The 112,151-nt window shown below is 59.8% G+C and carries 115 protein-coding genes and 1 pseudogene (2 of these 116 cut by a window edge); 81 read left to right on the top strand and 35 right to left on the bottom strand.

Translation table 11 applies throughout. The annotated features are described in order from the left end of the window. From rpoC to bfr, 35 genes are all read left to right on the top strand, one after another. Positions 1 to 1,911: the 3' portion of a DNA-directed RNA polymerase subunit beta' gene (gene rpoC / locus AC3ITY_RS29610; RefSeq protein ID WP_150726866.1), read on the top strand. It extends 2,289 nt beyond the left edge of the window; 1,911 of the gene's 4,200 nt are visible here — the last part of the coding sequence; the start codon falls outside the window, past its left edge; it ends in the stop codon at positions 1,909 to 1,911. Positions 1,912 to 2,127: 216 nt separating this feature from the next. After that, positions 2,128 to 2,499, top strand: coding sequence for a 30S ribosomal protein S12 (gene rpsL, locus AC3ITY_RS29605; protein ID WP_003186084.1), 372 nt, complete (start codon positions 2,128 to 2,130; stop codon positions 2,497 to 2,499). 108 nt (positions 2,500 to 2,607) lie between these two features. Further along, complete coding sequence (gene rpsG, locus AC3ITY_RS29600) at positions 2,608 to 3,081, top strand: 30S ribosomal protein S7 (protein WP_007994653.1); 474 nt, start codon at positions 2,608 to 2,610, stop codon at positions 3,079 to 3,081. 30 nt (positions 3,082 to 3,111) lie between these two features. After that, positions 3,112 to 5,217, top strand: a complete 2,106-nt coding sequence (gene fusA, locus AC3ITY_RS29595) for an elongation factor G (RefSeq protein WP_007994652.1) — start codon at positions 3,112 to 3,114, stop codon at positions 5,215 to 5,217. A 30-nt stretch (positions 5,218 to 5,247) separates the two neighbouring features. Beyond that, positions 5,248 to 6,441: an elongation factor Tu gene (gene tuf / locus AC3ITY_RS29590; protein WP_223453680.1), complete on the top strand. Its 1,194-nt coding sequence runs from the start codon at positions 5,248 to 5,250 to the stop codon at positions 6,439 to 6,441. Between the two features lie 157 nt (positions 6,442 to 6,598). Beyond that, positions 6,599 to 6,910, top strand: coding sequence for a 30S ribosomal protein S10 (gene rpsJ / locus AC3ITY_RS29585; RefSeq protein WP_003186070.1), 312 nt, complete (start codon positions 6,599 to 6,601; stop codon positions 6,908 to 6,910). 80 nt (positions 6,911 to 6,990) lie between these two features. Then, positions 6,991 to 7,626, top strand: coding sequence for a 50S ribosomal protein L3 (gene rplC, locus AC3ITY_RS29580; RefSeq protein ID WP_003186059.1), 636 nt, complete (start codon positions 6,991 to 6,993; stop codon positions 7,624 to 7,626). Between the two features lie 12 nt (positions 7,627 to 7,638). Next, a complete protein-coding gene (gene rplD / locus AC3ITY_RS29575) occupies positions 7,639 to 8,241 on the top strand; it encodes a 50S ribosomal protein L4 (RefSeq protein ID WP_003228735.1) in 603 nt (200 codons plus the stop codon). Next, positions 8,238 to 8,537, top strand: a complete 300-nt coding sequence (rplW, locus tag AC3ITY_RS29570) for a 50S ribosomal protein L23 (RefSeq protein WP_002555488.1) — start codon at positions 8,238 to 8,240, stop codon at positions 8,535 to 8,537. Before rplD ends, rplW begins: the two co-directional genes overlap by 4 nt. 14 nt (positions 8,538 to 8,551) lie before the next feature. Then, a complete protein-coding gene (gene rplB, locus AC3ITY_RS29565; RefSeq protein ID WP_003176423.1) occupies positions 8,552 to 9,376 on the top strand; it encodes a 50S ribosomal protein L2 in 825 nt (274 codons plus the stop codon). A 16-nt stretch (positions 9,377 to 9,392) separates the two neighbouring features. Further along, on the top strand, positions 9,393 to 9,668 hold the full coding sequence (gene rpsS, locus AC3ITY_RS29560) for a 30S ribosomal protein S19 (protein WP_002555486.1): 276 nt from the start codon (positions 9,393 to 9,395) through the stop codon (positions 9,666 to 9,668). An 11-nt stretch (positions 9,669 to 9,679) separates the two neighbouring features. Beyond that, a complete protein-coding gene (gene rplV / locus AC3ITY_RS29555) occupies positions 9,680 to 10,012 on the top strand; it encodes a 50S ribosomal protein L22 (RefSeq protein WP_003103908.1) in 333 nt (110 codons plus the stop codon). A 13-nt stretch (positions 10,013 to 10,025) separates the two neighbouring features. Further along, positions 10,026 to 10,712 carry a 30S ribosomal protein S3 gene (gene rpsC, locus AC3ITY_RS29550; RefSeq protein ID WP_008065719.1) on the top strand — a complete coding sequence of 229 codons (687 nt, stop codon included), beginning with the start codon at positions 10,026 to 10,028 and terminating at the stop codon, positions 10,710 to 10,712. Positions 10,713 to 10,724: 12 nt separating this feature from the next. After that, on the top strand, positions 10,725 to 11,138 hold the full coding sequence (rplP, locus tag AC3ITY_RS29545; RefSeq protein WP_003228729.1) for a 50S ribosomal protein L16: 414 nt from the start codon (positions 10,725 to 10,727) through the stop codon (positions 11,136 to 11,138). Beyond that, complete coding sequence (gene rpmC, locus AC3ITY_RS29540; protein WP_002555481.1) at positions 11,138 to 11,329, top strand: 50S ribosomal protein L29; 192 nt, start codon at positions 11,138 to 11,140, stop codon at positions 11,327 to 11,329. Before rplP ends, rpmC begins: the two co-directional genes overlap by 1 nt. Before the next feature lie 2 nt (positions 11,330 to 11,331). Continuing rightward, on the top strand, positions 11,332 to 11,598 hold the full coding sequence (gene rpsQ, locus AC3ITY_RS29535) for a 30S ribosomal protein S17 (RefSeq protein ID WP_003176419.1): 267 nt from the start codon (positions 11,332 to 11,334) through the stop codon (positions 11,596 to 11,598). Between the two features lie 23 nt (positions 11,599 to 11,621). Then, entirely contained in the window at positions 11,622 to 11,990 is a 369-nt protein-coding gene (rplN, locus tag AC3ITY_RS29530; protein ID WP_002555479.1) for a 50S ribosomal protein L14, read from the top strand. Positions 11,991 to 12,001: 11 nt separating this feature from the next. Beyond that, positions 12,002 to 12,316 (top strand): 50S ribosomal protein L24, encoded by a 315-nt coding sequence (gene rplX, locus AC3ITY_RS29525; protein ID WP_003176416.1) that lies wholly within the window; start codon positions 12,002 to 12,004, stop codon positions 12,314 to 12,316. Between the two features lie 22 nt (positions 12,317 to 12,338). Beyond that, entirely contained in the window at positions 12,339 to 12,878 is a 540-nt protein-coding gene (rplE, locus tag AC3ITY_RS29520) for a 50S ribosomal protein L5 (protein WP_003210069.1), read from the top strand. 13 nt (positions 12,879 to 12,891) lie between these two features. Next, positions 12,892 to 13,197: a 30S ribosomal protein S14 gene (gene rpsN, locus AC3ITY_RS29515; protein ID WP_003176414.1), complete on the top strand. Its 306-nt coding sequence runs from the start codon at positions 12,892 to 12,894 to the stop codon at positions 13,195 to 13,197. A gap of 209 nt (positions 13,198 to 13,406) precedes the next feature. Further along, positions 13,407 to 13,799: a 30S ribosomal protein S8 gene (gene rpsH, locus AC3ITY_RS29510; RefSeq protein WP_003186040.1), complete on the top strand. Its 393-nt coding sequence runs from the start codon at positions 13,407 to 13,409 to the stop codon at positions 13,797 to 13,799. 12 nt (positions 13,800 to 13,811) lie between these two features. Further along, complete coding sequence (rplF, locus tag AC3ITY_RS29505; RefSeq protein WP_003176412.1) at positions 13,812 to 14,345, top strand: 50S ribosomal protein L6; 534 nt, start codon at positions 13,812 to 13,814, stop codon at positions 14,343 to 14,345. Positions 14,346 to 14,355: 10 nt separating this feature from the next. Then, a complete protein-coding gene (gene rplR, locus AC3ITY_RS29500) occupies positions 14,356 to 14,706 on the top strand; it encodes a 50S ribosomal protein L18 (RefSeq protein ID WP_003186037.1) in 351 nt (116 codons plus the stop codon). A 3-nt stretch (positions 14,707 to 14,709) separates the two neighbouring features. Next, positions 14,710 to 15,210 carry a 30S ribosomal protein S5 gene (gene rpsE / locus AC3ITY_RS29495; protein ID WP_003186035.1) on the top strand — a complete coding sequence of 167 codons (501 nt, stop codon included), beginning with the start codon at positions 14,710 to 14,712 and terminating at the stop codon, positions 15,208 to 15,210. A gap of 2 nt (positions 15,211 to 15,212) precedes the next feature. Then, on the top strand, positions 15,213 to 15,389 hold the full coding sequence (gene rpmD, locus AC3ITY_RS29490) for a 50S ribosomal protein L30 (RefSeq protein WP_003176408.1): 177 nt from the start codon (positions 15,213 to 15,215) through the stop codon (positions 15,387 to 15,389). Positions 15,390 to 15,392: 3 nt separating this feature from the next. Then, on the top strand, positions 15,393 to 15,830 hold the full coding sequence (rplO, locus tag AC3ITY_RS29485; protein ID WP_003228720.1) for a 50S ribosomal protein L15: 438 nt from the start codon (positions 15,393 to 15,395) through the stop codon (positions 15,828 to 15,830). Continuing rightward, entirely contained in the window at positions 15,831 to 17,159 is a 1,329-nt protein-coding gene (gene secY, locus AC3ITY_RS29480; protein WP_003228718.1) for a preprotein translocase subunit SecY, read from the top strand. Between the two features lie 24 nt (positions 17,160 to 17,183). Then, a complete protein-coding gene (gene rpmJ, locus AC3ITY_RS29475) occupies positions 17,184 to 17,300 on the top strand; it encodes a 50S ribosomal protein L36 (protein WP_002555468.1) in 117 nt (38 codons plus the stop codon). A 130-nt stretch (positions 17,301 to 17,430) separates the two neighbouring features. Then, complete coding sequence (gene rpsM / locus AC3ITY_RS29470; RefSeq protein ID WP_009045849.1) at positions 17,431 to 17,787, top strand: 30S ribosomal protein S13; 357 nt, start codon at positions 17,431 to 17,433, stop codon at positions 17,785 to 17,787. Between the two features lie 30 nt (positions 17,788 to 17,817). Continuing rightward, complete coding sequence (rpsK, locus tag AC3ITY_RS29465) at positions 17,818 to 18,207, top strand: 30S ribosomal protein S11 (RefSeq protein ID WP_002555466.1); 390 nt, start codon at positions 17,818 to 17,820, stop codon at positions 18,205 to 18,207. A gap of 18 nt (positions 18,208 to 18,225) precedes the next feature. Next, complete coding sequence (gene rpsD / locus AC3ITY_RS29460; RefSeq protein ID WP_003176404.1) at positions 18,226 to 18,846, top strand: 30S ribosomal protein S4; 621 nt, start codon at positions 18,226 to 18,228, stop codon at positions 18,844 to 18,846. 22 nt (positions 18,847 to 18,868) lie between these two features. Beyond that, positions 18,869 to 19,870, top strand: a complete 1,002-nt coding sequence (locus tag AC3ITY_RS29455; RefSeq protein WP_007970428.1) for a DNA-directed RNA polymerase subunit alpha — start codon at positions 18,869 to 18,871, stop codon at positions 19,868 to 19,870. A gap of 42 nt (positions 19,871 to 19,912) precedes the next feature. Continuing rightward, the gene (rplQ, locus tag AC3ITY_RS29450; RefSeq protein ID WP_046041617.1) at positions 19,913 to 20,299 is read left to right on the top strand and encodes a 50S ribosomal protein L17; all 387 of its coding nucleotides are present in this window, start codon (positions 19,913 to 19,915) and stop codon (positions 20,297 to 20,299) included. A gap of 237 nt (positions 20,300 to 20,536) precedes the next feature. Beyond that, positions 20,537 to 21,991: a catalase gene (locus AC3ITY_RS29445; RefSeq protein WP_489306434.1), complete on the top strand. Its 1,455-nt coding sequence runs from the start codon at positions 20,537 to 20,539 to the stop codon at positions 21,989 to 21,991. Between the two features lie 149 nt (positions 21,992 to 22,140). After that, positions 22,141 to 22,605, top strand: coding sequence for a bacterioferritin (bfr, locus tag AC3ITY_RS29440; RefSeq protein ID WP_489306433.1), 465 nt, complete (start codon positions 22,141 to 22,143; stop codon positions 22,603 to 22,605). A gap of 65 nt (positions 22,606 to 22,670) precedes the next feature. Here bfr and uvrA read toward each other — a convergent pair whose 3' ends face one another. After that, positions 22,671 to 25,505: an excinuclease ABC subunit UvrA gene (uvrA, locus tag AC3ITY_RS29435; RefSeq protein WP_347909394.1), complete on the bottom strand. Its 2,835-nt coding sequence runs from the start codon at positions 25,503 to 25,505 to the stop codon at positions 22,671 to 22,673. A 191-nt stretch (positions 25,506 to 25,696) separates the two neighbouring features. Here uvrA and AC3ITY_RS29430 point away from each other — a divergent pair, with 191 nt between their 5' ends. Further along, positions 25,697 to 27,094: an MFS transporter gene (locus AC3ITY_RS29430; RefSeq protein ID WP_489306432.1), complete on the top strand. Its 1,398-nt coding sequence runs from the start codon at positions 25,697 to 25,699 to the stop codon at positions 27,092 to 27,094. A gap of 9 nt (positions 27,095 to 27,103) precedes the next feature. Continuing rightward, positions 27,104 to 27,622 (top strand): single-stranded DNA-binding protein, encoded by a 519-nt coding sequence (locus AC3ITY_RS29425; RefSeq protein ID WP_007984430.1) that lies wholly within the window; start codon positions 27,104 to 27,106, stop codon positions 27,620 to 27,622. Between the two features lie 104 nt (positions 27,623 to 27,726). On the opposite strand, the gene AC3ITY_RS29420 is transcribed toward AC3ITY_RS29425, so the two are convergent. Beyond that, the gene (locus AC3ITY_RS29420; protein ID WP_489306431.1) at positions 27,727 to 28,275 is read right to left on the bottom strand and encodes a cysteine hydrolase family protein; all 549 of its coding nucleotides are present in this window, start codon (positions 28,273 to 28,275) and stop codon (positions 27,727 to 27,729) included. Between the two features lie 101 nt (positions 28,276 to 28,376). Between AC3ITY_RS29420 and AC3ITY_RS29415 the strand changes: the two genes are divergently transcribed. The 3 genes from AC3ITY_RS29415 (at position 28,377) to AC3ITY_RS29405 (ending at position 31,511) form a co-directional block, all read left to right on the top strand. Continuing rightward, positions 28,377 to 29,369 carry a GlxA family transcriptional regulator gene (locus AC3ITY_RS29415; RefSeq protein ID WP_489306429.1) on the top strand — a complete coding sequence of 331 codons (993 nt, stop codon included), beginning with the start codon at positions 28,377 to 28,379 and terminating at the stop codon, positions 29,367 to 29,369. Positions 29,370 to 29,653: 284 nt separating this feature from the next. Continuing rightward, positions 29,654 to 30,763 (top strand): DUF3182 family protein, encoded by a 1,110-nt coding sequence (locus AC3ITY_RS29410; RefSeq protein WP_489306428.1) that lies wholly within the window; start codon positions 29,654 to 29,656, stop codon positions 30,761 to 30,763. After that, the gene (locus AC3ITY_RS29405) at positions 30,753 to 31,511 is read left to right on the top strand and encodes an alpha/beta hydrolase family protein (protein WP_489306426.1); all 759 of its coding nucleotides are present in this window, start codon (positions 30,753 to 30,755) and stop codon (positions 31,509 to 31,511) included. The genes AC3ITY_RS29410 and AC3ITY_RS29405 overlap by 11 nt, the downstream gene beginning before the upstream one ends. Positions 31,512 to 31,558: 47 nt before the next feature. Here AC3ITY_RS29405 and AC3ITY_RS29400 read toward each other — a convergent pair whose 3' ends face one another. The 4 genes from AC3ITY_RS29400 to AC3ITY_RS29385 form a co-directional block, all read right to left on the bottom strand. Further along, positions 31,559 to 32,545 (bottom strand): lysylphosphatidylglycerol synthase domain-containing protein, encoded by a 987-nt coding sequence (locus tag AC3ITY_RS29400; protein ID WP_489306425.1) that lies wholly within the window; start codon positions 32,543 to 32,545, stop codon positions 31,559 to 31,561. Continuing rightward, positions 32,532 to 33,824, bottom strand: a complete 1,293-nt coding sequence (gene clsB, locus AC3ITY_RS29395; protein WP_489306423.1) for a cardiolipin synthase ClsB — start codon at positions 33,822 to 33,824, stop codon at positions 32,532 to 32,534. Before clsB ends, AC3ITY_RS29400 begins: the two co-directional genes overlap by 14 nt. Continuing rightward, positions 33,821 to 34,585, bottom strand: coding sequence for an endonuclease/exonuclease/phosphatase family protein (locus AC3ITY_RS29390; RefSeq protein WP_489311036.1), 765 nt, complete (start codon positions 34,583 to 34,585; stop codon positions 33,821 to 33,823). The genes clsB and AC3ITY_RS29390 overlap by 4 nt, the downstream gene beginning before the upstream one ends. Positions 34,586 to 34,836: 251 nt before the next feature. Beyond that, positions 34,837 to 36,048 (bottom strand): MFS transporter, encoded by a 1,212-nt coding sequence (locus tag AC3ITY_RS29385; RefSeq protein ID WP_489306422.1) that lies wholly within the window; start codon positions 36,046 to 36,048, stop codon positions 34,837 to 34,839. Between the two features lie 204 nt (positions 36,049 to 36,252). Here AC3ITY_RS29385 and AC3ITY_RS29380 point away from each other — a divergent pair, with 204 nt between their 5' ends. Beyond that, the gene (locus AC3ITY_RS29380) at positions 36,253 to 38,382 is read left to right on the top strand and encodes a mechanosensitive ion channel family protein (RefSeq protein WP_489306420.1); all 2,130 of its coding nucleotides are present in this window, start codon (positions 36,253 to 36,255) and stop codon (positions 38,380 to 38,382) included. Positions 38,383 to 38,498: 116 nt separating this feature from the next. On the opposite strand, the gene AC3ITY_RS29375 is transcribed toward AC3ITY_RS29380, so the two are convergent. After that, on the bottom strand, positions 38,499 to 42,806 hold the full coding sequence (locus AC3ITY_RS29375) for a DNA glycosylase AlkZ-like family protein (RefSeq protein WP_489306418.1): 4,308 nt from the start codon (positions 42,804 to 42,806) through the stop codon (positions 38,499 to 38,501). A 216-nt stretch (positions 42,807 to 43,022) separates the two neighbouring features. Between AC3ITY_RS29375 and AC3ITY_RS29370 the strand changes: the two genes are divergently transcribed. Further along, complete coding sequence (locus AC3ITY_RS29370) at positions 43,023 to 43,907, top strand: sugar nucleotide-binding protein (RefSeq protein ID WP_046041630.1); 885 nt, start codon at positions 43,023 to 43,025, stop codon at positions 43,905 to 43,907. Further along, complete coding sequence (locus AC3ITY_RS29365; protein WP_223453657.1) at positions 43,900 to 44,829, top strand: NAD-dependent epimerase/dehydratase family protein; 930 nt, start codon at positions 43,900 to 43,902, stop codon at positions 44,827 to 44,829. Before AC3ITY_RS29370 ends, AC3ITY_RS29365 begins: the two co-directional genes overlap by 8 nt. 201 nt (positions 44,830 to 45,030) lie before the next feature. On the opposite strand, the gene AC3ITY_RS29360 is transcribed toward AC3ITY_RS29365, so the two are convergent. The 5 genes from AC3ITY_RS29360 to AC3ITY_RS29340 all read right to left on the bottom strand — a co-directional run bounded on the left by AC3ITY_RS29360 (position 45,031) and on the right by AC3ITY_RS29340 (position 49,143). After that, positions 45,031 to 45,729 carry an OmpW/AlkL family protein gene (locus AC3ITY_RS29360; RefSeq protein ID WP_489306416.1) on the bottom strand — a complete coding sequence of 233 codons (699 nt, stop codon included), beginning with the start codon at positions 45,727 to 45,729 and terminating at the stop codon, positions 45,031 to 45,033. A 181-nt stretch (positions 45,730 to 45,910) separates the two neighbouring features. Next, complete coding sequence (locus AC3ITY_RS29355) at positions 45,911 to 46,429, bottom strand: DUF3299 domain-containing protein (protein ID WP_090451674.1); 519 nt, start codon at positions 46,427 to 46,429, stop codon at positions 45,911 to 45,913. Between the two features lie 11 nt (positions 46,430 to 46,440). Continuing rightward, complete coding sequence (locus AC3ITY_RS29350; RefSeq protein ID WP_056728943.1) at positions 46,441 to 47,706, bottom strand: ABC transporter permease; 1,266 nt, start codon at positions 47,704 to 47,706, stop codon at positions 46,441 to 46,443. Position 47,707: 1 nt separating this feature from the next. After that, complete coding sequence (locus AC3ITY_RS29345; protein WP_489306415.1) at positions 47,708 to 48,418, bottom strand: ABC transporter ATP-binding protein; 711 nt, start codon at positions 48,416 to 48,418, stop codon at positions 47,708 to 47,710. A gap of 134 nt (positions 48,419 to 48,552) precedes the next feature. Continuing rightward, complete coding sequence (locus AC3ITY_RS29340; RefSeq protein ID WP_489306414.1) at positions 48,553 to 49,143, bottom strand: DUF2796 domain-containing protein; 591 nt, start codon at positions 49,141 to 49,143, stop codon at positions 48,553 to 48,555. Between the two features lie 135 nt (positions 49,144 to 49,278). Between AC3ITY_RS29340 and AC3ITY_RS29335 the strand changes: the two genes are divergently transcribed. Then, positions 49,279 to 49,620, top strand: coding sequence for a hypothetical protein (locus tag AC3ITY_RS29335; protein WP_489306413.1), 342 nt, complete (start codon positions 49,279 to 49,281; stop codon positions 49,618 to 49,620). A gap of 104 nt (positions 49,621 to 49,724) precedes the next feature. Here AC3ITY_RS29335 and trxA read toward each other — a convergent pair whose 3' ends face one another. The 3 genes from trxA to AC3ITY_RS29320 form a co-directional block, all read right to left on the bottom strand. Continuing rightward, entirely contained in the window at positions 49,725 to 50,597 is an 873-nt protein-coding gene (gene trxA, locus AC3ITY_RS29330) for a thioredoxin (protein WP_489306412.1), read from the bottom strand. A 194-nt stretch (positions 50,598 to 50,791) separates the two neighbouring features. After that, entirely contained in the window at positions 50,792 to 51,445 is a 654-nt protein-coding gene (locus tag AC3ITY_RS29325; RefSeq protein ID WP_489306411.1) for a class I SAM-dependent methyltransferase, read from the bottom strand. Continuing rightward, positions 51,442 to 51,906 carry a YbaY family lipoprotein gene (locus AC3ITY_RS29320; RefSeq protein ID WP_223533898.1) on the bottom strand — a complete coding sequence of 155 codons (465 nt, stop codon included), beginning with the start codon at positions 51,904 to 51,906 and terminating at the stop codon, positions 51,442 to 51,444. Before AC3ITY_RS29320 ends, AC3ITY_RS29325 begins: the two co-directional genes overlap by 4 nt. A gap of 127 nt (positions 51,907 to 52,033) precedes the next feature. Between AC3ITY_RS29320 and nrdR the strand changes: the two genes are divergently transcribed. From nrdR to AC3ITY_RS29260, 12 genes are all read left to right on the top strand, one after another. Beyond that, positions 52,034 to 52,498, top strand: coding sequence for a transcriptional regulator NrdR (gene nrdR, locus AC3ITY_RS29315; protein ID WP_003228656.1), 465 nt, complete (start codon positions 52,034 to 52,036; stop codon positions 52,496 to 52,498). Further along, positions 52,495 to 53,628 carry a bifunctional diaminohydroxyphosphoribosylaminopyrimidine deaminase/5-amino-6-(5-phosphoribosylamino)uracil reductase RibD gene (gene ribD, locus AC3ITY_RS29310; protein ID WP_489306409.1) on the top strand — a complete coding sequence of 378 codons (1,134 nt, stop codon included), beginning with the start codon at positions 52,495 to 52,497 and terminating at the stop codon, positions 53,626 to 53,628. Before nrdR ends, ribD begins: the two co-directional genes overlap by 4 nt. A gap of 47 nt (positions 53,629 to 53,675) precedes the next feature. Beyond that, positions 53,676 to 54,353: a riboflavin synthase gene (locus AC3ITY_RS29305; RefSeq protein ID WP_046041642.1), complete on the top strand. Its 678-nt coding sequence runs from the start codon at positions 53,676 to 53,678 to the stop codon at positions 54,351 to 54,353. A gap of 16 nt (positions 54,354 to 54,369) precedes the next feature. Next, positions 54,370 to 55,461 carry a bifunctional 3,4-dihydroxy-2-butanone-4-phosphate synthase/GTP cyclohydrolase II gene (gene ribBA, locus AC3ITY_RS29300; RefSeq protein ID WP_090325554.1) on the top strand — a complete coding sequence of 364 codons (1,092 nt, stop codon included), beginning with the start codon at positions 54,370 to 54,372 and terminating at the stop codon, positions 55,459 to 55,461. Between the two features lie 91 nt (positions 55,462 to 55,552). Continuing rightward, on the top strand, positions 55,553 to 56,029 hold the full coding sequence (gene ribH, locus AC3ITY_RS29295) for a 6,7-dimethyl-8-ribityllumazine synthase (RefSeq protein WP_003228649.1): 477 nt from the start codon (positions 55,553 to 55,555) through the stop codon (positions 56,027 to 56,029). Then, entirely contained in the window at positions 56,026 to 56,526 is a 501-nt protein-coding gene (gene nusB / locus AC3ITY_RS29290) for a transcription antitermination factor NusB (RefSeq protein WP_489306408.1), read from the top strand. The genes ribH and nusB overlap by 4 nt, the downstream gene beginning before the upstream one ends. A gap of 28 nt (positions 56,527 to 56,554) precedes the next feature. Further along, the gene (gene thiL / locus AC3ITY_RS29285) at positions 56,555 to 57,520 is read left to right on the top strand and encodes a thiamine-phosphate kinase (RefSeq protein ID WP_489306407.1); all 966 of its coding nucleotides are present in this window, start codon (positions 56,555 to 56,557) and stop codon (positions 57,518 to 57,520) included. After that, positions 57,517 to 58,020, top strand: a complete 504-nt coding sequence (locus AC3ITY_RS29280; protein WP_489306405.1) for a phosphatidylglycerophosphatase A family protein — start codon at positions 57,517 to 57,519, stop codon at positions 58,018 to 58,020. Before thiL ends, AC3ITY_RS29280 begins: the two co-directional genes overlap by 4 nt. Before the next feature lie 53 nt (positions 58,021 to 58,073). Next, the gene (locus AC3ITY_RS29275; protein WP_489306404.1) at positions 58,074 to 58,814 is read left to right on the top strand and encodes a substrate-binding periplasmic protein; all 741 of its coding nucleotides are present in this window, start codon (positions 58,074 to 58,076) and stop codon (positions 58,812 to 58,814) included. Positions 58,815 to 59,064: 250 nt separating this feature from the next. After that, positions 59,065 to 59,682: a GTP cyclohydrolase II gene (gene ribA / locus AC3ITY_RS29270; RefSeq protein ID WP_150726901.1), complete on the top strand. Its 618-nt coding sequence runs from the start codon at positions 59,065 to 59,067 to the stop codon at positions 59,680 to 59,682. Further along, on the top strand, positions 59,679 to 60,098 hold the full coding sequence (locus AC3ITY_RS29265) for an MFS transporter (RefSeq protein ID WP_489306402.1): 420 nt from the start codon (positions 59,679 to 59,681) through the stop codon (positions 60,096 to 60,098). Before ribA ends, AC3ITY_RS29265 begins: the two co-directional genes overlap by 4 nt. Continuing rightward, entirely contained in the window at positions 60,098 to 60,943 is an 846-nt protein-coding gene (locus tag AC3ITY_RS29260) for a cobalamin-binding protein (protein ID WP_489306401.1), read from the top strand. The genes AC3ITY_RS29265 and AC3ITY_RS29260 overlap by 1 nt, the downstream gene beginning before the upstream one ends. A 95-nt stretch (positions 60,944 to 61,038) precedes the next feature. On the opposite strand, the gene AC3ITY_RS29255 is transcribed toward AC3ITY_RS29260, so the two are convergent. The 4 genes from AC3ITY_RS29255 to AC3ITY_RS29240 all read right to left on the bottom strand — a co-directional run bounded on the left by AC3ITY_RS29255 (position 61,039) and on the right by AC3ITY_RS29240 (position 66,191). Next, on the bottom strand, positions 61,039 to 62,922 hold the full coding sequence (locus tag AC3ITY_RS29255; RefSeq protein ID WP_489306399.1) for a TonB-dependent receptor domain-containing protein: 1,884 nt from the start codon (positions 62,920 to 62,922) through the stop codon (positions 61,039 to 61,041). A 152-nt stretch (positions 62,923 to 63,074) separates the two neighbouring features. After that, positions 63,075 to 64,973, bottom strand: coding sequence for a 1-deoxy-D-xylulose-5-phosphate synthase (dxs, locus tag AC3ITY_RS29250; protein ID WP_489306398.1), 1,899 nt, complete (start codon positions 64,971 to 64,973; stop codon positions 63,075 to 63,077). Positions 64,974 to 65,064: 91 nt separating this feature from the next. Then, complete coding sequence (gene ispA / locus AC3ITY_RS29245; RefSeq protein ID WP_489306396.1) at positions 65,065 to 65,952, bottom strand: (2E,6E)-farnesyl diphosphate synthase; 888 nt, start codon at positions 65,950 to 65,952, stop codon at positions 65,065 to 65,067. Beyond that, positions 65,949 to 66,191, bottom strand: a complete 243-nt coding sequence (locus tag AC3ITY_RS29240) for an exodeoxyribonuclease VII small subunit (protein ID WP_007970180.1) — start codon at positions 66,189 to 66,191, stop codon at positions 65,949 to 65,951. The genes ispA and AC3ITY_RS29240 overlap by 4 nt, the downstream gene beginning before the upstream one ends. Positions 66,192 to 66,700: 509 nt before the next feature. Between AC3ITY_RS29240 and AC3ITY_RS29235 the strand changes: the two genes are divergently transcribed. The 6 genes from AC3ITY_RS29235 to AC3ITY_RS29210 are packed head-to-tail and all read left to right on the top strand — an operon-like array spanning position 66,701 to position 76,872. Beyond that, positions 66,701 to 67,492, top strand: a complete 792-nt coding sequence (locus tag AC3ITY_RS29235; RefSeq protein WP_489306395.1) for a YfaP family protein — start codon at positions 66,701 to 66,703, stop codon at positions 67,490 to 67,492. Positions 67,493 to 67,531: 39 nt separating this feature from the next. Beyond that, positions 67,532 to 69,244, top strand: a complete 1,713-nt coding sequence (locus tag AC3ITY_RS29230) for a DUF2138 domain-containing protein (RefSeq protein ID WP_489306394.1) — start codon at positions 67,532 to 67,534, stop codon at positions 69,242 to 69,244. Next, positions 69,241 to 69,879 carry a DUF1175 domain-containing protein gene (locus AC3ITY_RS29225; RefSeq protein WP_489306393.1) on the top strand — a complete coding sequence of 213 codons (639 nt, stop codon included), beginning with the start codon at positions 69,241 to 69,243 and terminating at the stop codon, positions 69,877 to 69,879. Before AC3ITY_RS29230 ends, AC3ITY_RS29225 begins: the two co-directional genes overlap by 4 nt. Further along, positions 69,876 to 74,435: an alpha-2-macroglobulin family protein gene (locus AC3ITY_RS29220; protein ID WP_489306392.1), complete on the top strand. Its 4,560-nt coding sequence runs from the start codon at positions 69,876 to 69,878 to the stop codon at positions 74,433 to 74,435. The genes AC3ITY_RS29225 and AC3ITY_RS29220 overlap by 4 nt, the downstream gene beginning before the upstream one ends. After that, entirely contained in the window at positions 74,413 to 76,056 is a 1,644-nt protein-coding gene (locus AC3ITY_RS29215; RefSeq protein WP_489306390.1) for a DUF2300 domain-containing protein, read from the top strand. Before AC3ITY_RS29220 ends, AC3ITY_RS29215 begins: the two co-directional genes overlap by 23 nt. 3 nt (positions 76,057 to 76,059) lie before the next feature. Then, positions 76,060 to 76,872, top strand: coding sequence for a YfaP family protein (locus tag AC3ITY_RS29210; RefSeq protein WP_489306388.1), 813 nt, complete (start codon positions 76,060 to 76,062; stop codon positions 76,870 to 76,872). 68 nt (positions 76,873 to 76,940) lie between these two features. Here AC3ITY_RS29210 and AC3ITY_RS29205 read toward each other — a convergent pair whose 3' ends face one another. Then, positions 76,941 to 77,183 (bottom strand): hypothetical protein, encoded by a 243-nt coding sequence (locus tag AC3ITY_RS29205; RefSeq protein ID WP_489306387.1) that lies wholly within the window; start codon positions 77,181 to 77,183, stop codon positions 76,941 to 76,943. A 239-nt stretch (positions 77,184 to 77,422) separates the two neighbouring features. Between AC3ITY_RS29205 and AC3ITY_RS29200 the strand changes: the two genes are divergently transcribed. Further along, positions 77,423 to 78,436 carry a PDDEXK nuclease domain-containing protein gene (locus AC3ITY_RS29200; protein ID WP_489306385.1) on the top strand — a complete coding sequence of 338 codons (1,014 nt, stop codon included), beginning with the start codon at positions 77,423 to 77,425 and terminating at the stop codon, positions 78,434 to 78,436. Between the two features lie 305 nt (positions 78,437 to 78,741). Here AC3ITY_RS29200 and AC3ITY_RS29195 read toward each other — a convergent pair whose 3' ends face one another. After that, the gene (locus tag AC3ITY_RS29195) at positions 78,742 to 79,488 is read right to left on the bottom strand and encodes a LexA family transcriptional regulator (protein ID WP_489306383.1); all 747 of its coding nucleotides are present in this window, start codon (positions 79,486 to 79,488) and stop codon (positions 78,742 to 78,744) included. Between the two features lie 383 nt (positions 79,489 to 79,871). Here AC3ITY_RS29195 and AC3ITY_RS29190 point away from each other — a divergent pair, with 383 nt between their 5' ends. Beyond that, entirely contained in the window at positions 79,872 to 81,083 is a 1,212-nt protein-coding gene (locus AC3ITY_RS29190; protein ID WP_489306382.1) for an acyltransferase family protein, read from the top strand. A 318-nt stretch (positions 81,084 to 81,401) separates the two neighbouring features. Here AC3ITY_RS29190 and AC3ITY_RS29185 read toward each other — a convergent pair. The 9 genes and pseudogenes from AC3ITY_RS29185 to exaC all read right to left on the bottom strand — a co-directional run. Continuing rightward, positions 81,402 to 81,707 (bottom strand): annotated as a pseudogene (locus tag AC3ITY_RS29185) (transposase domain-containing protein); the annotation flags it as partial. A gap of 134 nt (positions 81,708 to 81,841) precedes the next feature. Next, complete coding sequence (gene ppa, locus AC3ITY_RS29180) at positions 81,842 to 82,369, bottom strand: inorganic diphosphatase (protein WP_007894323.1); 528 nt, start codon at positions 82,367 to 82,369, stop codon at positions 81,842 to 81,844. Positions 82,370 to 82,482: 113 nt separating this feature from the next. Beyond that, positions 82,483 to 83,295, bottom strand: a complete 813-nt coding sequence (locus AC3ITY_RS29175; RefSeq protein WP_489306381.1) for a M90 family metallopeptidase — start codon at positions 83,293 to 83,295, stop codon at positions 82,483 to 82,485. A gap of 4 nt (positions 83,296 to 83,299) precedes the next feature. Next, on the bottom strand, positions 83,300 to 83,956 hold the full coding sequence (locus AC3ITY_RS29170; protein WP_223453618.1) for a DedA family protein: 657 nt from the start codon (positions 83,954 to 83,956) through the stop codon (positions 83,300 to 83,302). A gap of 270 nt (positions 83,957 to 84,226) precedes the next feature. After that, entirely contained in the window at positions 84,227 to 84,688 is a 462-nt protein-coding gene (locus tag AC3ITY_RS29165) for a GNAT family N-acetyltransferase (protein WP_223453617.1), read from the bottom strand. A gap of 113 nt (positions 84,689 to 84,801) precedes the next feature. Continuing rightward, positions 84,802 to 85,626: an ethanolamine ammonia-lyase subunit EutC gene (gene eutC, locus AC3ITY_RS29160; protein ID WP_489306380.1), complete on the bottom strand. Its 825-nt coding sequence runs from the start codon at positions 85,624 to 85,626 to the stop codon at positions 84,802 to 84,804. Positions 85,627 to 85,634: 8 nt separating this feature from the next. Beyond that, entirely contained in the window at positions 85,635 to 87,029 is a 1,395-nt protein-coding gene (locus tag AC3ITY_RS29155) for an ethanolamine ammonia-lyase subunit EutB (RefSeq protein ID WP_489306379.1), read from the bottom strand. A 197-nt stretch (positions 87,030 to 87,226) separates the two neighbouring features. Beyond that, positions 87,227 to 88,600: an ethanolamine permease gene (gene eat / locus AC3ITY_RS29150; protein WP_489306378.1), complete on the bottom strand. Its 1,374-nt coding sequence runs from the start codon at positions 88,598 to 88,600 to the stop codon at positions 87,227 to 87,229. A gap of 272 nt (positions 88,601 to 88,872) precedes the next feature. Further along, complete coding sequence (gene exaC / locus AC3ITY_RS29145) at positions 88,873 to 90,393, bottom strand: acetaldehyde dehydrogenase ExaC (RefSeq protein WP_489306376.1); 1,521 nt, start codon at positions 90,391 to 90,393, stop codon at positions 88,873 to 88,875. Positions 90,394 to 90,692: 299 nt separating this feature from the next. On the opposite strand from exaC, the gene AC3ITY_RS29140 reads away from it, so the two are divergent. From AC3ITY_RS29140 to AC3ITY_RS29125, 4 genes are all read left to right on the top strand, one after another. Continuing rightward, positions 90,693 to 92,606, top strand: coding sequence for a sigma-54-dependent Fis family transcriptional regulator (locus AC3ITY_RS29140; RefSeq protein WP_489306374.1), 1,914 nt, complete (start codon positions 90,693 to 90,695; stop codon positions 92,604 to 92,606). A gap of 159 nt (positions 92,607 to 92,765) precedes the next feature. Then, on the top strand, positions 92,766 to 94,115 hold the full coding sequence (mpl, locus tag AC3ITY_RS29135; protein ID WP_489306372.1) for a UDP-N-acetylmuramate:L-alanyl-gamma-D-glutamyl-meso-diaminopimelate ligase: 1,350 nt from the start codon (positions 92,766 to 92,768) through the stop codon (positions 94,113 to 94,115). Beyond that, positions 94,112 to 94,744: a flavin prenyltransferase UbiX gene (gene ubiX / locus AC3ITY_RS29130; protein ID WP_223453610.1), complete on the top strand. Its 633-nt coding sequence runs from the start codon at positions 94,112 to 94,114 to the stop codon at positions 94,742 to 94,744. Before mpl ends, ubiX begins: the two co-directional genes overlap by 4 nt. Further along, positions 94,737 to 95,021 (top strand): YceK/YidQ family lipoprotein, encoded by a 285-nt coding sequence (locus tag AC3ITY_RS29125; RefSeq protein ID WP_008022904.1) that lies wholly within the window; start codon positions 94,737 to 94,739, stop codon positions 95,019 to 95,021. Before ubiX ends, AC3ITY_RS29125 begins: the two co-directional genes overlap by 8 nt. Positions 95,022 to 95,152: 131 nt before the next feature. Here AC3ITY_RS29125 and AC3ITY_RS29120 read toward each other — a convergent pair whose 3' ends face one another. From AC3ITY_RS29120 to AC3ITY_RS29110, 3 genes are all read right to left on the bottom strand, one after another. Continuing rightward, positions 95,153 to 95,794 (bottom strand): oxidoreductase, encoded by a 642-nt coding sequence (locus AC3ITY_RS29120; protein WP_489306370.1) that lies wholly within the window; start codon positions 95,792 to 95,794, stop codon positions 95,153 to 95,155. Positions 95,795 to 95,821: 27 nt separating this feature from the next. Next, positions 95,822 to 97,540: a C13 family peptidase gene (locus tag AC3ITY_RS29115; protein ID WP_489306368.1), complete on the bottom strand. Its 1,719-nt coding sequence runs from the start codon at positions 97,538 to 97,540 to the stop codon at positions 95,822 to 95,824. 114 nt (positions 97,541 to 97,654) lie between these two features. Beyond that, positions 97,655 to 98,110: a MaoC family dehydratase gene (locus AC3ITY_RS29110; protein ID WP_046041672.1), complete on the bottom strand. Its 456-nt coding sequence runs from the start codon at positions 98,108 to 98,110 to the stop codon at positions 97,655 to 97,657. 193 nt (positions 98,111 to 98,303) lie between these two features. On the opposite strand from AC3ITY_RS29110, the gene AC3ITY_RS29105 reads away from it, so the two are divergent. From AC3ITY_RS29105 to AC3ITY_RS29095, 3 genes are read left to right on the top strand one after another with little or no spacing between them, the layout of a single operon-like run. Next, positions 98,304 to 98,666 carry a CidA/LrgA family protein gene (locus tag AC3ITY_RS29105; protein ID WP_489306367.1) on the top strand — a complete coding sequence of 121 codons (363 nt, stop codon included), beginning with the start codon at positions 98,304 to 98,306 and terminating at the stop codon, positions 98,664 to 98,666. Then, positions 98,663 to 99,379: an LrgB family protein gene (locus tag AC3ITY_RS29100; protein WP_223453602.1), complete on the top strand. Its 717-nt coding sequence runs from the start codon at positions 98,663 to 98,665 to the stop codon at positions 99,377 to 99,379. The genes AC3ITY_RS29105 and AC3ITY_RS29100 overlap by 4 nt, the downstream gene beginning before the upstream one ends. Positions 99,380 to 99,390: 11 nt before the next feature. Next, positions 99,391 to 99,981: an LON peptidase substrate-binding domain-containing protein gene (locus AC3ITY_RS29095; RefSeq protein WP_007998442.1), complete on the top strand. Its 591-nt coding sequence runs from the start codon at positions 99,391 to 99,393 to the stop codon at positions 99,979 to 99,981. Positions 99,982 to 99,993: 12 nt separating this feature from the next. On the opposite strand, the gene AC3ITY_RS29090 is transcribed toward AC3ITY_RS29095, so the two are convergent. Next, positions 99,994 to 101,310 (bottom strand): bifunctional DedA family/phosphatase PAP2 family protein, encoded by a 1,317-nt coding sequence (locus tag AC3ITY_RS29090; RefSeq protein WP_489306365.1) that lies wholly within the window; start codon positions 101,308 to 101,310, stop codon positions 99,994 to 99,996. Between the two features lie 158 nt (positions 101,311 to 101,468). Further along, entirely contained in the window at positions 101,469 to 102,167 is a 699-nt protein-coding gene (locus AC3ITY_RS29085; RefSeq protein WP_489306364.1) for a DNA-3-methyladenine glycosylase, read from the bottom strand. A 189-nt stretch (positions 102,168 to 102,356) separates the two neighbouring features. Between AC3ITY_RS29085 and AC3ITY_RS29080 the strand changes: the two genes are divergently transcribed. The 10 genes from AC3ITY_RS29080 to AC3ITY_RS29035 form a co-directional block, all read left to right on the top strand. Beyond that, complete coding sequence (locus AC3ITY_RS29080; RefSeq protein ID WP_150726954.1) at positions 102,357 to 103,628, top strand: glutamate-5-semialdehyde dehydrogenase; 1,272 nt, start codon at positions 102,357 to 102,359, stop codon at positions 103,626 to 103,628. Position 103,629: 1 nt separating this feature from the next. After that, a complete protein-coding gene (gene nadD, locus AC3ITY_RS29075; RefSeq protein WP_223453595.1) occupies positions 103,630 to 104,319 on the top strand; it encodes a nicotinate-nucleotide adenylyltransferase in 690 nt (229 codons plus the stop codon). 73 nt (positions 104,320 to 104,392) lie between these two features. After that, positions 104,393 to 104,887, top strand: coding sequence for a ribosome silencing factor (rsfS, locus tag AC3ITY_RS29070; RefSeq protein ID WP_489306363.1), 495 nt, complete (start codon positions 104,393 to 104,395; stop codon positions 104,885 to 104,887). 9 nt (positions 104,888 to 104,896) lie between these two features. Continuing rightward, positions 104,897 to 105,364 (top strand): 23S rRNA (pseudouridine(1915)-N(3))-methyltransferase RlmH, encoded by a 468-nt coding sequence (gene rlmH, locus AC3ITY_RS29065; RefSeq protein WP_008052376.1) that lies wholly within the window; start codon positions 104,897 to 104,899, stop codon positions 105,362 to 105,364. Positions 105,365 to 105,374: 10 nt separating this feature from the next. Then, positions 105,375 to 107,270: a penicillin-binding protein 2 gene (mrdA, locus tag AC3ITY_RS29060; protein ID WP_223453593.1), complete on the top strand. Its 1,896-nt coding sequence runs from the start codon at positions 105,375 to 105,377 to the stop codon at positions 107,268 to 107,270. 31 nt (positions 107,271 to 107,301) lie between these two features. Beyond that, positions 107,302 to 108,405 (top strand): rod shape-determining protein RodA, encoded by a 1,104-nt coding sequence (gene rodA, locus AC3ITY_RS29055; RefSeq protein WP_489311034.1) that lies wholly within the window; start codon positions 107,302 to 107,304, stop codon positions 108,403 to 108,405. A 17-nt stretch (positions 108,406 to 108,422) separates the two neighbouring features. Beyond that, on the top strand, positions 108,423 to 109,433 hold the full coding sequence (gene mltB, locus AC3ITY_RS29050) for a lytic murein transglycosylase B (RefSeq protein WP_489306361.1): 1,011 nt from the start codon (positions 108,423 to 108,425) through the stop codon (positions 109,431 to 109,433). Then, entirely contained in the window at positions 109,433 to 110,440 is a 1,008-nt protein-coding gene (locus tag AC3ITY_RS29045) for a septal ring lytic transglycosylase RlpA family protein (RefSeq protein ID WP_489306360.1), read from the top strand. The genes mltB and AC3ITY_RS29045 overlap by 1 nt, the downstream gene beginning before the upstream one ends. Positions 110,441 to 110,764: 324 nt before the next feature. Beyond that, complete coding sequence (locus AC3ITY_RS29040) at positions 110,765 to 111,922, top strand: D-alanyl-D-alanine carboxypeptidase family protein (RefSeq protein WP_046041684.1); 1,158 nt, start codon at positions 110,765 to 110,767, stop codon at positions 111,920 to 111,922. Between the two features lie 87 nt (positions 111,923 to 112,009). Beyond that, positions 112,010 to 112,151, top strand: the 5' portion of a protein-coding gene (locus AC3ITY_RS29035) for a DUF493 domain-containing protein (protein WP_095941984.1). Its footprint extends 134 nt past the window's final position; only the first 142 of its 276 coding nucleotides appear in the window; its start codon is at positions 112,010 to 112,012; its stop codon lies beyond the right edge, outside the window.

The raw sequence follows: 112,151 nt of genomic DNA, 5'->3' as shown, positions 1-112,151 counted from the left end.
CGTGAAGGTTTGAGCGTACTTCAGTACTTCATCTCCACTCACGGTGCTCGTAAAGGTCTTGCGGATACTGCGTTGAAAACCGCTAACTCCGGTTACTTGACGCGTCGTCTGGTAGACGTTGCGCAGGATCTGGTTGTGACCGAAGTTGACTGCGGGACCGAACACGGTCTGCTGATGACTCCGCACATTGAAGGCGGTGACGTTGTAGAGCCGCTGGGTGAGCGCGTATTGGGTCGTGTTATCGCCCGTGACGTATTCAAGCCGGGTACCGAGGACGTCATCGTTCCTGCCGGCACCCTGGTAGACGAGAAGTGGGTCGAGTTCATCGAGCTCAACAGCATCGACGAAGTGATCGTGCGTTCGCCGATCAGCTGCGAAACCCGCTTCGGTATTTGCGCCAAGTGCTACGGCCGCGATCTGGCTCGTGGTCACCAGGTGAACATCGGTGAAGCTGTCGGCGTTATCGCTGCCCAGTCCATCGGTGAGCCGGGTACCCAGCTGACCATGCGTACGTTCCACATCGGTGGTGCGGCAAGCCGGACCTCCGCAGCCGACAGCGTTCAGGTGAAGAATGGCGGTACCGTCCGTCTGCATAACCTGAAGCACGTTGAGCGAGTGGATGGTTGCCTGGTTGCTGTGTCCCGTTCCGGTGAGCTGGCCATCGCTGACGACTTCGGTCGTGAGCGCGAGCGTTACAAGCTGCCGTACGGTGCCGTGATTTCGGTTAAAGAAGGTGACAAGGTCGAAGCTGGCGCTATCGTGGCCAAGTGGGACCCGCACACTCACCCGATCGTTACCGAAATGAAAGGTACCGTGACCTACGTGGGCATGGAAGAAGGCATCACGATCAAGCGTCAGACTGACGAATTGACCGGTATGACCAACATTGAAGTACTCGACGCCAAAGATCGTCCAGCTGCCGGTAAGGACATCCGTCCTGCCGTGAAGATGGTCGACGACAACGGCAAGGATCTGTTGCTGCCAGGCACTGACGTTATCGCTCAGTACTTCCTGCCAGCCAACGCCCTGGTCGGTGTAGCGGATGGTGCGAAGATCGCGATCGGTGATGTTATCGCTCGTATCCCGCAAGAGACTTCGAAAACTCGCGACATCACCGGTGGTCTGCCGCGTGTTGCCGACTTGTTCGAAGCCCGTCGTCCGAAAGAAGCGTCGATTCTGGCTGAAGTCAGCGGCACCATCGCGTTCGGTAAAGAGACCAAAGGCAAGCGCCGTCTGGTTATCACCCCGAACGACGGTACCGATCCGTATGAAGAGCTGATTCCGAAGTGGCGTCACCTGAACGTGTTCGAAGGCGAACAGGTAAACCGCGGCGAAGTTATCTCCGACGGCCCGAGCGATCCACACGACATCCTGCGTCTGCTGGGTGTGAGTGCGCTGGCCAAGTACATCGTTAACGAGATCCAGGACGTTTACCGTCTGCAAGGCGTGAAGATCAACGACAAGCACATCGAGACCATCCTGCGTCAGATGCTGCGTAAAGTTGAGATCGCTGAATCCGGCGATTCCAGTTTCATCAAGGGCGACCAGATGGAATTGACTCACGTACTGGTAGAGAACGAGCGTCTGAGCGGCGAAGACAAGTTTGTCTCCAAGTTCACTCGCGTTCTGCTGGGTATCACCAAGGCGTCGTTGTCCACCGAATCGTTCATCTCGGCGGCTTCCTTCCAGGAAACCACTCGCGTACTGACCGAAGCGGCGGTAACCGGCAAGCGCGATTACCTGCGCGGCCTGAAAGAAAACGTGGTCGTGGGTCGTCTGATCCCGGCTGGTACCGGTTTGGCTTATCACAGCGAGCGTAAGCGTCGCCGTGATGCAGACAAGCCGTTGCGCGTAAGCGCCAGTGAAGTGGAAGCTGCACTGACCGAAGCGCTGAACTCGAGCGGTAACTGAGTTCTGCGGTAAATGAGTGTGAGGCCCTGGTCACTCCGTTCATCGAATCGAGACAATTTGTCGAGATTGGATGAGCGGGGAGGGCGGGGCCTTGCCTTGACTGGGGACAAGATCCTCTTTAGACTCTTGTACCCCTAAATTTGGCGGGAACTCGTTCCTGCCATTTTGCTTTTCTTGCAAGACAATAGCGTCGCAAGACAACAGTGGAGCTAGTAGATGGCAACTATCAACCAGCTGGTACGTCAGCCGCGTAAGCGTATCGTCGAGAAATCCGACGTGCCTGCGCTGCAGAACTGCCCGCAACGCCGTGGCGTGTGCACCCGTGTGTACACCACCACGCCGAAAAAACCTAACTCGGCACTGCGTAAAGTATGCCGTGTGCGTCTGACCAACGGTTTCGAGGTTTCCTCGTACATCGGCGGTGAAGGCCACAACCTGCAAGAGCACAGCGTGGTACTGATCCGCGGCGGTCGTGTAAAAGACTTGCCAGGTGTTCGTTACCACACCGTTCGCGGTTCGTTGGATACTTCCGGTGTTAAAGGTCGTAACCAGGGTCGTTCGAAGTACGGTACCAAGCGTCCGAAGTAATCGGCCGTTTTGCAGTTTTTCATTTTATTGAGTCGATAAGAGTAAGGTCGGGCACGCATCCACAGGAGCTGTCCCGGGCTAACCTGAAGACCGTTTGAGGGCTTATCAATGCCAAGACGTCGCGTAGCAGCCAAGCGTGAGATTCTGGACGATCCGAAATACGGAAGCCAAATCCTCGCCAAATTCATGAACCACGTAATGGAAAGCGGCAAGAAAGCCGTTGCCGAGCGTATCGTTTATGGTGCCCTGGATACCGTGAAGGCTCGTAAGGCCGGCACCGATCCCCTGGAACTCTTCGAAAAAGCACTCGACGCCATCGCTCCGCTGGTCGAAGTGAAGTCGCGCCGCGTTGGTGGTGCTACTTACCAGGTTCCGGTCGAGGTTCGTCCTTCCCGTCGTAACGCTCTGGCAATGCGCTGGTTGGTAGACTACGCCCGCAAGCGCGGCGAGAAGTCTATGGCTCTGCGTTTGGCTGGCGAACTGTTGGACGCTGCCGAAGGTAAAGGTGCTGCAGTTAAGAAGCGTGAAGATGTTCACCGTATGGCTGAAGCCAACAAGGCTTTCTCGCACTACCGCTTCTAATTTTAGCGTCACTAATTTTGCGAGGGCTTTATGGCTCGTACAACACCGATTAATCGCTACCGTAACATTGGTATCGTTGCACACGTGGATGCTGGTAAAACCACCACCACTGAGCGCGTCCTTTTTTACACTGGCAAAAGTCACAAAATGGGCGAGGTGCATGACGGCGCCGCGACCACAGACTGGATGGTGCAGGAGCAGGAGCGTGGTATTACCATTACTTCTGCTGCCATTACCGCCTTCTGGCAGGGTTCCGCAAAACAGCACAAAGACCAGTACCGTTTCAACGTCATTGATACCCCGGGCCACGTAGACTTCACTATTGAAGTTGAACGTTCCCTGCGCGTACTCGACGGCGCGGTCGTTGTGTTCTGCGGTACCTCCGGCGTTGAGCCTCAGTCCGAAACCGTATGGCGTCAAGCCAACAAGTACGGTGTTCCACGTATCGTTTACGTGAACAAGATGGACCGTGCCGGTGCGAACTTCCTGCGCGTGATCGCTCAGATCAAACAGCGTCTGGGTCACACTCCGGTGCCTATCCAGTTGGCTATCGGTTCCGAAGACAACTTCCAGGGTCAGATCGATCTGATGACCATGGAAGCGGTTTACTGGAACGATGCCGACAAGGGTATGACTCCTCGTCGTGAAGCTATCCCTGCTGAACTGCAGGAACTGGCTGAGGAGTGGCGCAACAACATGGTTGAGGCTGCGGCCGAAGCCAGTGAAGAGCTGATGAACAAGTACCTTGAAGGTGAAGAACTCACCATCGAGGAGATCAAGGGTGCTCTGCGTCAGCGTACTATCGCTGGTGAGATCGTTCTGGCTGTTTGCGGTTCTTCCTTCAAGAACAAGGGTGTTCCCCTGGTTCTCGACGCCGTTATCGACTACCTGCCGGCTCCAACCGACATTCCTGCCATCAAGGGTACTGACCCGGATGACGAGGAAAAGCAGATGGAGCGTCATGCAGACGACAACGAGCCGTTCTCGGCTCTGGCGTTCAAGATCGCTACTGACCCATTCGTGGGTACCTTGACTTTCGTCCGTGTTTACTCGGGCGTGTTGGCCTCCGGCGACGGCGTGATCAACTCGGTCAAAGGCAAGAAAGAGCGCGTGGGCCGTATGGTGCAGATGCACGCAAACGCCCGTGAAGAGATCAAGGAAGTGCGCGCTGGTGACATCGCGGCCCTGATCGGCATGAAGGACGTCACCACTGGTGAAACCTTGTGCAACGCTGACAAGCCAATCATCCTGGTTCGCATGGACTTCCCGGAGCCGGTTATTTCGGTTGCGGTTGAGCCTAAGACTAAGGATGACCAGGAAAAAATGGGTATCGCTCTGGGCAAACTTGCTCAGGAAGACCCGTCTTTCCGCGTCAAGACTGATGAAGAGACTGGTCAAACGATCATCTCTGGTATGGGCGAGTTGCACCTGGACATCCTGGTTGACCGGATGCGCCGTGAGTTCAACGTCGAAGCCAACATCGGCAAGCCTCAGGTTTCGTATCGTGAGCGCATCACGAAAAATTGCGAAATCGAAGGCAAGTTCGTTCGTCAGTCCGGCGGTCGTGGCCAGTTCGGCCATTGCTGGATCCGTTTTGCTCCTGCTGACGAAGGTCAGGAAGGTCTGCAATTCGTGAACGAAGTAGTGGGTGGTGTGGTTCCTAAGGAATACATCCCGGCTATCCAGAAGGGTATCGAAGAGCAGATGAAGAACGGCGTAGTTGCCGGCTATCCGCTGATCGGCCTGAAGGCTACCGTGTTTGATGGTTCTTACCACGACGTCGACTCGAACGAGATGGCGTTTAAGGTGGCTGCTTCCATGGCGACCAAGCAACTGGCCCAGAAGGGCGGTGGTGAGTTGCTCGAGCCGATCATGGCGGTAGAGGTTGTTACGCCTGAAGACTATATGGGTGACGTGATGGGCGACCTTAACCGTCGTCGCGGCATGATTCTGGGTATGGAAGACACGGTCTCCGGTAAGGTGATCCGTGCTGAAGTTCCGTTGGGCGAGATGTTCGGTTATGCGACCGACGTTCGTTCGATGTCCCAGGGTCGCGCAAGCTACTCTATGGAATTCAAAAAATACAATACAGCTCCGTCGCACATCGTCGAAACTGTAACCAAAAAACAAGGCTGATTCAGTCCTTTAGGCAAGGAGTTAATTGTCGTGGCTAAAGAAAAATTTGATCGTTCCCTACCGCACGTCAACGTTGGCACCATCGGTCACGTTGACCACGGTAAAACCACTCTGACCGCAGCTCTGACTCGCGTTTGCTCCGAAGTTTTCGGTTCCGCAATCGTTGATTTCGATAAAATCGACAGCGCTCCAGAAGAAAAAGCTCGTGGTATCACCATCAACACCGCTCACGTCGAGTACAACTCGGCCATTCGTCACTACGCTCACGTTGACTGCCCAGGTCACGCTGACTACGTGAAGAACATGATCACCGGTGCTGCCCAGATGGACGGCGCGATCCTGGTTTGCTCGGCCGCTGATGGTCCGATGCCACAAACCCGTGAACACATCCTGCTGTCCCGTCAGGTAGGCGTTCCGTACATCGTGGTTTTCCTGAACAAGGCTGACCTGGTAGACGACGCTGAGCTGCTGGAACTGGTCGAGATGGAAGTTCGCGACCTGCTGTCCACCTACGACTTCCCGGGCGATGACACTCCAATCATCATCGGTTCGGCTCGTATGGCGCTGGAAGGCAAAGACGACAACGAAATGGGTACTACCGCTGTTAAGAAGCTGGTAGAGACTCTGGACAGCTACATCCCAGAACCAGTTCGTATGATCGACAAGCCATTCCTGATGCCAATCGAAGACGTATTCTCGATCTCGGGTCGTGGTACTGTTGTGACTGGTCGTATCGAGCGCGGTATCGTTCGCGTTCAAGATGCACTGGAAATCGTTGGTCTGCGTGACACCACCACCACCACCTGCACCGGTGTTGAAATGTTCCGCAAGCTGCTCGACGAAGGTCGTGCTGGCGAGAACTGCGGCGTTCTGCTGCGTGGTACCAAGCGTGACGACGTTGAGCGTGGCCAGGTTCTGGTTAAGCCGGGTTCGGTTAAGCCGCACACCAAGTTCACCGCAGAAGTTTACGTTCTGAGCAAGGAAGAAGGCGGTCGTCACACTCCGTTCTTCAAAGGCTACCGTCCACAGTTCTACTTCCGTACTACTGACGTGACTGGTAACTGCCAGCTGCCAGAAGGCGTTGAAATGGTAATGCCAGGTGATAACATCCAGATGGAAGTTACCCTGATCAAGACCATCGCAATGGAAGATGGCCTGCGTTTCGCTATCCGTGAAGGCGGTCGTACCGTCGGCGCTGGCGTCGTAGCCAAAATCATCGAGTAAGCATCTCTTTTGAGATAGCTTCGATGCTTTGAAAAGCCCCCGCTCAGCGGGGGCTTTTTTATTGGGTTGACACCCATCTGGGGCGTCTATAGAATTGCGCCTCCTTTTAACGGGCGTATTGCGCTCGGTGGGAATAGCAGCCGGAGTCTGAAATCCAATGCAAAATCAGCAAATCCGTATCAGGTTGAAGGCTTTCGACCATCGCCTGATCGACCAATCAACCCAGGAAATCGTGGAAACCGCGAAACGTACTGGTGCTCAAGTGCGTGGTCCAATTCCACTGCCTACCCGTAAAGAGCGGTTCACCGTTCTGGTCTCCCCGCACGTCAACAAAGACGCGCGTGACCAGTACGAGATCCGTACTCATAAGCGCGTTCTGGACATCGTCCAGCCAACGGATAAAACCGTTGATGCTCTTATGAAGCTTGATCTTGCGGCCGGTGTGGAAGTGCAGATCAGCCTCGGCTAAGACTCGGTCTTAGTCGTGTAACGCTCTGAAATGGGCGGCCATAGCGGGTGAAAGCCCCGTACACTCATGAGGTTTACAACATGACTATTGGTGTAGTCGGTCGTAAATGCGGTATGACCCGTATTTTCACCGAAGAAGGTGTCTCCATTCCGGTCACGGTCATTGAGATCGAACCGAATCGCGTCACCCAGTTCAAAACTGAAGAGACCGATGGCTATCGTGCAGTGCAAGTCACTGTCGGCGAGCGTCGTGCTTCGCGTGTAACAGCAGCTCAGGCTGGCCACTTCGCTAAGGCGAACGTTGCCGCTGGTCGTACCGTAATGGAATTCCGCCTTGAAGAAGGCGAGTACCAGGCCGGCGATCTGATCAACGCTGAAATCTTCGCCGCTGGTCAACTGGTTGATGTAACCGGTCAGTCCAAGGGTAAAGGCTTCCAGGGTACGATCAAGCGTTGGAATTTCCGCGGGCAAGATAACACCCACGGTAACTCCGTATCCCACCGCGTTCCAGGCTCTATCGGCCAGTGCCAGACTCCTGGTCGTGTATTCAAGGGCAAAAAAATGTCCGGTCATATGGGCGCTGAGCGCGTGACCGTGCAGTCCCTCGAAGTAGTGCGCGTGGACGCTGAACGCAATCTGTTGTTGGTCAAGGGCGCTGTTCCTGGCGCTACTGGCGGCAACTTGGTTGTACGTCCAGCAGCCAAGGCTCGCGGTTAAGGGGAAGCTGACATGCAATTAAATGTAAATGACGCTCAAGCGATCGAAGTTTCCGAACTGACATTTGGCGGCGAATTCAACGAGACGCTGGTTCACCAAGCAGTCGTAGCCTACATGGCTGGCGGTCGTCAGGGTTCCAAGCAGCAAAAGACCCGTTCCGACGTTCGTGGTGGCGGTAAGCGCCCATGGCGTCAGAAAGGTACTGGCCGTGCTCGTGCCGGTACTATCCGTAGCCCAATCTGGCGTGGCGGCGGTACCACTTTCGCAGCTCGTCCTCAGGATCACTCCCAGAAGCTGAACAAGAAGATGTATCGCGCAGCAATGCGTTCCATCCTTGCTGAGCTGGTGCGTACTGATCGTCTGGTCGTGGTTCAGGATTTCGCCGTTGAAACGCCGAAAACCAAAGACCTGCTGGGCAAACTGAACAACATGAGCCTGACCGACGTTCTGATCGTGTCCGACGCTGTTGATCAGAACCTGTACCTGGCTGCTCGTAACCTGCCACACGTAGATGTACGTGACGTGCAAGGTTCCGATCCAGTTAGTCTGATCGCATACGACAAGGTGTTGATCACCGTGTCGGCCGTGAAGAAATTCGAGGAGCTGCTGGGATGAACCAGGAACGCGTATTTAAAGTTCTGCTTGGCCCGCACGTTTCCGAGAAGGCTACGGTTCTGGCAGACAAGAAAGGCCAGTTCGTTTTCAAGGTTGCTACCGACGCAACCAAGCTGGAAATCAAGAAGGCCGTCGAAAGCCTGTTCAGCGTGAAAGTAGAGCGTGTTACTACCCTGAATGTTCTGGGTAAGAGCAAGCGCACTGCTCGCGGTCTGGGCAAGCGTAATGACTGGAAGAAGGCAGTTATCTCCCTTCAGCCAGGCCAAGATCTCGATTTCAGCAGCAGTGCTGAGTAAGGAAGGGGTGCATCATGGCAATCGTTAAATGCAAACCGACTTCCCCTGGCCGCCGTTTTGTGGTCAAGGTGGTCAACCAGGAGCTGCATAAAGGCGCTCCTCACGCACCGCTGCTCGAGAAGAAATCGAAGACTGGTGGTCGTAACAACAATGGCCGTATTACCACTCGTCACATCGGTGGTGGTCATAAGCAGCATTATCGTCTGGTCGACTTCCGTCGCAACGACAAAGATGGCATCTCTGCCACTGTCGAGCGTATCGAATACGATCCAAACCGTACTGCTCACATCGCTCTGCTGCTGTACGCAGATGGCGAGCGTCGCTACATCATCGCCCCTAAAGGCGTGAGCGCTGGCGACCAGCTGATCGCAGGTGCCCTGGCACCGATCAAGCCGGGCAACGCTCTGCAACTGCGCAACATTCCAGTTGGTAGCACCGTACACGGCATCGAATTGAAGCCAGGTAAAGGCGCTCAGATCGCTCGTTCCGCTGGTGCTTCGGCTCAGCTGATCGCTCGTGAAGGCGTGTACGTTACCCTGCGTCTGCGTTCCGGTGAAATGCGTAAAGTCCTGGCTGAATGCCGTGCGACCCTGGGCGAAGTCTCGAACTCCGAGCACAGCCTGCGTTCGCTGGGTAAAGCTGGTGCCAAACGCTGGCGTGGCGTTCGCCCAACCGTTCGTGGTGTTGCCATGAACCCGGTTGACCACCCACATGGTGGTGGTGAAGGTCGTACCTCTGGTGGTCGTCATCCGGTATCGCCATGGGGCTTCCCGACTAAGGGCGCGAAGACTCGTGGTAATAAGCGTACCGACAAAATGATCGTCCGTCGTCGCAAGTAAATAGAGGGATACGACAGTGCCACGTTCTCTGAAAAAAGGTCCTTTTATCGATCTTCACCTACTGAAGAAGATCGAAGTGGCGGCGGAAAAGAACGATCGCAAACCGGTGAAAACCTGGTCGCGTCGTTCGATGATCCTGCCACAAATGGTCGGTTTGACCATCGCAGTACACAACGGTCGTCAGCACGTCCCAGTTCTCGTGAACGAAGACATGGTCGGCCACAAACTGGGCGAGTTCGCCGGTACCCGCACTTATCGCGGGCACGTGGCAGACAAGAAAGCCAAGCGTTAAGGGGTTAGGAAATGGAAGTAGCCGCTAAGTTGTCGGGCGCTCGAATCTCCGCCCAGAAAGCCCGCTTGGTCGCCGACCAGATCCGCGGGAAGAAGGTGGGCGAAGCGCTCAACCTGTTGGCTTTCAGCAGTAAGAAAGCCGCCGAGATCATGAAGAAAGTGCTGGAGTCGGCCGTAGCCAACGCCGAGCATAACGAAGGCGCAGACGTTGATGACCTGAAGGTCAGCACCGTTTTCGTCAACGAAGGGCGTTCGCTGAAGCGCATCATGCCACGTGCCAAAGGCCGTGCTGATCGCATCGTCAAGCGGTCTTGCCATATCACTGTCAAGGTTGCTGACAAGTAACGGAGTCGAAGAGATGGGTCAGAAAGTACATCCCATTGGCATTCGCCTGGGAATCGTCAAGGAGCACACCTCCGTCTGGTACGCAGACGGTCGGACTTATGCGGACTATTTGCTCGCAGATCTGAAGGTGCGTGAGTATCTCCAAGACAAACTAAAAAGCGCGTCCGTAAGCCGTATCGATATCCATCGTCCGGCCCAAACTGCACGTATCACCATCCACACCGCTCGTCCAGGTATCGTTATCGGGAAGAAAGGTGAAGATGTTGAGAAACTGCGTCAGGACCTGACCAAGCAAATGGGTGTGCCTGTGCACATCAATATCGAAGAGATCCGCAAGCCGGAGCTCGACGGTATGCTGGTTGCGCAGAGCGTAGCTCAGCAGCTGGAGCGTCGTGTAATGTTCCGTCGCGCTATGAAGCGCGCCGTACAGAACGCCATGCGCATTGGTGCCAAAGGCATCAAAATCCAAGTGAGCGGTCGTCTCGGCGGTGCTGAAATCGCACGTACTGAATGGTATCGCGAAGGTCGTGTGCCATTGCACACCCTGCGTGCCGACATCGACTATGCCAACTACGAAGCTCACACCACTTACGGTGTGATCGGTGTAAAGGTTTGGATCTTCAAAGGCGAAGTAATTGGTGGTCGCCAAGAAGAACTGAAACCACAAGCACCAGCGCCTCGTAAAAAAGCTGCTAAGTAAGGGGTACGCCAAATGTTGCAACCAAAGCGTACGAAGTTCCGCAAGCAAATGACTGGTCACAACCGTGGCCTGGCATTGCGCGGTAGCAAAGTCAGCTTCGGCGAGTTCGCGCTGAAGTCTGTTGCTCGTGGTCGTCTCACCGCTCGTCAGATCGAGTCAGCGCGTCGTGCTCTGACCCGTCACGTAAAACGTGGCGGCAAGATCTGGATCCGTGTATTCCCGGACAAGCCTATTTCCAAGAAGCCACTCGAAGTTCGGATGGGTAAAGGTAAGGGTAACGTCGAATACTGGGTTGCCCAGATTCAGCCAGGCAAAGTCCTGTATGAAATCGAGGGTGTTTCTGAAGAGCTGGCGCGTGAGGCTTTCGCCCTGGCTGCTGCAAAGCTGCCGCTCGCCACCTCCTTTGTTAAACGGACGGTGATGTGATGAAAGCGAATGAACTTCGTGAAAAATCCGCACAGCAGCTGAACGAGCAACTGCTCGGCTTGCTGCGCGACCAGTTCAATCTGCGTATGCAGAAAGCAACTGGCCAGTTGGGGCAGTCTCATCTGCTCTCGCAAGTTAAGCGTGACATCGCTCGCGTGAAGACTGTGCTCAACCAGCAGGCAGGTAAGTAATCATGGCTGAAGCCGAAAAAACTGTCCGTACGCTGACTGGCCGTGTTGTCAGCGACAAGATGGACAAAACCATCACCGTTCTGATCGAGCGTCGCGTTAAGCACCCGATCTACGGTAAATACGTTAAGCGTTCGACTAAGCTGCACGCGCACGACGAAACCAATCAGTGCCACATCGGCGACAAAGTCACTATTCGTGAAACTCGTCCTTTGGCCAAGACCAAGTCTTGGGCGCTGGTTGATGTTCTCGAACGCGCTGTGGAAGTCTAAGGACTAGGGGTCGGAGAAATTATATGATTCAGACTCAATCCATGCTCGATGTGGCCGATAACAGCGGCGCTCGCCGCGTTATGTGCATCAAGGTGCTGGGTGGCTCCCATCGTCGTTACGCTGGTATCGGTGACATCATCAAAGTTACCGTGAAGGAAGCAATTCCTCGCGGTAAAGTGAAAAAAGGCCAAGTGATGACTGCTGTTGTAGTCCGCACTCGTCACGGCGTACGTCGTGCTGATGGCTCCATTATCCGCTTTGATGGCAACGCTGCTGTTCTGTTGAACAACAAGCAAGAGCCGATCGGCACCCGTATCTTTGGGCCAGTGACCCGTGAACTTCGTACTGAGAAGTTCATGAAGATCGTCTCGCTCGCCCCAGAAGTGCTGTAAGGAGATCCGACATGCAAAAGATTCGTCGTGACGACGAGATCATCGTGATCGCCGGCAAAGACAAAGGTAAGCGCGGTAAGGTGCTTAAGGTTCTCGCTAACAACCGTCTGGTTATTGGTGGTCTGAACCTGGTCAAGCGTCATACCAAGCCTAACCCGATGTCGGGCGTGCAGGGCGGTATCGTCGAAAAAGAAGCTCCACTGGATGCTTCTAACGTCGCCATTTTCAACGGCGAAACCAACAAGGCTGACCGCGTTGGTTTCAAAGTAGAAGACGGCAAGAAAATTCGTGTCTTCAAGTCGACCCAAAAAGCGGTTGATGCTTGAACACTGCTAGGTAGATGAGACCATGGCACGACTAAAAGAGATTTACCGGAAGGAAATTGCTCCGAAACTTAAGGAAGAACTTAAGCTTTCGAACGTGATGGAAGTTCCGCGCGTTACCAAAATCACCCTGAACATGGGTCTGGGCGAAGCGATCGGCGACAAAAAAGTCATCGAGCACGCTGTTGCTGACCTGGAAAAGATCACCGGCCAGAAAGTCGTTGTGACCTACGCTCGCAAATCCATCGCTGGCTTTAAAGTCCGTGAAGGTTGGCCGATCGGCGTCAAAGTGACCCTGCGCCGTGAGCGTATGTACGAGTTCCTGGATCGTCTGCTGTCGATCTCCCTGCCTCGGGTTCGCGACTTCCGCGGCCTGAATGCCAAGTCCTTCGATGGTCGTGGCAACTACAGCATGGGCGTGAAAGAGCAGATCATCTTCCCGGAAATCGACTACGACAAGATCGATGCTCTCCGCGGTCTGGACATCACCCTGACCACCACTGCCAAGAACGATGATGAAGGCCGCGCTTTGCTGCGTGCGTTCAAATTCCCGTTCCGCAACTGATTGGAGTAGGACCATGGCCAAGATGAGCATGAAAAACCGCGAGCTGAAGCGTCAGCTCACGGTTGCCAAGTACGCCAAGAAGCGTGCAGCACTGAAAGCTATCATCGTTGATCTGAACGCAAGTCCAGAAGCGCGTTGGGAAGCTACAGTAGCCCTGCAGAAGCAGCCACGTGACGCAAGCGCTTCGCGCATGCGTAACCGCTGCCGCCTGACCGGTCGTCCACACGGCGTTTACCGCAAGTTCGGCCTCGGCCGTAACAAGCTGCGTGAAGCTGCCATGCGTGGTGACGTACCGGGTCTGGTTAAAGCCAGCTGGTAAGTACTGTCAAAGTCTCGGTGTCCAGGATCGCAAGATCCTGACCACCGGTGGCCTTGAATCTGGATCAAGCCCCTTTTGGGGCTTGATTCATTTCTGGGGTGTGTCTAGAATACCCGGCTCGCCTGAGCCCGTGTTTTTCATGCTCGGAGATTCTCGGCGACACGTAATAGCCGCAAGGCTAATTTTTTTGTATTAGGAGCGTCTAGCCCATGAGTATGCAGGACCCGTTAGCGGACATGCTAACTCGTATCCGTAATGCCCAGATGGCTGAAAAGTCCGTCGTAAGCATGCCATCTTCCACGTTGAAGGTAGCTGTTGCCAAAGTCCTGAAGGACGAAGGTTACATTGCGGGTTATCAGATCAGCAGCGAAATCAAACCACTGCTGTCCATCGAGCTGAAGTACTTCGAAGGCCGTCCGGTTATCGAAGAAGTGAAGCGCGTTAGCCGTCCAGGCCTGCGTCAGTACAAGTCCGTCGATGATCTGCCAAAAGTTCGTGGCGGTCTCGGTGTGTCTATCGTCTCCACCAACAAAGGTGTGATGACGGATCGTGCTGCGCGCGCTGCCGGTGTCGGCGGCGAAGTTCTTTGCACTGTGTTCTAAGGGGGGATAAGCATGTCTCGCGTCGCTAAGAACCCCGTTAAGCTGCCAGCCGGTGTCGAAGTAAAATTCGCAGGCCAACAGCTTTCGGTGAAGGGTGCCAAGGGTACTCTTGAACTGAATATCCATTCGTCCGTTGAGATCGTTGAAGAAGCTGGTGAGCTGCGTTTCGCTGCTCGCAATGGCGATCAACAAACTCGCGCAATGGCCGGTACCACGCGTGCGTTGGTAAACAACATGGTCCAAGGCGTAAGCCAAGGCTTCGAGCGCAAGCTCCAGCTGGTCGGTGTTGGTTACAAGGCGCAAGCAAAAGGCACGGTTTTGAACCTGGCCCTTGGCTTCTCGCACCCAGTGGATTACGAACTGCCGGAAGGCATCACCGCTGAGACTCCTAGCCAGACCGATATCCTGATCAAGGGCATCGATAAGCAGCTGGTAGGTCAAGTGGCCGCTGAGATCCGCGACTTCCGTCCACCAGAGCCGTACAAAGGCAAAGGTGTGCGCTACGCGGACGAAGTCGTCCGTCGTAAAGAAGCCAAGAAGAAGTAGGGCATAGCAAATGACCGACAAAAAAGTTACTCGACTGCGTCGCGCTCGCAAAGCACGCCTGAAAATGCACGAACTCGAAGTCGTGCGTCTCTGCGTGTTCCGCTCGTCGCAGCACATCTACGCCCAGGTCATCTCGGCCGACGGCAACAAAGTCCTGGCAAGCGCCTCGACTTTGGATAAAGAACTGCGTGATGGCGCCACTGGCAACATCGACGCGGCCACAAAGGTTGGCCAGCTGGTCGCTACGCGTGCTAAGGCCGCTGGCGTCTCGCAAGTGGCTTTCGACCGCTCTGGCTTCAAGTACCACGGCCGCGTTAAAGCGCTGGCTGATGCTGCTCGTGAAGCTGGGCTGGAGTTCTAAGTTATGTCAAATAACGACCAAAAGCGCGACGAAGGCTACATTGAGAAGCTGGTTCAAGTTAACCGCGTAGCCAAAACCGTTAAAGGCGGCCGTATCTTCACTTTCACCGCGTTGACCGTGGTTGGTGATGGTAAAGGGCGTGTTGGCTTCGGCCGTGGCAAGTCGCGTGAAGTGCCTGCTGCGATCCAGAAGGCAATGGAAGCTGCTCGCCGCAACATGATTCAAGTTGACCTGAACGGCACTACTCTGCAGTACGCAATGAAGTCCGCTCACGGCGCTTCGAAGGTGTACATGCAGCCTGCTTCTGAAGGTACCGGTATCATCGCTGGCGGCGCTATGCGTGCTGTCCTCGAAGTTGCTGGCGTTCAGAACGTTCTGGCCAAGTGCTACGGCTCGACTAACCCGGTAAACGTGGTTCACGCCACTTTCAAGGGTTTGAAAGCAATGCAGTCTCCTGAATCCATTGCCGCCAAGCGTGGCAAAAGCGTCAAGGAGATCTTCTGATCATGGCTACCGTAAAAGTAACGCTGATCAAAAGCATGACCGGCCGCATCCCTAACCACAAACTGTGCGTTAAGGGTCTGGGTCTGCGTCGCATCGGTCACACTGTAGAAGTCCAGGATACTCCCGAGAATCGCGGGATGATCAACAAGGCTTACTACATGCTGCGTGTCGAGGGTTAATCGATGAAACTCAATGATCTGAGTCCAGCGCCGGGTTCCCGTCGCGAAAAGCATCGTCCGGGCCGTGGTATCGGTAGCGGTTTGGGTAAGACTGGTGGCCGTGGTCACAAAGGTCAGACCTCCCGCTCCGGTGGCACCATTGCTCCAGGCTTTGAAGGCGGTCAACAGCCGCTGCATCGTCGCCTGCCGAAGTTCGGTTTCGTTTCCCTGAAGGCCATGGACCGCGCAGAAGTGCGTCTGTCCGAACTGGCTAAAGTGGAAGGCGACATCGTCACCGTGCAGTCCCTGAAAGATGCCAACGTGATCAACGTCAACGTACAGCGTGTGAAAATCATGCTGTCCGGTGAAGTGACTCGCGCTGTCACTATCGGCAAGGGAATCGGCGCCACCAAAGGTGCGCGTGCGGCTATCGAAGCAGCTGGCGGCAAGTTCGAGGAATAAATGGCTAAGCAAGGTGCTCTCTCTGCGCTCGGCAAAGGCGGTATGTCTGAACTCTGGGCTCGTCTGCGTTTTCTGTTCCTGGCGATTATCGTCTACCGAATAGGCGCACACATCCCGGTTCCAGGTATCAACCCGGACCGACTCGCGGACCTGTTTCGACAGAATGAGGGGACCATTCTTAGCTTGTTCAACATGTTTTCCGGCGGCGCGCTGGAACGGATGAGCATCTTTGCACTGGGGATCATGCCGTACATCTCGGCATCGATCATCATGCAACTGATGACCGCCGTCAGCCCACAGCTGGAGCAGTTGAAGAAGGAAGGTGAAGCTGGCCGTCGCAAGATCAGCCAGTACACCCGCTACGGCACTGTCGTCCTCGCTCTCGTCCAGGCTATTGGCATGTCCATTGGTCTGGCGGGGCAGGGCGTTGCGTTCACTGGTGACTTTGGCTTCCATTTCGTCGCGGTATCCACGTTTGTGGCTGGTGCGATGTTCATGATGTGGCTGGGTGAGCAGATTACTGAGCGTGGTGTTGGCAACGGTATCTCGATGTTGATTTTTTCGGGTATCGTCGCCGGTCTTCCGAGAGCGATCGGGCAGTCTTTCGAGTCTGCACGTCAGGGTGATATCAACATCTTCGCCCTGGTTGCCATCGGTTTGCTGGCAGTAGCGATTATCGGTTTCGTGGTGTTCATTGAGCGTGGTCAGCGTCGTATTGCTGTTCACTACGCCAAGCGTCAGCAGGGCCGCAAGGTCTTCGCTGCGCAGACCAGCCACTTGCCGCTGAAGGTGAACATGGCCGGTGTTATTCCGGCTATTTTCGCGAGCAGCATTTTGCTGTTCCCGGCTTCGTTGGGTGCCTGGTTCGGTCAGTCTGAAGGTATGGGCTGGTTGCAGGACATCTCGCAGTCGATCGCTCCTGGTCAGCCGTTGAATATTCTGCTGTTTAGTGCAGGGATTATTTTCTTCTGCTTCTTCTATACGGCGTTGATGTTCAATCCGAAAGACGTAGCGGAAAACCTGAAGAAGTCCGGTGCCTTTATTCCGGGCATCCGTCCAGGTGAGCAGTCTGCGCGCTACATTGATGGCGTTCTGACTCGCTTGACCATGTTCGGTGCTCTTTACATGACGGCCGTCTGCCTGTTGCCCCAGTTCCTGGTGGTTGCAGCCAACGTACCGTTCTACCTTGGCGGGACCTCGTTGCTGATCGTCGTCGTGGTTGTGATGGACTTCATGTCCCAAGTACAATCGCACCTCGTTTCGCACCAGTACGAATCCCTGATGAAGAAAGCCAACCTGAAGGGTTACGGCAGCGGCATGCTGCGCTGACCCATAAGGTTCGAGGAGTTGGTGATGAAAGTTCGTGCATCGGTGAAAAAGCTGTGCCGTAACTGCAAGATTATTCGCCGCGAAGGTGTTGTTCGAGTAATTTGCAGCGCGGAACCGCGTCACAAACAGCGCCAAGGCTGAGTGTGATTGTGCTTCAAGCCCGGCAGCTAGTGCGCTGCCGGGTTGATTATTTGTTATTACAGCGATATTATCTCGCGCCCTATTTCTTGGCTTCCGGGGCGTAGGTAGCTGTCAATTGGAGTCCCACTGAATGGCCCGTATTGCAGGCGTTAACATTCCAGATAACAAGCATACTGTTATCTCGCTGACCTACATCTATGGTGTTGGTCGCACTACTGCACAGAAAATTTGTGCAGAGACTGGGGTAAACCCAGCAGCAAAGATCAAAGATCTGAGCGACGAGCAAATTGAACAGCTGCGTGGCGAAGTGGCGAAGTTCACCACTGAAGGTGACCTGCGTCGCGAAATCAACATGAAAATCAAGCGCTTGATGGACCTCGGTTGCTATCGCGGTCTGCGTCATCGTCGCGGTCTTCCAGTACGCGGTCAGCGTACCAAGACCAACGCGCGTACCCGTAAAGGTCCGCGTAAGCCGATCCGCAAGTAATCGCCCCAGCGAATCGACAGGAATTTAATCATGGCAAAACCTGCTGCTCGTCCTCGTAAAAAAGTTAAAAAGACAGTGGTTGATGGCATCGCCCACATCCATGCATCTTTTAACAACACCATCGTGACCATCACCGACCGTCAAGGTAACGCTCTTTCCTGGGCTACCTCCGGTGGTTCGGGTTTCCGCGGTTCCCGCAAGTCCACCCCGTTTGCTGCTCAAGTAGCTGCTGAACGTGCTGGTCAAGCTGCGCTGGAATACGGCCTGAAAAACCTAGACGTCAACGTCAAAGGTCCAGGTCCAGGTCGTGAATCCGCAGTCCGCGCTTTGAACGGCTGTGGCTACAAGATCGCCAGCATCACCGACGTGACGCCAATCCCGCACAACGGGTGCCGTCCGCCGAAGAAGCGCCGCGTGTAATCCAGGAGATTGTAAAGAATGGCTCGTTACATTGGTCCAAAATGCAAACTCGCTCGTCGCGAAGGCACCGATCTCTTCCTGAAGAGCGGCGTGCGCGCGATCGAATCGAAGTGCAACATTGAAGCAGCACCTGGTATCCACGGCCAACGCCGCGGTCGCCAGTCCGACTACGGCACCCAACTGCGTGAAAAGCAGAAGGTCCGTCGTATCTACGGCGTTCTCGAGCGTCAATTCAGCGGCTACTACAAAGAAGCTGCTGGCAAGAAAGGTGCAACCGGTGAAAACCTGCTGCAACTGCTCGAATGCCGTCTGGACAACGTTGTATACCGTATGGGCTTTGGTTCGACTCGTGCCGAATCCCGTCAGCTGGTATCGCACAAGTCGATCAGCGTAAACGGTCAGACCGTTAACGTTCCGTCCTACCAGGTTCGTGCTGGTGACGTGGTCGCTGTTCGCGAGAAAGCAAAAAATCAACTTCGCATTGTCCAAGCTCTCGATCTGTGTGCCCAACGTGGCCGCGTAGAATGGGTAGAAGTAGACACTGAGAAGAAGTCGGGCGTTTTCAAGAACGTTCCAGCTCGCAGTGATCTGTCCGCCGACATCAACGAAAGCCTGATTGTCGAGCTCTACTCCAAGTAAGGGCTAGAAAATAGGTGCATCCATGCAGATTTCGGTAAATGAGTTCCTGACACCCCGCCACATTGATGTGCAGGTTGTCAGTCCAACCCGCGCCAAGATCACTCTCGAGCCTCTCGAGCGTGGCTTTGGCCATACCCTGGGCAACGCGCTGCGCCGCATCCTGTTGTCCTCAATGCCCGGCTGTGCAGTAGTCGAGGCCGAGATTGACGGTGTGCTCCACGAGTACAGCGCCATCGAAGGTGTACAGGAAGACGTAATTGAAATCCTGTTGAACCTTAAAGGTCTGGCTATCAAGCTGCACGGTCGTGACGAAGTTACGCTGACCTTGTCGAAGAAGGGTTCGGGGGTGGTTACCGCTGCCGATATTCAGCTGGATCATGATGTCGAGATCGTTAATCCCGATCACGTAATCGCTAACCTGGCGTCTAACGGCGCCCTGAACATGAAGCTCGTAGTAGCTCGTGGTCGTGGTTATGAACCGGCAGATTCGCGTCAGAGCGATGAAGACGAAAGCCGCAGCATCGGTCGCTTGCAGCTTGACTCTTCGTTCAGCCCGGTTCGCCGTATCGCATACGTGGTGGAAAACGCCCGTGTCGAGCAGCGTACTAACCTGGACAAGCTGGTTATTGATCTGGAAACCAACGGTACTCTGGATCCTGAAGAGGCAATTCGCCGCGCTGCAACCATCCTGCAACAGCAGTTGGCTGCGTTCGTCGACCTCAAGGGTGACAGTGAGCCAGTGGTTGTCGAGCAGGAAGACGAGATCGATCCGATCCTGCTTCGCCCGGTTGACGATCTGGAACTGACTGTACGTTCGGCTAACTGCCTTAAGGCGGAAAACATCTACTACATCGGCGACCTGATTCAGCGTACCGAAGTAGAGCTGTTGAAGACTCCGAACCTGGGCAAGAAATCCTTGACTGAAATCAAGGACGTTCTGGCCTCCCGCGGTCTGTCCCTCGGCATGCGCCTCGACAACTGGCCGCCTGCAAGTCTTAAGAAGGACGACAAGGCGACTGCCTGATCGTCGTAATCACCGAACGTAGTGTTTGGTAAGGAATGAACCATGCGTCATCGTAAAAGTGGTCGTCACCTGAGCCGCACCAGCTCGCACCGCAAGGCCATGTTCCAAAACATGGCGGTGTCGCTGTTCGAGCACGAGCTGATCAAAACTACTCTGCCAAAAGCTAAAGAACTGCGCCGCGTTGCCGAGCCGCTGATCACTTTGGCCAAGATAGATAGCGTTGCTAACCGCCGTCTGGCTTTCGACCGTACTCGTTCGAAAGCTATCGTTGGTAAGCTCTTCAACGACCTGGGCAAGCGTTACGCTACCCGTGAGGGTGGCTACCTGCGCATCCTCAAGTGCGGTTTCCGCGCTGGCGACAACGCGCCTATGGCGTACGTCGAGTTGGTTGATCGTGCTACTGCAGGCGAAGCTGTATCTGCCGAGTAAGACGTCAGTCTGAAACAAAGAACCGGGCCTAGTGCCCGGTTTTTTGTGCCTGTAAGAAACGCACCGTTTGTACAAGCGTCTCCTTCGTCCACATCGTCATGATGTGATGGGGATGATCATTAGTTTTTCTCTATCGATGTCTGCAAGTTAATGAATTTGTAGCTGTCATACTGATGATCAATACTCCTTCTCAGCCGATAGCCGGCAGTTCAAGACCGACAGAGGAAGGAAGATCGCATGAGCCAAAACAAAACGCTTACCACCGCCAGTGGCGCTCCTGTTGCCGATAACCAGAATTCCCGTTCCGCCGGCCCTCGTGGCCCGCTGCTGCTCGACGACTTTCACCTGATCGAGAAGCTTGCCCACTTCAATCGTGAAAACATCCCTGAGCGTCGTGTGCACGCCAAAGGCTCGGGTGCCTACGGTACGTTCACCGTGACGCGCGATATCACTCAATACACCAGCGCGAAGCTGTTTGAGGCAGTCGGCAAGCAAACCCCGACTTTCCTGCGGTTTTCCACCGTGGGCGGTGAGCGCGGTTCGGCCGATACCGAGCGTGATCCGCGCGGGTTTGCCTTGAAGTTTTACACCGAGGAAGGCAACTGGGACATCGTCGGCAACAACACCCCCGTGTTCTTCATTCGCGATCCGTTGAAGTTCCCGGACTTTATCCACACCCAGAAGCGTTTGCCGCAAAGCAACCTGAAAAGTGCCCAGATGATGTGGGACTTCTGGTCGCATTCGCCCGAAGCGTTGCACCAGGTCACCATCCTGTTCTCCGACCGGGGTATCCCTGATGGATACCGCCACATGCACGGCTTTGGCAGCCACACTTACAGCCTCATCAACGCTCAAGGTGAGCGTCACTGGGTGAAGTGGCACTACAAGACCAAGCAGGGGATCAAGAACCTTGCTCCTGCGCAGGCGGCGCGACTGGCGGGCACTGATCCGGATTACGCCCAGCGCGACCTGTTCAATGCCATCGAGCAGGGTGATTTCCCGAAATGGCGCGTGTGCATTCAGATAATGAGCGAGGCTCAGGCGGCGGCGCACTACGAGAACCCGTTTGATGTCACCAAAACCTGGTCGCAGAAAGAGTTTCCACTGATTGAAGTAGGAGAGCTGGAGCTCAATCGCAATCCGCAGAACTACTTCGCGGAAGTCGAGCAAGCGGCGTTCGGTCCCAGCAACATGGTCCCGGGCGTTGGTCTGTCGCCGGATCGTATGCTGCAAGGTCGGGTCTTCGCCTATGCGGACGCTCATCGCTACCGTGTCGGTACCAATCACCAGCAGTTGCCAGTCAACGCTCCGCGGAGTCCGGTCAACAGTTACCAGCGCGATGGATCGATGGCTTTTGGCAGCAATGGCGGTGCGACGCCGAACTACGAGCCGAACAGCTACGTCGAGTCGCCGAAGCAGGCGCCTCGTTACGCAGAGCCGGCGTTGGCCCTCAGTGGTGCCGCCGATCGTTACGACCACCGTGAAGACACGGATTACTACAGTCACGCCGGCGCGTTGTTCCGCTTGATGACTGAAGAGCAGAAATCACTGCTGGTCAGCAACATCGCGGGAGCGATGGCGGGTGTGTCGAGTGATGTGGTTGACCGTCAGTTGCAGCACTTCTACAAAGCCGACCCAGCGTATGGAGAAGCAATCGCAAAGCTGCTCAACGTACAGCTTAACGAAGTCTAAATGAGAAGCAGAACCGCCCTTGTTTGGGCGGTTTTTTGCGTTATTTCAGCCGCTTTTCTCAGAATATCTTCGCTTTTATTGCGTCTTGCGAGTGACGATAAGGGCATGTTGGTTCAAACTACAACTTTCAAGCAGGGAGATGTAGGGCGATGCAAGGCCACCCAGATGTGATCGATTACCTCAACACGTTGCTGACCGGCGAACTGGCCGCGCGTGATCAATATTTCGTCCACTCGCGGATGTATGAGGACTGGGGTTTCACCAAGCTCTACGAACGAATCAGTCACGAGATGGAAGAGGAAGCAGGGCACGCTGATGCCTTGATGCGCCGGATTCTGATGCTCGAGGGCACGCCGCGCATGCGTCCGGACGATCTCGACATCGGCACCACGGTGACCGAGATGATCGAAGCGGACTTGCGCCTGGAATACAAGGTCCGTGCTGCGCTGTGCAAGGGCATCAAGCTCTGCGAGCAGCACAAGGACTATGTCAGCCGCGAAATGCTGCGGGTTCAATTGCATGACACCGAAGAAGATCACACCTACTGGCTCGAGAAGCAGTTGGGTCTGATCAAGTTGATCGGGCTTGAGAACTACCTGCAATCCCACACCTGATTGCTGCGAATGCAAAAAAGCCCCTGTCACTGATGAAGTGACAGGGGCTTTTTCATGGGGCCCAGTTAAGCCCGGTCGCGTTCCAGCAGCGGCTTGAGGTAGTAACCGGTATGGGATTGCTTCATCTCGGCCACTTCCTCCGGCGTGCCGACGGCAATGATCTGCCCGCCCTTGGAACCACCCTCCGGACCCAGGTCCACCAGCCAGTCAGCGGTCTTGATTACGTCCAGGTTGTGTTCGATCACTACCACTGTGTTGCCGTGGTCGCGCAGGCGATGCAACACGTCCAGCAGTTGCTGGATATCCGCGAAGTGCAGCCCGGTGGTGGGTTCGTCGAGGATGTACAGGGTCTTACCGGTATCGCGCTTGGACAGCTCGCGGGACAGTTTCACCCGCTGGGCTTCACCGCCGGACAGCGTGGTCGCCGATTGCCCCAGCTTGATGTACGACAGGCCGACGTCCATCAACGTTTGCAGCTTGCGCGCCAGGGCCGGTACGGCATCGAAGAACACCCGCGCTTCCTCGATGGTCATCTCGAGGGTTTCGTGGATGCTCTTGCCCTTGTACTTGATCTCCAGGGTCTCGCGGTTGTAACGCTTGCTCTTGCACACGTCGCAGGGCACGTAGATGTCCGGCAGGAAGTGCATCTCGACCTTGATCAGTCCGTCGCCCTGGCAGGCTTCGCAGCGGCCGCCCTTGACGTTGAAGGAGAAGCGCCCCGGCCCGTAGCCCCGGGAGCGGGACTCCGGTACGCCGGCGAACAACTCGCGGATCGGTGTGAACAATCCGGTGTAGGTAGCCGGGTTGGAACGCGGTGTACGGCCGATCGGGCTCTGGTCGATGTCGACGACCTTGTCCAGGTGCTCCAGGCCCTTGATGCTGTCGTGGACGGCCGCTTCAAGGGTAGTGGCGCCATTCAGCGCTGTGGCGCTCAAAGGGAACAGGGTGTTGTTGATCAGCGTCGACTTGCCGGAGCCGGACACGCCAGTCACGCAAGTCAGCAGACCAATCGGAATCTCCAGGTCGACATTGCGCAGGTTGTTGCCGCGCGCGCCCTTGAGCGAAAGCGTCAGCTTCTTGTTGCGCGGCGTGCGCTTGGCCGGGACTTCGATCTTCACCCGGCCCGACAGGTATTTGCCCGTCAGCGAGTCCGGATGCGCCATGACCTCGGCAGGTGTGCCTTCGGCGACGATATGCCCGCCGTGCACGCCAGCGCCCGGGCCAATGTCCACCACGTAGTCGGCCAGACGGATCGCGTCTTCGTCGTGCTCGACCACGATCACCGTGTTACCGATATCGCGCAGGTGCTTGAGGGTGCCCAGCAGCCGGTCGTTATCGCGCTGATGCAGGCCGATGGAGGGTTCGTCGAGGATATACAGGACGCCCACCAGGCCGGCGCCAATCTGGCTGGCCAGACGAATACGCTGGGCCTCGCCACCGGACAAGGTGTCCGCGCTGCGATCCAGCGACAGATAGTCGAGGCCGACGTTGACCAGGAACTGCAGGCGTTCGCGGATTTCCTTGAGGATCTTGTCGGCAATTTCGCCACGCCGGCCGGTGAGCTTGAGCCCGCCAAAATAATCGGACGCATCGCCGATCGGCAGGTTGGTCACCGCCGGCAGGGTTTTCTCGCCAACCCATACATGCCGCGCCTCACGCCGCAGGCGGGTGCCGCGGCAATCCGGGCACGACTGGGTGCTGAGGAACTTGGCCAGTTCTTCGCGCACCGATGCCGATTCGGTTTCGCGGTAACGGCGTTCCAGGTTCGGCACGATGCCTTCGAACGGGTGCGAGCGTTTGACGATATCGCCACGGTCGTTCAGGTATTTGAAGTCGACGTTTTGCGAACCGCTGCCGTGCAGGATGAATTTCTGCTGATCGGCTGGCAGTTCGTTGAACGGCACTTCCAGGCTGAACTTGTAGTGCGAGGCCAGCGAGCCGAGCATCTGGAAGTAATAGACGTTACGCCGATCCCAGCCACGAATCGCCCCTTCGGCCAAGGTCAGTTCGCCATTGACCAGGCGCTTGATGTCGAAGAATTGCTTCACTCCCAAACCATCGCAGGTCGGGCAAGCGCCAGCCGGGTTGTTGAAGGAGAACAGCTTGGGCTCCAGTTCGCTGATCGCGTGGCCGCAGATCGGGCAGGCGAAGCGTGCGGAGAAGATCATCTCTTCACCCGGCTCGTCGTCCATCGGTGCCACCAGGGCGATGCCGTCCGCCAGTTTCAGCGCGGTCTCGAAGGATTCGGCCAGGCGTTGTTGCAGGTCGGCGCGAACCTTGAAGCGGTCGACCACGACATCGATGGTATGTTTTTTCTGCTTGTCGAGCTTGGGCGCTTCGTCCAGCTCATAGAGCTTGCCGTTGATTCGGGCGCGGACGAAGCCCTGCGCGCGCAGCTCTTCGAAAACCGACAGGTGCTCGCCTTTGCGCTCGCGGATGACGGGCGCCAACAGCATCAGCTTGCTGCCCTCCGGTTCGGCGAGGACCAGGTCGACCATCTGGCTGACGGTCTGCGCTTCCAGCGGGATGTCGTGATCCGGGCAACGGGGAATACCCACGCGCGCATAAAGCAGACGCAGGTAGTCGTAGATTTCGGTGATGGTGCCGACCGTCGAGCGCGGGTTGTGCGAGGTGGACTTCTGTTCGATGGAGATTGCCGGCGACAGGCCTTCGATGGTGTCGACGTCGGGCTTTTCCATCATCGACAGGAACTGCCGGGCGTAGGCCGACAGCGATTCGACGTAGCGGCGCTGACCTTCGGCGTACAGGGTGTCGAAAGCCAGGGACGACTTGCCGGAGCCGGACAGGCCGGTGATGACGATCAGCTTGTCCCGTGGCAGGGTCAGGTCGATGTTCTTCAGGTTGTGGGTTCGAGCCCCACGAATCAGGATCTTGTCCAAGGTGGCCTCGCTTGGCGGGCGTCGAAAACGTAGGAGTATACGGCCAAATACTGGATGGATGCACACTATCAAACGAGTGGGCTACTGTCTTACATGAAGAGTGTGTCAGCAATGCGCGTCAAAGCGTCGCGATATACCCTGCCAATCGATGGGACTGGTAGAATCGCCGCCGGTTCACATGAGGTTTTTCCATGCACGATCCCCACAGCGAGCGCATGAGTGGCAGCGAGACCCGCGCGGCAAGCGGTCTGGCCCTGGTGTTCGCCTTCCGTATGCTTGGCATGTTCATGGTGTTGCCGGTACTGGCGACCTATGGGATGGATCTGGCCGGGGCCACGCCGGCCTTGATCGGTCTGGCGATTGGCGCTTATGGCCTGACCCAGGCAGTTTTCCAGATTCCTTTCGGTTTCATTTCCGACCGCATCGGTCGCCGCCCGGTGATTTACCTGGGCCTGATCGTGTTTGCCCTCGGCAGTCTGCTGGCAGCCAATGCCGACTCGATCTGGGGCGTGATCGCCGGCCGGATCCTGCAGGGCGCCGGAGCGATTTCCGCGGCGGTCATGGCGCTGCTGTCCGACCTGACCCGCGAGCAGCACCGGACCAAGGCCATGGCCATGATCGGCATGACCATCGGCCTGTCGTTTGCGGTGGCCATGGTGGTCGGCCCGCTGCTGACCCGCGCCTTCGGGTTGTCCGGGCTGTTCCTTGCCACCGGCGGTATGGCGCTGTTCGGCATCGTGATCGTGATGTTCATGGTGCCGCGCTCCACCGGCCCGTTGCAGCACCGTGAGTCCGGTGTCGCGCGCCAGGCGCTGATTCCGACACTCAAGCATCCGGACCTGCTGCGCCTGGACCTGGGCATTTTTGTGTTGCACGCGATGTTGATGTCCAGCTTCGTCGCCTTGCCGCTGGCGCTGGTCGAGAAAGCCGGGCTGCCCAAAGAGCAGCACTGGTGGGTGTACCTGACCGCGTTGCTGATTTCTTTCTTCGCCATGATCCCGTTCATTATCTACGGCGAGAAGAAACGCAAAATGAAACGAGTTTTACTCGGCTCCGTCGTGACGCTGATGCTCACTGAGCTATTCTTCTGGCAGTTCGGCGACAGCTTGCGGGCTTTGGTGATCGGTACGGTGGTGTTCTTCACCGCGTTCAATCTGCTGGAAGCTTCGTTGCCGTCGCTGATCAGCAAGGTTTCACCGGCAGGCGGCAAGGGCACGGCGATGGGGGTTTATTCCACCAGCCAGTTCCTCGGCTCGGCACTGGGGGGAATCCTCGGTGGCTGGCTGTTCCAGCATGGCGGTCTGTCGGTTGTGTTCCTCGGATGCGCCGGTCTGGCTGCCCTCTGGCTGGCCTTTGCTGTTACCATGCGCGAACCTCCCTACGTCACGAGCCTGCGCTTGCCGTTGTCGCCCGAGGCGATGCGCGAAGCGGGTCTGGTCGAGCGCCTGAAGGCGGTCGTAGGGGTAACAGATGCAGTCATCGTCGCAGAAGAGGCGGCGATTTACATCAAACTGGACACCGAACTATTGGATCGCACCACCCTTGAGTGCCTGGTGAACAACCCGGCCGGGGCAGCGTGCGTAGCCTAGGAGAACGTTATGGCCCGTGGGGTTAACAAAGTCATATTGGTCGGCACTTGCGGCCAGGATCCCGAAGTTCGCTACTTGCCTAACGGTAACGCCGTGACCAACCTGAGTCTGGCGACCAGCGAACAGTGGACCGACAAGCAAACCGGTCAGAAAGTCGAAAAGACCGAATGGCACCGTGTGTCGATGTTCGGCAAGGTTGCAGAAATCGCTGGTGAATACCTGCGTAAAGGTTCGCAGGTCTACATCGAAGGCAAGCTGCAGACCCGCGAGTGGGAAAAAGACGGTATCAAGCGTTACACCACCGAAATCGTGGTCGACATGCAAGGCACCATGCAACTGCTGGGCGGCCGTCCACAGGGCGACCAGCAGGGCCAGGGCGGCGGTAACAACTACCAGCAATCCGCTCCGCGCCAGCAGGCTCCGCGTCCACAGCAGTCGGCGCCGCAACAGTCGCGCCCGGCTCCACAGCAGGCTGCTCCTCAGCCGGCTCCGGATTTCGACAGCTTTGATGACGATATTCCGTTCTAAAGCGGCTGCAAGCCTCAAGTTACAAGCGGCAAGCTGACAAAACAAAACCCGCACTTCGGTCTGAAGTGCGGGTTTTTTATGGGCGGTGAAATTTATTTGAGGACTCAGGCCGCGAGGAACTCGTTGGTCGACACCACGCTGGCATACGCAAACGCCAGGGCCGCCATGAACGCCGCATGAACTTGCGCCGCCGGAACCGCTACGCCATTGAACTCCAGGTCACGGGTCGCGCAGGCGTCGTGGATCACGGTGACCGTATAGCCAAAATCCGCCGCCGCACGGGTGATGCCGTCGACGCACATGTGGCTCATGCTGCCCACGACCACCAGTTCCTTGATGTCTTGCTCGTCGAGGATCGATTTCAGCTCGGTTTCGCGGAACGAGTTGACGAAGTGCTTGAGTACCACCGGTTCGTCGGCGCGGTTGAGCACTTTCGGGTGCAGCTTCGCGCCTTCGGAGTTCGGGGTGAAAAACGGCGCCTCTTCGGAGGTGAACTCGTGCCGGATGTGCACCACCGAATCCCCCGCGTCGCGGAAGGCCTTGATCAGGAGGGCTGCGTTGTCGGCGGCGGCGTCGGCACCGACCAGCGGCCACTTGCCTTGGGGGAAGTAGTCGTTCTGGATATCGACTACGATGAGCGCTTGCTTGGCCATGACTGTTTCCTCGAAGTGTGTGTTGGTGTGGAATGAAGTATTGGCTCTGGCAGGCGATCCGAGGATTGGCCGCACCGACAATAGAAGGGGGAAAACTGACAATGGACGCAGAAAGGGCAATCGCCGAACTCGGTGTGCTGATCTATCCCGGCGCGCAGATGGCGGCGGTGCATGGCTTGACGGATTTGTTCGGGGTGGCCAACCGGATTGCCGCCGAGCATCAGTCTGCGCAGTTGCCGCTGTTGCGGGTCAGCCATTGGCAGGTCGAGGGCGATCAGTCACCGGTTCGGGTCTTCGACAGCCATCCCGGACCGGAGCGCGCCTTGGTGGCCGTGTTGATTCCGCCGTCCATTGCCGGTTTTTCCGAGGGCCAGGCGCCACAGGGATTGATCCGCTGGTTGCGTGAGCAACATGCCAACGGTGCGACACTGGGTGGGGTTTGCGTGGGTTCTATCCTGTTGGCCGAAAGCGGTCTGCTCGACGGTCGCAGCGCCACCACTCACTGGACCTCGGCCAAAGCATTCGCCGAACGTTATCCGGCGATCCGGCTCAAGGCCGATACGCCGATTGTCGATGATGGCGATCTGATCACCACTGCCGGGCTGATGGCCTGGTCGGAACTGGGTCTGCGCCTGGTCAACCGGCTGCTGGGGCCAAGCATCGCCACCAACACCGCGCGTTTTCTGGTGGTGGAGCACAGCGACAGCGCCAGTGAGTGCGGCAGCAATTTTGCGCCGATCCTCAGTCATGGCGATGCGGCGATCCTCAAGGTGCAACACTGGCTGCAAAGCACCGGGGCGACCGATGTGTCGCTGGCGGCGATGGCTGAAAAAGCAGGGTTGGAAGAACGTACCTTCCTGCGCCGTTTCCGCGCGGCCACCGGGCTCAAACCCACGGAATACTGCCAGCATCTGCGAGTCGGCAAGGCCCGGGAAATGCTTGAGTTCACCAACGGCACCATTGACCACATCGCCTGGACCGTGGGTTATCAGGACCCCGGGGCGTTTCGCGCGACGTTCAAGAAAATCACCGGGCTGGCGCCGAGTGATTATCGGACGCGGTTTGGGGTGACGCCGGGTGCCCTGGCACGGTAAGTGGCACACCGAAAATCCAGTGTGGGAGCGAGCCTGCTCGCGATAGCGGTGTGTCAGGCGACATCAATGTTGATGGTGCTGGCCTCATCGCGAGCAGGCTCGCTCCCACAGGAATCGTGCAAAATGCCGGAGTATCAAAGGGCGTCGTGCAGAATAAAACAGGCCCCATGCCATCACTTTATACGCAACGGGCTGATTTAAAACCCCTTTTCCCTCAACGGGTCTTGGCCTGATCTCTGCACCCCTTCAGCTACATTCATCAAGCGTCGATTGAAGGGGGATGCATGACCCCAACAAACCGCAGGAAACTGGTGGTCGCCCATTCGGTGCTCGCCGACGCGCCCCTGCACGAAGTTGAAACCAACCGTGTGCTGGCCCGCTGGCTGGCGCAGATTTTGGGGCTCAAGTACGGCGGTAGCTACGACCCGCAGTTGCATGGCGGGCGGGACCTCTACCTGTTGCCGACCCAGACGCTGGTGGGCGCTGCGGCTGCCCGGCAACTCGGGGTCAAGGGGCCGGAGGATTTGTGGGGCGGTTATGTCGACCACGACTTCATCTGCACCAAAGCCATCAGTCATGGATTGCTCAACCGCCACGCCCATGCGCCGCCAGGCTGGGCGCCGTTGTTTTCCGAGCGGGTGCGCAACGTGGTGCTCGACGGTCTCAGCGTGTTCTCCTTGAAGGATGCGCGCCCGGCGGCGGAGCATTTGTTGTACACCGGGCCGGTCCGCCTGAAACCGATTCATGCCTGCGCCGGACGTGGTCAGGAAGTGATCAAAAGCCTCGACGAGTTCGATGAAGTGCTGGCCAGGCCAAGGGCTGAGGCCACGTTCTGCGAAGGCGTGGTGCTCGAACAGGACCTGGACCAGGTGATCACCCACAGCGTCGGTCAGAGTTTTATCGGCGGCAAGGTACTCAGTTACTGCGGTGATCAATACTTGACCGAGGACGCTCAGGGTGAGCAGGTGTATGGCGGGTCCAACTTGCTGGTGGTGCCGGGTGACTATGACCAATTGCTGAAGCTGGATCTGCCGGAAGACGTGCGCCTGGCGATCCGTCAGGCACAGGTGTTCGACAACGCGGCGGATGAAGCCTATCCAGGTTTCTATGCCTCGCGGCGCAACTACGACATCGCCCAGGGCGTTGATAGCGACGACCAGCCTCGCAGTGGCGTGCTCGAACAGTCCTGGCGCATGGGCGGTGCCAGCAGCGCCGAGGTGGCGGCCTTGCAGAGTTTCGTCAACGATCCGGGGATGTGCGCGATTCGTGTGTCTTCGGTGGAAACCTACATCGATCAGCCGCTGCCGGCAGACGCCATCGAGGTGTACCGCGGGCCGGCGCAGACCAGTGACTTTCTCCTCAAGTATGTGACGGTTAAATCCTATGACGGCTAGAAGCGAATCCATTCAGATCGACATCGACGACGAACAGATGAGCGGGACCTTCCTGAGCCCCAAATCGAAAGTCCCCGGCGTGCTCTTCGTGCACGGTTGGGGCGGCAGCCAGGAGCGGGATCTGGAACGCGCCAAAGGTATCGCCGGGTTGGGGTGCGTGTGCCTGACCTTCGACCTGCGCGGGCACACCGGTGGCACCGGCATTCCATTGTCCCGGGTGACCCGGGAGGACAATTTGCGCGACTTGCTGGCAGCCTATGACCGCTTGCTCGCGCACCCGGCCCTCGATACCTCGGCGATTGCCGTGGTCGGCACCAGTTACGGGGGGTATCTGGCCTCGATCCTGACCTCGCTCAGGCCGGTGCGCTGGCTGGCGCTGCGGGTGCCGGCGCTGTATCGCGACGAGCAATGGCACGCGCCGAAACGCGACCTGGACAAGCTTGATCTGCGTGATTACCGAAGCACCCTGGTGCGTGCCGACAGCAATCGTGCCTTGCATGCCTGCTCGCAATTCACCGGGGATGTCCTGCTGGTGCAGTCGGAGAGCGACGACTACGTGCCCCATTCGACGATCATGAGTTACCGCGCGGCGTGCCAGCAGACTCACTCGCTGACCCATCGCATCATCGATGGCGCCGACCACGCGCTGAGCGACCCGGTTTCGCAGCAGGCCTACACCTCGATTCTTGTCGGCTGGATTACCGAGATGGTGGTGGGGGAGCGGTTGAGCATTATTCAATCCCAGTGATTTGCGGTGTGCTTGCCCGCGAAGGCGCCCTCACAACCAGCACAAAATCACTTGGGTTTTTTCTCTATCCGCAGCGCCTTGGCCTTGGCCTCCACCAGCAAATACATCACCAGTGCAATCAACAGCGGCAGGATGAAATAAATCGCCCGATAGGCCAGCAGCCCCGCCACCAGGCTGCCTCGCGAAACCTCGTGTTGCAGTAACGCAACGAACACTGCTTCCAGCACGCCGAGCCCGGCCGGGATGTGAGTGATGACTCCGGCGATGGCGCTGATCAACAACACGCCCAGTACCAGTGGATAATCCAGTTTGCTCGGTAGCAGCGTGAATATCACCGCCGCCATCAGCGACCAGTTCAGGGCACCGAGTGCCAGTTGCAGCACCGCCATGCGTAGCGAAGGCAGGTCAATCTCGATGCCTCGAGTCGCCCATTCACGACGTTTGGCAAACCGACATGCTGCCAGGTACCCGGCGCTCAGCAGCAGTAACAAAACCCCCACGCCTTGCAGTGCGTTACTGCTGAGTTTCCAGCCCGGCGGCATGCGCACCAGCCCGCTGCTGAACACGGCACCGGCAATCACCATGTAGCCGAACCAGTTGGTCGCCAGACTCAGGCCGAGGATTTTCGCGATGTTGCTCTTGCTCACCCCGAGTCGCGAATACAGCCGGTAACGCATGGCGATACCGCCGACCCAGGCGCTCAGGTTCAGGTTGAAGGCGTAGCTGATGATCCCCACGGGCAAGATCTGCTTCCAGGTCAGGTTCTGGCGGATGTAGGTGCGGCCGATCAGGTCGAAGCAGGCGTACACCAGAAAACTCACCAGGGTCAGCCCCGACGCAATGATCAGCGTGCGCACCTTGAAATCGGCCAGGTTATTGAACACTTCGTTCCATTCGAGGCGCTGGGCGAGCATCGTGAACAGCACGATCAGCATCAGGAAAAACAGCATCGTCAGCGGTCGTTTCCAGCGGCTCCATTGCGACTTGCCAGGGCTTTTGGCGAGAGTTGCCGTGTGCGTCTCAGCGCGGTTCATGGTCAGCGCTCCCGGTCGGAGTTGGGAAGGGTTTCAGGCGAGGTTTATGCGCCGGCAACCAACCGGCCCATGCCGGGAAATGCCGCAGGAAGTGAAACACCAGAAAACCGATGGTCATGTGCCAGACACGCCCGCGTGGCGCGATGTCGTGAGACATGGCCTTGCAATGGTTGTCGCTGAGGTCTTCCAGGCGATCGAACAGATGACGATTGAAGCCTCGGTCGCGGATCAGCACGTTGGCTTCCAGATTCATCGACAGGCTCAACGGGTCGAGGTTGCTCGAGCCAACGGTGCTCCAGTCTTCATCCACCAGCGCGACCTTGCCGTGCAGCGGGCGGTCGCAATATTCGTAGATTTTTACCCCGGATTTGAGCAGGTAGTCATAGGTCATGCGCGCCGCGAGTTTCGCCACCCGCATGTCTGGCTGGCCCTGCAGGATCAGCCGCACATCCACGCCTCGGCGAGCCGCGTTGCGGATCTCGCGCAGCAAGCGGAAACCGGGAAAGAAGTAGGCGTTGGCGATCACCACCCGGCGCTGCGCCTGGCGCAATACCTGGCGGTAAACCTCCTCGATGTCGGTCTGGTGTTCCCCGTTGTCGCGGTACACCAGCCGCACCTGGCCATCGTGATCACTGAAGGCCAGTTCCGAACGCCGCTGCCGACGGCGTTGCCACCAGTATTTGGCGCGCGCCGGGCGACCGCATTGCAGCAGGGCAAAGTGATGGATATCGGCCACGGCCGGGCCTTGCACTTCTACGGAATAATCCTGTTTGGCCTCGGGGCCGAAGTCGGCCAGATGATCGGCGGAAAAGTTGATCCCGCCGACGAACGCGACGGTGCCATCCACCACCACAATCTTGCGGTGCAGGCGCCGGAACCAGTTGGTGCGCATGCCCAGGCGTTTCGGCGCCGGGTCGAATATTTGCAGGTGTACGCCGGCGGCGGTCAGGGCAGTGAGGAACCCGGTACTCAGTTCGCCGCAGCCAAAGCCGTCGAGGCTGACGGTGGTGCGCACGCCACGTTGAGAGGCTTCGATCAGGATCTGTTGCAGCTCGTTGCCGACCTTGTCCTCGAACAGAATGAAGGTTTCCAACAGGATTTCACTTTGCGCCCGGCGCAGGGCTTCAAACACCCGGGGAAAATACGCCTCACCGTTTTCCAGCAATTCGACCCGATTGCTGCCTTGCCAGCCATATTCGACATCGACCGCTGTCGGCTCGCGGGTCGGCGGAGCAGGGATGTGTTCCAGCGTGGTGTTTTCCATCGACTGGCTGCTCATAGCTCGATCTCCACCGACAGCGGGACGTGGTCGGAAAGGTGCGACCAGGGCCGGGAGGTCAGCACTCGCGGATGGCTGGCCTTGAGGTTGCGCACGTAGATTCGGTCCAGGCGCAATGCCGGCAAGCGCGCGGGGAAACTGCGCGCAGGTTTGCCATGGTGCGCGGCGAAGACTTCGCGCAAGCCGCTGGGCCTGAGCAATGCATCGGCGCGCTGGCGCCAGTCGTTGAAGTCCCCGGCGACAATCACCGGGGCGTCGCAGGGCAGGGCGTCCAGGCGTTGGGCGAGCAACTTCAGTTGTGCGGTGCGGTGGGTTTCGCGCAGCCCCAGGTGCACGCAAATCGCATGCACTTCCTGGCCATCACCGGGCAAGCGCAACACGCAATGCAGAATTCCGCGGTTCTCGTGGCCGCTGATGGACACGTCGAGGTTGTCGTGGCGGATGATCTGGAACTTCGACAACAGCGCATTACCGTGATCACCCGCCGGATACACCGCATTGCGGCCGTAGGCGAACTGCGGCCACAGGGTGTCGGCGAGGAACTCGTATTGCGACATCGCCGGCCAATTGGTGTAGCGCTTGGGATGCTGCTCGTGGGTGCCGTGGACTTCCTGCAAGAACACCACGTCGGCAGACACGCTGCGCACCGCTTCACGCAGTTCGGGCAGGATGAAGCGCCGGTTCAGCGCGGTGAAACCTTTATGGGTGTTGACCGTCAGCACCGTGAAACGACAAGTGACGGACGAACCCTGTACCCGCATGTCGGTTGCGTTCGAGTGTGCGGGAATATCGGTGTGATTCGCTGTCATGTCGTCTCCCGCCTGACGGCTCCTGTCTTTGGATGACTCTGGAGCGGTGGCGAAAGTTTCGATGGGGCTACGGACGGTAGATTTTCAACAGAGCACCACCGAGCAAATGTGGGAGCGGGCTTGCTCGCGAAAGCGGTGTATCAGTCACATTGATGCTGGATGTGCTGTCGCCTTCGCGAGCAAGCCCGCTCCCACAGGGTTTATCAGTGGCCCGTGATAATGCGGGCAGAACCCTCAGCCGGTTCGGCATAGACCGGGCCGAGGCGATCAAGGCGTCCACTCCACGCGGTCAATGCCAGCGCCACCATCACCACCAGACCACCGATCCACGCGGTGTGAATCAAGCCCATGTGGGCGACGATCAAGCCTCCGCCCCATGCGCCACCGGCAATGCCGAGGTTGAACGCCGCGATGTTCAGGCCGGATGCCACGTCCACCGCCTGCGGGGTGTGATGCTCAGCCTGACGCACCACATACACCTGCAACCCCGGCACGTTGCCGAATGCCACGGCGCCCCAGACCAGCACGGTGGCCAGCGCGAGCCACGGATTGCCGGCGGTGAAGGTCAGCAGGAACAACACGGCGGCGAGCAGGGCAAAGATGATTTTCAGGGCGCTGATCGGGCCGCGTTTGTCCGCCAGTTTGCCGCCCCAGATGTTGCCGACGGCCACGGAAATGCCGTAGACCAGCAACACCAGGCTGACGGTGCTGGCGCTGAAGCCGGAGAGATCCTGGAGAATCGGCGCGAGGAAGGTAAAGGCAATGAACGAGCCACCGTAGCCGACGGCCGTCATGGCATACACCAGCAACAGGCGCGGTTGCTTGAGCACCTGCAATTGCTGCAACAACGATGCGGGTTTGCTGTGGGCGATATTTTTCGGTACGTAGATCAGGCTGCCGATGAAGGCGATCACGCCCAGGGCCGAAACGGCGAGGAAGGTTTCACGCCAGCCGAAATGCTGGCCGATGAATGTCCCCAGCGGCACGCCGGTGACCAGCGCCACGGTCAGGCCGGTGAACATGATGGCAATCGCGCTGGCGGCTTTTTCCTTCGGCACTAGACTGGTGGCGATGGTCGAGCCGATTGAGAAAAACACCCCGTGGGCCAGACCGGTGACGATCCGCGCGAGGATCAACGACTCATAACTCGGTGCTTGCCACGCCAACAGATTGCCGAGGGTGAACAGCACCATCAGCGACAACAGCAGCAACTTGCGCGGAACCTTGCCGGTGAGGGCGGTCAGCACCGGGGCGCCGACGGCAACGCCAAGGGCATACAGGCTGACCAGCAGGCCGGCGGACGGCAGGCTGACGCCGAGGTCGGCACCAATGGTGGGTAACAGGCCAACGATGACGAACTCGGTCGTCCCGATGGCAAAGGCGCTGAGGGTCAGCGCGAGCAAGGCAATGGGCATGGCTACAACTCCGGAGGTTGATTCGATGGAGCGCAGTGTCGGGATTTGGCTCGTTCAGAAAAATACAGGGATGGACATTTGATATTTGCCTTGGGCGCAAAGATCGCGAGCGCGGGTGTTAGTCTGTGGCGAGGGAGCTATATCCGAACTTGCCCGGTATTTCTCGATCAGTTCCATACAGACACAGCCAAAGGAGCGGGTGCTTTGATCAGGCTCAAGACCGCGATACTGCTGGGAGCGTTGCTGTTTGTGAGCAGCGAGCAACTGGAAGCCGCCGCGATACCGGGGCTGTCGGCCACCGCGACTGCTGCGACGCCGTTGGCCCACCCCGAACCGCTGGTGCAAGGCGGGTTACTGGGGGCCATCAGTTCGAGCATCGACGAGGTCCAGACCAAACTCGATCTCAACGAAAACCTCATCGACGTCTGGCGCCTGCGTGCTGACCGCGCGGCCGATGAAGTGGATCAGTTGGTCAATCAGCCATCGGCCCGTTCGCCCTGGAGCGTCGCCGGCGATTTCCTGTTGCTGACCTGTGTGTGGGCGGCCGTGTTTGTCTGTCTTTGGCTGCTTGGGCGGATGGCCGCCAGGCGCCTGTGCGAGCATCGTCTGCTGCTCAGTCGTGAACGGGGCCAGGCGTTGCTCGGTTACGTGCTGCCCTACACCCTTCCGGCGGTGATCAGTCTGCCGTTGACGATTTATGCCAGTCAGTTTTTGCCGATATCGGCGGGACGGGCGCTGGCGCTGTGTCTGGCTTATGCCGCCAGCGCGGGGATATTTTCCGCGTCATTGGTGCTGTCGCTGGTAGTGGTGTTCAACGCCGGGCACAAGCGGCGGGCGGTGCAGATCATCCGCGAGAAGAGTCCCCGTCCCTTGTTCGTTATCGGCTTTCTGGTGGCACTGAGCGATGCCCTGACCAGCCCGCAGATCGCCCATCAACTGGGCAACAATCTCACCAGCAGCATCGCCGTGTTCACTGGGTTGGCAGCGTCGGTTTCCTTCGGCTTGCTGGTGATCCGCATGCGTCGCCCGGTCGCCCATGTGATCCGTATTTTGCCGCTGGCCCAGCGCCTCAGGCAGCCGGCGTTGCGTGAAACCCTGCGGATATTTTCCGGGCTCTGGTATTGGCCGATTCTGTTGATGGTACTGGTTTCGATCATCAACCTGATCGGCGCCGGGGCGGACAACCAGAGAGTGCTACGCAGCGCCTTGTTCACCACAGTGTTGCTGATTGCCACGGTGTTTCTCAGTACCACGCTGCATCATCTGTTCAAGGCGCGCAGCGAAGCGGAGCTGCGCCGCAGCAGCGCCTACAAGGAGCGCTTTCTCAATCTGTCCCATGCATTGCTGCGTATCGGCATGGCCATCGTGTTCATCGATATCCTCGGGCGGGTCTGGGGCGTGTCGCTGTTCGAATTCGCTGTGAGCAATGCCGTGGGTCGGGCGATCAGTGACTCCCTGAGCCACATCGGTTTGATCCTGCTGGTGACCTGGATGGTCTGGGTGGTGCTCGACACGGCGATTCAGGAAGCCCTGAAACCGCCGGCCAACAAGCGCTCGGCGCGCCAGCCGAGTACGCGGGTGAAAACCATCCTGCCGCTGCTGCGTAACGCGATCAAAATCATCCTGGTGGTGATTTGCGCGATCACTACCATGGCCAACCTGGGAATTAACGTCGCGCCATTCCTGGCAGGTGCCGGGGTCATCGGCCTGGCGATCGGTTTCGGTTCCCAGCAACTGGTGCAGGATGTGATTACCGGGCTGTTCATCATCATCGAAGACACCTTGTCCATCGGAGACTGGGTAGTGCTCGATTCCGGTCACGCAGGCACCGTCGAAGGCCTGACCATCCGCACCTTGCGCCTGCGCGACGGCAAGGGCTTCGTGCACTCGGTGCCGTTCGGGCAGATCAAGGCCGTGACCAACCAATCACGGCAATTCGCCTATGCGTTTTTCTCGGTGCAATTCACCTACGACACCGATGTCGACAAGGCCATCGAGCTGATCCGTGAGGCCGGGCATTCCATCAGCAACGACCCATTCCTGCGCTACAACCTGCAAGGGCCGCTGGATGTGTTTGGCGTCGACAGGATGGATCTCAACGGTGTGGTGCTGACCGCGCAATTCCGCACGGTGTCCGGTGGCCAATATGCGGTGAGCCGGGCCTTCAACCAGCGTTTGAAAAAGCTTGTGGATAACTGCCCGTGGGTGAACTTCGCGCAGACTTATCCACAGCAGGCGCTGGTGCCGCGGCATCCAGTCGAGCCACCACCCGAGGCAGGGCATGAGCCGGATCATTCGGCGGTGCTGATGCCGGATCGGCCACGATCTCAATAGTTTTTTGGCCGTGCTGGCCTCATCGCGAGCAGGCTCACTCCCACAGGGGGATTTGTGAACGACACAGATCAACTGTAGGAGCGAGCCTGCTCGCGAAGGCGCCAGACCAGACAACCTCAATGCCGGATCAGTTTATTGCGCACCTCGGCACTGAGTTGCTGATCCAGCTCCCCCCAGAACTGCTGTTTGCCAGCAATCTCGGCAGCAACCGGCAACCCGTCGCGATACACCAGCCGATTGCTCGCCAGTGCCGGGACTTTCGCGCCGGGCAATAGCGTGCCGGCGAGGTTCAGCGGATCGACCCCGCACACTGCGACCAGACTGCCGTCATGGGGCCGACGCCGCACCTCCCGCAACAATGGAATCGCCTCGGGCAGTGCGAATTGCTCGCCCGCCAGGCCGCTGACAAACCGCCCGCCGCGAATCTCGCCGCGTGCCTCCAGGCGATGGAAAGTACGCAGCAGTTCGCGCCAGCTCGGCAACCAGTCCGCCTCACGTTCCAGCAAACGCCAGAACACCACGCCGTAGCGGCGCAGCAAGGTCATGGCGATGTGCTCAAGGGTTTCGGCAGGCATCCGCTGGTTTTGCACCACCGGCGCGGCAGGCGCGCGTCGCAACAGGGCCCAGCGTCCGGCGTCGTCCATGCCACCGATGAATGCTCCGCGTCCACGCCGACTGTTGCGAGGCTGGCGCTTGCTGGCCGGGGTGATCAGTGCGCGCAATCCGGCGAAGCTGTCGGCATTCACCAGCCCGGCGCCCACCAATTCCTGCAGGGCGATTTCCAACTCCGAACGCAGCAGGTGGGCCTCATGGATCAGCTCATCGAAAAACAGCGCGCCATGCTGACTGAGGGCGGCGTGGACCTTTTGCGTTTTCGGCGACAGTTCGCTGACCGGTGTCTGTTCGGTCAAGCCGCTCCAGAGGCCGACCCGGTTGCGCGGCAGCAACACAATCGGCGTGCTGCGCAGCGCGGTGCTGGCGCTTTTGTTGTGCGCGGTCAGGCGCGTCCACACCAGTCTGCCGCTGCGGCACAACTCATCGAGCCAGGTCGCCGAGTAGTCCTTGATCCGTGCCGGCAGGATGTCGCTGTCCCAGGCTGAAGCGGCGGCGGGGTAGCCTTCGAATTGCGCGACGACGGCTGGCAATACAGCCGCACCCTGGCCCTGGCTTGCGCTCGACACATGCTGCCAGTCGAACAGAAATCGCATGAAATCCTGCAACGCCACCGGTTCGATTTCCCGACGCAGACGCTTGACCGTATAGCGGTGAATCCGCGCCAGCAAATGCCGTTCGCACCATTCTTCCTGGGGGGTGCCCGGGGTGAAGCGACCGCGCAGCACGTAGCCTTCGCGTTCAAGTTGCGCCAGGGCCTGGTTGACCTGCGCAGCGGGCAACCCGAGTGGTTCGGCAATGCGATCGAGCGCCAGCGGCCCGAAGGCGCTGAGCCGCGCGCGGATCAGTTCGAGGACCGCGTCGTCGGGTTCCCAGACCTCGTCGAAGTCCGGCAGCGCTTGCAGCGATGGCGTCAATTCAGCCTGTGGGTAAATCGCCCGCAGGCAGGTCAGGCGCTCCAGTGCCAGCCACAGCGATTGCCTGGCGTTGATCTGCAACCGGCTTGCGCGTCCGCTGTCGGCCAGGGTCGTGAGCCAGTCGAGCCATTGCGGATTGGCGCCAGCCTCGGCATCGGTGATGCACGCCAGGCTCATTAAGGCCTCGTGCATTTCATCGACACCGGAGGGCGCCGGCCAGGCTTCGTCGCGCACGGCGGCAATTGCCTCGGCGTCCAGCGCACCAAGATCATCGGTGGATTGCGGGTCGCTCCAGCGGCGGTTGAGTACTGCCTGGGTTCTACGCTCCTCCAGCGGTGCATCGTCGAGAAAGGTATAGGGCCGGGCGCTGAGAATCTCCGCCGCCAGTGGCGAAGGCGCTGGCAAGTCGCGGCTGATCAGGCGAATGTCGCCGCGCTCCATGCGCCGCAGCAAGGCCAACCAGCCTTTGCTGTCCATGGCTTCGTGCAGGCAATCGTCGAGGGTCTGTTCCACCAGCGGATGGTCCGGAATCTCCCGTTCGCCGGCGAGGTTTTCCACGCAGGCGATCTGATCGGGAAACACGCTGGCGATCAGGTCTTCACTTTTCATCCGCTGGATCTGCGGCGGGACTTTGCGCCCGCCGCTGTAGCGCGGCAGGGCCAGGGCCACGCCGGCATTCCAGCGCCAGCGCACGCCGAACAGCGGCGCGTCGAGCACGGCTTGAATCAGGATGTGTTCGGCACTGTTGCTGTGCAGGTAGCGCCAGACGTCGTCCAGTTCAAAACTGTGGCTGGTGGACAGCGACAGCACGATGGCGTCTTCGCTGGCAGCGGCCTGCAATTCGAAGTTGAAGGTGCGGCAGAAACGCTTGCGCAGGGCCAGGCCCCAAGCGCGGTTGATGCGGCTGCCGAACGGCGCGTGAATGACCAGTTGTGTGCCGCCGGACTCGTCGAAAAAGCGCTCCATCAGCAGTGTGTCTTGCGATGGCAGGGCCCCCAGCGCTTGCCGCGCGCGGGCCAGGTAATCCACCAGTTGTTCGGCGCTGGCAACATTCAAACCCAGGGTGCCGGTCAGCCAGTCGAGCGCTGGCTGCACATTGCCTGGCGCAGCCCCCAGCAGGTCGTCGAGTTGTGCCTGCAAGCGCGCCACCGCCGAGGACAATTCGGCGCTGCGCCCCGGTGCTTCACCGAGCCAGAACGGAATGGTCGGTGGCTGGCCCTGGGCGTCCTCGACCCGGACTTTGCCGGTTTCCACCCGCAAGATCCGATAGGACGTGTTGCCCAACTGGAAGACATCCCCGGCAATGCTTTCCACCGCGAAGTCTTCGTTGATGGTGCCGATGTTCAGCCCTTGAGGCTCCAGCAGCACGCTGTAGTCGGCGTTGTCCGGAATGGTCCCGCCACTGGTCACCGCCGTCAGTTTCGCGCCCCGGCGGCCGCGCAGGGTGCGGTTCACGGCGTCGCGGTGCAGATAGGCGCTACGGATGCCCTGACGCCCGTTGTAACCCTCGGCGAGCATGTGCAGCAGCGCCTGATAGTGTTTGTCGTCGAGTCCGGCGTAGGGCGAGGCGCGGCGCAGCATGTGCAGTAGCGCTTGCTCCGGCCACTCCTGGCAACTGACCTCGGCGATGATCTGCTGCGCCAGCACGTCCAGCGGCGCTTGCGGGATCAACAAGGTATCGAGTTCGCCCCGGCGCACGCAGTCGAGCAGCGCGGCGCATTCGATCAGGTCGTCGCGGGTGGTGGCGAACAAACGGCCCTTGGGCGTACCGCCGACCTGGTGCCCGGAACGGCCGACCCGTTGCAGAAACCCGGCAATCGAACGCGGCGAGGCGATCTGGCACACAAGGTCGACGTCGCCGATGTCGATCCCCAGTTCCAGCGACGCCGTGGCGATCAGCACTTGCAGGTCGCCGCGCTTGAGTCGCTGTTCGGCATCGAGGCGAAACTCCTTGGCCAGGCTGCCGTGGTGGGCCGCCACGGCATCCTTGCCCAGGCGCTCGCTCAGGTGCCGGCTCAGGCGTTCGGCCAAGCGCCGGGTGTTGACGAAAATCAGCGTGGTCCGGTGCTCGCGGGCGAGGGCGGCGAGGCGGTCGTAGACCAGTTCCCAGACATCGTTGGCCATCACGGCCGATAGCGGCACGGGCGGCACTTCGATGTCCAGGTCGCGGGGGCGGGCGTGGCCGATGTCGACGATCTCGCACGGACGGTTGTGACCGACCAGGAAGCGCGAGACTGCTTCGATGGGTTTTTGCGTGGCAGACAGACCGATGCGCAGCAGCGGCTCCGGGCAGAGTGCTTGCAGGCGTTCAAGGCTCAGTGCCAGATGGCTGCCGCGTTTGCTGGCGGCCATGGCATGGATTTCGTCGACGATCACCGTTTGTGCAGTGCCCAGCATCTGCCGGCCGGAGTCGGAGCCGAGCAGCACATAAAGGGATTCCGGCGTGGTCACCAGAATGTGCGGCGCCGTCTTGCGCATCGCCGAACGGTCTTTTTGCGGTGTATCGCCGGTGCGCACGGCGGTGCTGATCTGCAATTGCGGCAGGCCCATCACGCGCAATTGCTCGGTAATCCCGGCCAGCGGGTTTTGCAGGTTGATCTGGATGTCGTTGGACAGTGCCTTGAGGGGCGAGACGTAGACCACCAGGGTGGCGTCGGGCAAGCCTTCGGGGCTTTCCAGGCCGCGGTGTACCAAGTCGTCGATGACGGCGAGAAAGGCGGTGAGGGTCTTGCCGGAACCGGTGGGCGCGGCGACCAAAGTCGAGCGGCGCTGGCGGATCAACGGCCACGCCCGGGCCTGGGCGGCGGAGACCGCCGGGAACGTGTGGCTGAACCAGGCGCTGACGGCAGGGTGGAAGCCGCTCAGGGCACTGTCTGCGGGAATGGGCAGGTTCATGCAGCAATTTATGCGGGTGGGGGGCCGAAGATGCAAGTACCACTGGCTGGTCGGTAAACCTGTGGCAGCACCACAAATCCAGGACATCTACACTTTACGGGTGACGGTTGCGCACTAAACCCGCAAAATGCAACGATTCCGGCAATTATCAACGACATCGCCTGGGCGCGGTGTCGATAAAGCCATCGTTTCAATCAGACTGGGCCTGCTGACTCTATGCGAATGCGCCTTATGTTACTGGGCGGCGGAAATGCCCTTGGGCAGGCGCTGATTCGCCTCGGTGCGGAGGAAGACATCGGTTTCCTCGCCCCCCGCCCGCCGCAAGACGGCTGGGATGCCGCGAGCCTGACACAACTGCTCGACGACACCCGTCCCGATGCATTGATCAACCTTGCCTACTACTTCGACTGGTTTCAGGCAGAAGCAGTGAGCGAATCGCGCCTGGCCGGCCAGGAGCGCGCGATCGAGCGTCTGGCGGAACTGTGCCAGCACCACAACATCGTCCTGCTGCAACCTTCCAGCTATCGCGTGTTCGACGGCTCCCGGGCCACGGCCTACAGTGAAAAAGACGAACCCGTTCCATTGGGTTTGCGGGGTCAGGCCTTGTGGCGGATCGAGCAAAGCGTGCGCGCCACCTGCCCGCAACACGTGCTGCTGCGTTTCGGCTGGCTGCTGGATGACAGCCCGGATGGCGCCCTTGGCCGCTTCCTGGCCCGTGCCGAACAACCCGAAGAACTGCTGATGGCCGACGACAGGCGCGGCAATCCGACGCCGGTCGACGATGCCGCCCGGGTGATCATTTCTGTGCTCAAACAACTCGATTGCGCCGCGCCGCTGTGGGGCACCTACCATTACGCCGGGCATGAGGCGACCACGCCGCTGGCGCTGGGACAGGCGATTCTGACCGAAGCCCGCAGCCTGCATCCGCTGGCCATCGAAGCCCCAACCGCCCAGGCCCACGCCGCGCGTCCGGATGCTGCCGAAGAACCGCAACACGCGGTATTGGCCTGCAAGAAAATTCTGCACACTTTCGGGATCAAGCCGCGCGCCTGGCGTGCGGCGCTTCCCGGTCTACTGGACAGGTTCTATCGCCATGGCTGACGGTCCCGTTTTGATCACCGGTGGTGCCGGTTTCATTGGTTCACACCTGACTGACGCCCTGCTTGCCAAGGGGCATGCGGTGCGGATTCTCGATGACCTGTCCACCGGCAAGCGCAGCAATCTGCCGCTGGACAATCCCAGGGTCGAATTGATCGTCGGCGACGTGGCCGATGCGGCTTTGGTTGCCCAGGCGATGGCCGGATGCAGTGCTGTGGCGCACCTGGCCGCCGTGGCTTCGGTGCAGGCTTCGGTGGACGATCCGGTGCGTACGCACCAGAGCAACTTCATCGGCACGCTGAACGTCTGCGAAGCCATGCGCCAGACCGGGGTCAAACGTGTGCTGTTTGCCTCCAGCGCGGCGGTGTATGGCAACAATGGCGAAGGTGAGTCGATCGACGAAGACACGCCCAAGGCGCCGTTGACGCCTTACGCGGTGGACAAACTGGCCAGCGAGCATTACTTGGACTTCTACCGCCGCCAGCATGCGCTGGAGCCGGTGATTTTCCGCTTCTTCAACATCTTCGGCCCGCGCCAGGATCCGTCCTCGCCGTACTCCGGGGTGATCAGCATATTCAGTGAGCGCGCACTAAAAGGCTTGCCGATCACCGTGTTCGGCGATGGCGAGCAGACCCGGGATTTTGTCTACGTCGAAGACCTGGTCGACTTGCTGGTGCAGGCCATCGAGAAGCCCCGGGTCGAAGACGGTGCGGTCAACGTCGGCTGGAACCAGGCGACGACCCTCAAGCAAATGCTCGAAGCGCTCGAAGCCGTGGTCGGCAAGTTGCCACCGGTGAGCTACGGCCCGGCGCGCTCCGGTGACATTCGTCATTCCCGGGCGAACAACCGGCGTTTGCTGGAGCGCTTTCGCACTTCTTCGCAAACACCGTTGAGCGTGGGGCTGGCGCGGTTGCTGGGGCGATAGATCGCTGCCCTGCGGACATGAAAAAGGCGCCTTTTTACAGGCGCCTTTTTCACGGCCGGAATTTGCGTTAAAGCGGACGCAATCCCTGTGGCGAGGGGGCTTGTCGGATCGCCGCATCGCCCCGTTCGACTGCGCAGCAGTCGTCGTCATTTTTTAAGTCTAATCACCACCAAGCCTCATTCACCACCACGTGAACGTTCTTTAGAACTTGTAGCCAAGACCCACCATGTACACAAACGGATCGACGTCGATGTTGACCTTGGCGCGGGTGCCCGGTGCAATCGAGTTGTTTTCGACGGTGGCGCGGGTATCGATGTCGATGTAGCGCACCTGGGCGTTGAGCATGACATGTTCGGTCAGCATGTAGTCGGCACCGACCTGCCAGGCCAGACCCCAGGAGTTCTTCGCGTTGAAGTTGCTGAAGCCGGCGGACTTGGCTTCGCTGCTGAGGCTTTCGTCGTAGATCCAGGTGTAGTTGATGCCACCGCCGACGTACGGCTGGAAGGCCGACTTCGAATCCAGCGGGTAGTAGACCACGCTCAGGGTCGGCGGCAGGTGTTTCAGGGAGCCGAGTTTGCCGTTGGCGGCAGGCAGGGCGGTACCTTTGAGTTTCACGTCATGCTCGAACGGAGTGGCGGCAAGCAGTTCGATCCCCCAATTGTTGGTGAGCATGTAGGCGAAGTTCAGGCCCAGTTGCGTGTCGCTGTCCATGGTCGCCTTGCCGCCCAGGTTGGTACCGGCCAACGGACCCTGATCGACCTTCACGCTGGAGCTGTCGGCTTTCGGGTTAACGGTGATGGCGCCCGCACGAAGGATGATGTCACCGGCCTCAAAGGCGTGGGCGAGCGGGGCTGCGAGCGCGAGGGCAACCAGCGAAGCGCTGAGCATGGACTTGTTCATGGGGGCTCCAAAGGACGTTAAAAATGTTCGATGTCCAATGGTAAGCCGGCTAACTATTCGGTCTTTTGATGCAGCTCAATGAAAGTGGGAAGGGGTTGTATTTTGTGGTGTTTTTGATGGATTCATCGCGAGCAGGTCGGATCGCGATGACTGACTATCAAGCAACACATGACTACCGGACTCACTCCGGCAATTCATACAGGTAAATCTTGTCCGCCTCCATCTGATACCCGGCATCCGCCAACTCGCTGGTGGACGCCTTGACCTGCAACGCGCCTTCGATCCAGTAAGGCTGATACAACTCGTCGAGCTTCACGCCGACTTCGCTTTTGACGTGCACGATCTGGTTCGACGGCGGTGGCGGCACATGGATGCAGGCGCCGAAATACGGCACCAGCAGAAACTCCGTGGTGCGTCCTTCCTCGCTCACTTCCAGCGGCACGATGTAGCCCGGCAGGCGAATGTTCTGGCCGTCGAGGGTCTTGACCACCGGTGCGTTGGGCATGTCCTGTTTGGCTGCTGGCGCTGACTCTGCCGAGAGCGTGCTGCTCATCTGCGACAGATCGTGCAGCGGCGTCATGTTCGGCACTTCTTTCGGCGCGTCGGGCGGGATCATCTCCGACCAGGTCAGGTCTTTTGGCTGGGCTGCCCACAGGGGTAGGGCGACCAGCATCAACAGCGCAAGTACAGCGCGGGGCATTTTCAACGTCCTCATAAACGGATCGACAGGCCATCGGCCAGGGATTGGCGATAGGCGCGCCAGGCCGGCACGCTGCCCATCAGCAGCGCGGCGATCAGGATGCCACCGAGCAGCGTCCATTCATACTCGCTCGGCCAGGACAGCGGCAGGAACAGACCGTAGTTGGCTTGCACATAACCCTGGGCCGCCGCGATGCACACATACAGCAGCGCCACACCGGCGATCACGCCCGACAGCGCCAGGGCAAAGGCTTCGAGCACCAACAGTGTTGCGATGTGCCAGGGGCGTGCGCCCACCGAGCGCAGAATCGCCATTTCCCGGCGGCGCTCGTTGAGGCTGGTGAGAATGGCTGTGAGCATGCCGATCAACCCGGTCAACACCACAAACAGCGAGACCACGAACAGCGCTTTTTCCGCAGTGCCCATCAGACTCCACAGCTCTTGCAACGCCACGCCCGGCAGGATCGCCAGCATCGGCTCACCGCGGAATTCGTTGATTTCCCGTTGCAGGGCAAAGGTCGAAATCTTGTTGTTGAGGCCGAGCATGAACGCGGTGATCGCTTGCGGCGTGAGGTCCATGTTGCGCGCCTGGTCGGCGGTGATGCGACCCTCGCCCCGAGCCGGTACGCCGTTATGCCAGTCGATGTGAATCGCTTCCATGCCACCGAGGCTGATGTGCAGCGTGCGGTCCACCGGCGTGCCGGTGCGCTTGAGAATGCCGACCACGGTGAACGGTTTGTCGTCGTGCTTGACCAGGCTGATCGCCGCCACGCCGTGGGCCAGCACCAGTTTGTCACCGAGTTTGTAGTGCAATGCATCGGCCACTTCGGCACCGAGCACCACTTCGAACGGGTCAGTGGCAAACGCCCGGCCATCGGCCAGTTGCAGGTGTTGCTGGCGGCCGTACTGATAATGCTCGAAGTAGGCTTCGGTGGTGCCCATCACCCGGTAGCCGCGATGGGAATCACCGAGGGACATCGGGATCGCCCACTTCACTTTCGGGTTGCTGGCGAAGTGTTCGAAGCTGTCCCAGCGGATGTTGTTGGTGGCGTTGCCGATGCGGAATACCGAGTACAGCAACAGGTTCACCGAGCCTGAGCGGGCGCCGACGATCAGGTCGGTACCGCTGATGGTGCTGGCGAAACTGGCCTTGGCTTCGGTGCGCACGCGCTCCACCGCCAGCAACAGGCACACCGACAGGGCAATGGCGAACGCGGTGAGGATCGCGGTGAAGCGGCGGTTTGCCAGGCTGGCCATGGCTAGACGAAACAGATACATCTCAGACCTCGGACGGGGTGGCGGCGCGATTGAGTTCGGCCAGCGACAGGTTGTGGTCGAACAGCGGCGCCAGGCTCTGGTCGTGACTGACGAACAACAGGCTCGACCCGGCGTCGCGGCACTCGGCGAACAGAAGGCGAATGAAGTTCTCGCGGGCGTCGTAATCGAGGGCCGAGGTCGGCTCGTCGGCGATCACCAGTTCCGGTTGACCGATCAGCGCGCGAGCGGTGGCGACCCGTTGCTGCTGGCCGATGGACAGTGAGTCGGCGCGGCGACCGAGGATGTTCTCATCCTTCAAACCCAGGTGGGCGAGCAGCGTGGCGGCGGCTTTATCGACGCTGCCGTGACGTTGTTTCGCCCGTTCGGCGCGCAGTTTCGAGAAGTGGCAGGGCAGTTCGACGTTTTCACGCACCGACAGAAACGGCAGCAGGTTGAACTGCTGGAAAATGTAGCCGGTGTGGTCGACGCGAAAGTGGTCGCGAGCGCCGGCCGAAAGTTGCGTCAGTTCCTGGCCGAGCAGGCGGATGCTGCCGCGATCAGGCTTTTGCACGCCGCCGAGCAGGCCGAGCAGGGTGGTCTTGCCGCTGCCGCTGGGGCCTTTGAGAAACAGGGTTTCCCCGCGCTCCAGGCGAAACGCCGGGATGTCCAGCAGCGGCGGGTGACCGGGCCAACTGAAGCCCAGGTCGGACAGTTCGATGAGTGCTTGGGTCATGTGAAACCGGTCTGGTTGGTGGTGAACCCTGTGGGAGCGGGCTTGCTCGCGAAGGCGGTTTTACAGTCACATTGATGTTGCATGGACTGCCGCTTTCGCGAGCAAGCCCGCTCCCACATTCGATTTGCGGTGGATCAGAATTTCAGCGCCGCAGCCTTGGCCGTCACTTCAACCCCTTGCTGCCCGCTCGGGCCGATCAGTTGTACCTGAATTTTCTGGGTCGCCGGGAAGCTATTGAAGAGAGTCGCCAGGTCCAGCGACTTCAGTGCCGTCGGCGTGGCGCAGGTGAACTGATAGCGAGCATGGATTTCGCTGTGATCATGGTGATGCTCGTGGCCGTCTTCGTCCTTGGCGTCTTCATCGTGATCATCGTCGGCATCGGGCTTGTCGCCGAACAACGGGCTTTCCAGTTCCTGGTTTTCCACCACGCAACCGGCGGCTTTTGGCAGGTTGAACAGGGCCAGTGGTTGCTCAAGCCGAGCGCGGGCGGCGGCGACCTTGGCTTTGTCTGCGTCGCTGGTGGCGACGTGCTCGAAACCCACCAGGTTCATGGCCGGGCTTTCCAGTTCCAGCTCCAGGGTCTGCCCGTCCAGCGCCGCATTCAGGCGACCCACGCCATGTTCGTGGGCACCCAGGCTGCCATGCTCATGATCGTGTTCGTCGGCGGCATGGGCGACAGCCAGCGGCAACATGGCAAACGGCAGAGCGAGAAGCAGACGACGCATGGCGAGTCTCCGGAAAGTAAAATGAAGAAATTGTTATGTAATCTTATAACGTAAGTGCGCAGAGTTTGACTGCCTGCTTGGCGTTGCACAAGTCCCATGGGAGCATGCCGGGAAGAAATGTGTGGGAGCAGACCTATGTTGCGAATTCGCGGAAGCATCGGCGACTGGCCGGTGGATTTGACCCTGGAGATGGACGACGCGGACTGGGCGCGGCTAGGGGCACAGTTGCAGGTGGAAAAGTCTGAGGTCTGCGCGCCAGCGGCGAAACCGCTGAATCAGGATGATGCTCTTTGGCAGATCGCCAGGGATTTGCTGCGCAAGGCCGGGCAGTTGAGCGGGCCGGATTTGCTCGATCAATTGGAAGGCCTGACCGGCAGCGCGGCGGCGGGCAAGCGCCTGCTGGTGCGATTGCGCCATAGTCCGGACGTGAAGGTGGAAAGCGGTACCGATACGCCGCTCTATCGCTGGTTGTTGTAGGAGCGAGCTTGCTCGCGAAAAGCGTCAGGGCGCTTCGGCCATGCAGGCAGCCCTCGTCATCGTTGACGACCATCGCGAGCAAGCTCGCTCCTACAGGTTTGTGATCAGTAGAGAGCGGCAAACAACTTGCGGCGGTACGTACTCACCAACGGATGATCGTTGCCCAGCAACTCGAACACCTGCAGCAAGGTCTTGTGCGGCAAGCCTTCGCTGTAGCTGCGGTTGCGGATGAACAACTTCAGCAAAGCATCCAGCGCGGCGTCGTACTGCTGACGGGCCAGTTGCTGGATCGCCAGTTGATAGACCGCTTCATCGTCCAGCGGGTCTTTCGCCAGCCGGGCCTTCAGGTCGGCGGCATCCGGCAAGTCCTTGGCCAAACCGAGAAACTTGATCTGTGCCTTGGCGCCGGCCAGCGCGGCCTTGTGCTCGTCGCTCTTGACCGCATCCAGCACGGCTTGCGCTTCGCCCAGTTCACCGCGCTCGGTCAGGCAGCGGGCGTACAGGATCAGTGCCTTGGCGTTGGTGTTATCTTCACGCAGCAGCACTTTGAGCAGGGCTTCGGCATCGGCAAAGCGGCTGTCATCGAACAGCGCCTGGGCCTGCTCGAACGGATCGGCAGCGGTCGGTGGCGGCATCTGTACATGGGGTTCGAGCAGGGTGCGCACGGCGGATTCGGGCTGGGCACCGGCAAAGCCGTCGACAGGCTGGCCGTCCTTGAACAGCACCACGGTCGGCAGGCTGCGGATGCCGAAGCGGGCGACGATGTCTTGCTCGATGTCACAGTTGACCTTGGCCAGCAGCAACTCACCCTGATAGCTCTCGGCAATGCTCTGCAACATCGGCATCAGCACTTTGCAGGGCGCGCACCATTCGGCCCAGAAATCCACCAGCACCGGCTTGTGGAAAGAGTTCTCGATCACCGACTGGTCGAAATCGGCAGTCGTGGCGTCGAAGATGTACGGCGTTTCCTGACTCATGGGTAATCTCTTGGAAGCGTGAATGGGCCAACTATACGACTTGGTGGGGGGCGGCCGGAAGCGGTTGGCAGCTAGTCTTCTGTTGTCTGATAAACCGTCATCGCGAGCAGGCTCGCTCCCACAGGATTTGTGTTCGACGCAAAACCATTGTGGGAGCGCGCCTGCTCCGGGCGGCGATCCGACGATGCTTTTAGCTAGCGCTGCGCGTGATACAGGCTCACATGCCGAAACTCGTGGGGCTCGGCCAGATCCGGCAGGGTCATGGCTTCAAGCATTTCGATGCGCCGGTACAACGGATGGCGAAAGTCCCTGACACGGGAATCCGCCACCAGCGCCTCTCGGCCGCGACTGAGGAATTGGTCGAGCAGCGGCAGGTTCGCCCGGTCGTACAGCACATCCGCCACCAGGATCAGATCGAAGCGATCGGCCTCGGCGAAAAAGTCTTTCGAGTAATTGAGCTGCACATCATTGAGCTCGGCATTGGCCCGACACGCGGCAATCGCCAGCGGGTCGAGGTCGCAGGCCAGCACTTCGAGCGCGCCGGCCTTGGCAGCGGCAATCCCCGCCACCCCGGAACCGGCACCGAAATCCAGCACCCGCTTGCCTTCGACCCAATGCGGGTTTTCGGCTAGATAACGGGCGACGGCCAGGCCGCTGGCCCAGCAGAAACTCCAGTACGGAGGCTCATGCAGGATGCGCCGGGTTTCTTCCGGGCTGAAGGCGCGGTCCATGTTGTCGCCGTCGATCAGCCACAACTTCAGGTCCGTCCCTGGTAACTCACAGGCGACCAATTGCGCATCACCGAGCAGTTCACCCAACGCCTTTTGCAGGTCGAGCGGTGCACTCATGGGGCTTTGACGAATTGCAGTTGGCCCAGGGCCTGGGTGGTCGGCTGGGTAATCAGTTGCGACGGCAGGTGCAGGATCAACTGCCCGGACTGACTGGCGCGGCCACGCAGTTCAACGCGGGCCCCGGCCGGGAAGGATTCCGGATTGAAGCGCAGGTGAAACGCCAGCACCTGGTTGTTGCCGATCAGGCTGGAACTGGCGAGCAATTGTTGCGGGCGGTCTTTTTCGTCGATCACCAGCAATGCCAGTTCGACTTCAGCGCCGGCTGGAACGCCTTGCAAGGTGCCGCTCAGTTCACGCTGATAGGCGGGCAGCGGGCCGAGGTCAGCCGCCTCCCTGGCCTTCTTCTGCGCTTGCTGCGGCGCCGGGCCTGGCGTTGGCGGCTGGGGCTTGGGTGCATCGCTGCCGCAAGCCACCAGCAGGCTGAAAACACTGAGCAAAATGAGCGGACGTAACGACATTGGTGGCTCCATAAAGCTGAATTCCATGGATCAAGTGATCATCCCGTCTGTATACCGCAAACCCTATGGCTTGTCTTGCCACCGGGATGCGCTACCATGGCCCTCCCTTTTTTTGTTGCCTGCCACCATGCACTGTCCCTTCTGCGGTGCCAACGACACCAAGGTCATCGACTCGCGTCTGGTCGCCGAGGGCGAACAGGTGCGCCGCCGGCGTGAATGCCTGGCCTGCGGCGAGCGCTTCACGACGTTCGAGACGGCTGAACTGGTGTTGCCGCGCCTGATCAAAACCGACGGCAGTCGCCAGCCGTTCGACGAAGAAAAACTCCGCGCCGGCATGCAGCGCGCGCTGGAAAAGCGCCCGGTGAGCGTCGAGCGCCTCGAATCGTCGCTGGTGCACATCAAACACAAACTGCGCGCCACCGGCGAACGAGAGGTCAAATCCCTCGTGGTCGGCGAACTGGTGATGGCCGAGCTGCAGAAGCTCGACGAAGTCGCCTACATCCGCTTCGCTTCGGTATATCGCCGCTTCCAGGACCTCAACGAGTTCCGCGAAGAGATCGATCGCCTGGCCCGTGAACCGGTGAAAGAATGACCACGACCGCCGAACAAGCCATCCTCGATGCTCATTTCATGGCCCGTGCCCTGGAACTGGCGCGCAAGGGACATTACACGACGCACCCCAATCCGCGGGTCGGTTGCGTGATCGTGCAGGGCGGGCAGATTGTCGGCGAAGGCTGGCACGAGCGCGCCGGCGAGCCCCACGCAGAAGTCCACGCCTTGCACGCGGCCGGTGAGCAGGCTCGTGGCGCCACCGCTTACGTGACGCTTGAGCCTTGCAGCCACCACGGCCGCACACCGCCTTGCGCCGATGCACTGGTCAATGCCGGTGTGGCCCGCGTGGTCGCGGCGATGCAGGACCCGAACCCGGAAGTCGCCGGTCGCGGTCTGCAACGCCTGGCCCAGGCTGGCATCGCCACTGATAGCGGCGTGCTGGAAGGCGAGGCGCGCCAGCTTAATCAAGGTTTTCTGAAACGCATGGAACACGGCTTGCCGTTCGTGCGGGTCAAGCTGGCCATGAGCCTCGACGGTCGCACGGCGATGGAAAGCGGCGAAAGCCAATGGATCACCGGCCCGGCAGCGCGTTCGGCAGTGCAGCGCCTGCGCGCCCAGTCCAGCGTTGTGCTGACCGGTGCCGACACGGTGCTGGTGGACAACGCCCGTTTGACCGTACGTGCCGATGAACTCGGTCTGGATGCCGAACAAACGGCACTGGCCATGAGCCGACCACCGCTGCGCGTGTTGGTCGATGGGCGTTTGCGAGTGCCGCTGGATGCACCGTTCTTCAAGGCCGGCCCGGCGCTGGTCGCGACCTGCGTGGCGGTGGAAGAGCAATATGCCAACGGTCCGGAATGCCTGATCGTGCCGGGCTACGACGGCCAGGTCGATCTGCGCCAACTGCTGGTTGAACTTGCCGCCCGTGGCGTCAACGAGGTGTTGGTCGAGGCTGGCCCGCGTCTGGCAGGTGCCTTTGCCCAACTCGGTCTGGTGGATGAGTTCCACATCTTCATCGCCGGCAAGTTCATGGGCTCTTCGGCGCGACCGCTGCTGGACTGGCCGCTCGCGCAAATGAAAGACGCGCCCGAGCTTAAAATCATCGAAATTCGTGCGATCGGCGATGACTGGCGAGTCATCGCCATTCCTTTGCCAGCAGCAAGCGTATAATTTCCGGCCATCGCGCAAGCTTTGGCTTAGTTCTCGAGGAGAACCTCATGTTTACCGGCATCATCGAATCCATCGGCAGTATTCGTGCATTGACCCCAAAGGGCGGTGATGTGCGGGTTCACGTCGAAACCGGCAAGCTCGACCTGAGCGACGTCAAACTGGGCGACAGCATCGCGGTCAACGGCGTGTGCCTGACCGCCGTTGAGTTGCCGGGCAACGGCTTTGCGGCGGACGTCAGTCGCGAAACCCTCGACTGCACCGCCATGAACGACCTGAAAAGCGGCAGCCCGGTCAATCTGGAAAAAGCCCTGACCCCAACCACTCGCCTCGGCGGGCATCTGGTCAGCGGTCACGTCGACGGTGTGGGCGAAGTGGTTGCCCGTACCGAGAACGCGCGCGCCGTGGAATTCCGCATCCGTGCGCCGAAGGACCTGGCCAAGTACATCGCCCATAAAGGCTCGATCACGGTCGACGGCACCAGCCTGACCGTGAACGCAGTCGATGGCGCCGAGTTCCTGCTGACCATCATTCCCCACACCCTGAGCGAAACCATCATGGCGTCGTACCAGCCAGGCCGCCGGGTGAACCTGGAAGTGGACTTGCTGGCCCGTTACCTGGAGCGTCTGCTGCTGGGCGACAAGGCCGCAGAGCCAGGCTCTTCGCAAAAGCCCGGCAGCACCATTACCGAAAGCTTTCTGGCCCAAAACGGCTACCTCAAATCCTGACTCAAGGGGGTGCCTTGTGGCGCTCAATAGCATCGAAGAACTGGTTGAAGACATCCGCCAAGGCAAGATGGTCATCCTCATGGATGACGAAGACCGCGAGAACGAAGGCGACCTGATCATGGCCGCCGAGTGCTGCAAGCCCGAGCACATCAACTTCATGGCCAAGCACGCCCGTGGCTTGATCTGCATGCCGATGAGCCGCGAGCGCTGCGAACTGCTCAAGCTGCCGTTGATGGCACCGCGCAATGGTTCCGGTTTCGGCACCAAGTTCACCGTATCGATCGAAGCGGCCACCGGCGTGACCACCGGCATTTCCGCCGCCGACCGTGCGCGCACCGTGCAGGCTGCCGCCGCCCGTGATGCCAAGGCTGAAGACATCGTCAGCCCGGGCCACATCTTCCCGTTGATGGCCCAGGCCGGCGGTACCCTGGCCCGCGCCGGCCACACCGAAGCGGCGTGCGACCTGGCGCGCATGGCCGGTTTCGAGCCGAGCGGCGTGATCTGCGAAGTGATGAACGATGACGGCACCATGTCCCGTCGCGCCGAACTGGAAGCTTTTGCCGCTGAACACGACATCAAGATCGGCACCATCGCCGACCTGATTCACTACCGGATGATCCACGAACGTACCGTTCAGCGGATTGCCGAGCAGCCACTGGACAGCGAACTGGGCCAATTCAACCTGGTGACCTATCGTGATTCGGTGGAAGGCGACGTGCACATGGCGCTGACCCTGGGCAACGTGTGTGCCGAAGAACCGACCCTGGTTCGCGTGCACAACATGGACCCGCTGCGTGACCTGCTGATGGTCAAGCAACCGGGCCGCTGGAGCCTGCGCGCCGCCATGGCTGCGGTTGCCGAGGCTGGCAGTGGTGTGGTGCTGTTGCTGGGTCACCCGCTCGATGGCGACGTGTTGCTGGCGCACATCCGCGAAACCGCCGACCACGCCGCCGTGAAAAAACCGACCACCTACAGCATTGTCGGTGCCGGTTCGCAGATCCTGCGTGACCTCGGTGTGCGCAAAATGCGCCTGATGTCGGCACCAATGAAATTTAATGCGATATCCGGTTTCGATCTGGAAGTTGTAGAATACGTGCCCTCCGAATAATGACCGGTTGTTTCCGGCCTTGAATTCGCGGTTCAAATATCACCGAGGGGCGCGTACGAGACGCGTCCCGGCTCTTTAAGAGATCTATCGAATGACCCTGAAGACCATCGAAGGTACCTTCATCGCCCCTAAAGGCCGCTACGCTCTGGTAGTGGGCCGTTTCAACAGCTTCGTCGTTGAAAGCCTGGTCAGCGGTGCAGTTGATGCCCTGGTTCGCCACGGCGTGAGCGAAAGCGACATCACCATCATCCGCGCACCTGGCGCCTTCGAAATCCCGCTGGTTGCGCAGAAAGTCGCCCAGAAAGGCGAATTCGCGGCAATCATCGCCCTGGGCGCGGTCATTCGTGGCGGCACTCCGCACTTCGAATACGTGGCTGGCGAGTGCACCAAGGGCCTGGCCCAGGTGTCCATGGAGTTCGGCGTGCCGGTTGCATTCGGCGTGCTGACCGTTGACTCCATCGAGCAAGCCATCGAACGTTCCGGCACCAAGGCCGGCAACAAAGGTGCTGAAGCTGCCCTGTCCGCTCTGGAAATGGTCAGCCTGCTGGCGCAGTTGGAGGCCAAGTGATTAGCGACGAAAGCGATCGTTTCAACCCGCGCGATCCAAAGCCTGCGGATGCCGGCAAGCCATCGAAAAGCGTCAAGCGTCGCGAAGCCCGTCAGCTCGCGACCCAGGCGCTGTACCAATGGCATATGGCCAAGCAGTCGCTGAACGAGATCGAAGCGCAGTTCCGGGTCGATAACGATTTCACCGATGTCGACGGCGCCTACTTCCGCGAGATCCTGCACGGGGTTCCGCAGTTCAAGACCGAAATCGACACAGCGCTCAAGCCTTGCCTGGACTTGACCATCGAAGAGCTGGACCCGGTTGAACTGGCGGTTCTGCGCCTGTCAACCTGGGAGCTGCTCAAGCGCGCCGACGTGCCGTACCGCGTTGTGATCAACGAAGGTATCGAACTGGCCAAGGTCTTCGGTTCCACCGACGGCCACAAGTTCGTCAACGGTGTGCTCGACAAGCTGGCCCCGCGTCTGCGTGAAGCTGAAGTGAAGGCGTTCAAGCGCTGATCGGCGCTTGGAATGTCGACACGAAGCCATGGGCGAGTTTGAGCTGATCCGCAATTTCTTCGCCGCCGCGCCTTGTGCGCAGGGCGGCGAAGGCGTTGCCCTCGGGATCGGCGATGACTGCGCCTTGCTGGCTGTTCCTCCCGGGGAGCAGTTGGCGATTTCTACCGATACGTTGGTGGCCGGCGTGCATTTCGCTGATCCCTGCGATCCGTTTCTGCTCGGTCAGCGCTCGCTGGCCGTGGCCGTCAGCGACCTGGCCGCCATGGGCGCCACCCCGATTGCCTTTACCCTTGCCCTGACCTTGCCGACGGTGACCGCCGATTGGCTGCAAGCCTATGCCCGTGGTTTGAACCAGATGGCGCAAAGCTGCGGCGTGGCGCTGGTGGGCGGTGACACGACTCGTGGGCCGCTGAGCCTGACCATGACCGTGTTCGGACGCGTGCCGGCCGGTCTGGCGCTGACCCGCAGCGGAGCGCAACCGGGCGACCTGCTGTGTGTCGGCGGCGACCTGGGCAATGCCGCCGGTGCCTTGCCCTTGGTGCTCGGCCAGCGCACAGCCGAAGCGAGCATTGCCGAGCCGTTGCTGGCGCATTACTGGTCGCCGCAACCGCAGCTCGGCTTGGGTCAGGCGTTGCGTGGCAAGGCCACTTCGGCGATGGATATCTCTGACGGTCTGCTCGCTGATTGCGGGCATATCGCGCTGGCGTCGAAGGTCGGTATCGAAGTCGAGCGGGATCGATTGCCGCTGTCGCAGAGCCTGGTCGACTTTCTCGGCCAATCGGATGCACAGGTTGCGGCCCTGAGTGGAGGCGACGATTACGTCCTGGCCTTCACCTTACCGTCCGTCGACTTGCCGCTATTGCTGGCCGATGGTTGGCCGATCCATGTGATTGGGTGCGTCGTGAATGGGCAAGGTGTGACACTGCTGGATGCCAACGGACAAGACATCACCCCGCAAACCCGGGGTTATCAACATTTTCGGGAGTCACCGTGACAGATCATCCCAAACAGGTCTCGGCGCAATGCGTACCGCCGTCGGTCTGGCGTAATCCATGGCATTTCCTGGCGTTCGGCTTCGGCTCGGGCACCTTGCCAAAGGCGCCCGGCACTTGGGGGTCGTTAGTTGCGCTTCCTTTTATCCCCTTGTGGCAAATGCTGCCCGACTGGGGTTACTGGCTGATGCTGGGCATCACCATGCTGTTCGGCTTCTGGCTGTGCGGCAAAGTGGCCGACGATTTGCGGGTACACGACCATGAAGGCATCGTCTGGGACGAAATGGTCGGGATGTGGATCACCCTGTGGCTGGTGCCGGAAGGTTGGCAGTGGTTGCTGGCGGGTTTCTTGATGTTCCGCTTCTTCGATATCCTCAAACCGTGGCCGATTCGCTGGATTGACCGGCACGTACATGGCGGCGTCGGCATCATGCTCGATGATGTTCTGGCCGGGGTATTCGCCTGGTTGGCGATGCAGGGGCTGGTGTGGTTTTTCGCCTGACCGGGGATTTCCAGGCGTTGATCATGAGAGCTGTTTATCGGGGGAAGCGGGGGATGGCTGTACGCGGATTGATGGTGATGGCGTTCGCGATGTTTTGCTCTTTTGCCCTGGCGGGAGGAGGGGGCGCCACGCCGCCGTCGGTGATTCATCTGGCCAGCGAAGACTGGGAAGACTACACCGCCGCTGACGGTCATGGACTGGGTTGGGACGTGCTACGGCAAGTGTTCGAGCCGGCGGGCGTCAAGGTCGATATCCGCACCGAGCCCTACGTGCGTTCGCTGGGCCTGGCCGAACATGGCGAAGTCGATGCTTGCGTCGGTTCCTATCGTGACGAGTCCGAGGGTGTGCTCTATCCCCATTGGAACTTCGACACCGATCACATCTATGCCCTCGGTCTGGTGAGCAGCCCGGTACCCACCCCGCAAACCCTGGATAAATATCGGCTGGCCTGGGTCCGTGGCTACGATTACCAGCATTCCCTGCCCAACGTGAAGCACTTTGCTGAAGTGCAGCGGCGCACCGGCATCGTGTCGATGCTGATCCATAATCGTGCCGACTATTACATCGACGCGCAGACCGAAGTCGATGACGTGCGCAAGCGTGCCAAAGATCCTTCCCAGTTGCGCAGCACCCATATCGCCGAGTTGCCGCTGTACCTGTGCTTTGCCAAAAACCCGAAGGCGCGCACGTTAATGGCCCTGTTCGACCAGCGCATGGAGCAACTGGTGAAAAGCGGCGAGCTGAAACCGATATTTGAACGCTGGAAACAGCCGTATCCGTTTGACTCGAACTGACGCGGATCGAACGGCTGGCGATGATCCCCTTGTGGGAGCGAGCCTGCTCGCGATGGCGGTGTATCAGTCAATATTGATGTCGCTGACAGTACGCAATCTCGAGCAGGCTCGCTCCCACAGGGAATGTGCTGGGGCGTATATCAAACATTTTGATAGTTATCGCCGATAATTCAGCCTAAGCGTCCTCCGGAACCTGCTGTTACAATGCCGGCTCTGCGAATCTTCAGACTTTTAGATCAGGAGCACACCGGTGCCTGTCGTTTTTGTCGCCGCTTCCAAGCTGCCAACGCCTTTTGCGCAATTCACCATGCATGGCTTTCTCGATGAAGCCACCGGCCGCGAGCACGTTGTGCTGAGCCTGGGTGAATTCGCCGACGGTGCCCCGGTACTCGGCCGGTTGCACTCCGAATGCCTGACGGGCGATGCCTTGTTCAGCCAGCGTTGCGACTGCGGCTCGCAACTGGAGGCCGCCTTGCAGGCCATCGCCCGCGAAGGTCGTGGCGTCTTGCTCTACCTGCGTCAGGAAGGCCGTGGCATTGGCCTGCTGAACAAGATCCGCGCCTACGAACTGCAGGACGGTGGCGCCGATACCGTCGAAGCCAACGAACGCCTGGGCTTTGCCGCCGACCAGCGTGACTACGCCATGTGCCTGCCGATGCTGGAGCATTTGGGCGTGAAGTCCCTGCGCCTGATGACCAACAACCCACGCAAGGTCAAGGCCTTGACCGACATGGGTATCGTGGTCGCCGAGCGCGTGCCGCTGCACACCGGCCACAACCCGCATAACCGACTCTACCTGGCGACCAAGGCCAGCAAGCTCGACCACATGATGGGCAATGAGCATCAGGGCGAGGTAGACCGGGCGTGACCCGCGGTCAGGTGCGGCGGCGACTGTCCGTCAACTGGTGGCAGTACCTGGCGCTGGCCTTGTTGCCGCTGTTTGTGATCAACGCGCTGTTCGGCCAGGGCGAAGCCATTCTGCCGGTGCTGGCGATGCCATTGTTCATCGCCGGAGTCGCCTCGATGTTTGTCAGCCTGAAGTTTTTCGGTGCCTACAAACACGCGCTGATCGCCACCCAGAAAGCCCTCGATACCCCTGAAGAATCTGCCGCCTGGATCAATCTGGCGTCCAAGCGGCGTACGGCATTCCTCGCCGCCGGGCTGCCGGCCTGGATCGCTGCCCTGGCGGTGTTCGTCGGTCTCGAAGCCGTGCCGCTGATGCTGCTGGCACTGTCGACCGCCGTGCTGTTCTACCTCTACCGTATTCCGCGTCAACTCGGTTGATGCGCGCGCTCTGGCTGGCGGTGTTGCTGCTGGCCGCCAGTGGCTCGGCCATCGCGGTCGAGCGGGTTGTCAGCCTCGCACCGTCGCTCTCTGAAATCGTCGTTGAACTGGGCTCCGCCGACCTCCTGGTCGGTGTGCTGGACGCCGGTGATCGGCCTGCGCAACTCAAGGACCTGCCCTCCGTTGGCCGCTATGGCCAGTTGGACATGGAGCGCCTGCTCAGCCTGAAACCCGACCTGTTGCTGCTATGGCCCGGTAGCGTCGGCCCGGCCCAGCGTGACCAGCTCAAGCGACTGAATATTCCCACCTACGTCGCCGAACCCCACAGCCTGAACCAGCTCGCCGCACAGATCGAGACCATAGCCGCCCAACTCGGTCGGCCTGAGCGCGGAATTTCATTGGCTGGCGATTTACGCCAGCGGCTGGATGAATTGCGCCAGCGCTATCGACGGGATAAGCCGTTACGGGTGTTTTATCAGGTCTGGGATCGGCCGCTGTATACGGTTGGCGGCGAGCAGATCATCAGCGATGCACTGGAGGTCTGCGGTGCGCAAAACGTGTTTGGTGACCTGAAACTGCCGGCACCGCAAGTCAGTGTGGAAGCCGTGCTGCAGCGTAATCCCGAGGTGATTCTGGCCAGCGAACAGGCGCAGCTCGATGCGTGGAAAGCCTGGCCACAGGTGGCGGCCGTGGCACAGGGACAGTTGCGCTTGGTGACGGACAAGGGCCTGGAGCGGCCGAGTGGGCAGATGATTGAGGCAACTGCCAAACTCTGCCAGTTGATCGCGCCCTGTGGCGAGGGGGCTTGCCCCCGTTCGGGTGCGCAGCACCCGCAATCAGATTAATGCGATGTATCTGAGAAATACGGGTATAGGATTTTGGGGCCGCTTCGCAGCCCAACGGGGGCAAGCCCCCTCGCCACAAATGATCGAGTCTGGCCTCAGATCTTCGGCGTCCAAGTCACCCCGAGCATCCACGCCCGACCTTCCTCGCGATACCCGTACTGGCTACCTTGGTAGCTGTACAGCGCCCGGCTGTAACCCTTGTCCAGCAGGTTATCGACCTTCAGCTCCAGCCGGATTTCACGATTGAGCTCCCAACTGCTGCGCATCCCCAACAAGGCATAACCACCCAACGGCTGTTGATTTTTCAGGTCGTCATAGCTGCTGCTGACCGCTTGCCAACTGGCACCGAGGCCCAGGCGATCGAACTGTCGGTCCAGATCCCAGCTCAAGGTGCGTCGCGCGCGACGGGCCAGGGTATGGCCCGTGTCACGGTCGAGTGGGTCGATGATCGCAATGCCAAGGTTGCTCTGCCAGCCAAACAGTTCCTGCTTCAATGCGGCTTCGAAGCCGTTGATTCGCGCGGAAGCAACGTTCTCGGGGCGCGAGTTGCTGCCGAAGATGATCGCGTCTTCAAGGTCGGTGCGATACAGCGACGTCTCCAGGCGACTGCTCTCGGTCAACTGGCTGCGCCATTGCAGCTCGTAGCTTTTCGAGGTTTCAGGCTTCAGGTCCGGGTTGCTGAAGTCGGGGTAGTACAGATCGTTGAACGTAGGCGCGCGGAAGCCTTCGCTGTAGGTGAGCAGCACTTCGTTGTCCAGGTTCAGCGGCAGGGTGAAGGTGCCGCTCCAGGTGTTCTGGCTGCCGAACTGCTGGTTATCGTCGTGACGCAGGCCCAACTCCGTGGAGAAGCTGTCGGCCTGATAGCGATGCTGGATGTACACCGCACGGTTCCAGCGGCTGTCCTCATCGAATGCGGTGCTGCTGTTGATGCGGTCTTCATACCAGTCACCGCCGAGCAGCAAACTGTTGCGCTCGTTGAGCGTCAGGTCGTTCTGCCAGTTCACCGAATCGCGGTAGGTGTTGAACACGCTGCGCTCATCGCTGAGCTTGTCGAGGGTCTTCTCGCGGTTTTCGCTGTGGCCGAACTCGATGCGGGTTTTCCACAGATCATTGATGCGCGCGTCGATGTAACTGCTGACACTGCTCACATCGAATTCGTTGTAGGGCTGCTGTTGGACCGACTTGAACGTATTCATGTCGAAGCGCCCGAACGGGTTGTCGAACTCGCTTTTGCCGCGGTTATCCAACGCGTTGGCGCCGATCTCGATGTCATCGCTGAGTGCGTGGCTCAAGCTCAGGCTAAACGACTGGTTTCGGTACTCGTCATGGTCGCCGTCGCTGGGGAACGACTCGTGGGTTCGATTGATCCCGGCGGTTTCGTCAAGGCTGGTGCCGAGGTTGAAGCGGGTCTGTTCATCGCCGCCGGACAAACCGAGGCTGCGCTCCCAGGTCTGATTGCTGCCGAAGCCGACGTGCATCCGCGGCTGCAGGCCTTGTTCGCCGCCACGGCGGGTGAAGATCTGGATCACCCCGCCAATCGCATCGCTGCCATAAATCACCGAACGGGAGCCGCGCAGCACTTCCACGCGCTCGACCTGCTCGATATTGATGTGTTGCAGGTTACTGTCGCCGGAGGTCGAACTGCCGATGCGTTGGCCATCCACCAGCACCAGGCTCTGGGCCGACTGGGTGCCACGGATGTAGACACCCGGAAGGCTGCCGCGCCCACCGGTCTGCGAGACTTGCACGCCTGGCACCCGGCGCAACAGATCAGTGACGCTGTCAGGTTGCAGGCGATCGATGTCTTCGCGGGTGAATACGGTGTTGGCGGCGCTGCTGTCGTTGCGCGCTTCGACCTGGCGGTTGGCGCTGATCAGCACGTCGGGCAGCTTCAGGGCCTGATCGCGTTCGAAGGTGTCGGCATAGGCGTTGGCGGTGGGCAGCAGAAACAGAGGGAGGGCGAGGCGGGAGAACTTCATTGATAATCCGTTGGTGTTTCGTGGCGCACACAAATCAAATGTGGGAGCGGGCTTGCTCGCGAAGGCGGAGTGTCAGTCAACTTCTCAGTTGAATGATCCGACGCTTTCGCGAGCAAGCCCGCTCCCACAGGGTGTTGCATGTATCCAGGGATTTAGATGTTCAGCAGTTGCAGGCGCTCGCGGATCGAAGCCTCGATCCCGGCTTCATCCAGTCCACACTCGGCCAGCATTTGCGCAGGCTTGGCGTGTTCGACGTAAATGTCCGGCAAGCCCAGGTGCAGCATCGACTTGAGGATGTTTTCGCGAGCGAGGAATTCGCTGACCGCGCCGCCGGCGCCGCCCATGATCGCGTTTTCTTCGACGGTCACCAGTAGCTCGTGGCTGCCGGCGATTTCGCGAACCAGCGCTTCATCCAGCGGCTTGACGAAACGCATGTCGACCACGGTCGCGTCCAGCGTCTCGGCGACTTTCAGGGCTTCGACCAGTTGCACGCCGAACACCAGCAGGGCAACTTTGCTGCCCTGGCGGCGGACGACGCCTTTACCAATCTCGATTGGCTCGAGGTCTTTCTCAATGGTCGCGTTCGGGCCGTTGCCACGCGGGTAACGCACCGCCGCCGGGCCTTCATACAGGTGACCGGTGGTGAGCATCTTGCGCAGCTCGTTTTCATCGCTCGGGGTCATCACCAGCATGCCGGGAATGCAGCGCAGGAACGACAAATCGAAGCTGCCGGCGTGGGTCGGACCGTCTTCGCCCACCAGGCCTGCGCGGTCGATGGCGAACAGTACGTCGAGATTCTGCACCGCGACGTCATGCACCAACTGGTCGTAGCCGCGCTGCAGGAAGGTCGAATAGATGGCCACCACGGGTTTGGCGCCTTCGCAGGCCATGCCGGCCGCGAGGGTGACGGCGTGTTGCTCGGCAATGGCCACGTCGAAGTAGCGCAGCGGGAATCGTTCGCTGAAAGCCACCAGGTCCGAGCCTTCCTTCATCGCCGGGGTAATCCCGACCAGACGCGGATCGGCAGCCGCCATGTCGCACAGCCATTCGCCGAACACACCGGAGTACTTCGGCCCGCTGGCCTTTTTCGGCGCGGCGGCCGGGGCGTCCAGGGGTTCGAGTTTGGTGATGGCGTGGTAACCGATCGGGTCGACTTCCGCCGGGGCGAAGCCTTTGCCTTTCTTGGTGACGACGTGCAGGAACTGCGGACCTTTCAGGTCGCGCATGTTGCGCAGGGTGGCGATCAGGGTCGGCAGGTCGTGGCCATCGATCGGGCCGATGTAGTTCCAGCCCAGCTCTTCGAACAGCGTGCCGGGAACCAGCATGCCCTTGGCGTATTCTTCGGTGCGACGGGCGATTTCCCAGGCGCCGGGCAGGCGCGACAGCACTTTCTTGCTGCCTTCGCGCATGCTCGCATAGGTGCGGCTGGAAAGGATCTTCGCCAGATAGTTCGACAAGCCACCGACGTTGCGCGAGATCGACATGTCGTTGTCGTTGAGGATCACCAGCATGTTGGCGTCCACTTCCGGCGCATGGTTCAGCGCTTCGAACGCCATGCCCGCGGTCAACGCGCCGTCGCCGATCACCGCGATCGCCTTGCGCTCGCTGTTTTGCAGGCGGGCGGCAATCGCCATGCCCAGCGCCGCACTGATCGAGGTGCTGGAGTGGCCGACGCCAAAGGTGTCGTACTCGCTCTCGGAGCGGCGCGGGAAGGCAGCGACGCCGTCCTTCTGGCGCAGGGTGCCCATGCGCTCGCGACGACCGGTGAGGATCTTGTGCGGATAAGCCTGATGACCCACGTCCCACACCAACCGGTCGTCCGGGGTGTCGAAGACGTAATGCAGCGCGATGGTCAGCTCGATCACGCCCAGGCCGGCACCGAAATGCCCACCGGTCTGGCCGACCGTGTAGAGCAATTCCAGGCGCAACTCATCGGCCAGGGTTTCCAGCTCGGCTTCGCCTAACCGGCGCAGGCCGTCCGGCGTGTTCGCGCGGTCGAGCAGGGGCGTGGTCGGGCGCTTGCGGGGAATCTCATGAAACGTCGTGGGCATCAGGCGAATCGTTATAGGTATAAAAGATGCGGCAGTTTACCTGATGCATCGGTCCCTGCCCACGCGTTGGTTTTTTTTGGCGGATTCGCCGTCAGCTGCGGCGATCGACGATATACCGGGCCAGATCACGCAACGGCTCGGCCGCTGCGTCAAACGGTCGCAGTGCGTGCAGGGCCTGGTCGCGCAACTCCAGGGCATAGGCCTTGGCGGCGTCGAGGCCGAGCAGGGCCGGGTAGGTCGGTTTGTCCCGGGCAATGTCGGCACCCTGGCGTTTGCCGAGGGTTTCGGTATCGCTTTCGACGTCGAGAATGTCGTCCTGCACCTGGAATGCCAGGCCGATGGCCTGTGCATAAGTCTGCAAGGATTTTAGTTCGTCCTTTTCTGCACGGCCGCTGGCCAGGGCACCGAGTTTGACGCTGACCGCGATCAACGCGCCGGTCTTGTGCCGGTGCATGTACTCCAGGGCTTTCTGATCAAGTTTCAGACCGACCGAACCGAGGTCGATGGCCTGACCGCCGACCATGCCCGCGGGGCCTGCCGCCAGCGCCAGGGCACTGACCATTTGCAGGCGGATTTCGGCATCCGACGCGTTCAGGCGCGGGTCGAGCAGGGCGCTGAAGGCCAGGCTCTGCAAACCGTCGCCGGCGAGGATCGCGCAGGCTTCATCGAATTTCTTGTGGGTGGTGGGCTGGCCGCGACGCAGATCGTCATCGTCCATCGCCGGCAAATCGTCATGCACCAGCGAGTAGGCGTGGATCAGCTCCACCGCACAGGCTGCGCCGTTGGCTTGCTCGGCCTTGCCGCCCAACGCTTCGCACGCGGCGTAGGCCAACAGTGGACGCACGCGTTTGCCACCATTCATCACGCTGTAGCGCATGGCCTCATACAGTCGCGCCAGCTCGGGGCTTGGCGCGGTGAACAGGGTTTCCAGGGCTGCATTGACTCGGGCCTGGCTGCTTGCCGAATACGCTGCAATCATTCTGGCTGATCCGCGTCGAAGGGTTCCTCGGCCAACTCGCCATCACGCTCGAGCAGCACCTGAACCTTTTGCTCGGCCTGGGCCAGCGCCGCCTGGCAATCGCGAGTCAGGCCGATGCCCTGCTCGAAAGCGGCCAGTGAGTCCTCCAGCGACAACTCGCCATTCTCCAGACGCTCCACCAGCGTTTGCAGGTCGGCGAGGGACTGTTCGAAATCCAGTGCAGCTTTTTTGCGGGCCATGGCGGCGATTTCCGGTTGACGTTAAACCGGCGCGACACTAGCAGATAGGGGGTTCAGGGGCAAATGAAGGGGGGGATTCGAAAGCTGTGGTAGTGAGCGCGACAGTTACTTGTGGCGAGGGGGGCTTGCCCCCGTCGGGTTGCGCAGCAACCCCAAAATCAGCCACCGCGTTTTGTGAGGCATACCGCATTCATCGGATTTGCGACTGCTGCGCAGCCGAACGGGAGCAAGCTCCCTCGCCACAAAGATTGTGGTAACCCGGCGATACGGATTATTCGGCTCACGTTATGAGCCGAATAACATCGCTATTCGGCTCACCGTCCACCCATTACCGTGACTCCCACCGCAATTTCGGAGCCATCCGATTGTTAAAAAACACCCGAATGGCTAACCTTCGAGCCCTATACGACTTGGTAGTCACGGGGCTTTCAGACGAAACGCAGTATCGGCATCTGTAACGCGCCCAGGATCAGGCGCAAGGTTTCGTCATGCATGGCAGGAGGCGTCGCATGCGCTCATTTTTTTTGCTGCTGATCGGGCTGGTTTTCGCGCCCGTGATTCTGGCTGCGCCGAAAGCCGAGCTATCGGAGCCGGTGGGCGGCTGGCGTTACAACGGTTTGCTGGACCGTAGCGAAAACCCGCAAGTCGCCTATCCCACGCCCCCCATCGACCGGGGTGTGCAGCGCAATCGCACGATGATCGAAGGCCAACTGAAGGCCCTGGGCACCCAGCGTGGGCCGCACACCTTGGCGGTCAACGGCAATCCGCTGAATCTTTATACCGACGAGCAAGGGCGTTTTGCCCGGCCGTATGCGTTTGGCGCTGGCTCCAACAGCGTCGAAGTGCGCAGCGCCGAAGGTCAGCCCCTCAAGCGTGTTCAATTCTATGAAGCCAACAACCTGCGCACACCGGCGCGGATTCGCGTGGTGCTGGGTTGGGACGATCCGAAGGCCGAGCTCGACCTGCACATTGTCACGCCCGATGGTCAGCATGCCTTCTGGGCGCACCCGGCCTTGACCAATGGCGGTGGCCTCGACCCTGACGGCGTCGATGGCCCGGGTCCGGAAATGTTCACCATGACCGCGCCGCTGCATGGCACCTATCTGGTTTACGTGAACTATTGGGGCAACTTCGGCAGCGGCGGCTATAACTTCGATGAGTCCGGCAACCAGAACGAGGTGATTACCTCGCAGATCAACCTGGTGCTCAACGAAAACACCGTCGATGAAAAACGCGAGACGTTCATCGTGCCCCTGCGCGCAATCGGCGACCTGCTGCTGGTCAAGACTTTCAACTACTAAGCATCCCCGCTCCACGGATGAACATCGGGTTTTGTGAACATGAGTGATAGCACTGTTACTCCGGCCGCTGGCGCACCAGCGACCAAACCTTCCCTGCATTGGCCGACGCTGCTGATCGGGATATGCCTGGTCGTTGGCGTGGCCGGTGGGCTGGGGTGGTTCATGCACAAGCCCAAGGCCCCGGCGCCTGTGTTGGCCAGTGACAAACTGGGCATGAGCCGCCCGGATGGCTTGCTGGAAACCCATTCCCTGAGCCAGTTGCCCAAGGATCTGCTGGCAGTGCCGTTCCTCAAGGAAACCCTGACCGAAGATTTCGTCTTCTATTATGAAACCCACGCCGATCGCCTGGGGTTGATCGGCAGCTTGCGGCGGATCATCTACGAGCATGACCTGAAACTGCAGGACACCTTGATCGAGCAACTGTTCGATCAACCTGCCGACGTAGCGTTGTGGCGCGGGGCGGATGGGCGGCTCAAGGATTTCCTGCTGGTGATGGATCGCGGCGGGCTGGCCAAGGTGCTGGAGCCGCTGGCCAGAGTGGCGCTGGACGACTCGCAGCTGAGCAAGGTCGCTGACGTGAAGGTCGGTACCGACGACGTGGCGCTCTATCAACTCAGTTACAACGCGAGCAAGGCGCTGATGTTCGCGTCCCATGGCGACAAACTGGTGGTGCTGTCCAATCCGGCGAAACTCTACGATCCGCAAAGTGGTGCAACGGAAGAGTCGGGCAGCGTGTCGACCACGGCCATTGCCGCGCTGCTCAATGGCGAAAAACTGTTTCCCGAAGCCTTCGGCCTGCCGCCGCGTGCGCTGGAGGTGAAACAACGCCTGTCGGTGAATGCCAGCGTGCTGGCCATGGGTTATCAGCGTTTCATACCGAACTTCGCCGGCCTGCGTTTCGATATGGACGACAAGGGCTGGCACAGCTTCCTGGCCATGGATGAACTGGAGAATCAGCCGGACTTCGATTTCAAACCGATCTGGCAAGCCATGCCCATGGGGGCCAGCGCTTGCGTGGCGTTGCCGCTGGCTGCCGAACAACAGAAACCGCTGCTGGTGAAACTCGGTGCCGAGGAGAAGGTGGCCCAGGCGCTGACTGAACACATGGCCGGCGCGGCGGGCCTGTGCTGGTATGCCGATTCGCGGTTGTACACGCCCTTGCTGGTGGCCAGCCTCAACGATGACGACAGCGGCAAACTCGATGGGGATCTGGGCAGTCTGTTCGGCTCGATGGTCGGCGCCTACGAGAGCAATGTCGAAGACGGTGCCTTCCCGGTGGCGGAAAAACAGGAAGGCCAGAGCCACCAGTGGCAACGACAGGTCAGCTCCAGTTTCGGTCCCTATGCGGCCAAGGAAGCCGAAGTCCCCGACGCCATCACCGGCAAGGCGTTCATGAAAGTCAGCCTGGCGCGGCATGGTTCGACGCTGCTGTTTTCCCTCGACGACAAGCTGGTGGACAAGGCCCTCGGCACCCTCGACAAACGCTTCCCGCCGATGGCCGACGTGGTACCGAAAGACCTGTTGATGCCGGTCTATTTCGGCCCGGATTCGATGGCGCAACTGATGCAGCAGGAAACCCTCGACAGCCTGCCCCAGGACATGGAGCCGGTGTTCTACAACGCCGCGCAAACCTACCTGATCCCCAAGCTGCGCAAGCTCGGCGGCTACGGCAAATATGCTCTGACCTTGCCCGAAGGCAGTGAGCCAGATGGCCACTGGCAGTGGCTGCCGCTGGAGTGGAAAGCCCTGTGACGGCATTGATCCGAAGTCTCGGCCTGTTGGCGTTGTTGCTAAGCGCGGGTGCCCGGGCTGTCGAGACGCCGTCGCTCGACCCACAGCAATCCCAGGTGTTCCGTGCCTGGTTCGTGCGCATCGCCCAGGAGCAACTGAGCCAGGGCCCGAGCCCCCGTTGGTATCAGCAAGACTGCGCCGGACTGGTGCGCTTCGCCGCTAACGAAGCGTTGAAAGTCCATGACGAAAAATGGCTGCGCAGCAATGGACTGTCCAATCGCTACCTGCCGCCGGAACTGCAATTGAGCGATGCCCAGCGCGGTCTTGCCCAGCAATGGCAGCAGGGCGGCGGCAAGGTCGGGCCATACGTCAATGCGATCAAATTGATTCAGTTCAACAGCCATCTGGTCAGCCGCGATGTGTCTCAAGCACGCCCTGGCGACCTGATGTTTTTCGATCAGGGCGATGACCAGCACCTGATGATCTGGATGGGCCGCTACATCGCCTATCACACCGGCACCAGCACACCCACCGACAACGGCATGCGTTCGGCAAGCCTGCAGCAACTCATGACATGGAAGGACACCCGATGGATACCCGACGCAGCCAATCCCAACTTCATCGGCGTCTATCGACTGAGTTTTCTTTCCCAATGACCGGTGCCCGCATGCTGCGTTTTCTGTCTCTGCTGTTGGTACTGGTGCTGCCTTTCTCGGCGGTTGACGCCGAAGACTCGGTTCCATCCAGCGGCTATGCGCCGGTGGCCGGCGAGAGTTTTTTCCTGCTGGCCGACAGCAGTTTTGCCAGCGATGAACAGGCGATGGTGCGCCTCGAGGCGCCGGGCCGCGACTATCGCCGGTTTCGCATGGAGCCCTACGGCGGCGCCGACATTCGGGTGTATCGCATCGACAAACCGCTGGATTTTCTCAAGCGCCAGAAGAACCTGCATCGGGTGATCAGCGATGGTCAGTTCAAGGGTGAAGGCCTGTCCAATACCCTCGCTTACCTGTGGGACAACTGGTATCGCAAATCCCGTCGGGTGATGCAGCGGGCGTTTTCCTACGAGTCGCGTAAACAAGTCACCGAGGAAGTGCCGGAACTGAAGATGGGCAACGCGATGGCCGCGCCAACGCCCTACGATGCACAGCCGCAATTCGCGCTGATACCGGGTTTGCCGGTGGTCAGCCAGTTCCGTTATCCGTTATGGCAGGCCAAGCCGATCCAGCCACCTGCAGGGGTGAACCTGGCCGGGTCTTCCAGCGAGTTCGTCAGTGTCGCGCCGGGCAACGTGTACATCCCGTTGGGCAATCTCAAACCGGGTCTTTATCTGGTGGAAGCGCTGATCGGCAAGTACCGCGCGACCACCATGGTGTTCGTCTCCAACACCGTGGCGGTGAGCAAGATCGCCGGTGACGAATTGCTGGTGTGGGCCGCGCGCAAGCACGAAGGCAGTTCGGTGCCGAAGGTCAATGTGCTGTGGACCGACGGCCTCGGTGTGATGAGCAGCGGCGCCACCGATACCGACGGCTTGCTGCGCCTGAAACACGTCAGCCCCGAGCGTTCGTTCGTGATCGGCGAAGACGAAGAGGGCGGGGTGTTCGTCTCCGAGAATTTCTACTACGACAGCGAAATCTACGACACCAAACTCTATGCCTTCACCGACCGGCCGCTGTATCGGCCAGGGGATTGGGTGTCGCTGAAAATCGTCGGGCGTGAATTCAAGAATGCACGGGACTCGGTGCAGCCAGGCGCTGCCGACGTCAATGTGACCGTGCTGGATGCGACCGGCACGGCGCTGCAATCCCTCGATCTGAAACTCGACTCCAAGGCTGGCACCCAAGGCCGTTTCCAGTTGCCGGACAACGCCGTGGCCGGTGGTTATGAACTGCGTTTCAACTACAAGGATCAGGCCTACAGCAGCGCCTTTCGCGTCGCTGAATACATCAAGCCGCACTTCGAGATTTCGCTCAATCTGGCCAAGCAGGATTACCGTACTGGCGAACCGGTCAAGGGCAACCTGGTGCTGCTGTACCCGGACGGCAAGCCGGTGGCCAATGCGAAATTGAACCTGAGCCTGCGGGCCCAACAACTGTCGATGGTCGACAACGAGCTGCAATACCTCGGACAATTTCCGGTCGAGCTGACCAGTACCGAATTGACCACCGACGCCAAGGGCAGCGCGTCCCTCGACTTGCCGGCAGCGGACAAACCGAGTCGCTACATGCTCACCGTTTTTGCCAGCGACGGTGCGGCGTATCGGGTCAAGACCACCAAGGAAATCCTCATCGACCGTGGCGCGGCGAATTTTCGCATGAGCGCCCCCCGGAGCTTCAGCGCGGTGGGCGACAAGGTTGCGTTCAGCTACACCCGCGAAGGTGAGCAGGCCGATGCCGTTACGCCGGGCAGCTACGGCTGGGTACGCCTGGAAGACCAGAGCACTGGCGAAGGCAAACTCGCGGCAACCGACAAAGGTTTCACCCTGGCTTTTGACCGGCCTGGCACCTACAACCTGACGCTCAAGGATGATCATGGCCGGGTGGTCGGTGCCACCGGCCATTCGGTTACCGGTGAGGGTGTCAAAGCCGTACCCGGCACCGTGGAAATCGTCCTCGACAAGCCCGAGTACATCGCAGGCGATGAAGCGCTGGCGCTGATCACATTTCCCGAGCCAGTGAGCGATGCGTTGCTATCTCTAGAGCGCGACAAGGTCGAAGCCACTGCGTTGCTTTCCAAGGGCGGCGACTGGCTGAAGATGGAAAAACTCAGCGATACCCAATACCGCGCGCGCATCCCGGTAAAGGACGGTTTCGCGCCGAACCTGACCTTCTCGGTGCTGTACACCAAGGGCGGCCAGTACAGTTTCCAAAACGCCGGCATCAAGGTGGTCACGCCACAGATCGACGTGGCCATCGCCACCGACAAAGAAACCTATCAGCCGGGCGAAACCGTCTCGGTGGACCTGACCACCCAGTTCGCCGGTAAAGCGATTCCCGCGCACCTGACGGTCAGCGTGGTCGATGAAATGGTCTACGCCCTGCAACCGGAAGTGGCGCCGAGCATCGACCAGTTCTTCTATCACCCACGACGCAACAACGTGCGTACCAGCGCCAGTTTGTCGTTCATCAGTTATGACGTTGCCTTGCCGGGCAGCCCCGGTGCACCGGGCAAAGCCAATCGCAGTGAGCGCGGCGTGAAGGTGCTGGAGCGACCGCGTCGCGAGGACGTCGACACGGCGGCGTGGCAACCTGAATTGCTGACCGATGCCAACGGCAAAACCCGCTTCACCTTCAAGATGCCCGACTCCCTGACCCGCTGGCGCATCACCGCCAGGGCCATCGCCGATGGCGGGCAGGTCGGGCAGAAGAAGCAATTCGTGCGCTCGGAAAAACCGCTGTACCTGAAGTGGAGCGGCCCGACTCGATTCCGCGCTGGCGACAAACCGGACCTCGGTGTGTTCGCCTTCAGCCAGGCCGAGAAACCGGTCAAGGCCGAACTGGTGACCCATTTCGCCGGCAACGAACAGCGTGTGCCTGTGACCCTGAACAGCGGCATCAACTACATCCCGTTGCCGAACTTTGAACTGGCCAATGGCGAGTGGAGCGCCGAGCTGGTGCAGGATGGCAAAACCGCTGACACCCTGGCGGTGCGCCTGAGCGCGACCGGTGAAGGCTGGCAGGTGACTCAAACCCAGAGCCTTGATGTGGGTGAGGGCGATTCGCCGCTGACATTACCGACTGACGCCAGTGATATCCGCCTGCATCTGGACGACAGTCCGCAAGCGTTGTTCCGTTCTGCCCTCGACGATTTGTTGAGCTACCCCTACGGTGGCGTCGAGCAGACCGCCAGCCGCCTGCTGCCGTTGAGCATCGCCTACCCGACGCTGGCGGCGAATCCGCAGATCCGTGATCACCTGCGCCTGATCATGCAAAACAGCCGCCTGCGCCTGGTGCAAATGGCCGGCCCTTCGGCGTGTTTCACCTGGTGGGGCATGGATGGAGAGCCGGATGCCTTCCTCACCGCCTACGCCTATTACGCCGACTGGCACGCCAGCCAGGTGCTGGAACTGAGCCTGCCGCCGGAGCATTGGCAGCGGGTGCTGGAGGTCTACGCCAAGCAGGCGAAGAACACGCCGCTGTTGCAGCGGGCGCTGATCCTGTCGTTTGCCAAACAGATGCAGTTGCCGGTCAACACCTTGCTCAGTGGCTTGATGGACGACCTGGCGAAAGCGGGCGAGGGCACTGCCGCGAACCTGATGGAGGACGGCGAGGATAGCCTCGTCATGAGCGATCCGGATTCAGCCTTGGGACTGGCCGCCGCGCGAGTGCTGACGGCATCGCTGGCCAGGCAAGCGAAGGTCGCTTTGCCCGATACTTTCAATCGGCAACTGGCCGACGCGCAGCAGCGTCTGGCAGTCAGTTCCCAGCCGTTTGCCGAAGCGCTGAACCTGTCGCTGCAACCCTTCGATCAGGCTCACGCCCAGGCCTTGCTGCAACGTTTGCTGCCACAGCAATCGACCCTGGAACGTGCGTTGGCGTTGACCTGGCTGCAACGCAGCATCGAGCAGGCATCGCCCACCATTGCATTGGCGCCGGGTGAAGGCTGGAAGAAACAGTACGGGGTTTCTGGTGAGATGTATTGGACGTGGCAGGGGCCTGCGCCAGTACCGGTGGTATTGACGCTGACCGGGGTGCAAGAGCGTCCGCTGCGCGCTGCGTTGAGTTACCGGAGCCAGCAGCCGGCGGTCGATCCGATGGCCGTGACCATCACCCGTCGCCTGTCGCGACTGGTGCCGGGGGATGAGGCTTTTACCTTCAAACTCGAAGCGGTCGGCAACGCGCCGCTGTCCAGCGACAACCTCTATCTCGACGAAGTAATCGTCACCAGCAAAGCCGCCAAACCGTTGCGTTACGGGATGCTGGAAGTGCCGCTACCACCGGGCGCTGATGTCGAACGCACCACCTGGGGCATCAAGCTTATGGGCAAGGCCGGCACCGAACCGACGGCGCTGGAGAAGGCACGATTCGAACCGGGGCAAATGGCTTATGCCGTTCCGGTCGATGCCTTGAGTGGCGAATTGCGCCTGCGGCACTTGGTGCGTTTCTCGCAGAAGGGGCAGTTCAACTTGCCGCCGGTACGTTTCACTCAGGTGTATGCGCCGCAGCATCAGGCGATGGAACAAAAGGCAGCCCTTGGCCAGGTCACGGTTCACTGACGTGCACAGGTTGCTGATAGGTTGGTTGCTGTGTTTGATCCCAGCGCTGGCAACGGCGCAGGACGAACCTTTGCGCCTGGCCTTCAAGGGCGATTTGTTGTCGCTGAGTCGAACACAGGTGATCGCCCGCGAGCCGTTGCCGCAGACGTTGCAGACGCCGCTGGGCAGTGTGTGGAAGTTGTTCGTCTACGCCTGGCTGGTGGACACCGGCGCGCGTGAGCCGGCTTATGAATGCCGCGGCCAGTCGAAAGAAGAGGTTTATTGCTGCACGGCGGGTGGCAGGATCGAGCGTGATCAGGCGTTGGTGAAGTCATGCGGTCTGTATTTCGAACCCGCGCGGCTGGGTATCCGTGATGCCGACTGGCGAACCTATTGGCAGACGCGGCAGGCGCCGCAATGGTTGCTGGATTTGCCTTCGTTGCAACCGGCTACCCGGGTTTCGGTGGCGGAACTGTTGAAGGTGTTGGCCGTGCTGCCGGCGCAGGATCAAGCCCGGCGTGTGTTGCTCAATGTGGTGCTCAATGCCGCTGATGGCCAAGTCGTCGGCGAGCTCGGAAGCCGCCTGCGAGTGAAAACCTGGAGCTGGCTGGCGGATCAGGATGCAACATCGCGTCAGGGCGGGTTTGCCGGTTGGACGGCGGATGGCACACCGGTCTGGGCTGGAGGACGGGGCACCAGTCAGCGGGTACTACGTGATTACGCACCGGCACTGTCTACGGTGATTCCTGTTGCATGGCCTGCGGATGCAGGGCAGTGCGTAGAAGTCGACCTGTTCTCCCGCTATCCACTTCGGCGCGTGCTGTCAGGGGGCACCGCGGTGACTTCCGGAGCATTGCAGGGTGACTACCGCGTTGAATTCGCCAACGGTAATGCACTGGATATTCACAGCGACGGCGAACTGTTTCTACTGAGCGACAAGCTCGTGGCTCGTCTGGATCGCGAAGAGTATGTTGCCCGTGTTCTCCAGCGCGAAGCCAGCGCCGAACCAGTCGAGTCCGCCAAAGCCCTGGCCGTGGCCATCCGCACCTACCTGCTGCAAAACGCCACGCGCAGCGGTGACTGCCTGAGCATCGACGACAGCAGCAGCCGTCAGCGGGTCGCACCGCGTCCGGCGTCCTCCGAGTCACGCGACATCGCCGCCTGGACCAGCGACCTGGTGCTTGCCGGCAGTACCGTCACCTACCATTCCGATCAGCCCGGCCCGGACAAACTGTCCTGGCAGCAAGCCGTCGAACAGGCCCGTGCCGGCCAGCGCTACGACGCCATCCTGCTGCACGCCTACCCACGCGCCAGCCTCAGCCGCTGGGACAACCCGGTCGCGTCCTGCGAAGCGTTGCCCGCCGCACAAGAATGGCTGCAGAAACAACGGCGCGGCTGGCGCCAAAAACTTGAAGGCGAAACCGGCTACAACGAAGTCAGCACCTTCGCCGTCTGCCGCCTGGCCTTCGGCCGTCCCTATGTCGACCGCGAACGTCAGCGTATCTACGTGCGTGGCGCGCAGACACTGCAAGACCGCCTCGACCTGACCCACGAATACCTGCACCTGGCCTTCGAAGCACACCCCAATGGCCAGGATGAAACCTACATCGAAGGGCTCGCCCGTCACCTCTTGCTGGAATAGGCCATGACACTCCGTTATCCACAGGTCTTGCTGTTTCTCTGTTCGCTGGTGGCGCTGCCATCGGTGATGGCGGCTGACAGCGTCAAACTCGACACCCCCGCTGGCGGTTGGCGCACCGGCGCGCCTGAGGGTGAAGGGGAAAACTTCCAGCAGACCGTCAACTACCCGGCCTCGTCGGTGAATACCCCGGCAGGGCAGGCCAACACCGCTCGCATCAGCGGGCAGATCAAAGCCACGCCCAAATCCACAGAGCCCGGCCGGTTGATCGTCAACGGGGTGAGCATGCCGCTGAAAATCGACCCGGCCGGTCGCTTCGATCGCCCGTTCTCATTCCCCAACGGCAGCAACAGCGTCGAGGTTCGCAGCCCCGATGGCCAGCAACGTCAGCGCACGCAATTGCTCAACAGCAGCGGCGGTGCGACCCCGGCCAAATTGCGCGTTTTGTTGTCCTGGGACAGCGACAACACCGACCTTGACCTGCACCTGATCACCCCCGACGGCGCGCACATCTGGTACGGCGACCGCGTCGCCCCCAACGGCGCCGCGCTCGACGTCGACGTCACCACCGGCTACGGCCCGGAAATCTTCGCCATGCCCGCGCCGATCAAGGGGCAATATCTGGTCTATGTGAACTACTTCGGCGGCGGCTACAGCAGTGATGAAGAGGGGCAGGAAGACGCGGTGCAAGCGCTGACCACGGCGCAGGTGACGGTGATTACTGAGGAAGGCACGCCGAGCGAGAAGATGGAGACGTTTCTGGTGCCGATGCGCGCGGTGGGGGAGCTGACGTTGGTGAAGTCATTCAGCTATCCGTGAGGTTGAGGTACAACTTGCGCAGCGTTTGCACGCGATTGCGCCCGTGGTCCTTGGCGCAATATAGGGTTTCATCCGCCTGTGGAAGCAGGCTCGAAAGGTCGTAGCCCGACTCGCGGTTGAAAACGAGCGGGACAATATCGCCCCCGCCAACTGATCAGCACCACACCCAGCGCCGCCAGCAGCATCATTGCACCCAGAAAAGCCAGAGGAAGCTCGCGGGCTTCACGCCACCAGGCATGACAGGTCAACAAACCCATCAGAATGAAAACGAAAACCGAGACTACCAGCAGGGTCGGGATGTGCAGATCCATTGCGTAGGTTCCCGTTGAGCTTGAAAGCGAAGTCCGACCGGCAGAGCTTCTTCCAGGGTAAGGGGAGCGGTTTTTGGACGGGGTGGATTTAGCATCGGCCATTTTGGCTTTGCACGTGTTCTCTGGGCGGGATAGAGGCCTATTAGCGTTGTTTCATGCAGACATACATTGTGAATGTTCTTGCGTCGGTATCAGGAGTAATTGAAAGGGCCCTCCCACTGACATGGAAATGCCCTGACGTGAATGATCTTCCTGGCAATACCTCTCTCGATTCTGCTTTCAACGAAATCACCCAACTGATTGTGACCGCGCGACAACGTGCCATGCAGGCGGTCAACACCGAGCTGATTGAGCTGCACTGGCAGGTTGGGGCCTACATCAGTCGCAAAATTGAAGCGGCAGAGTGGGGTGATGGAGTCGTCGCCCAGTTGGCTATGCACCTTGAGCGCACACAGCCTGGACTGCGTGGGTTTACGCGACGAAATCTATTTCGAATGCGCCAGTTCTATGAGGCATACAGGGGCGATGCAAAAGTGTCAGCACTGCTGACACAATTACCCTGGACCCAGAATCTGATCATCCTCAACCAGAGCAAACACCCGGAGGAACGTGAGTTTTACCTGCGCATGGCAATCCAGGAGAGGTGGTCGAGCCGCGAACTGGAGCGTCAGTTCAAGGCGGCTCTGTTTGAACGTTCAGTGGTCAGCCCGGCAAAAGTGTCAGCACCGCTGCGACAAATTCATCCCCAGGCCCTGGACGTGTTCAAGGATGCCTATGTGGTCGAGTTTCTGGCTCTGGAGCGTGGTCATGCAGAGACAGACTTGCATGGAGGCCTACTGTACAAGCTCAGGGATTTTCTGATCGAACTGGGCAGGGACTTCTGCTTTGTGGGATCACAATATCCGTTGCAGGTAGGTGGGCGGGACTTTGCGCTGGATCTGTTGTTTTTCCACCGTGGGCTGAACTGCCTGGTGGCGATCGAACTCAAGGTCGGGCGCTTTGAGCCGGAATACTTGGGCAAGATGGATTTTTATCTTGACGCGTTGGACCGCAATGTCCGCAAGCCACACGAAAACCCGGCGCTCGGCGTATTGCTGTGCGCGAGCAAGGAGGACGAAATCGTCGAGTACGCCCTGAACCGCTCACTGTCGCCTGCCTTGATCGCGGAGTACCACACCCAATTGCCAGACAAGAAACTGTTGCAAGCCAAGTTGCAGGAGTTTTATGCGCTGAATATTGAAGGCGTTGAGTGATTTTTGTCGTTGATCATTTTCTTTCAGGCATTAAAAAGCCGGCTTGTGGCCGGCTTCTCGGGGACTGGCTTGGATCATTTTTGGTAAACCGCGCCAGCCTTCAAAACGTACACCCGGATCTTGCGTCCGGCTGTGGGACCTGGTGAGAAAGTCATCTGTCAGGCCAGTGCATCTGAGCCGCAAGGCGGGTCGATGCGCAAATGTGGGGCGCAGCATACGCAGGTTTGACGCAAATTCCCAGCGGGAAGTGCCGGGCAGAGCCGTTTGGCCACCCGGATGGGCGGCCGATGGGCGTTCTGGAGCGCTTAAAGAAACGGTACCGCCGGCCTCCGTTTGTTCAGGGTCGACCACCAGAACACCCAACCCAGCACCCTGATGTTCTGCTCTTCGATTTGTGCGGCCCTGAAGATTTCATCCGGGTATTCGGCGCGGTTGTGGCTGCGCAGCCGCAGGGAGTTGCCCGGCAGTCGGTGCAGGTACTTGATGCGCAGCATGCCGTCATGTTCGATGGCGTAGATCTCGCCATCGATTATCTGGGTCAGGCCACGGTCAATCGCCAGGGTCGAACCGTCTTCAATTTTCTCTCCCATACTGTTACCGCTCATGAAGACACAGATGGCGTCGGCGTGGTTGATTTCCAGGGAGTCAAGGTGGCTGCGGGGCAGGCGGATGGATTGCCCAGGGTCTTCTATGACGTGGGTCTCGTTGGAGCCCGGGGCGATGACAGCTTCTTTGTACAAAGGCAGTTCGACGTCGACAGGCTCGATGACCGTGTAGACACCGCGGATGGTCTGGGCATCGAAGGTGTTGCCGGATTCGTCGAGCAGGCGCAGGTGCTGGGCGTCTTTCGAGCCTTCGCCGGTTTTCAGCCAGTCGCTGCTGACGGAGAGTTTTCTGGCGACTTCTTCCATGCAATGGGCGGGCACACCGCGGGTGTACCAGTTATGTACATTTTGCGGAGCCGTATCCAGGAATTCGGCAAATCCGGTGGTCGTGATGTTCGCTGCTTCGAGGAGCGCTTTGAAGCGTGGGCCGCTAGTGTTCTTTTTCATGAACGCGAGTCTACTGGCGGCTGGTAAGGGTTTGAATAAACGCCTCGTTCAAATTTCGCGGGAAATTTACGACTGGATGTAAGACGCTATTGAGGAATTTTAAACAAGTAAAAACCAAGTTGGAGCGACGTTAAACGTCATGTTTAACATGCTTATCAAGCACCCACAAAAAAACCCGGTTCAACCGCAATGCTGTTCAGTTAAGGAAATTGTAGGAGCAAGCTTGCTCCTACAGAGGACCACATTCGCTTAACTGAACAGCATTGCGTACGATGGCGGGCCTTGTCGTAAATCGATTTTAAGTGGTTTTTTGGTCGGCGAACTTTATAAACTGCGCATAATTCTTTGCTCAAATCGAAATTAATTCACAAATGAACGGATCCATGACGATTTCACCATACGTTCTAATTCAGCTTGCGTTCTTCATAGGTGCATATGCGTCGGTGATTTTCCTTGGAAAATTACTTAGGGGCATGGTTAAAATACCTCAATCCGCCAGTCGGCGTTACAGCCACTTAGATGGCCTTAGGGCTCTGGCAGCGATTGGAGTAGTTGCTTGCCATACAAACCAGCACTTACTTGCCTTCTTTGGATTTCCGGAAAACCAAGAATATGGAAATCGCATTGGAATTATTAGCGTGCAGATGTTTTTTGCACTGACCGCATTTCTCTTTACTGAGCGCGCGCTTAACGTAGGGCTGGATTCCGCAAAGTTCTACATCGGAAGGGTTCGGCGCATAGTCCCACTGTACGTGTTTGTCGCGGTGTGTACCATCCTGCTGGGCATCTACATGGCGACGAAGCCTGTCGAAGACTTAAGGGCGTTGGCGGTAAGCGCGATTAACATCTTTGCGTATGGGTTTATTGGCGCAGACACGCTGACCATTCTGGATTTCAACGCTTTGCGCCTCATAGGCATTGCCTGGACGCTCTCCCTCGAATGGAAATTCTACGTTGTCTTCCCTATTCTGTTTTTCCTGGCCACGACCTCTACAAGACTGACCCTCTTGATGGTATTTGTAATCGCGACACTTGCAGCGCGTGATTACTACCTAATCGGTGAAGTTGTTTGGCCGTTCTTTGCCGTAGGATCGCTAGCTGCTTTCCTGAAGAAAAACATTCCAGTAATCCCAGCTTATCTGCAGAAGATCTTGAATCCGCTGTCGATCCTATTATTGATTGTCGCAATCGCTGTCTCAGGTTACTTTTCGGCAGTTCACCTGCTAATCGCCACTGCGCTCTTCATATGCGTTTTATACGGCGAACCGTCGGTGCTGAAGGTTAACGCTCTGCAAGTTATCGGAACCATCAGTTACAGCTATTACTTGCTGCAATATCTTGTGCTTGCTCCGATAGTTTATTTTGCGTGGTATATGGACATAGCGGCGGCTTCGCAATACTGGCGATTCGCGACGGCGTTGCTAATTCCAATGTTGCTCGTGCCTATCTCATGTCTATCGTATCGATTTATTGAGCGGCCATGGATGGAGGCAAAACCTGCGAAACCTCCAATAATCGCCGAGCCAGAGCCGGCGAAGGACAATACTCTTGATATTAATCGAATTATCCCCGCCGAAACGGATGTCGTGCGCTGACACCGATCAGACGCTAGCGCTTGTATCCCCTAAGCGCCGGAGTGCCTTCGTTCAGGATGGTCAATCCATCCTGTAGGAGACAGTGTGACCTGTCGGCAGGCAGTAGGTCGAAGAAATCTGCGTGAAGGTTATTGCTACAGGCAAAAAAGCCCGACCAAGCAGTAATGCTGTTCACTTAAGCGGAGCAGCCTTACGGTCCACCGGAAACCAGGTTTTTGAAATTTTCACCGTCCTTGGCCTCGAGGGCCTTGGGCGGTGATCCAGAAATAACCCGCCAACACCTTAACTCTGGCAATCGTCTCCCCCGTCGCTGAAACCGGCGCCAAGCCGCTTGCGCGCCTCTGTCACCCCACTGCGGGCCAGTAGATGGTCAGAAGCCAGGCCTAGGGCGCAGATGTTCAAGCGTCTGGCCACCTCATGAACCGGCTCGTCACGAAACAGCGCCATGCCGAGCACTAGCCAGAGCACCTGATCAGCGAGCAGATGACGCCGGCGGATGGTGGCCTGGCTGGACAAATCCAGCGCAGAAGCGACCCACTCAATGGAGATATTTTGGGTGAGGGTGCTCAAGTCGCAGAAGTTGAAAAGGTCGCCGAGGTCGAGCAAGTCCTGTTGAACAGACATAAAAAATCCGATGCCAGAGGTCTGGCATCGGATTTTCGGAGAAGCCCGGCACGGATTCAAATACTTAAGTGAACAGCATTACGGTTCAACCGGGGTTTTTCTTGCAGCTTGTCGCTTGAAGCTCGCGGCTGCTCTTAACCTTTATAGGCAGCAACCGACTTGGTGATCGCGTCGCGGGCGGCGTCTGCGCCGGCCCAGCCTTCGATCTTCACCCATTTGCCTTTTTCGAGATCTTTGTAGTTCGCGAAGAAGTGCTCGATCTGCTGGATCAGCAGCGCTGGCAGGTCGGTGTATTCCTTCACGTCGACGTACAGCTGGGACAGCTTGTCGTGTGGGACTGCGATGACTTTGGCATCGCCGCCGCCGTCGTCGGTCATGTTCAGGATGCCGACCGGACGGGCGCGGATTACCGAACCTGGAGCAACCGGGTAAGGGGTTACGACCAGCACGTCGAGGGGATCACCGTCGTCAGCCAGGGTGTTCGGGATGTAACCGTAGTTGGCCGGGTAGAACATTGGGGTGGCCATGAAACGGTCAACGAACAGGCAATCGCTGTCTTTGTCGATTTCGTATTTGATCGGCGCGTGGTTGGCCGGAATCTCGATCGCGACGTAGATGTCGTTCGGCAGGTCTTTGCCAGCCGGAATCTTGCTGTAGCTCATTGGGCGTTGCCCCCGTTAGTTGACCAAAAACACTTGGCCGGATTGACCAAAAAGTGGCGGCGATTATAGGCATATTCCTGTATCGACGCCATGGACCAGAAGTCGTATGGCGCTCACTGGTGTGCCTGATAGACAGGATCATGCGCCTGAAGTTGCTTCAACCTCGTCAGCGGGTCCTGGCGATAGAACAGCTTCAACTGCTGGTACACCTGCGGATAAGCCTCGTCCAGCAAATCCGGGGCGCTGAAGAAGTATTCGCTGGTGACGGCGAAGAACTCGGCAGGGTTCTCGGCGGCATACGGGTCGATGGCAGTTTCGGCATCGGGATTGCGTTCCAGTTGCCGGTCAAGGTCGTCATAGGCCTCTTGCATGACGTTGGCCCAGTCGCTGACGCGCATGTCGGGATGCAGCGGCGGCAGGCCGTTGGCGACGCCGTTGAGCATGTCGAGTTTGTGCGCCAGTTCGTGGATCACCAGGTTGTAGCCTTCCCATCCTCCGCTGGCCATAACGCCGGGCCAGGCGAGGATGATCGGGCCTTGCTGCCAGGCTTCACCGCTGTGTTCACCGTCCCATTCGTGCTCGACGCCGCTGGCATCGCGATGGCGCTGGGGGCTGAGGAAGTCGTCGGGGTAGAGAATGATTTCGTGGAAGCCCTGATACCAATTCAGGTCGCCGAGGTGCAGCAGCGGCAGTTGCGCCTGGGCTGCGAGCAGCAAGCGTTGTTCCTGATGCAGTTCGACACCGGGCAGGGCCGTCAGGTGCTTGTCTTCGAGAAACAGCACACAGGCTTCGCGCAGCCATTGGTCTTCGGTGGCGCTGAGGCCATCGAGAAAACTCAGGTGATGGCGCACCCGTTGCCACATGTCATCGGCAATCGGGTGCTTTGCCAGGGTGCGCCGGCGACGCCAGGCGCTCAGGGACCACATCGTGTCAGCGCGATTCGGCTTTGGAGTTCGAACCTGCAAGGCGGTTACGCACCATGCCAATGATCATTGGCACCAACGACAACAGGATGATGCCGACTACCAGCAGAGACAGGTTCTTCTTGATGAACGGCACGTTGCCGAAGAAGTAACCGAGCGTCACCAGCCCGCCGACCCACAGGACAGTGCCAAAGACGCTGAAGGCGAAGAACCGCGGATAAGGCATTTTCCCAACACCGGCGACGAACGGTGCAAAGGTGCGGATGATCGGCAGGAAGCGCGCCAGGGTCACGGTTTTGCCGCCATGCTTGTCGTAGAAGTCGTGGGTTTGTTGCAGGTAGTCACGACGGAAGATCTTCGAGTTCGGATTGCTGAACAGTTTTTCACCCGCCGTTCGTCCGATGATGTAGTTGGTGCTGTCGCCCAGAATCGCCGCGAGCATCAGCAGACCGCCGAGCAGTACCGGGTCCATGCCGCCACCGGCCGCCACGGCGCCAGCGATGAACAGCAGGGAGTCGCCCGGCAGGAAGGGCATGACCACCAGGCCGGTTTCACAGAAGATCACCATGAACAGAATGGCGTAGATCCATGCCCCGTAGTTGGTTACAAGCATGTCGAGGTAGACGTCGAGATGCAGGACGATGTCGATCGGGTTGAAATCCATGGAAAGCACCTGTGGTAATGGCCCGACTCAGCAGGCCTGTGCGGATGACTTCGCGTAAGACTACGGATAGCGGTAGTTTTTCTTACAAGCCGGGAATATCGGGATTATACGAGGCGAGTGGTGAAAATCGCGTCGAGATTGTAGCGGGGAATGTCATGACAGGGCTGATGTTTGATAACGAACAGGTGGGAGCGAGCCTGCACGCGATGCCGTCGCCTCGTTGGGCCAGTGTAATCCGGTCGATGCCATCGCGAGCAGGGTACAGGTGATTCAGAGTTCGTCGCTGATCGGCAGCACATAGTTCTTGAATTCGGTGTCTTCCTTGAATCCGATGGATTCGTAGGTTTTCTGCGCGACTTCGTTGTTGCTGCTGGTGGAAACACGCATGCGCACGGCATTGGTTTCCTTGGCCATTTTTTTTGCGGTGCGGATCAGGTTGTCGGCCACCAACTGGCGGCGGGCGTCCTCGGCGACATAAATATCGTTGAGGATCCATACACGTTTGAGCGAAAGCGAGGAGAAACTCGGGTAAAGCTGGCAGAAACCCATCAGTTTGTTGCTGTCGTCATCAGACAGCGCCAGGTAGATCACCGACTCCTTGCGACGCAGGCGTTTTTCGAGGAACGCCCGGGACGAGTCCGGATACGGCAGGGAACCATAAAACTCGCGATATTTGACGAACAACGGGGTCAGCTGGTCCAGGTGTTCGAGGGTCGCTTGAATAATCCGCATGGTAGGTCTCGTCTTCAAGTGGCTGTCTTACGTCTCTGACGGCGATGGGAAACCCTTGGCGGCCGCACAACGATCCTGCCTGAAACTGGTACGAATGTGCAATGCGGAGCGGTTCAGGCATTCGGTGGGCCGAGCAGGAAATTATCTTTCATGTCGCTTCCCGAGTCCGACTCCAGTGTCTGAACCTGCGCTTCGTCCTTCAGATTGACCCCTGACAACTGCCGCCGGCAGGCTTCACGCATCAAATACAGCAAACGGTGTGCCGCCATGCCGTAACTCAGCCCTTCAAGCCGGACATTGGAGATGCAATTACGGTAGGCATCGGTAAGGCCGACCTTGGGATTGTAGGTGAAATATAAACCCAGGCTGTCCGGGGAGCTTAGGCCAGGGCGTTCGCCGATGAGGATCACGGTCATTTTTGCGCCAAGCAACTCACCGATCTCATCGGCGACGGCCACCCGGCCCTGTTCCACGAGTATGACTGGCGCGATAGTCCAGTCGTCGACCGCCATTTGTTCTTCGAAGCGCGTCAGAAACGGCAGGGTATGGCGATGAACGGCCAGTGCCGACAGGCCGTCGGCGACCACAATCACCAGATCCACGCCTCCCGCATGGGCCGTCGCGTAATCACGCAGGGTCTGCGCTGATGCATCACCGAGTTTTCGCCCCAGGTCGGGGCGTTGCAGGTAGGTGTTGCGATCCGTCGCCGCACTGTGCAGCAAAAGACACTCGCGATCACGTTCGGCCAGTTGCGCACTGAGGGAGGCATGGTCAAACGGCAAGTGCACCGCATCTCGCGCCTGAGCGTGGGCGTACTGGAAGTCCAGTTGTGCGCGGGTGGGAATGCTGGTGCCGGTGCGGCCCAGAGCGATTCGCGCGGGCGTCAGGCGTCGTAGTTCCAGCCAAGGGTTGTGTGGATCGAAGGGTAGTTTGTCCATGTCAATGCTCATCCCAGTTGCGCCAAGGCCTGCCGGAAGGCCGGCGGCAGGCTGTCGCCGAAGAGAACCCTGCCATCGGCTTGAGTGAAGATGCCCATTTTCGCCAGCCACTGCTCGAATTCCGGTGCGGGCTTCAACCCCAGGGTCTGCCGGGCGTAGAGCGCATCGTGGAACGAGGTGGTCTGGTAGTTGAGCATGATGTCGTCGGAGCCGGGGATGCCCATGATGAAGTTGATCCCGGCCACGCCCAGCAGGGTCAGCAGGGTGTCCATGTCATCCTGGTCGGCTTCGGCGTGGTTGGTGTAGCAGATGTCGCAACCCATGGGCACGCCCAAAAGTTTGCCGCAGAAGTGGTCTTCCAGGCCGGCGCGGATGATCTGTTTGCCGTTGTACAAGTATTCCGGGCCGATGAAGCCGACGACGGTATTGACCAGGAACGGTTTGAAATGCCGCGCGACGGCGTAGGCCCGCGTTTCGCAGGTTTGCTGATCGACGCCATGGTGGGCGTTGGCCGACAGGGCGCTGCCCTGGCCGGTTTCGAAGTACATCAGGTTCTGGCCCAGTGTGCCGCGATTGAGGCTCAATCCTGCGTCGTAACCTTCCTGCAATATATTGAGGTTGATGCCGAAACTGGCATTGGCTGCTTCGGTGCCGGCGATCGACTGGAACACCAGGTCCAGCGGGACGCCGCGATTGATCGCTTCGATCGAGGTGGTGACATGGGTCAGCACGCACGCCTGAGTCGGGATTTCGTAGCGCTGGATGATCGCATCGAGCATCTCCAGCATCGCGCAGATCGAGGCGATGCTGTCGGTGGCCGGATTGATGCCGATCATGGCATCGCCGTTACCGTGCAGCAGGCCGTCGAGAATGCTCGCGGCGATGCCGGCCGGTTCGTCGGTGGGGTGATTCGGTTGCAGGCGAGTGGACAGGCGGCCGCGCAGGCCCAAGGTGCCGCGAAACTGCGTGACCACGCGGATTTTCTGCGCCACCAGCACCAGATCCTGCACACGCATGATCTTCGACACGGCGGCGGCCATTTCCGGAGTCAGGCCGGGAGCGAGGGCGCGCAGGACCTGCTCGTCGGCGGCATCGCTGAGCAGCCAGTCGCGAAAGCCGCCGACGGTGAGGTGGCTGACGACCGCAAAGGCTTGTTTGTCGTGGGTGTCGATGATCAGTCGGGTGACTTCATCGGATTCATAGGGAATCAACGCTTCTTGCAGGAAGTGGGATAGCGGAATGTCGGCCAAAGTCATCTGGGCCGCGACGCGCTCGCCGTCATTGAGGGCCGCGACGCCGGCCAGAAAATCCCCGGAGCGCGCTGGACTGGCCTTGGCCATCACTTCCTTGAGGCTGTCGAAGCGATAGGTCTGGGCGCCGACGGAATGGGCATATACGGCCATGGGGCGGGGCCTCCTGTTATGTACAAGTCTTCAGCTCACGACCGACCCTTGTGGGAGCGAGCCTGCTCGCGATGCGGGCGACTCGGTCTGGTATTTACACTGCGGTGATGCAATCGCGAGCAGGCTCGCTCCCACAGGGAATCGGTGTGCACTTCAATAATGCAGGCGCCAGGCAGTGGGCCCGGCGCCGGTGCATCTCATATACCTTCGAGCATAGCGTCTGCCGGTGCCTCGGAACGTTGCTTGGCGGTCAACTGGAAATACAGGTAACCGGCAACCATGAAGCCGAGGAAAACCAGGCCGATCAAGGTGTTGAACCAGGCCATCGCCACCAGGCACACCACCGCCAGAAACAGCGCGATCCCCGGCACGATCGGATAGCCCGGCGCGCGGAAGGTGCGCTCCAGGTTCGGTTCGGTCTTACGCAGCTTGAACAGGCTCAGCATACTGATGATGTACATCACGATGGCGCCGAATACCGACATGGTGATCATCGCCGCCGTCAGGGTCATGCCTTGCAGGTTGACCAGGCCATCGCTGTAGATCGCCGCGATGCCGATCACGCCGCCGGCCAGAATCGCCCGATGCGGCGTCTGGAAGCGCGAGAGTTTGGCCAGCCCTTTGGGCAGGTAACCGGCGCGAGCCAGGGCGAAGAACTGCCGGGAATAGCCAAGAATGATCCCGTGGAAACTCGCCACCAGGCCGAACAAGCCGATCCATACCAGCATGTGCATCCAGGTCGAATTATTGCCGACCACGGCTTTCATCGCCTGGGGCAACGGATCGTTGATGTTCGACAACTGGCGCCAGTCGCCGACGCCGCCGGCCATCACCATCACGCCGATGGCCAGGAACACCAGGGTCAGAATGCCGCTGACGTAGGCTTTGGGGATCGTGCGTTTCGGGTCCTTGGCTTCCTCGGCAGCCATGGCCGCCCCTTCGATGGCGAGGAAGAACCAGATCGCAAAGGGGATCGCCGCAAAAATCCCGGGAATTGAGCTCATCGTGAACTCGTTCGAACCCGACCAGCCATTGAGTACGAAGTTACTGAAGCTGAAGCCCGGGGCGACCACGCCCATGAACACCAGCAATTCGGCGACCGCCAGCACGGTAACCACCAGTTCGAAGGTGGCCGCGATGCTGACGCCGAGGATGTTCAGGCCCATGAACACGAAATAGGCGCCAACGGCGGCGATCTTCGGGTCCAATTCCGGGTATTGCACGTTGAGGTAGGCGCCGATGGCCATGGCGATGGCCGGTGGTGCAAAGACGAATTCGATCAGGGTAGCGATGCCGGCGATCAACCCGCCTTTCTCACCAAAGGCCCGGCGGCTGTAGGCAAACGGCCCGCCAGCGTGGGGAATCGCAGTTGTCAGTTCGGTGAAGCTGAAGATGAAGCAGGTGTACATCGTCGCCACCATCAACGCGGTGACGAGAAAACCCAGGGTGCCTGCGGTGCCCCAGCCGTAACTCCAGCCGAAGTACTCGCCGGAAATCACCAGGCCGACGGCAATGCCCCATAAATGCAGGGTGCCGAGTGTGGGTTTGAGCTGTGTGGAAGAAGTAGTCATAAGTCCTCTCTAATTTTTATTGTTCGATCTCTTGGACTTTCGGGTGCGACGGGTTGGGTGCAATTCCTGAATGACGGGTACGCAAGGCCCGTGCCAGAGCGGCCAGCCTTTTGTGTTGTGTCATTTCAGACGCCTTCGCGAGCAAGCTCGCTCCCACAGGGTTCTGTGTCAGGTCTCAAAAGGTGGATTCACCACAAAAACCTGTGGGAGCGAGCCTGCTCGCGATGGCTGTTTGAAGGGCGACACAGATTTACCTGTGTCGCCCCCGTTTTTTAGAAGAAGCCCAGCGGATTGATGTCGTAGCTCACCAGCAGGTTTTTGGTCTGCTGATAGTGGTCGAGCATCATCTTGTGGGTTTCACGGCCGACGCCGGACTTCTTGTAGCCACCGAACGCGGCGTGCGCCGGGTACAGGTGGTAGCAGTTGGTCCACACACGACCGGCCTTGATGGCGCGGCCCATGCGGTAGGCGCGGTTGATGTCGCGGGTCCAGAGGCCGGCGCCCAGGCCGAACTCGGTGTCGTTGGCGATGGCCAGGGCTTCGGCTTCGTCCTTGAAGGTGGTGATGCTCACCACCGGGCCGAAGATTTCTTCCTGGAACACGCGCATTTTGTTGGTGCCCTTGAGCAGCGTCGGCTGGATGTAATACCCGCTTGCCAGGTTGCCCTCGAGTTTTTCCACCTTGCCGCCGGTCAGCAACTCGGCGCCTTCGCCCTTGGCGATTTCCAGGTACGAAAGGATTTTGTCGAATTGCTGTTCGGACGCCTGGGCGCCGACCATGGTGTCGGTGTCCAACGGGTCGCCACGTTTGATTTGCAGGACCTTCTTCATCACCACTTGCATGAATTCGTCGTAGATCGACTCTTGCACCAGCGCGCGGGAAGGGCAGGTGCAGACTTCGCCCTGATTGAAGAACGCCAGCACCAGGCCTTCAGCGGCTTTCTCGATGAAGGAGGGTTCGGCCTTCATGATGTCTTCGAAGAAGATGTTTGGCGACTTGCCACCCAGTTCAACAGTGGACGGAATGATGTTTTCCGCCGCGCATTTCATGATGTGCGAGCCCACCGGGGTCGAGCCGGTGAAGGCAATCTTGGCGATGCGTTTGCTGGTGGCCAGCGCTTCGCCGGCTTCTTTGCCGAAACCTTGCACAATGTTCAGCACGCCCGGTGGCAGCAGGTCGCCGATCAGTTCGAGCAGCACGGTGATGCCCAGCGGGGTTTGCTCGGCGGGTTTGAGCACCACGCAGTTGCCAGCGGCGAGAGCCGGGGCGAGTTTCCAGGCGGCCATCAGGATCGGGAAGTTCCACGGAATGATCTGCCCGACCACGCCTAGCGGTTCATGGATGTGATAGGCCACGGTGTTGCCGTCGATTTCGGCAGCGCTGCCTTCCTGGGCGCGAATGCAACCGGCGAAGTAGCGGAAGTGGTCGGCGGCCAGCGGAATGTCGGCGTTGAGGGTTTCACGCACGGCTTTGCCGTTGTCCCAGGATTCGGTGATCGCCAGGATTTCCAGATTCTGTTCGATGCGGTCGGCGATTTTCAGCAGCACCAGCGAGCGCGCCTGGGCGGAAGTGGCGCCCCACGCGTCGGCAGCGGCGTGGGCAGCGTCCAGGGCCTTGTCGATGTCTTCGGCCGTGGAACGGGGGAATTCGGCAATCGGTTGGCCATTCACTGGCGAGGTATTGGTGAAGTACTGACCTTTGACAGGCGCGACGAACTCGCCGCCGATGTAGTTACCGTATTTGGCTTTGAACGAAACGATAGCGCCTTCAGTACCGGGGTGAGCGTAACGCATGGTGGTCTCTCCTTGCTTTTGTGCTTATAGGGAGTCGCGCATGTGCGCTTGCTTTAAGCGTAGAGCAAGGGTCGGGCCAGTGCCTTGCATGTCAGGTAAATCAAGGCCTTGCGAGGTTTTTGTCGGACGGGCGGGTGGCGCCTGTGACGCTTTCGGTACAGCACTGGTGACACTTTGTACCGTTTGTGGCACAGCTTGTGACCAACCGGTCTTGCAGGCATTGCAATGCGGGCCGGGCTGGAGGATGCTCGGCATCACCTCATGCACGGGACGCCGAGCCCCGGGGAGAATAATAAGAAATGCACGACAATCATTTGAGTCGCCATGCCCAGCAAGTAATGACGGTGACCCAGGGCAAGACCCACCTGCACGGTCCCGGCAGCGATCCGTCCATCGCCCGTTCCTGGCTGCGCTGCCTTGAGGACTATCACCTCGATCCGGCCCTGAGCATCGCGCCGACGGTGCTGGAACATGGCCGTGTCCTGGAAAGCCGCGAACGCTTGCAGCAAGTGCTGCACATCGCCGGCAATGAAATGACCAGCCTGCATCAACAACTCTCCGGTGCCGGTCATGCTGTGCTGCTGACCGACGCCCGCGGCGTGATCCTCAATTGCGTCACCGCGCCCGCCGAGCGACAGATTTTCGAGCGTGCCGGCCTCTGGCTCGGTGCCGACTGGAGTGAGGCCTGCGAAGGCACCAATGGCATCGGCACCTGTCTGGTGGAGCGTCAGTCGCTGACCATCCATCAGGACGAACACTTTCGCGGCCGCCACACCGGCCTGACCTGCTCGGCGAGCCCGGTCTTCGATCCCCATGGCGAACTGCTGGCGGTACTCGACGTGTCGTCGGCGCGGCGTGATGTGTCGCGGCAAAGTCAGTTCCACACCATGGCGCTGGTCAATCTGTCGGCGAAGATGATCGAGAGCTGCTACTTCCTGCGCTGCTTCGACAACCAATGGTTGCTGCGTTTTCACTTGCAGGCCGAGTCCGTCGGTTTGTTCAGTGAAGGGTTGCTGGCGTTCGACGGGGAAGGGCGCATTTGCGCGGTCAACCAGAGTGCGCTGAACCTGCTGGGACATATTCGCGGCGGCTTGCTGGGTAAGCCGGTGGAGGCGTTTTTCGATTGCTCGCTCGATGAGTTGCTCGGCCGCGCAAGCATCAATGCTGCGGCCAGTTGGCCGTTGCGTACCCGCGATGGTCGCAAGCTGTTCGCGGTATTGCGCGGTGAGGCGCGGCGGCCGCTGCCGACTCCGATGGTGCCAGCGGCCAAGGTTGCACAAGCACCGCGTCTGTCGGGCATTTGCCTGGATGACGCGACGTTGCAGGCGGACTTCCGCAAGGCCTTGCGCGTCTACGAGCGCGATGTGCCGCTGCTGATCAACGGCGAAACCGGGTCCGGCAAGGAGGCCTTTGCCAAAGCGGTGCACCACGCCAGCCAGCGGGCGGAAAAAGCCTTCGTCGCCCTCAATTGCGCGGCCATTCCCGAAAGCCTGATCGAAAGCGAGCTGTTCGGTTATCGCGGCGGCAGCTTTACCGGTGCGCGCAAAGAAGGCATGCGCGGCAAGTTGCAACAGGCCGATGGCGGGACGTTGTTCCTTGATGAAATCGGTGACATGCCACTGGCTTTGCAAACCCGCTTGTTGCGGGTGCTGGAAGACCGGCAAGTGGTACCGATCGGTGGCGAACCGGAAGCGGTGAATGTGCGGATCATCAGTGCCACTCACCGTAACTTGCTGGATCGCGTGCAGGACGGCAGCTTCCGTGAGGATTTGTATTACCGGCTCAACGGGCTGGAAGTCGCGTTGCCGCCGTTGCGCGAGCGTAGCGACAAATCCCGGTTGCTCGATTTTTTGCTGGCAGAGGAGGCGGGCGGAGAAACCGTGTTGATCGACGGGCCGGCGCGGGAGGCCTTATTGGGGTTCGCCTGGCCGGGCAACGTGCGGCAGTTGCGAAATGTGCTGCGTACGTTGGCAGCACTGTGTGAGGACGGGCGGATCGGCCTGGAGGATTTGCCGGCGATGATTCGCCAGGCGCGGCCGGTAGTTTCGACGATTGAAGAGATGTCGGAGCATCCGTTGGAAGATGCCGAGCGGCTGGCGTTACTCACGGCGCTGGAGCAGACGCGCTGGCATATGACGCACACAGCGGAGCAGTTGGGGGTCAGTCGCAATACCCTTTACAGAAAGCTGCGTAAACACGGGATTGCCCGGTAAACCGCATCACGGCCTTCGCGAGCAGGTTCGCTCTCACAGGGTCTGCGCAGGCCTTGTGGGAGCGAGCCTGCTCGCGAAGGCGTCTTCATATACTGAAACACAAGGTGCGATTTTTCCTACCCTAAGCTAACCTGCGGCCATGTTTTACGAGGTCGACTAATGCACATTCATATTCTTGGTATCTGCGGCACTTTCATGGGGTCAATGGCGGTTCTGGCCAAGGAGCTGGGCCATCACGTGACGGGTTCCGATGCCAGCGTCTATCCGCCGATGAGCACTCAGCTGGAAGCCCAGGGCATTGAGTTGACCCAAGGCTACGACCCGGCGCAACTCGATCCGGCCCCTGATCTGGTGGTGATCGGCAACGCCATGTCCCGGGGTAACCCGGCTGTGGAGTACGTGCTGAACAAAGGCCTGCCCTACGTCTCCGGCCCGCAATGGCTGGCCGATCACGTGCTGCAAGGTCGCTGGGTACTGGCGGTTGCCGGTACGCACGGCAAGACCACCACCAGCAGCATGCTGGCCTGGGTGCTGGAGCACGCGGGCATGGCCCCGGGTTTCCTGATCGGCGGCGTGCCGCAAAACTTCTCGGTGTCGGCGCGCCTGGGCGATACGCCGTTCTTCGTCATCGAAGCCGACGAGTACGACAGCGCGTTCTTCGACAAGCGCTCCAAGTTCGTGCACTACCGTCCGCGCACGGCAATCCTGAACAACCTGGAGTTCGATCACGCGGACATCTTCCCGGACCTGCCAGCCATCGAGCGGCAATTCCATCACTTGGTGCGGACTATCCCGAGCGAAGGCCTGGTGATTCATCCGACCACTGAGCCGGCCTTGCAGCGCGTTATCGAGATGGGTTGCTGGACTCCGGTGCAAACCACCGGTGCCGGCGGTCAGTGGCAGGTCAAGCTGCTCAGTGAAGATGGCTCGAAGTTCGAAGTGATGTTCGAAGGCGTCGCCCAGGGCGTGGTCGAGTGGGACATGACTGGCCAGCACAACGTCGCCAACGCCCTGGCGACCCTGGCTGCCGCACGCCACGTCGGCGTGGTTCCGTCCATGGGCATCGCTGCGTTGAGCGCGTTCAAAAGCGTTAAGCGCCGGATGGAAAAAGTCGCGGAAGTGGGTGGCATCACCATTTATGACGACTTCGCTCACCACCCGACTGCCATCGCCACCACGCTGGATGGCCTGCGCAAACGCATCGGCGATGCACCGTTAATCGCGATCATCGAGCCGCGTTCCAACTCCATGAAGCTTGGCGCGCACCGAGACGGATTGCCGGAAAGCGTGGTCGATGCCGATCAGGTGATCTGGTACGCACCGGCCAACCTCGGCTGGGACCTGGCGGGCACCGCTGCGCTGTGCACCGTGCCGTCGATTGTCAGCGATTCCCTGGAGGGCATCATCGAGCGTGTGAAGAGCCAGGCCCAACCCGGCACCCACGTGGTAATCATGAGCAACGGCGGCTTCGGCGGCCTGCACGGCAAACTGGCCGAGGCGCTCAAATGAACAACGGCCCGGACCGCATCACCTTGGCAATGACCGGCGCTTCAGGCGCCCAGTACGGTTTGCGCCTGCTCGACTGCCTGGTGCGGGAAGATCGTGAAGTGCACTTTCTGATTTCCAAGGCCGCGCAGTTGGTGATGGCCACCGAAACCGACGTCACGCTGCCGACCAAGCCGCAGATGATGCAGGCGTTCCTCACCGAATACACGGGGGCTGCCGCCGGGCAGATTCGGGTGTACGGCAAGGAAGACTGGATGTCGCCAGTGGCTTCGGGCTCCGGCGCGCCAGCGGCGATGGTTGTGGTGCCGTGCTCCACGGGCACGTTGTCGTCCATCGCTACCGGTGCCTGCAACAACCTGATCGAACGGGCTGCCGACGTGACGCTCAAAGAGCGTCGGCAGTTGATCCTGGTACCCCGTGAGGCGCCGTATTCGAGCATTCACCTGGAGCACATGCTCAAGTTGTCGAACATGGGCGTGACAATCCTGCCGGCATCACCGGGCTTCTATCATCAGCCGCAAACCATCGACGACCTGATCGATTTCGTCGTGGCGCGGATCCTTAACCTGCTGAATATTCCTCAGGACATGTTGCCGCGCTGGGGCGAGCATCATCTGACCAGCGATGAATAAGTTGCTGGTGGTTGTGCTGGCACTGCAGTTGGCCGGTTGCGCGACGGCGCGCACCCTCGATGCAGCCAAGCCAGGGGCGCCGGTGGTGTACTCGGGAACTCGTCTGGATTTGTACGCGATGAACGGCGGGTGCTGCGCCAAGGACCGTTTCGGAGCCGAAGCACCGAGCTATCCCGGTGTCGACCTGCCGGCCAGTGCGTTGCTCGACACGCTGCTGTTGCCGTTGTCGTTGTTGACGGTGATAGGGGTGAGCTTTCAGGCGACGGGTGGGTTGTAGGTATAGCGCGGCTCTTGTGGCGAGGGAGCTTGCTCCCGCTGGGGCGCGAAGCGGCCCCGCTCTTTACCTGAGGAGCTGGGGACTGCTACGCAGTCCAGCGGGAGCAAGCCCCCTCGCCACAGGTCCGCGGATCACTTGCCGAGTTTGCGCAGCTCATCCGACTCGACAATCCGCACGCCATCCTGCTCTTCCAGCGCCAGACGCCACATCGCGCGAGCCAGTTGGCAGGCCTCGATACCATGGTATTTGCCAGGGATCAGCCGAGACAACGGGCCGGCGACTTTCTCGCCCAGTCGCGGTTCAACGCGATCACCCAGCAACAGCGAAGGGCGGCAAATAGTCAGCTGCGGCCAGTCCTGCGCGCGCAATGCGTGCTCCATTTCGCCTTTGACCCGGTTGTAGAAAATCGAGGATCTGCGATCGGCTCCCAGAGCACTGATCACGATCAAATGCCGTGCGCCCATCTCCCGGGCACGTTTGGCGAATGCTACCACCATGTCCAGGTCCACCGCGCGAAACGCCTGTTCCGAGCCGGCCTGCTTGATCGTGGTGCCCAGGCAGCAATAGGCGATATCGACCCGCCCGTTCAGCTGTGGCAGGAACGCCGCCGGGTCGCCGACCGGGTTTTCAAGGTGGGGATGCTTGGCCAAAGGCCGGCGTGACGGCGCCAATACCCGCGAAATCGTTGGCTCGTTGAGCAAGCGATCAAGCAGATGTTCACCGGTCAGCCCGGTGGCTCCGGCAAGCAATACGTGCTGAGGCGTCAAGTACATAGTGTTTCTCCCTTGATACTATTCAGCTTAGTTGCTGTTTACATCCTTGCTTTCGATGGTCGCACTTTGCAGGGCTTTTCGTGCCTGCTGTTTGCGCAGTAGTTGCCAATGCGAGAGGACGGTTTTCGGTGCCCAGATCTGTGGTTCGGACGCTTCGAAACCGTCCGCCAGCTCACGTTCGGCGACAGTGGCCTTGGCCAATTTGAAGGCTTGTTCCAGATCATCGGTCTGGTTCAGGGCCTGGGCGAACAGGGCATCGCCGAAGTAGGTGAAGTTGGCTTCCTCCGAGCAGCCGAAGGACACTCGGTCGGCCCGTGAGGCTGTCATGATCAGGGTCCGTTCATCCTTGAGGGAGGGAATGAAACCGCCGGAGTAGCAGGACGAAATCACGATGATCTTGTCGCGGTTTTTCAATGGGGCGAGGACCGCAGCCATTTCGTCCGCTGGCAGATCGGCCAGTTCCATGCGCGGCTGGTCCAGCACCAGCTCGTGTTCGCTGGTGCCATGGCTGGTCAGGTAGATGAAAATCAGGTCTTCCGGACCGCTGCGTTCGGCCAGCGTCAGGGCAGCCCGGCGCAGGTTTTCCCGGGTAGCCATAGGGCGGTCGGCGAGGTGGTCACGATGGTTCACCAGGCGGATCTGACCAAAGGTGCCGAACCGGGTGGTGAGCATGTTGGCGACGTAGTCGGATTCGCGCAGAAACACGCTTTGCTTGCCATCACCACCCAGGGTCAACGAATACAGCTCTACCGCCGGGGTCGAGGGTGGAACGTTGGCCAGCGCTGCGTCGAGCAAGCGTCCCTGGGCCAGCAGGCCGAGTTCCAGTGTGTCGGGCAATAATTTGCCCTCGGCATCGCGTACGCGCTGGCCGTTGATCCAGGTGCCGCTGAGCACGGTGCCATCGGTCAACACCAATGTGCCGCGCCCCTGGTAACTGTCGTTGTCGAACTGGCCGGTGTAATAGCTGCCGTCGGACAGGTTCAGCCGGCCCTGGCCGGAAAAGCGCCAGTCATTGAACTGGCCGATGTAGTGGCTGCCGTCAGTGCCGATCAACTCGCCCTTGCCGTTCAGCGAGCCTTCCTTGAACTGGCCCAGCCAGACATCGCCGTCGGCGTTTTCGTAGCGGCCCTTGCCGTGCAGTTGATTGTTCTTGAAGCTACCGACATAGATGTCGCCGTCGGCGCTGTTGAACGTGCCGTTGCCTTCCAGCTGGCCGTCGACGAAGTGCCCGGTGAACTGATTGCCGTTGCCGTCGCCGCGCTGGCCTTCGCCATTGGGTTTGCCGTGGGCGAACTGACCCTGATAGGCGCTGCCGTCTTCGAGTTCGAGGCGACCCAGGCCAGCGTATTGATCGGCCTTGAACTCTCCGCGATAGCTCATACCGTTTTCTTTGAGGGTGCCTTCGCCGTTGCGTCGGCCGGCCTTGAAGCCGCCGCTGTAGCTGCTGGCGTTGGTGGTCAGTGCCCCCTGGCCGTCGAACAGTCCCTGATTGAACTGACCGCGATAGACTTCGCCATTACTGCCATGCCATTCGCCCTGGCCCTGCCACTGGCCTTTGTCGAATTCGCCGGCGTACCAGCTGCCGTTCGGGTAGTCGATACGCCCCTTGCCTTGCAGCAAGCCATTGACCAGGTCACCGCGATAGCGTCCGCCGTCCGGCAGGCGGGCGTCGGGGGGCAAAGGCGATTCGCCATCGCCGCAAGCGGTGAGCATCAGGGTCAAGGCAAGGAGTGCAAGTGGGCGCATAGCGGATTCCGGGCAATTAGGCGAGGGAGTATGCCGCAGCTATGTGTCCATAAATAGGGTGAGGTACCGCGTGAGGGCGCGAAACAGCATGAGCTGCTTCGCATCCGGCAAGGTTTATACGAAACACAGGGACAGGGGTTCGGCGATGTACGCCGGTTTGTCCGAACCTTCGATTTCCAGGGTGGTGGTGGCCTTGAGCAGCCATTGGCCGGGTTTCTTCTCGATGACTTCGGTCAGGTCGACCTTCAGGCGCACTTTCGAATTGACCTTGACCGGCTGGATGAAGCGCACGCTGTCGAGACCGTAGTTGACCACCATCTTCAAGCCTTCTGGCATGACGAGGATGTCTTCCATCAGTTTCGGGATCAGTGATAACGACAGGAAACCGTGAGCGATGGTGCTGCCAAAAGGCGTTTGCGCGGCTTTGACCGGGTCGACGTGGATGAACTGAAAATCCCCTGTGGCTTCGGCGAACAGGTTGATGCGGTCCTGATCGATAGTGAGCCATTCGGAACGTCCAAGTTCCTTGCCGACATAATCTTTGAGCTCTGCAACTGGAACATAGGGCATTGAGACTCTCCTTGGGTTCATCGGTTTTATAGTTTTGGCTTGCGGGGATCTAACCTCCCGGCTTACCACTTTAGATCAACATGACCAAGCGCTCCGGTCAACTGACCATGCTTTTGGCGAATGCCGGTCTATAGCACGAGCATGCCTATAATGCCCTGCCAATGCGGGTGACGGATTTTGCGGGAGATCTTTGATGTTGTTACGGGGCCTGACGTGGCTGGTGCTGTTCCAATTGCTCGGCACTGCGATCAATCATTTGTTCCTGCCGGTGCTGCCAGGGCCGATTGTGGGGTTGCTGCTGTTGCTGGTGTACCTCATCTGTCGCGGACAGGTCGGCGAGCCGCTGAACCTGGCGGCCAGCAGCCTGCTGCGCTACCTGCCGCTGTTGCTGGTGCCGCCGGCCGTGGGCGTGATGGTCTACGCCGCTGACATCGCGGCGGATTTCTGGGCCATTGTCGGTGCGCTGGTGTTGTCGCTGCTGCTTTCCATGGCCTTCGCCGGGGTGCTGATGCAGCGCATGGTCAAGCGTCATGCTCAGCCTGAGGACAGCCAATGATTTTCGACTGGCACGGCGCCTGGACGTCGGTAATTCATCATCCCTTGTTTGGTATCGGCATTACCCTTGGCGCTTATCAACTCGTCCTGGCGGCATTCGAGAAAACCCGCTGGATCTTTTTGCAACCTGTATTGGTCTCCATGTTGTTGGTGATCGGCGTGCTGGTGGGCTGCGGCTTGACCTACGCCGAGTACCGCAAGAGCACCGAGATTCTCAGCATTCTGCTCGGCCCGGCCACTGTTGCCCTGGCGGTGCCGCTTTATCTCAACCTGCGACGGATTCGGCAGCTGTTCTGGCCGATATTTACTACGCTGGTGATAGGCGGGGTGGTGGCCACGGGGATGGGCGTGTTGCTGGGCTGGTCGTTCGGTGCCGAGCACATGATCCTGATGACCATGGCGCCGAAATCGGTGACCTCGCCTATCGCTATGTTGGTGGCCGAACAGATTGGCGGTGTCGCGGCGTTGGCAGCGGTGTTCGTGTTGATCACCGGTGTGATTGGCGCGATCTTTGGTCCGAGTCTGTTGACCCGGCTGGGTGTCTACAGTCCCGAAGCCCGAGGCATGGCGCTGGGCATGACCGCACACGCGGTCGGCACGGCGGTGGCGATGCAGGAAAGTGAAGAATGCGGCGCCTTCGCGGCGCTGGCGATGAGTTTGATGGGCGTGGCCACGGCGGTGTTGCTGCCGTTGGCGGTGTCGATGGTGGTGTAAAGGAAATGTCTATGAGTCTGCCGCTTTTCCCACTGAACACAGTGCTGTTTCCCGGTTGCATCCTCGACTTGCAGATTTTCGAGGCGCGTTACCTGGACATGATCGGTCGCTGCATGAAACAGGGCGGCGGCTTCGGCGTGGTGTGCATCCTCGATGGTGAAGAAGTCGGGATCGCCCCGGCTGGTTACGCCTTGGTCGGGTGTGAGGCGCTGATCACCGATTTCAAGCAGCAGGACAACGGCCTGCTGGGGATTCGGGTTCAGGGCGGACGGCGTTTCCATGTATTGCGAACGGAAGTCCAGCGCGATCAGTTGACCGTCGCCGAGGTCGAGTGGCTGGAAGACGAACCCGAACAGCCACTGCAGGACGAGGATGCCGACCTGGTGGCCTTGCTCAAGGCTCTGGCGGAACACCCGATGGTTGAGGCCTTGAACATGGGCACCGAAGCGACGGGCCAACAGTCGCTGGCCAATCAGTTGGCGTACCTGTTGCCCTTCGCTGAACTGGACAAGATCGACCTGCTGCAACTCGATGATCCGCAGCAACGGCTGGATGCGATTCAGGCGTTGCTGGATGAGTTGCAGGGGGAGTTGTTTGCCTGACGAGCGTTTTTACTAATACGCATACCGCAACATCGTATGCGGCAAATGCCGCAAAACGAAGAAGCCGAACAATGCCACCAACGCCGGCAACACCAGCCACCAGGCCTTGGGTGGTAAGGCGTTCAGCGGTTCCTTGCGCTGGACCAGCCACAGGCTCGCCGCACAAACGCACGCTGCCAGCATCGCACCGGCCAGTACATCCGTCGGCCAATGCGCGCCGAGGTACACCCGTGACAGCGCAATAGCCATCGCTGGCAGGCTGCCCACTAATAGCCAGGTCAGGCGCATCCGCGGCGGCTGTCCGCGGCCGGCCAGTACGGCGAGGGTCAGGAACAGCGCAAAAGAGCCAGATGCGTGGCCACTGGGCATGCTGTAGCTGGTCAGCGGATCGCTCAGCACTTCGGGGCGCACGCGGGCAAAGAATTGTTTGGTCGCGGTGTTCGCCAGTGCCGTGCAGAGCAGGGTGCTTCCGGCGAAAATCGCCGGGCGCCATTGGCGCATCAGCAATAGCAAACCGGTTAGCAGCGCGCTGAAAAACAGCATGTTGCGGAATTCGCCGATCAACGTGAAGACCACCGCCACCTCATCGAGCATCGGGCTGCGATGCTCTTGCACCAGGGTCATCAGCCCTTGATCGAGGGCGCTCAGGTGCGGATAGCCAATGAACAGTCCCGCCAGAATCAGAAGGCTCATGCCGGTAATCAGCATCGTCGCTTTGCGGTGGCGACGCAGGCTGCTTGTTACGCTCAAGCCGATCATCACTGCGATACTGCCAGCAACTATCCCCGCCTCAGTCCAGAAACCTTCCGGAAGCGGTAAGCGAATGGCGGCACCCGTGGCCCAGCCAGGCAACAGGTAAGCTACCGACCAGCCCGCACCGGCCAGCAGGCTGACGGCAATGAAGCGTGGGAAGGGCATGTCGCACATGCCGGCGACCATGGGCAGCATCGGCCGCAACGGCCCGATAAAACGCCCGACCAGCAGGCTGGCGATGCCATAGCGCTGGAAATAGGTCTCGGCCCCGGCAATCCATTCCGGGTGATGGCGCAAACCGGGCAGGCGCCGGATATTCTGATGAAAGTGCCGTCCAAGGAAGTACGACACCACGTCACCCAGCACGCCGGCGAGGAAACCCAGCAGCAAGGTTTCACTCAGCGGCAACGCACCGCTGCCGGCCAGCACCGCAACGGTGAACAGTAAAACCGTGCCGGGGACGATCAGCCCGGCAATCGCCAGGCATTCCACAAAGGCCACCAGAAATATTGCCGCCGCCAGCCATTGCGGGTTGACCGTCAACCAACCGGTCACGCTATCGAGCCATTGGCCCATAAAAACCACTCCATCAAATGTTCAATTTTCTACTTGTAGGAGCGAGCCTGCTCGCGATAGCGCACGATGAGTCAAAAGTGATGTTGATTGTGCTGACCTCATCGCGAGCAGGCTCGCTCCTACAGGGGATTCCTTCAGTTTCAAAATCCGGATCAATCTCAGGTCAGCACAAAATAATCGCGACCTTCGACCTGGCCCCGTCTTAGCGGGGTGCGAGTGCAATACGCCGCGTAGGCGCCGTCGACAAAGCGATACATCAAGTGCTCGTCGCGCCCGTGGGGGATGCCCAGGCGCGTGGTCTGGAGGATGTGGGCGGGTGACTGGCCGACGTCCTCCACCAGCAACACCTCGTGATCGAACCGCTTGGCGTCCCAGACCGGCACTCTCAAGCCCAGAGACTTGCACAGCAGCGTCTGTCCGGCGCAGAGCTTTTGCGACGGGCGAGGGTGGCCCTGGGCATCGGGATTGTTCAATAGCATCTGTGCCAGGCTGGCCGGCCCGCTCAATTCATCGACCCATGGGTAGGCGGACTTGATCAGCACGGCGTTACCGGGCCCCTGGGCGCTGAAGTTCAGGGAATCGCCACCCCGGGCGTAATACATATAGATGTGGCCGCCATCCAGAAACAAAGCCTTACGCTTTTCTGTGTAGCCGAGGGAGGCGTGGCTGCCTTTTTCTGCGCAGTAATAGGCTTCGGTTTCGATGATCCGGGCGCTGAGCCACAGGTCGCCAACCCGATGGCGGATGACTTTACCCAGTAGCTCCCGGGCCAGAATTTGCGCGTCACGGTCGAAAAACGCGTCCGGGAGGCCCGTGGGCAGGCTCACGGCGGACGCTCGAACAGTCAAATTGGACATGATGACCGGCATTTGTCAGGGCTGAATGAGTCGTGATGATAACAATTTGCAGCTTAATCCCGGCTGAACATCGGCAAATTGCCCTCCATTTCGACCATCCGCCCGTCACCGCTGTTAGTCGGTGGGCGCGACAGCTATAATCTGTCGCTTTACTCTTTACCAAGACCTTATCAAAGACCACGCCAGACCATGACTGAGTCCGTTCTTGACTACATGACCCGCCTGGGTCGCGCTGCCCGCGAAGCTTCCCGCGTGATCGGCCGTGCCAGTACCGCGCAGAAAAACCGCGCCCTGCAGGCCGCCGCCAATGCGCTGGACGCTGCCCGCGCCGAGCTGACGGCGGCCAATGAACAGGATTTGGCTGCCGGTCGCGCCAATGGTCTGGAGCCAGCCCTGCTTGAACGCCTGGCACTGACCCCGGCGCGTATCGACGGCATGATCGTCGGCCTGCGCCAGGTTGCAGCGCTGCCGGACCCGGTTGGCGCGATCCGCGACATGAGCTTCCGCCCGTCCGGTATTCAGGTCGGCAAGATGCGCGTGCCATTGGGCGTGATCGGAATCATCTACGAGTCGCGGCCGAACGTGACCATCGATGCCGCGAGCCTGTGCCTGAAGTCCGGTAACGCGACCATCCTGCGTGGCGGTTCCGAGGCGATTCATTCCAATCGCGCCATCGCCGCCTGCATTCAGCGTGGCCTGGCCGAGGCCGATCTGCCGGCCGCGGTGGTGCAAGTGGTCGAAACCACCGATCGCGCAGCCGTCGGCGCGCTGATCACCATGCCCGAGTACGTCGATGTCATCGTGCCGCGCGGTGGCCGAGGCCTGATCGAGCGCGTCAGCCGTGATGCCCGCGTCCCGGTGATCAAGCATCTGGACGGCATCTGCCACGTGTACGTGAGTGAGCACGCCGATCTGGCCAAGGCCCAGCGCATTGCGTTCAACGCCAAGACTTATCGCTATGGCATTTGCGGTGCCATGGAAACGCTGCTGGTGGATCAGGCCGTTGCCAAGGATTTCCTGCCGGCGATGGCGGCCCAGTTCCGCGAAAAAGGCGTCGAACTGCGCGGCTGCGAACGCACCCGGGCGATCATCGATGCCGTGCCGGCCACCGAGGAAGACTGGAACACCGAGTACCTGGCGGCGATTCTGTCGATCCGTGTGGTTGACGGACTGGACCAGGCCATCGAGCACATCAATCATTACGGCTCCCATCACACCGATTCGATTGTCAGTGAACACCAGGGCGACACCCGGCGTTTCGTGGCTGAAGTCGACTCCTCGTCGGTGATGATCAATACCCCGACATGCTTCGCCGATGGCTTCGAATACGGATTGGGTGCCGAGATCGGCATTTCTACTGATAAGCTGCACGCCCGCGGCCCGGTGGGCCTCGAAGGACTGACCTGCGAGAAGTACATCGTGGTTGGCGACGGGCAGCTGCGCGGACAGGAGCCGGTCTGACTTGGGCGACTTCGACCTGTCAGCCCCGGTCACCGTCAGCGAGCCAGCCCCTCGCCGCATTGGCGTGCTGGGCGGAACGTTCGACCCGGTGCACATCGGCCATTTGCGCGGTGCGCTGGAAGTCGCCGAAACCCTGGCGCTCGATGAACTGCGCCTGACACCCAGTGCCAGGCCGCCCCATCGGGACAAGCCGCAGGTGTCGGCAAAGGACCGTCTGGCGATGGTCGAGTGCGCGGTGGCCGGTGTGGCACCGTTGGTGGTGGACGCCCGCGAATTGCAGCGGGACAAACCGTCCTACACCATTGATACCCTGGAACTGATGCGCGCCGAACTGGCCGTATCCGACCAGGTTTTTCTGCTTTTGGGCTGGGACGCTTTTTGCGGCCTGCCCACTTGGCACCGCTGGGAAGAGTTGCTCCAGCATTGCCATATCCTGGTGTTGCAACGCCCGGATGCCGACAGCGAACCGCCGGATGCCTTGCGCAACCTGCTGGCAGCGCGCTCGGTGAGCGACCCGCTGGCCCTAAAAGGGCCGAGCGGACAGATTGCATTCGTCTGGCAGACACCGCTCGCGGTTTCTGCCACCCAGATCCGTCAACTGCTGGCCAGCGGTAAGTCGGTACGTTTCCTGGTGCCCGACGCGGTCCTGGCCTACATCGATGCGCACGGACTCTACCGTGCGTCGAACTGAATAGGAGTGCCTCAAGGCACGTGGCAACAACGTGTATTGAAGCGCCCGAACAAACGAGCAAAACGAGTTTTATATGACGAGCAACAACGAAAGCAAAGTAAAACGCAAAGGCACATTCAAGAGCGCCCCGCTGCCGGAAAAGGTCCTCGCCGCCGATCCGCCTAAAGGCGACGAGCTGGTCAAGATCGCCGTAGCCGCCCTGGAAGACGTCAAGGCCCAGGACGTGCTGGTGATTGATGTTCGCGACAAGCAGAGCATCACTGACTACATGATCATCGCCACCGGTACCTCCAACCGCCAGATCGGCGCGATGCTGGACAAGGTCCGCGAGGCCGTCAAAGCCCTGGGTATCAAACCGCTGGGTGAAGAAGGCAAGGGCGACAGTGACTGGGTGCTGTTGGACATGGACGACGTGATCGTCCACATGATGACCTCCAACGCCCGTCAGTTCTACGACCTGGAGCGCTTGTGGAAAGGTGCCGAGCAGAGCCGTGCGGCCGATGGCAAACACCACAGCCCTGAAGTTGGTCACGAGCACTTCAACAAGCTCAACAAAGACCAGGAATAAGGGACCGCTGTGCGACTGCGACTGATCGCCGTCGGTTCACGCATGCCCAAATGGGTGGAAGAAGGCTGGCATGAATATGCCAAGCGTCTTCCGTCCGAACTGGCGCTGGAACTGGTGGAAATACCGCTCAATACCCGTGGCAAGAACGCCGACGTGGCCCGCTTCATCCGCCAGGAAGGCGAAGCTATGCTGGCCAAGGTCGGGCCGAACGAGCGGATTGTCACTCTCGAAGTCCATGGCAAGCCCTGGAGCACCGAGCAACTGGCGGTCGAGCTCGATCGCTGGCGGCTGGACTCGCGCACGGTCAACTTCATGGTCGGCGGCCCCGAAGGGTTGGCGCCGGAAGTCTGTGCCCGGGCTGACCAGCGCTGGTCGTTGTCGCCGCTGACCTTGCCGCACCCGCTGGTGCGGATCCTGATCGGCGAACAGATGTACCGTGCCTGGACCGTGCTGTCCGGTCACCCTTACCACAAGTAATTCTGCCCTCATGTCCCAGCCGATCCGCATCAAGGACCACGAAAAAGACGCCCGTCTGGTGCGTGGCCGCGTCGTGTTCGGGGCAATTGCCGTGGTGGCGCTGATCTGCGTGCTGATCGCCCGTCTGTATTTCCTGCAGGTGATCCAGTACGAGTACCACTCGACCCTGTCGGAAAACAACCGCGTCCACGTGCAGCCGATTCCGCCGACCCGTGGCTTGATTTTCGACCGCAACGGCGTGGTGATCGCCGATAACCGGCCCAGCTTCAGCCTGAGCATGACCCGCGAACGGTCCGGCGACTGGCAGCAGGTGCTCGACGTGATCGTCGAAGTGCTGGAACTGACGCCCGAGGATCGGGTGATTTTCGAGAAGCGCATGCGTCAGGGGCGCCGGCCGTTCGAGCCGGTGCCGATCCTGTTTGAGCTGACCGAAGAGCAGATCGCCCGCATCGCCGTGAACCAGTTCCGCCTGCCGGGCGTGGAAGTGGTCGCGCAACTGGTGCGTCACTACCCTCAGGGCGCGCATTTTGCGCACTCGGTGGGCTATATGGGGCGGATCAACGAGAAAGAGCTCAAGTCTCTGGACCCGGTCAGTTATAGCGGCACCCATCAAATCGGCAAAACCGGCATCGAGCGTTTCTATGAACCGGAGCTGCATGGTCAGGTGGGTTACGAGGAAGTCGAGACCAACGCTCGGGGCCGTGTATTGCGGGTGCTCAAGCGCACCGAACCGGTTTCCGGCAAAGACATCGTCCTGAGCCTGGACATCAAATTGCAGGAAGCCGCCGAAGCCGCGCTCGGCGGTCGTCGTGGTGCGGTGGTGGCCCTGAATCCGAAAACCGGGGAGGTGCTGGCGATGGTCAGTCAGCCGAGCTTCGATCCGAACCTGTTCGTCACAGGCATCAGCTCCAAGGCCTATTCCGAACTGCGCGACTCCATCGACCGGCCGCTGTTCAACCGCGTGCTGCGCGGTCTGTACCCGCCGGGCTCGACCATCAAGCCTGCTGTGGCGATTGCTGGTCTGGATTCGGGCGTGGTGACTGCCTCGACCCGGGTGTTCGACCCCGGCTACTACATGCTGCCCAACTACGATCACAAGTACCGCAACTGGAACCGCACCGGCGATGGTTTTGTCGACCTCGACACGGCGATCATGCGCTCCAACGACACCTACTTCTATGACCTCGCCCACAAGCTGGGGATCGATCGGTTGTCGTCGTACCTGTCCAAGTTCGGTATCGGTCAGAAGGTTTCCCTGGACATGTTCGAGGAGTCGCCAGGCTTGATGCCGACCCGCGAATGGAAGCGCGCGACCCGCCGCCAGGCATGGTTCCCGGGCGAAACGCTGATTCTCGGGATCGGCCAGGGCTACATGCAGTCGACCCCGCTGCAGCTGGCCCAGGCCACGGCGCTGGTGGCCAACAAAGGCATCTGGAACCGTCCGCACCTGGCCAAGACCATCGAAGGCGAGAAACCGGTGGATCAGAATCCGATGCCGGACATCATCCTGCGCGACCCGTCGGACTGGACCAAGGTCAACCACGGCATGCAGCAGGTGATGCACGGCGCCCGCGGTACGGCACGCAAGGCTTCGATCGGTGCGCAGTACCGCATCGCGGGCAAGAGTGGTACGGCCCAGGTGGTCGCGATCAAGCAGGGTGAGAAGTACGACCGCTCCAAGGTTCAGGAGCGCCATCGCGACCACGCCTTGTTCGTGGGCTTCGCCCCGGCGGACGACCCGCAGATCGTGGTGTCGGTGATGGTCGAGAACGGTGAGTCCGGCTCCGGCGTCGCCGCGCCAGTGGTGCGTCAGATCATGGACGCCTGGTTGCTCGACCAGGACGGTCACCTCAAAGCCGAATACGCCAGCCCTACTAGCGCGGAGGCCACGGCCCGTGATGAATAATTTTGATCGCATGCTCTCCAGTGAGGATGTGATGCGTCGTCGCGCGACGCTGCTGCAACGCATGCACATCGATGGCGTGCTGCTGATTTTGCTGTTGACCCTGGCCGCCGGCAGTCTGTTCGTGCTGTATTCGGCCAGTGGCAAGAGCTGGGACCTGCTGGCCAAACAGGCCACTTCGTTCGGCATCGGTCTGGTCTCGATGATCGTCATCGCTCAGTTCGAGCCGCGCTTCATGGCCCGTTGGGTGCCGGTCGGGTATGTGATCGGTGTGATGTTGCTGGTGGTGGTGGATGTCATGGGCCACAACGCCATGGGCGCCACGCGCTGGATCAATATTCCCGGTGTCGTGCGCTTCCAGCCCTCGGAGTTCATGAAAATCCTGATGCCGGCAACCATCGCCTGGTATCTGTCCAAGCGCACATTGCCGCCGCAACTCAAGCATGTGGGCATCAGCCTGATGCTGATCGGCGTGCCGTTCATTCTGATCGTGCGGCAACCGGACCTCGGCACTTCGCTGCTGATCCTGGCCGGCGGCGCTTTCGTGCTGTTCATGGGTGGCTTGCGCTGGCGCTGGATCCTCAGTGTGCTGGCCGCCGCCGTGCCCGTGGCGATTGCCATGTGGTTCTTCATCATGCACGACTACCAGAAGCAGCGAATCCTGACGTTCCTCGACCCGGAGAGCGATCCGCTCGGTACCGGCTGGAACATCATCCAGTCCAAGGCCGCTATCGGTTCTGGCGGTGTGTTCGGCAAGGGCTGGTTGCTGGGCACCCAGTCGCACCTGGACTTCCTGCCGGAAAGCCACACCGACTTCATCATTGCCGTATTGGGTGAGGAGTTCGGCCTGGTGGGGATCTGCGCGCTGTTGCTGATCTACCTGCTGTTGATCGGCCGCGGGCTGGTGATTACTGCCCAGGCGCAGACATTGTTCGGCAAGTTGCTCGCGGGCAGCCTGACCATGACGTTTTTTGTTTATGTTTTCGTCAACATCGGTATGGTCAGTGGCCTGTTGCCGGTGGTGGGGGTGCCGTTGCCGTTCATTAGCTACGGAGGCACTTCGCTGGTGACGCTGCTGTCAGCGTTTGGGGTTTTGATGTCGATCCATACCCATCGCAAGTGGATCGCGCAGGTTTGAATAAGGTGAAATTTTCAATGCAAGTAATGCGTGGCTGGGCGACTCGATACGCGCCATGGGTCGGCCTGGTAAGCATCCTTGGCACCGTGCAGGAAGCGTTGGCCGGCGACTACGAAGGCTCACCCCAGGTGGCCGAATTCGTCGGTGAAATGACCCGCGACTACGGTTTCGCTGGCGAACAATTGATGGGCGTGTTCCGCGAAGCCGAGCGCAAGCAGTCGATTCTGGACGCCATCTCGAAACCCGCCGAACGGGTCAAGCAGTGGAGCGAATATCGCCCGATGTTCATCACCGATGCGCGCATAGCCCGGGGTGTGGACTTCTGGCGTCAGCACGAAGCGGTGTTGGCCCGTGCCGAGCAGGAATATGGTGTGCCGGCCCAGGTGATTGTCTCGATCATCGGTGTTGAAACCTTTTTCGGCCGTAATACCGGAAATTTCCGGGTGATCGATGCCTTGTCGACCCTGGGTTTCGACTATCCTCCCCGTGCCGAGTTTTTCCGCAAGGAGTTGCGTGAGTTCCTGCTGCTGGCCCGCGAAGAGCAGGTCGATCCGTTGACGCTCAAAGGCTCCTACGCCGGCGCAATGGGCTTGCCGCAATTCATGCCGAGCAGTTTCCGCGCCTATGCGGTGGATTTCGACGGTGATGGCCATATCAACATCTGGACCAACCCGGACGATGCCATTGGCAGTGTCGCCAGTTACTTCAAGCGTCATGGCTGGGTCGCCGGCGAACCGGTGGTCAGCCGCGCCGATGTCCGTGGCGATCAGGTCGACGAAGGTTTGACCGCAGGAATCGAACCGACGAAAACCGTCGGGGAGTTGCGAGCCCTGGGGTGGTCAAGTCATGATGCGCTGCGCGATGATATGCCGGTTACTGCTTTCCGCCTGGAAGGCGACAATGGCTCCGAGTACTGGATGGGCCTGAAGAATTTTTACGCGATCACGCGTTATAACCGCAGCGTGATGTACGCCATGGCCGTACATCAACTGTCTGAACAGCTGGACCAAGCACGGGGCGTCAAGTAATGCGGGCATTGCCTATCAATAAACCCCTGAAGTTGATGGCATTCGCCGCGTTGGCTGTGCTGGTCGCCAGTTGTTCGACCAGCCGCGCGCCGGCCCAGAAGTCCACCACCGCCGTGCGCTCGACGCCGGGGCTGGACATCAACCGCGCCCACAAGGATGGCGCGCCATGGTGGGATGTCGATGTTGCGCGCATCCCGGACGCCACGCCGACCCTGCACACCGGCCCATACAAGGCCAGCCCGTACTCGGTATTGGGCAAAACCTATTTCCCGTTGCAAGAGTCCAAGACCTACGTGGCATCGGGTACTGCGTCCTGGTACGGCACCAAGTTCCACGGTCAGAACACCGCCAACGGCGAAGTGTATGACCTGTATGGCATGAGCGCCGCGCACAAGACATTGCCACTGCCAAGTTACGTTCGGGTGACCAACCTGGACAACAACAAGAGTGTGATTCTGCGGGTCAACGACCGCGGGCCGTTCTATTCGGACCGGATCATCGACTTGTCCTACGCTGCCGCCAAGAAGCTCGGTTATGCCGAAATCGGCACCGCGCGGGTCAAGGTCGAAGGCATCGATCCACAGGCGTATTGGGCAGCCAAAGGCCGTCCGGCGCCTTTGATGCTCAACGAACCGCAAGTCGCGCAGAATAGCGCCCCGGTGATCACGGCTTCGGCCGGCACCGTCGAGCAATGGACACCGCCGCCACAGCAACACGCCGCTGCGGTGGTGCCTGTGCAGCTTGATGCAAAAAAAAACGCTTCTGTACCAGCCTCTGGCCAGTATCTGCAGGTGGGCGCGTTCGCCAACCCGGACGCTGCAGAACTCCTGAGATCGAAGCTCAGCGGGATGGTGAGCGCTCCGGTGTTCATCAGCTCGATCGTGCGCAATCAGCAGACCCTGCATCGGGTTCGCCTGGGCCCGATCGGATCGCCGGGTGAAATCCAGCAGGTGCAGAACAGTGTGCGCCTGGCCAATCTCGGTTCGCCGAGTGTGGTCACGGAGTAATACGTAGAGCTTGATTGACGGTTCGTCTGCGGTATTGGGGGGCGAACCAGGTTGTTGACTCGTTGAAGAACAAAAGCCCGGCAAGGGTGACTGAGTGAGCAACTGAACACGCGATGACTCGTAGGGTTTGTTCGAAAACTCGCCGAGCGGCGATCAGGCAAGGCAAAAACAGGCGAGGAAGCGGAGTGTAGGGGTCTACATGAGCATTCCGAGCCTGTTTTTAACGCAGCATGATCGTCGCGCAGGCAGTTTTCGGGCAAAGCCTGAAGGTTATTTGATTAGTTTTGCCCTTGGGCAGTTTCCATTAGCGATTTCGAGAGACGGATGAACATCACCACCTTTGCCAAACGCCTGTTCCTGCTAGTCCCGCTGCTCCTCTCACCAGCCGCGTTCGCGGTCGAGATGATGCCGTCGCCACCGCAACTGGCCGCCAAGGCCTACGTGCTCATGGATGCCAGCAGCGGCAACGTGCTGGTCGAGAACAACGGTGACCAGCGTCTGCCACCGGCCAGCCTGACCAAGCTGATGACCGCGTACATCGCGACCCTGGAAATCCGTCGTGGCCAGATCGGCGAAAACGATCCGGTGACCGTCAGCGAAAATGCCTGGCGTACCGGCGGTTCGCGGATGTTCATCAAGGTCGGCTCGCAGGTCACCGTCAGCGACCTGCTGCACGGCATCATCATCCAGTCGGGTAACGACGCCAGCGTCGCGCTCTCCGAGCACATCGCCGGCAGCGAAGACGCCTTCGCCGACCTGATGAACAAGACCGTCGCCGACCTGGGCATGACCAACACCCACTTCATGAACCCGACCGGCCTGCCGAACCCTGAGCACTACTCGTCGGCTCATGACATGGCTGTACTGGCCCGCGCGATCATCCACGAAGACCCGGCTCACTACGCGATCTACTCGCAGAAAGAGTTCTTCTGGAACGGCATCAAGCAACCGAACCGTAACCTGCTGCTGTGGCGCGACAAGACCGTCGACGGTCTGAAAACCGGCCACACCGACGAAGCCGGCTACTGCATGGTGTCTTCGGCCGTACGTGATGGCATGCGCCTGATCGCCGTGGTGTTCGGTACCAACAGCGAAGTGGCCCGTGCCGCAGAAACCCAGAAGCTGCTGACCTACGGTTTCCGTTTCTTCGAAACCCAGACCTTCTATCAGAAGGGCACCGAACTGGCCCAGGCGCCTGTTTGGAAGGGCTCCACCAACCAGGTCAAGGCCGGCCTGGCTGAAGACCTGACCATGACCCTGCCCAAAGGCCAGCTGAAAAAGCTCGCTGCCAGCATGACCATGAACCCGCAACTGGTCGCGCCAATCGCCAAGGGCGACGTGATCGGTAAAGTCGAAGTGAAACTGGACGACAAGGTGGTGCACAGCGCCGATCTGATCGCTCTGGACGCTGTCGAGGAAGGTGGTATCTTCCGCCGCATGTGGGATAGCATCCGTCTATTCTTCTACGGCTTGTTCAACTGAATTTAGTGTGCACCTGCATGGCTCCGCGCTGATCTGGCGCGCAGCCATGCCCGTCGCCACGGCTTACGCTTACGAGGCCGTTACGCCATGACCGATACCGAAGTAAAGGCGCCAAAGATCGAGTTCCCTGCCAATGATTATCCGGTTAAGGTGATCAGCGACACCGGCGTGGGCAACAAGGACAGAATCATCGACATCGTCCGCAAACATGCAACGATCAACGATGAGC

The sequence above is a fragment of the Pseudomonas sp. GL_091 genome, from assembly GCF_057837725.1.
The sequence above is the reverse complement of the archived record's forward strand: the minus strand, read 5'-3'. Positions and strand labels throughout refer to the sequence as shown.

Coding starts and splice junctions, on each gene's coding strand:
- rpsL (WP_003186084.1), top strand. CDS start 2,128: ATGGCAACTATCAACCAGCTGGTACGTCAGCCGCGTAAGCGTATCGTC.
- rpsG (WP_007994653.1), top strand. CDS start 2,608: ATGCCAAGACGTCGCGTAGCAGCCAAGCGTGAGATTCTGGACGATCCG.
- fusA (WP_007994652.1), top strand. CDS start 3,112: ATGGCTCGTACAACACCGATTAATCGCTACCGTAACATTGGTATCGTT.
- rpsJ (WP_003186070.1), top strand. CDS start 6,599: ATGCAAAATCAGCAAATCCGTATCAGGTTGAAGGCTTTCGACCATCGC.
- rplC (WP_003186059.1), top strand. CDS start 6,991: ATGACTATTGGTGTAGTCGGTCGTAAATGCGGTATGACCCGTATTTTC.
- rplD (WP_003228735.1), top strand. CDS start 7,639: ATGCAATTAAATGTAAATGACGCTCAAGCGATCGAAGTTTCCGAACTG.
- rplW (WP_002555488.1), top strand. CDS start 8,238: ATGAACCAGGAACGCGTATTTAAAGTTCTGCTTGGCCCGCACGTTTCC.
- rplB (WP_003176423.1), top strand. CDS start 8,552: ATGGCAATCGTTAAATGCAAACCGACTTCCCCTGGCCGCCGTTTTGTG.
- rplV (WP_003103908.1), top strand. CDS start 9,680: ATGGAAGTAGCCGCTAAGTTGTCGGGCGCTCGAATCTCCGCCCAGAAA.
- rpsC (WP_008065719.1), top strand. CDS start 10,026: ATGGGTCAGAAAGTACATCCCATTGGCATTCGCCTGGGAATCGTCAAG.
- rplP (WP_003228729.1), top strand. CDS start 10,725: ATGTTGCAACCAAAGCGTACGAAGTTCCGCAAGCAAATGACTGGTCAC.
- rpmC (WP_002555481.1), top strand. CDS start 11,138: ATGAAAGCGAATGAACTTCGTGAAAAATCCGCACAGCAGCTGAACGAG.
- rpsQ (WP_003176419.1), top strand. CDS start 11,332: ATGGCTGAAGCCGAAAAAACTGTCCGTACGCTGACTGGCCGTGTTGTC.
- rplN (WP_002555479.1), top strand. CDS start 11,622: ATGATTCAGACTCAATCCATGCTCGATGTGGCCGATAACAGCGGCGCT.
- rplX (WP_003176416.1), top strand. CDS start 12,002: ATGCAAAAGATTCGTCGTGACGACGAGATCATCGTGATCGCCGGCAAA.
- rplE (WP_003210069.1), top strand. CDS start 12,339: ATGGCACGACTAAAAGAGATTTACCGGAAGGAAATTGCTCCGAAACTT.
- rpsN (WP_003176414.1), top strand. CDS start 12,892: ATGGCCAAGATGAGCATGAAAAACCGCGAGCTGAAGCGTCAGCTCACG.
- rpsH (WP_003186040.1), top strand. CDS start 13,407: ATGAGTATGCAGGACCCGTTAGCGGACATGCTAACTCGTATCCGTAAT.
- rplF (WP_003176412.1), top strand. CDS start 13,812: ATGTCTCGCGTCGCTAAGAACCCCGTTAAGCTGCCAGCCGGTGTCGAA.
- rplR (WP_003186037.1), top strand. CDS start 14,356: ATGACCGACAAAAAAGTTACTCGACTGCGTCGCGCTCGCAAAGCACGC.
- rpsE (WP_003186035.1), top strand. CDS start 14,710: ATGTCAAATAACGACCAAAAGCGCGACGAAGGCTACATTGAGAAGCTG.
- rpmD (WP_003176408.1), top strand. CDS start 15,213: ATGGCTACCGTAAAAGTAACGCTGATCAAAAGCATGACCGGCCGCATC.
- rplO (WP_003228720.1), top strand. CDS start 15,393: ATGAAACTCAATGATCTGAGTCCAGCGCCGGGTTCCCGTCGCGAAAAG.
- secY (WP_003228718.1), top strand. CDS start 15,831: ATGGCTAAGCAAGGTGCTCTCTCTGCGCTCGGCAAAGGCGGTATGTCT.
- rpmJ (WP_002555468.1), top strand. CDS start 17,184: ATGAAAGTTCGTGCATCGGTGAAAAAGCTGTGCCGTAACTGCAAGATT.
- rpsM (WP_009045849.1), top strand. CDS start 17,431: ATGGCCCGTATTGCAGGCGTTAACATTCCAGATAACAAGCATACTGTT.
- rpsK (WP_002555466.1), top strand. CDS start 17,818: ATGGCAAAACCTGCTGCTCGTCCTCGTAAAAAAGTTAAAAAGACAGTG.
- rpsD (WP_003176404.1), top strand. CDS start 18,226: ATGGCTCGTTACATTGGTCCAAAATGCAAACTCGCTCGTCGCGAAGGC.
- AC3ITY_RS29455 (WP_007970428.1), top strand. CDS start 18,869: ATGCAGATTTCGGTAAATGAGTTCCTGACACCCCGCCACATTGATGTG.
- rplQ (WP_046041617.1), top strand. CDS start 19,913: ATGCGTCATCGTAAAAGTGGTCGTCACCTGAGCCGCACCAGCTCGCAC.
- AC3ITY_RS29445 (WP_489306434.1), top strand. CDS start 20,537: ATGAGCCAAAACAAAACGCTTACCACCGCCAGTGGCGCTCCTGTTGCC.
- bfr (WP_489306433.1), top strand. CDS start 22,141: ATGCAAGGCCACCCAGATGTGATCGATTACCTCAACACGTTGCTGACC.
- AC3ITY_RS29430 (WP_489306432.1), top strand. CDS start 25,697: ATGCACGATCCCCACAGCGAGCGCATGAGTGGCAGCGAGACCCGCGCG.
- AC3ITY_RS29425 (WP_007984430.1), top strand. CDS start 27,104: ATGGCCCGTGGGGTTAACAAAGTCATATTGGTCGGCACTTGCGGCCAG.
- AC3ITY_RS29420 (WP_489306431.1), bottom strand. CDS start 28,275: ATGGCCAAGCAAGCGCTCATCGTAGTCGATATCCAGAACGACTACTTC.
- AC3ITY_RS29415 (WP_489306429.1), top strand. CDS start 28,377: ATGGACGCAGAAAGGGCAATCGCCGAACTCGGTGTGCTGATCTATCCC.
- AC3ITY_RS29410 (WP_489306428.1), top strand. CDS start 29,654: ATGACCCCAACAAACCGCAGGAAACTGGTGGTCGCCCATTCGGTGCTC.
- AC3ITY_RS29405 (WP_489306426.1), top strand. CDS start 30,753: ATGACGGCTAGAAGCGAATCCATTCAGATCGACATCGACGACGAACAG.
- AC3ITY_RS29400 (WP_489306425.1), bottom strand. CDS start 32,545: ATGAACCGCGCTGAGACGCACACGGCAACTCTCGCCAAAAGCCCTGGC.
- clsB (WP_489306423.1), bottom strand. CDS start 33,824: ATGAGCAGCCAGTCGATGGAAAACACCACGCTGGAACACATCCCTGCT.
- AC3ITY_RS29390 (WP_489311036.1), bottom strand. CDS start 34,585: ATGCGGGTACAGGGTTCGTCCGTCACTTGTCGTTTCACGGTGCTGACG.
- AC3ITY_RS29385 (WP_489306422.1), bottom strand. CDS start 36,048: ATGCCCATTGCCTTGCTCGCGCTGACCCTCAGCGCCTTTGCCATCGGG.
- AC3ITY_RS29375 (WP_489306418.1), bottom strand. CDS start 42,806: ATGAACCTGCCCATTCCCGCAGACAGTGCCCTGAGCGGCTTCCACCCT.
- AC3ITY_RS29370 (WP_046041630.1), top strand. CDS start 43,023: ATGCGAATGCGCCTTATGTTACTGGGCGGCGGAAATGCCCTTGGGCAG.
- AC3ITY_RS29365 (WP_223453657.1), top strand. CDS start 43,900: ATGGCTGACGGTCCCGTTTTGATCACCGGTGGTGCCGGTTTCATTGGT.
- AC3ITY_RS29360 (WP_489306416.1), bottom strand. CDS start 45,729: ATGAACAAGTCCATGCTCAGCGCTTCGCTGGTTGCCCTCGCGCTCGCA.
- AC3ITY_RS29355 (WP_090451674.1), bottom strand. CDS start 46,429: ATGCCCCGCGCTGTACTTGCGCTGTTGATGCTGGTCGCCCTACCCCTG.
- AC3ITY_RS29350 (WP_056728943.1), bottom strand. CDS start 47,706: ATGTATCTGTTTCGTCTAGCCATGGCCAGCCTGGCAAACCGCCGCTTC.
- AC3ITY_RS29345 (WP_489306415.1), bottom strand. CDS start 48,418: ATGACCCAAGCACTCATCGAACTGTCCGACCTGGGCTTCAGTTGGCCC.
- AC3ITY_RS29340 (WP_489306414.1), bottom strand. CDS start 49,143: ATGCGTCGTCTGCTTCTCGCTCTGCCGTTTGCCATGTTGCCGCTGGCT.
- AC3ITY_RS29335 (WP_489306413.1), top strand. CDS start 49,279: ATGTTGCGAATTCGCGGAAGCATCGGCGACTGGCCGGTGGATTTGACC.
- trxA (WP_489306412.1), bottom strand. CDS start 50,597: ATGAGTCAGGAAACGCCGTACATCTTCGACGCCACGACTGCCGATTTC.
- AC3ITY_RS29325 (WP_489306411.1), bottom strand. CDS start 51,445: ATGAGTGCACCGCTCGACCTGCAAAAGGCGTTGGGTGAACTGCTCGGT.
- AC3ITY_RS29320 (WP_223533898.1), bottom strand. CDS start 51,906: ATGTCGTTACGTCCGCTCATTTTGCTCAGTGTTTTCAGCCTGCTGGTG.
- nrdR (WP_003228656.1), top strand. CDS start 52,034: ATGCACTGTCCCTTCTGCGGTGCCAACGACACCAAGGTCATCGACTCG.
- ribD (WP_489306409.1), top strand. CDS start 52,495: ATGACCACGACCGCCGAACAAGCCATCCTCGATGCTCATTTCATGGCC.
- AC3ITY_RS29305 (WP_046041642.1), top strand. CDS start 53,676: ATGTTTACCGGCATCATCGAATCCATCGGCAGTATTCGTGCATTGACC.
- ribH (WP_003228649.1), top strand. CDS start 55,553: ATGACCCTGAAGACCATCGAAGGTACCTTCATCGCCCCTAAAGGCCGC.
- thiL (WP_489306407.1), top strand. CDS start 56,555: ATGGGCGAGTTTGAGCTGATCCGCAATTTCTTCGCCGCCGCGCCTTGT.
- AC3ITY_RS29275 (WP_489306404.1), top strand. CDS start 58,074: ATGGCTGTACGCGGATTGATGGTGATGGCGTTCGCGATGTTTTGCTCT.
- AC3ITY_RS29260 (WP_489306401.1), top strand. CDS start 60,098: ATGCGCGCGCTCTGGCTGGCGGTGTTGCTGCTGGCCGCCAGTGGCTCG.
- AC3ITY_RS29255 (WP_489306399.1), bottom strand. CDS start 62,922: ATGAAGTTCTCCCGCCTCGCCCTCCCTCTGTTTCTGCTGCCCACCGCC.
- dxs (WP_489306398.1), bottom strand. CDS start 64,973: ATGCCCACGACGTTTCATGAGATTCCCCGCAAGCGCCCGACCACGCCC.
- ispA (WP_489306396.1), bottom strand. CDS start 65,952: ATGATTGCAGCGTATTCGGCAAGCAGCCAGGCCCGAGTCAATGCAGCC.
- AC3ITY_RS29240 (WP_007970180.1), bottom strand. CDS start 66,191: ATGGCCCGCAAAAAAGCTGCACTGGATTTCGAACAGTCCCTCGCCGAC.
- AC3ITY_RS29235 (WP_489306395.1), top strand. CDS start 66,701: ATGCGCTCATTTTTTTTGCTGCTGATCGGGCTGGTTTTCGCGCCCGTG.
- AC3ITY_RS29230 (WP_489306394.1), top strand. CDS start 67,532: ATGAGTGATAGCACTGTTACTCCGGCCGCTGGCGCACCAGCGACCAAA.
- AC3ITY_RS29220 (WP_489306392.1), top strand. CDS start 69,876: ATGACCGGTGCCCGCATGCTGCGTTTTCTGTCTCTGCTGTTGGTACTG.
- AC3ITY_RS29210 (WP_489306388.1), top strand. CDS start 76,060: ATGACACTCCGTTATCCACAGGTCTTGCTGTTTCTCTGTTCGCTGGTG.
- AC3ITY_RS29205 (WP_489306387.1), bottom strand. CDS start 77,183: ATGGATCTGCACATCCCGACCCTGCTGGTAGTCTCGGTTTTCGTTTTC.
- AC3ITY_RS29195 (WP_489306383.1), bottom strand. CDS start 79,488: ATGAAAAAGAACACTAGCGGCCCACGCTTCAAAGCGCTCCTCGAAGCA.
- AC3ITY_RS29190 (WP_489306382.1), top strand. CDS start 79,872: ATGACGATTTCACCATACGTTCTAATTCAGCTTGCGTTCTTCATAGGT.
- ppa (WP_007894323.1), bottom strand. CDS start 82,369: ATGAGCTACAGCAAGATTCCGGCTGGCAAAGACCTGCCGAACGACATC.
- AC3ITY_RS29175 (WP_489306381.1), bottom strand. CDS start 83,295: ATGTGGTCCCTGAGCGCCTGGCGTCGCCGGCGCACCCTGGCAAAGCAC.
- AC3ITY_RS29170 (WP_223453618.1), bottom strand. CDS start 83,956: ATGGATTTCAACCCGATCGACATCGTCCTGCATCTCGACGTCTACCTC.
- AC3ITY_RS29165 (WP_223453617.1), bottom strand. CDS start 84,688: ATGCGGATTATTCAAGCGACCCTCGAACACCTGGACCAGCTGACCCCG.
- eutC (WP_489306380.1), bottom strand. CDS start 85,626: ATGGACAAACTACCCTTCGATCCACACAACCCTTGGCTGGAACTACGA.
- AC3ITY_RS29155 (WP_489306379.1), bottom strand. CDS start 87,029: ATGGCCGTATATGCCCATTCCGTCGGCGCCCAGACCTATCGCTTCGAC.
- eat (WP_489306378.1), bottom strand. CDS start 88,600: ATGACTACTTCTTCCACACAGCTCAAACCCACACTCGGCACCCTGCAT.
- exaC (WP_489306376.1), bottom strand. CDS start 90,393: ATGCGTTACGCTCACCCCGGTACTGAAGGCGCTATCGTTTCGTTCAAA.
- AC3ITY_RS29140 (WP_489306374.1), top strand. CDS start 90,693: ATGCACGACAATCATTTGAGTCGCCATGCCCAGCAAGTAATGACGGTG.
- mpl (WP_489306372.1), top strand. CDS start 92,766: ATGCACATTCATATTCTTGGTATCTGCGGCACTTTCATGGGGTCAATG.
- ubiX (WP_223453610.1), top strand. CDS start 94,112: ATGAACAACGGCCCGGACCGCATCACCTTGGCAATGACCGGCGCTTCA.
- AC3ITY_RS29125 (WP_008022904.1), top strand. CDS start 94,737: ATGAATAAGTTGCTGGTGGTTGTGCTGGCACTGCAGTTGGCCGGTTGC.
- AC3ITY_RS29120 (WP_489306370.1), bottom strand. CDS start 95,794: ATGTACTTGACGCCTCAGCACGTATTGCTTGCCGGAGCCACCGGGCTG.
- AC3ITY_RS29115 (WP_489306368.1), bottom strand. CDS start 97,540: ATGCGCCCACTTGCACTCCTTGCCTTGACCCTGATGCTCACCGCTTGC.
- AC3ITY_RS29110 (WP_046041672.1), bottom strand. CDS start 98,110: ATGCCCTATGTTCCAGTTGCAGAGCTCAAAGATTATGTCGGCAAGGAA.
- AC3ITY_RS29105 (WP_489306367.1), top strand. CDS start 98,304: ATGTTGTTACGGGGCCTGACGTGGCTGGTGCTGTTCCAATTGCTCGGC.
- AC3ITY_RS29100 (WP_223453602.1), top strand. CDS start 98,663: ATGATTTTCGACTGGCACGGCGCCTGGACGTCGGTAATTCATCATCCC.
- AC3ITY_RS29095 (WP_007998442.1), top strand. CDS start 99,391: ATGAGTCTGCCGCTTTTCCCACTGAACACAGTGCTGTTTCCCGGTTGC.
- AC3ITY_RS29090 (WP_489306365.1), bottom strand. CDS start 101,310: ATGGGCCAATGGCTCGATAGCGTGACCGGTTGGTTGACGGTCAACCCG.
- AC3ITY_RS29085 (WP_489306364.1), bottom strand. CDS start 102,167: ATGTCCAATTTGACTGTTCGAGCGTCCGCCGTGAGCCTGCCCACGGGC.
- AC3ITY_RS29080 (WP_150726954.1), top strand. CDS start 102,357: ATGACTGAGTCCGTTCTTGACTACATGACCCGCCTGGGTCGCGCTGCC.
- rsfS (WP_489306363.1), top strand. CDS start 104,393: ATGACGAGCAACAACGAAAGCAAAGTAAAACGCAAAGGCACATTCAAG.
- mrdA (WP_223453593.1), top strand. CDS start 105,375: ATGTCCCAGCCGATCCGCATCAAGGACCACGAAAAAGACGCCCGTCTG.
- rodA (WP_489311034.1), top strand. CDS start 107,302: ATGCGTCGTCGCGCGACGCTGCTGCAACGCATGCACATCGATGGCGTG.
- mltB (WP_489306361.1), top strand. CDS start 108,423: ATGCAAGTAATGCGTGGCTGGGCGACTCGATACGCGCCATGGGTCGGC.
- AC3ITY_RS29045 (WP_489306360.1), top strand. CDS start 109,433: ATGCGGGCATTGCCTATCAATAAACCCCTGAAGTTGATGGCATTCGCC.
- AC3ITY_RS29040 (WP_046041684.1), top strand. CDS start 110,765: ATGAACATCACCACCTTTGCCAAACGCCTGTTCCTGCTAGTCCCGCTG.